Genomic DNA, 115343 nt, shown 5'->3' with positions numbered 1-115343 from the left:
GGCCGAGGAGTGTTCGAGCCAGGCGGCAACGTCCTCGCGTGCTGAGGACTTCCGTTGCGGATCGACTGCGTCCTCGATGTCGAGGACGATCTGATCGGCGCATGAACGTTCGGCCTGGTCGAACAGGTCGGTCCGGCCGCCGTTGACCAGCAGCCAGGAGCGGGCGATCCGCGCGTCGATTGTCCGGGGTGCGATCGTGGCGTTCTCGGGCATTCGGACCTTCACCGTGCCAACCCGACCAGTGTGGGCGCCGGGCCGGTGACGAAGAGTTCCGCCACTGCGATGCGACGGGCCGCCCGGTGCAAGGTGACCGATTCGAGGATACCGTCGGGCGAGGTGGTGAGGTCGACGTCGAGGACCCCGGCGGGCGTCCCTATCCGTAGCGATCCGGGCCACCGGACCCGTGTGTTGTGGGTGACGACGCCACCGGTCACGGTGGACGCCGCGGCGACGGCGACAGCGGACGTCAGTCCGATTGCGGGGTGCGGGGCAAGCATCGACAGCATCCGGACGGAGATGTCGTAGTCGTCTTCGTCGATGTCGACGCCCGCGCTGGTGCGGTAGTCCACCGGCGGGCCGACGACGCCGACCTTGGGGATCGCGTGTGTGATCGGGTCTCCCGGTTTGCTCAGTCCCATCCGCAACGATGATTCCCGTCGCAGTCGGAGAAGCAGCGGCAGGTGTTCGGCGATGGTCCGATTGTCTTCTGCGCCGGTCAGTCCGAGGTCGGCGGCGTCGAACAACGCCGCCGGAGCGCCAGCGGCGACCATCGTGGCGCGGTACGTGTGGTTCTCGATCGAAATCTGTTCGGCGGCTGAGCCGGTGGGCAGCAGTGTGGCTGTATCGGCAGCGAGACCGGCGAAGGTGAGGCCAACCGGGACGCCCAGCGCGCTGGTGCCTGGCACGGCCGCGTCACCCTCGGTGGGGATCATTCCGCCCGGGGTCGCGATCTCGGCAGTGAGGATTGCGCCGGTGTTCTGGTTGCGCATTCGCACGGTCGTCACCGCGGAGTCGACCGGAACGAAGCCGGATTGCAGCGCATACAGTCCGATCGCGGTGGCGCAGTTTCCGCAGTTGCTGCCCCATTCGACCTGCCGGTCACCGATCGCGACCTGGGCGAACAGGTAGTCGACGTCGATGCCGGACTCGCTGGAGCGGCGCACGATCGCCGCCTTCGACGTGGTCGAGCTGCCGCCGCCGACACCATCGAGCTGGCGCGGGTCGCCGGAGCCGAACGCGGAGGTCAAGATGGCATCCAGCCCCCCTGCCTGGGGGATGAGGGGATCGACGTCCACGGCGTTGAACAGCCAGCACTTGCTGGTGCCTCCCCGCATCCAGGTTCCACGGAGTGTGAACACGGTCGGCCCACCTTTCGGGTTGGAAGAGTGTGTGAGGCACCGCTGGAGGCTCCGATCGGATAGGGAGCGTAGGTGCCAGCGGTGTCCCACTACCCACCCTGACCGAGATCAGGGTGGAGAACAATGGCGGATTTCTCGATGAGGGTTAACTCGAGCTAAACCCTCAGGGGGTGGCGTCGACGCGTCAGGCCAGGGCCGGGATGGCCACCAGCAGCAGCCAGCACAGCATCGGCGCGATCGCGACCACGATGCCCGCGTTCAGCAGCAGCTGGCGGTAGAACCGGGGGCGTTCGATGTTCTGGGCGTTGGCGAGGACGAGCGCGCCGTTGGTCGAGAACGGGGATACGTCGACCACGGTGGCCGAGATGGCGAGGGCTGCCACGACGCCGACGACCGGGAGGGCTCCGGTCTGCAGCAGCGGAAGCGCGAGCGGGATGACAGCGGTGAGCAGTGCGGTCGACGAGGCGAACGCCGAGGTGACGCCGATGACGTAGCAGAGCACGACGGCGACCAGCAGTGGGGCGCCGATGGTGATCGCCATCTCCGCGAGATGGTCGAGCGTGCCGATCTCCTCCATGAGGGAGACATAGGTGACCATGCCCGCCACGAGCAGCACCGTGGACCAGCTGATACCGGCGATGGCCTCACTCTGCTTGGACAGGTCGGTGAAGGCGAGGATCGCACCGGCGGCGATGGCGACGAAGCTGATCGGCATGTGCAGCACCAGCACCAGCACCAGCACCGCGGCGATCAGGACGAGGGTGAGCTTCTGGACGGCGGTGACCGGCTGTCGTGCGGGTTCGGTGACGATCTCGGTGCGCGGGGTCCGGATGAGTACCTGGGTGCCGGTTCCCCCGGCCGAGCTGCCGGACGGGGCCGCGCCGGGTCCCTCGACGGGAGTGCGGTGAGGACGCCCGCCGCCGTCGGAGTCGAACTCGTCACTCGAGCCGGTGGCGGTGAATTCGAGGTTCCGCATCCGGGCGAGAACGGCGTAGCCGATCACGGTCAGGACCGAGAGCAGCAGGTTGATGCCGTAGCTGGCGAAGAACAGGGTCCACGGGGCGATCGTCAACCCACTCGATTCGACGATGTCACGGACGAGGACGCCCGAGACCGAGATCGGCGAGAATGCTCCGGCGTGTGCGCCGTTGATGGTCATGATGCCCATCACCAGCGGGCTCATCCGGGTGCGAGCGGCGAACGACATCGCCGCCGGCGTGATCAAGGCGACGGCCGCCGGGCTGAACGTGCCCAAGGCCGTGAGTACCGAGGCGCAGAAGAAGAACACCCAGGGAACGATCGTCACTCGTCCGCGGACGCTGCGTATGCAGGTGTTGACGAGGAGGTCGATGGTCCCGTTCTTCTTCGCCATGCCGAAGAAGTAGGTGACGCCGATGATCGTCAGCACGATCGAACTGGGGAACTCGGCGAGGATCTCCTTGTCGTCGTAGCCGAGGAGGAACGCCCCCACGACGAACGCGCCGATGAACCCCAATATGCCGATGTTGATGGGGAAGAAGGTGGCGATCACGAACATCGCCACCAATGCGATCAGTGGCAGTATCTCGATGGAAGTCATGAGCGTTCTTTCGGTTCACCGCGAGGCGGATCGAACGGCGCCCGATCGGCAGTTGCGAACGGGCGGGTCAAGCGAGGCGGAACGTGTCTTGCTGTCGCAGTCCACGTCGCACGAGGCGTTCCCGCAGGGTGCCGGAAGAGTGACTATTTGCATGTCACATCCTTCGCTTGACCATTACCTACATCACATTAGAAGCGGCCCGTGTTCATGACAATGTCGAATCGCTATGGTGGGCTTTAGTTGAACTGAAGGCTCACCCGGAGGGGTGAGGCGTAATCCGTTCGATGTGGTGACCCTGCTCCTGCTTCTCGGTATCACTGAGGCCGGATCCGTGGAGACCGCGCCGGCCGTGACGGCGTGTGAACGACGAAAGCGCTTCCCGTAGTGAGAGAATCGAGATTCTCGATGTCACGACTACCCGTATACGTAGAGGCGCTTTCAGTGCAATCATCGGACACCTTCACGGCTGGGTCCGCGGTGTTCGACGAACACAATCTCGTGTCCGCGGCCGGGCTGGTCCCGGTCCTCGACCTGGCCGAACAGGTCGAGGACAGCGGCAGGTGAACTTCGTCCAGAACGAGGTCGTCCTGTCGCTGTGTGCCTCGTGCTCGTCGACCACAGTCGGTCCGGCAGCAGCGCGCATCGAGCCAGCTTTCCAGTCCAGCACCTTGCCAGCCTCTACAAGCGGCCGCCGTCGAGCGAGAACTCGAGGGGGTTGTCGAGAAGTGGGCGCGTGAGCGGCAGGATGTACCGATCGAGATCACGCAGCGTTTGCTCACCTCGACCGTTCGTATCGGTCAGCACCGATTCGCCAAGGCAGTGCTGACCAACCACGGCAACCGGCGCGTGTTCTGCGGCATGGGGAACGTAATCGGAGGACGTCGCCGGCCGCGACTGCTCCCTGCGAGCCATATCAAGCCGTGGCGAGAGAGCGCCAACAAGGAACGCCTCGACCACCTGAACGGACTGACGGCCTGCCCCACACACGATGTCGCATTCGACACGGGCCTCCTCACCGTGTCCGAGGACCTCTCGATCACGTACGCAACCGACCTGGAACGCGCACTGCCGAGTGACGAACCATTGCGTCGTGCCTTCGGCAAGCCGCCGCCGGCGGACCGGTTGATTCTTCCGGCGGGTGCGGATCGGCCCGACACGGCGTACCTCGGGTGGCACCGTACTCAGGTTTTCGTGTCGCCACCCACGGCTGCCGAAGGTCTACGACCGACAGGGGAGAAGGATTGCTCGCTCGATGCGAGATTCGCGCAAACCGTTTGACCGCAGCGCTATCCGAACAGTGAGCGCAACTGGTCGTTGACCTCGTCCGCCTCGAACCACTCCGAGTCGACGCGCTCACCCGGCCGCAGTCCCAACCACTGCCGCACCTCGTCGTGGCGTTCGTGGCTCGGGTCGTCGGCTGCCGCCAGCATGTCCGACCAGCCCCACGTGCCGCCGGAGTCCTCGGCCGGCGCCAGACCGTGCCCGTCGACGCAGGCAGCGCGCGGAGCTTCGGCGTCGAATTCGGCGACGGACTCGACGACGATGTCGTGCGTCCACCCGTCGCCGTAGTCGTACAGGTACGTCAGCGATGCCCCGACCTCGGGCAGTGCCGTCCCGATGGTCACCATTCCCTCGTCGACGACCTCGTCCTGACCGTTCGCGAGCTCGTCGTCGAGCTGATCGTCGGGCACGTATACGCAACCACCGGTGAACGGCTCGCCCTCGGTGAACTGGTGGAGGTGGTAGTCCTCCCAGGCGAAGCAGCTCTGGATGACGAAGTGCAGATGCAGCAGACTCAGGGAATTGTCGACCACCACCCGTCGCCACACCGCAGGCTCGCTGTCGCGCAACGTGATTCGCAGGGTGCACCGCGCGGGCGGGTGGATGGCGACGGGTATCGCGTCGCCGAGGAGGATGCGCACGGCGGCCCGCACGGCAGGTCTGAGCGGTGTCGGTACGCGGTAGCCGTCAGCGTCCTCGAGGATGCCGTCGGCGACGAATTCCTCGAGGCGGTCGACGCGCATGCTGCCGAGAACGCTCGGTCCCACCGGCATGCCGGGGAACAGCACGGGCAACGCGCGCAGACGTTCCTCGGGGTCGGACGGCAGCGGGTGCTCACCGAGACCGGCGGACAGGACGGCGGCGGTCGCCTCGTCCAGGGCGGAATGGAACGCCTCGAGGCGCCCCTCGCCGCGCCGGCCGAGGGCCACGATGAGGGAATGCGTCACCGCGTCCCGGCACAGGGTGAGGTACTCGCCGGGATTACGGTCCGGATCCCGCCACACCGGCGCGGCAGGACCGGGCTTGACGACGGTCTTTCCGATCGAGATCAGGTCCAGCATGGCTGCAACGACCCAGGTCTGTGCCAGCACGGAAAGATCCCACATCGACTGGACCTTGCGCGGTGCCAGATCCTCGCGCTTGCCGCCGACAGCGTCGAAGGCCTCCATGACCAGGGCACGCTTCAGCGCTCCGGTCGCGGTCACAGGCCGGCGTTCGCCGATCCAGCCGAGCAGGGCGTCCAGCCGTGCGACGACCGGCACGACCGTCAAGGCGGCACGCTCGGCCTCGGGATCGACCGGCGGCTCTTCGACCTCGACGGGTGGGAGGGACGCGAGCTTCGATTCGATGTACGACGTGAGCGTGGACAGACCGTACCCGAGGTCTTCGTCCTGGCCGGTCCACCGGTTTGTCGCCGAGAGGAACTGCAAGAACACGGCGGCATCCCCGGCGATGTGCGCCCGCGTCTCGTCGTCGTCCTCGACCAGTTCACTCGTCAGCACCCGCTCGAGAAGGTGGTCCACGTCGCGGCTCCGCCACGCCGTGGTCGCAAACCCGGAATCCGCACGCGAGAGCGCGTCGATCGCGTGCCCGACGCTGGCAACGAAGTCCTCCGCCTGATTCGCGGGGCACCCAGCGTTCCCCATCAACCATGCGGCGAACTCCGGCGCCAGTGTGCGGTACTGCTCGATCGGTGTGTCCGTCCGGCGCCGGCGCTCGGCCAACGACACGACATTGTCGGGAAGTGGCTTACGAGGTGAGGATCCGCGACTCGACCCGGAGCGCTTACGGGACATGGGCGTCCGACCTCGATTCGGTGGTCATGGCACAGTTCTCGCCGATGCTACCTGTTCGCAACGGACGGGTGCTCACGCAGCGACTGGGCGGTCGGGTGCGTCGAAGCGACGGCACGGACAGCGCACGGCGCGGCCGCGGTCGTCGTCGGGTAGCCAGCCGTACTCGTCGCACCGGCCGCATCGGGGCGGCAGGGGAGAGCGGGGTAGGGGCAGCGATTGCCACAGCGGGATCCATGCGTGTGCGAAGCGCGTCGGATTGCCCGGGCGGTGCGCCGACCGTGCCGCTGCGACCAGGCGCGGTATTCCGTGGGAGTCGATCAGCGCGACGATCTGGGAGCGCGCGGCGGCGGGCAGATAGTCGAACGTCGCCGGCAGACCGGCGGCGCGGCATGCGGTCGCCAGCTCGCCGATCTGCTTCTTCTCCGGGATGCTGCCCACCCCTTGTTGCCGTGGGGGCGGTGCCGTGGGTTCGGCGGCCGGTGAGGGGTTTGTTTCAGTCTCTTGGTCCTCAGTTCTTTGTTCAGCGCCGGGTTCTCCGGTGTCCGGCTCGCCGGGGTTCGGATTTCCAGGCCCCGGCTGGGGACGGACCGGTACTTCGTAGACCGTCTGGACAGTGATCCATTGGCCGTGTTCGTTCTGGCGACGCTCGGTGACGAGGTGGCCGTGCGCAGCCAGTTCCCGCATCGCGGACCGGATGGCGTCACGGCCTTCGGTCGGTGATTCCGCGGCGATCGCGTCGGAGCGGATGCGCCAGTCAGCCGGCTTCGAAAGCAGCCAGATCAAGACCGCGCGGGCGCGGAAGGAGAGGTCCTTGTTGCCGATCGTCTCGTTGCGGACGACGGTGTAGTTGCTCGTCGGGCGCGGCGCGCGGCGCACGCCTCCGACGAGGGTATTCTTACCCACGTTCGACTCCCTAATAGTCGGACATCCGGCCCGTCGGGAGTTGCCGCTCCTGGCGGGCCTTCTTCAATTGTGGCCCTCGCGGGTGCGAGGGGATGACACATCGTGGCACCGCGCCGCGGACGCGTCAATTGATTCGTCTTGATTGTGTGGAATACGTTGGGGGCGAGCGGTAATCGCTGCGTCGGCGTGTCGCAATCACCGATACCCGGTCGCATCCGCCGGCAGACCGCGATCTTGAACATCCACCATGTACCGCCAGCAGTCGGGCTGTGACCCGTCGACGTCGGTGAAGCCGTACTCGCGCGCCAGACCGCCCGACGAAAACGACCCGCCGTTGCGGCGATGCACGTCCGGATCCGCGGCCAGGGCCGCAACGGCCCGCCCGACGAACCGCGGCGACTCCGAGATCGCGACGAAATGCGGCACGGCGGCGTCGCGCCAGTTCTCCTCCGTGACCCCGAAGTGTTCGAGCATCATCTCCGACCGCATCCACCCCGGCGTCAGCGCGACGGCCGTGCACCCGTGCGGCGCAAGTTCCTTCGCCTGGGAGAACGCAAGCCGGAGCATCGAGGACTTGACGAGGTCGTAGAACACCGAGAGCCGAAAGTTCTTCGCGTTGTACTCGGCGGTACCGTCGGTCATTTCGACGACGAGCCCGCCCGGGTTCCGGATCAGCAGCGGCAGCGCGAAGTGGCTGGTGATCAGGTGCGTGTCGATCGAGAGGTGCACCATCCGCAGCCCGCCGGTGAGGTCGTGCTCCCACAGCGGGGTCTCCCACTCGATGAGCTTCTCGCCGCCCCAGATGTCGTTGACGAGGACGTCAAGGCGGCCGTGTTCGTCGTCGATGCGCTGCACGAGCCGTCGCACCTGTTCGGGCTCGAGGTGGTCGACCGCGACGGGAATGCCGACCCCGCCCGCGGCCGTCACCAGCTCGGCGGTCTCCTCGATGGTTTCCGGCCGGTCGTACTCCGAGCGGCGCTCGCGGGTGGTGCGGCCGGTGCAGTAGACCGTCGCGCCGGCCTCGCCGAGAGCGATTGCGGTTCCGCGGCCCGCGCCGCGGGTGGCGCCGGCGACCAGGGCGATCTTGCCTTCGAATGGCTGTGCCATGGCTGGAACGGTACTGCCCGGCACGGGTCGGAGGCAGGCGCGCTCGGCGTGGCGCGGTCGGTGGTGTCGTGAGCATCAGTCACTATGTTCGAGTGCCGGTGTGACCGGCCGGAGAACAGTCGGAGGTAGAGCAGGTGCAGGTGATCGACACGCTGTCGCACGCGTCGGGTTCGCGGACGCTGCCGAAGGGCCACCGCTGGGTGGTCGTCGACGTCGAGACCTCCGGCCTGCGCGCCTACGCACATCGGGTGCTGAGCGTCGCCGCATTGGTGTTGGGGGAGGACGGCCGCGTCGAGCAAGAGTACTCGACGCTCGTCGATCCGGGTTGCGACCCCGGCCCGGTCCACGTGCACCGGTTGACGCGCGAACGGCTCGCCGGAGCTCCCCGCTTCGAGCAGATCGCCGGCGAACTCGCCGAGGTGCTGGACGGCGGGACCATCGTTGCCCACAACGCGGCCTTCGACTACGGATTCCTCGCCGCCGAGTTCCGGCGCGCCGGAACCGAGATCCCGGCCAGACAGCGGTTGTGCACTCTCGCCCTGTCGAGGCGGCTCGAACTCGACGTGCCCGATCACAAACTCTCCACCCTGGCCGCCCACTGGCAGGTCCAGCAGTTGCTCGAGCACGACGCCTACGACGACGCCCGCGTCCTCAGCGAGGTCTTCGTACGCAGCGCCCTGCTCGCCGAGAGCCTGCAGCTCCCGCTGCCGGTGGTCGACTGCCTCAGCCGCAGGCCCGCCTACCCGGACTCCGTGCCGCGCGTGCCGTGCGAGTGGAAGAACCCGGGACGCCTGTCGCTGGACGTCGGCCTGGTGCAGGGGATGAAGGTGGTCGTCACGGGGCAGACGGTGACGCCGCGGGTCCCGCTCGCCGGACGGATGGCCGACGCCGGCCTCGACGTGATGAACTCCGTCAGTCGCCAGACGAGCGTGGTCGTGTGCAACGACCCCGGCGTGCAGACGGGCAAGATCCGCAAGGCGATGGCCGAGGGCATTCCCGTCGTCACCGAGCAGCAACTCGAGGAGATGCTCACCCGGGTGATTCCAGGCGAACCGAAGATGCGTCCGGTGGTCGAGGTGGCCGCGCCCGCTGCTGAGCCCGTGATCGAACCTCCTCCGCAGGCGGCGCCTGCGGAGCCCCTCGCCGATGTACCGAGCCTGCCCGAGCGGATGCTCACGGGACAGAAGCCGAAGCTGTGGCAGGGCCGGCGGGTGCTGCTCCTCGGCGGCACCCACCTCGACGCCGTGCTCATGCGCTCGCGTCTCGTCCAGCTCGGTGCACGCCCGTCGCTCAACCTCACCGCGGCGGTCACGGACGTGCTGATGCTGGAAGGCGGCGACAGCGACCGGCGCATGCCGCGCATCACCGCGCGCGAGCTCCCCGTCCTGACCAAGACGGACATCAGCGCCGCGGTGGAGAAGGGCGTCGTGCCGTCGCACATGCGCATCGAGTCCCGCATCTCAGCGCCGGCGCTCGCACGAGGCGAGGTCATCGACCTGCCGACCCGAAAGATGTCGTGGACGGTCAATGTCGCCTGGCGCGCCGAGACGGACGACTTCGACGTCGACGTCGTCGCCTTCCTACTGGGGGACGACGAAAAGGTCGACAGCGACGACGACTTCGTCTTCTACAACAACCCCACCGCCGAGGACGGCGCGATCGAGCTGTCGATCGACGGCAGTAGCGAGCAGAGCGTACGGCTTGACCTCGCCGCGCTACCCGACGAATGCGCGCGCATCGCGATCGCCGCGGCCATCGACGGCGAGCGCACCTTCGGCGACCTCGGAGCGGTGTCGGTGAGCGTGGACGGTGAGGACGGCACGGCGGCGACGTTCGTGCTCGACGCCGGGACCACCGAACGGACCATGGTGCTCACCGAGATCTACCGGAGGGCGGGGAAGTGGCGGCTGCGCGCGGTGGGGCAGGGGTACGACGACGGTCTGAGTGGTCTGGTTGCGACATACGGCGTGGAGGTCGAGCCCGACGGCTGATCGAGTTCGTGTGGATTGAAGCCCGGTATCCGGGCTCCGATCGACAACCTCACTCCCCGAACAGTGTGCACAGCTGTTTACCGGCTTCGTCGCGGTCGAATCACTTCGGGTCGATGCGCTCACCCGGTTGCAGTCCAAGCCACCGCCGGATCTCGTCGCGGCGCTCGTGGTTCGGGTCGTCGGCCGCCGCCATCATGTCCGACCAGCCCCACGTCCCGCCAAAAGTCATCGGCCGGCGCGACGCTGTGTCCCTCAACACAGACAGCGCGGTGCCTGCGCCTCGGAGGCGGCGACGGTCTCGACGACGATGTCGTACGTCCACCTGTCCCTGTGGTGCACCGTTCAATTCGGCCAGCCGCTCTGCGCTGCCCTCTGCCAGCGACGAACGTGCGTCCTTGATGGCCGAGGATCTCCCACGACGACGGCGACGCCGGGCTGCCCATCGTTCCTGAATCTGCAGCTATTCCACACTGGGGTCGGTGCAGTCGTTGTCGCCGGCGAACACGATGCGCGCGGCCGTCGAACCGCTCGCGAGCCGGACCTGATCGACGCACACGACCCCGGCGGCAGCGAGTATCACCAGCGCGAGGATGCCGGCCGCGGCCACCGAGGACAGGGGACCAGGTTGCGAGGAACTGTGCGAAGCGTCTCGACCCTTCGAGTGCCGTATTAGTGCTCAATCGCTGCGATTGGCGATCCCGTTACAGGGACCGCTGAATGATAGGGCGACTACCTTTCTGTCGGATTGAGCAGTAAGAATGTCCGAGATGTGCGGGCGCGTGCCTGCCGGAACGACAGCGGGAGGTTGACGTGATCGACGCGTACGCACGCATCGTATGTACGTGATCTCGTAAGCCCCCCGCCCGAAGGCATCAGTAGTACACGGGGGCGCCGAAGGGCCTATGACGGTCATCTACGAAGTGACCGACCCTCGACAATATCGACAGCAAGGATCAGCGTGACGACTCCGAGTAGCTTCGGCAACGAAAACGACCCTGAGCGGTTGAGGAGCGTGATCGCTCGGTGGCGCACGTCGTTGGTGGATCTGAGCGGTCGAAATCGTCTCTTGAACTTTCGGCACACGCAAGCTGCGACCCTGGAAATCAAACAGCCCTCAGTCGAAGAGCTTCTCCTTGGATTAGAACGTGGATGGGATTTTGCCGCACTTCCGGACGAGGAAGGTGATCAGAACAGTGACCTTGTGGCGGCTGCAACGAGCAAGCGGGAGGGCATCGTCACGCAGAAGACGACCGCCCCCGCTCTGAATCGCGCCATCGGAAACCTTCGCCGGCGATCGACTCAGGTCTTCAACGACTACGGCATTTGGACGCTTCAGCTAGGCGTCGGGATGCTCAATTGGCGGGAGGACGGGGCCGATGTTGGGAGCGATGCTCCGCTGGTGTTGATTCCGGTCTCCCTCGAGCGTACGGCCAACGGCCGGACACGCCTTGTGCTCAACGAGGACGAGGAACCGAAGCTCAATCCCGCACTTCCGGTCAAGCTCGAACAGCTATACATCGACTGGACACCTGTGGCCGAGTTGGACCCCTCCGATCTGGGCTCCGTCTTCGAGGCGGCAGCAATGTGTGTCGAGAGCAGGAACGGCTGGACCGTCTCCGAACGAGTCGTGCTGGCGCTATTTGCCTCTCACAAAGAATCCATGTACCAGGATCTCTTGGACAACGAAGCGCAGGTCATGCGCAGCGATCTCATCGAGGCTGTAGCACTCGGCCCCGCCGCGAAGCTGGCGTCCGATCGCTTCGATTTCGAGGAGATTCAACTCGACCGGATCGACGAGCTTTCTCCGCCGGAAGACAGCCCGCTGGTTCTGGACGCGGATGCGTCTCAGCGACAGGCAATTGCTGCCGCAGTGGCCGGTCACTCCTTTGTAATGGATGGGCCTCCTGGGACAGGTAAGAGCCAGACCATCACAAATATGATCGCTGCATTGATGCACGCAGGCCGGAGTGTGCTCTTCGTCAGCGAGAAGGCAGCGGCGCTGGACGTCGTGCTCGATCGGCTTAGGTCTGTGGGTCTGGATTCTTACGTCCTGGCGCTGCACAGCAATTCCACGAGCCGCAGTGCGGTCGCCAAGGAACTCGGTCGTGTGCTGGATGAAGAGCCTCGTGCTCCGCGGTTACCGCACGACGCGAAGGAAGAAATAGAGCGAGCGCGCAAATTGCTCACTGGATACGCGGTAGCAATGAATGAAGTGCGTTATCCGTTCACGCGGACATTGCATGACGTAATCGGGCGGATCGCTGTCCTGGCCGATGCTCCAATTGCGTACATAGATCCGACCGATAAGGATGGTCAATTCAACGCGCAGGCACTGGCCAGTCGTGATCTTGCCGCGATCGTTGAGGCAACCGAAGTCATTGCTCGCGGTTGGGTGGCGGTCGCGGATCCCCATTTTCCATGGCGGAAAGTCCGCCCAGAGGCTTCGAACATCAGACCCTCGCTCGATCAAGCGCGCGAGGCGATTCGTGTCCTGGCAAAGGCGGTCGACCGATACCGGGACTTGGGGGGAGGCGCACTTTCTCTTCGAGACGAGGAAGACGTCGAACGGCTGCTGCGCATGCTCCAGCTCGTCAAGTCGCGCTTCGAGGTCCCGCAGTGGTGGCTGACGACTGCCGATTTCGTAGACGATGTCGAGGAGAAGGTGGACCGGTTCCTGAAGGAACTGGGAAGAGTGCACGAAGCGACTTCAAGTGCTCGCGCCACCGGTGGCGTTCGCTGGCGGGAGCTTCCTGCCCGATTGACGGCGGACGAGAGCGTATCCGAGCGGGGACTGCAGGAATTGTCACCGCCGGCGCTCGCTCTCACCACGCTCGACCAGAATGAACTGCGCAGTACTGAGGTCGCGTTCCGGCAGCTGTCCGAGTCGCTGGAACAGACGCATGATCGCGTTGCGGCGTTGGCAGATGACTTCGGCATGTTCCGTCCCCGTGATGGGAGAGAAGCCGAGATCGTGTGCAAGGTCGCTGGGCTTGCACTCGCTGTGGACCGTCCTTTGGCAAGTTGGTTCTCACCTGAAAGAGTGCAGGAGGCACGGGCAGCAGCAGTTGTCTTGACTGCCGAGAAGCTGACGATGTTTTTCGCCAGGCGGGATAACGCGAAGCAAGCGATCGAGACCGCCACAGCGACAGCCGGCCGCAGTTGGCAACAGCTCGACCGTTCAGTCGTGGCCGACCAGCCGAGTAGCGAACTTGCACTTACAGACCTAGATCCTTCGGGCGTGAACCTCGAACGGTGGAATCGCCGGCAACTCCGTCGCATCAGAGAGTTGTTCGCCGATTCGGTTAATACCTTGGCGAGCGGCGACGAACTCGCAACGTCGCTTGCACAGCGTTTGGGTTGTCCTGAACCAGAGAAGTTGGAGGATGTTCGAGTACTGGTTGAGCTCGTCCAGCACAGTTCGACTCGGGACAGAGCACGGAGAGAATGGTTCGAACCAGTTGCCCTCAGTGAGGTATACGAGGCTGTTCGGCGGATCGAGTCAGCCGTCGTGCGCTTGTCAGCAGCTGAGGCAAATGCAGGTCATGTCCTTCTTCCATCGGTAGTCGAAGTTCCCGACCTTCCGGATGTCATCGCGCGACTGGCTGAAGGGCCTCGAGGATTCGGTGCGCTCTTCTCCCGGAAGGTGCGCTCCGACCGCAAGGTCGTAGCAGCGCATTCAGTCGCCGGTACGTGGCAAGCCGAGCTTTACGACGCTCTACCGCTTGCATTGGAATGGCAGACCGCACATCGAGATCTTGCAAACGTGTGCCGATCCTATGAGGGCCTCCTCGGCCGCTTCGTGGATGTTGAAGCAGTCCATGTCGATATGGAGTCGCTTCGGGCAGCGCTTACTCATGCGGAGACCATCCACAGACTCGTGCCGGAGGTCTTGGCAAACCCCAGGACCCGAGACGTACTGAGGGAGCAACTGGGGGACGGAGACGCGTTGAACCCGTCTCTCATCAGCACGGGCGAGCGCCTGAATGAACTCCTTCAGTCATGGATCGACGTCCTCGAACATCCGGAATTGTCCGAATATTCAGCAGCGTTGGCCGACCTGTCGCTCGGACGGTCCACCTATTGGGTTCATGCCCACCTGGAACCTCTTCAGTTGGCATGTGAATTCATGGATAAGGTGCTGGGAACGATCGGCCGTTTCAGAGCAGACACCGGTGAACACACGCTGGGCACTGCTCGGGCAGCGGTCACATCGGCACACCGAGCACACGACGAACTTGCAGCGTTTTTCAGACCGGAAGACGAAGATCGGAAGCTTCTTGGGGCGCACTATGCAGGATTGGATACGGCGCTTGAATCAGTGAAGGACGCCGTAGCAAGCGAAGCAGACGAATCCACGAGTCGGCTTCTACACGAGGCGATCGAGGTTCTGAACAATCCGGCGGCGACCCACGCAACTTCTACTCAGATAGAGTTCCTCGGTCGTTATGCCCAGAACGGGAACCCGGACGTCGGGCCACTGTCCGACGCCCTGGAGGTTGCTGATTCAATAGTGCGGTACGCGTCTAATGCTCTCGACGAACCCGGACGGCAGGGCAAGTTGCAGCGCGCAATCGCTGACGGACGTCCTGTTCCGGAAGGTTTGCAGGAGCGCGTCGAAGACGCACGCGGGAGGTTGGCCGATTGGGAGAAAGCAGTCAGTCAAACAAGTTTGGGACCTTCAGGTCCGGCCCTGTTCACTGTCACAGCGGGTACTGCTGCGAACTGGCTTCGTGCTCATCTTAAGCCGTTGTCCGAGGCCGTAGAGCTTGTCAGCACCGTATCGAGAGTCGTCGACGACCGATTACTGACGGTAGATGCGGCGCGTACGGCGGTGTCGCACGTGGTAACAGCCCGTCGGCTCGAACAAGAATTCTCGGATAACGAACGTGCGTATCGCGAGTTGCTCGGTGGACTGTACGACGGACTCGACCCAGCGTCTGCGAGGATCCGGGAAGCTGTGGCATGGGCCCACGCAGTTCGGCGCGCCGGAAATCACGGGGTTTCGAACTCGTTGGAAGAACCCGTTGCTGTGATGATGCTCAGCATCGAGCGGGACGATTTGTTGCCGAGGTACTTGGAGGACTGGAGGCGACAGAGAGATCAGTTCCTCGGCTGCTTCAAACCCAAACGGCGCAGCGAACTCAAAGGTGAGTTGGCGCAATCTCTTGCCGATGCGACGGCGATACTCGATCAGCTCGTGAGTAACCCATATGGGCCGGAAACGTGGCTCACATGTACCGAGGCTCTCCACACTCTGGATAAGTACCGCCTTCGGGACCTGCCGTATCAACTCGCACAACGAGGCGTCTCCGACACCGAGTTTCCAGCTGCTGTCGAGCGTGCGGTACTGGTCTCATGGGCCGAGCACTACTTTTCTACCGATGAACGGCTCAAGCCGCACAGAGGCGTCGACCGGGACGAACTGGTTTCCCGGTTCCAGGAGTTGGATCGTGAACTCGTAGAGGCTGCGCACGCCGAGGTGATCGCTGCATGCAACACCAGGCGTCCGAGAAAGACCACCGTCGGTCAGGCTGCCGTATTGCGCCGAGAATCGATGAAACAACGTCGACATATGCCGGTTCGTCGATTGCTCGACGAGACGCGGGATGTCGTGCGCCTCATCAAGCCGTGCTTCATGATGAGCCCGCTCACTGTAAGTCAATTCCTCTCATCGGATTTCCGGTTCGATGTCGTCATATTCGATGAGGCTTCCCAGGTCCTTCCTCAGGACGCTGTGAACTCGATCTATCGTGGCAACGCGCTAGTAGTCGCAGGGGATCCACGGCAGCTGCCCCCCACGTCCTTTTTCAACGCCACGAATGACAGTGACGATGATGACGTAGGAGAAGACGATGAACTCGGGTTCGAGTCGATCCTCGACGCTTGCAAAGCGAGCGGGATCTTACGCTCCCTTCCGCTGCGCTGGCATTACCGAAGCCGACACGAACACCTTATTGCTTTCAGTAACCATGAGTTCTACGAGAATTCGATGGTGACTTTCCCTGGATCTCGCGAAGACGGTCATGACATCGGTGTCGAGTTCTTCAAGGTCGACGGCATCTATGATCGGGGTGGGCGACGGGATAACCAGATTGAGGCCGCGTATGTCGCAGAGAGGGTCATTCATCACTTCGAGACTCGACCGTCGCTGACTCTCGGGGTAGTTGCCCTGTCGAAGGTTCAGGCTGAGGCGATCGAGGAGGCAGTGGACAAATCCTTGAAGGCACATCCGATGCTGTCGCGGTTCTTTACGGACGATCGTCTGGACGGCTTCTTCGTCAAGAATCTGGAGACCGTTCAGGGGGACGAGCGCGACGTCATCATTCTGTCTCTCGGATACGGTCCGGATGCACAAGGACGCCTTCGATCCGAGTTCGGACCAATCAACAGGGAAAGTGGATGGCGGCGTCTGAATGTTGCGGTCACCCGCGCGCGGCGCCGTATGGAAGTAGTTGCGTCGTTCCACGGCAGCCAGTTGCCTGAGAGCACGAACAAGAGTGTTCAGCACTTGAAACGCTACCTGGAATACGCGGAGCACGGGCCGAACGTTCTCGCAACGCAAGTCGCTGATCCCGACGCGGAGCCGGAGAGCCCGTTCGAGCAGTCCGTGCTTGACGTCTTGAGAGAATGGGGGTACTTGGTTCAGCCCCAGGTCGGCGTTGCGGGCTATCGAATTGACATGGCTGTCCGTCATCTTGACGCGCCAGGGGCGTATGCATTGGGCATTGAATGCGACGGCGCGATGTACCACTCGTCGAGAGCGGCCCGCGATCGGGACCGTCTGCGAGAAGCGGTTCTCCGCGACCTCGGTTGGAAACTCCACCGGATCTGGGGCACAGACTGGTACCGCAATCGCCGTGAGTCCATCACCCGGCTCAAGGCGGCGGTGGAGGCAGCTTGTGCTGTGAATCCGCACATCGCCGCTTTAGAGGGCGCGACGGTCGAGGTGATTGAAATATCGGAGGACCAGCCGTCCGAGATCGAACTACTCGAGGATCAATCCGGTCCTCGAGCGGTAGAGTTCGTGCGAATTCAGGAGAGCGCTCCTGGTTGGGCGCAAGAGTATAGACATCTCACTGATAGTGATCTTCGTGAGATCCGGCAAGACGCAGGTTACAGATTCGGTTGCTCATGGGCAGAGCTTCAGGACGATGACTCTAGTGACGTAATTGCGGCGGTAGTCCTTGAGGTGCTTGAGCGCGAGGGTCCTATCGAAGAGGAATTGATCTTCACGCGGGTGAGGTCTGCATGGTCGCTGTCGAAATCGGGCGCGGTCATCCAAAGGCGGATCCGGTCTGTGTTGAAGGGGCTCGTCAAGAAGAAGCGTGCAGTTGCCGTCGGCACCGCGTACGACCTTCCTGATCGCGAGATTTCCTCGGCGCGAACCCCGACGAGCGGATGCCACCGAAAAGTCGGGCACGTGCCTCCATCTGAACGGCAGTTCGCGTTACGAAAGATCGTCGAAGACAGTCCCGGGATCCCGCGGACAGAACTGCTCCGGGAGGCAGCTCGGTTCTTCGGATGGGGACGAACCGGCTCGGGGATCAGGGCTGCATTGTCTCAAGACTTGGAGGACTTGTTGCGGAGCAAGACGCTCATCGAGACTCAAGGTGGAGTCTTGCCGAACTGATCCAAAAGTCCGTCTAATTGTTGCGGGTCATGACGTTGTAGACGCCGGAACGAGGGGCTGAAGAAGGCGGACGGGTCTTCCGGCGGCAGGATGGGAATTACCACCAACTCATCCGCCACAACCGAAAGAACCCGTCCGTGGTCCACCGTAACGCCCCGCTGTCCGTCGAAGGGGACTGATGTAGGAATAGGTGACATCTGAACTGTGGTGCCGTGAGGCACTGCTGGAAGGATGGACCCCGTGCCCAAGCCCTACCCCAAAGAGTTCCGCGACGACGTCGTGCGCGTGGCCCGCAACCGCGAACCAGGCCAGCACCTGCGGCAGATCGCCGCAGACTTCGGCATCAGCGAATCGTGCCTGACCAATTGGCTCAGGCAGGCCGACGCCGAAGAGGGCATCAAGCCAGGGACGACGAATGAGGAATCCAAAGAGAACCGCGAGCTGAGAAAGCGGATCCGTCTACTCGAGCAGGAGAATGAGGTGCTGCGCCGGGCCGCGGCCTACTTGTCGCAGGCGAATCTTCCGGGAAAATGATGTACCCGCTCGTCCGCGAGCTGGCTGCCGGCGGGATCCCCGTCGCGGTGACGTGTCGGGTCCTGGGGATTGCGCGCCAGCCGTACTACCTGTGGCTGGCCGCTCCGGTGACTGCTGCTGAGCTCGAGGAGGCGTATCGGGCGAACGCACTGTTCGACGCCCACCGTGAAGACCCCGAGTTCGGCTACCGGTTTCTCGCCGACGAGGCCCGCGATGCGGGCGAGTCGATGTCGGACCGCACGGCCTGGCGGATCTGCTCGACCAACAAGTGGTGGAGTTCCTTCGGCAAGAAACGCGGCTCGAAGAAAGGCCGTTCCGGGCCGCCGGTGCACGACGATCTCGTCGGCCGTGTCTTTACCTCCGATGCTCCGAAACGGTTGTGGCTCAACGACATCACCGAACACCGCACCGACGAAGGCAAGCTGTACCTGTGTGCGGTCAAGGACGTCTACTCGAACCGGATCGTGGGCTACTCGATCAGCAATCGGATGAAGTCCCGGCTCGCTGTGGCCGCCCTCGAATCCGCAGTAGCACGACGGGACTCGGCCGCCGGATGTGTGGTTCACTCCGACCGCGGCTCGCAATTTCGTAGCCGGAAATTCGTTCGAGCCCTCGGTCGTCACGCCCTGGTCGGATCGATGGGCCGGGTCGGGGCGGCCGGCGACAACGCTGCGCTGGAATCGTTCTTTGCGCTGCTCCAACGCAACGTCCTCGACCGGCAGCGTTGGGCCACACGCGAGCAGTTGCGCATCGCGATCGTCACCTGGATCGAGCGGACCTATCACCGTCGGCGCCGTCAGCTCCGGCTCGGCCGGTTGACGCCGGTTGAGTTCGAGACAATCATGACCACACCAGCTGCACAGGCTGCGTGACCGAAACTGTCACCCGATCATGCAGCAGTCCCTTCCCACCCGAGGTCGACGCCGACATGCAGGCTCTGCTCGACCGGTTTTCAGGTCCTGACCTGAACTCACGCACTAACGAAACGAGCCAACTCCGGACTAACGAAACGAGCCAACTCGGGTCGGGCGATCGAGACCGGCATGTCGAACGCGCGCAGCGAGGACTACAACCGGATCGTCAAGCACGTCGGGAGGATCGCGTTCGGGTTCCGCAATCCGGAGAATCAACGGCGCCGGGTACGGTGGCCTGCACCCGCCGCTCCCGGCGGAGCACACCCAGCCGGCATCGATGCCACTGCTGACTGCTAAGAGCGTGTCTTGTATGGGTCGGATCCTGTGTACGGCATGATGCATGGCGTGGTCGATGCGTTGTCTACTCGGTTGGTGCCGGATGCGTTGTGGGAGATCGTCGAACCGCTGCTGCCTCGGTTCTCGCCGAGGCCGCAGGGCGGCGGCCGGGCGGCGCTCGATGATCGGGCGGTGTTCACCGCCGTCGTCTACGTGCTCACCAGTGGCTGCGCCTGGCGGCACCTGCCACCGTCGTTCGGGGTCAGCGTCCCGACCGCGCACCGCCGCTTCGCGGCCTGGGCAAAGGCCGGGGTGTTCGACGAGCTGCACCGCCAAATCCTCGACCGCCTCGGCGCCGGCGGGGACCTGGACTGGTCCGCGGCGATCCTGGACGCCGCGCACGTCCGGGCGAAAAGGGGGGCTCTCTGACCGGTCCCAGCCCGGTCGATCGAGGCAAGAACGGCTCGAAGATCCACATCCTCTCCGACGCCGATGGTATCCCACTGGTCACCGCGGTGACCTCGGCAAACACCCACGACAGTGTCATGCTGCAGCCGATGGTCACTGCGATTCCGGCGGTGCGATCGCGTCGTGGTCCGCGTCGCCGCCGGCCCGGCCGGTTGCGGGCGGACAAGGGTTACGACTATCCCGTACACCGCCGGTGGCTGCGGGCACGGGGCATCGTCCCGCGTATCGCCCGCCGCGGCGTCGACAGCAGCGAGCGCCTCGGCCGTTACCGGTGGAAGGTCGAACGCACCCTGGCGTGGCTGAGCGGCTATCGCCGGCTGACGATGCGCTACGAACGTCACGGTGAGCACTTCGCTGCCTTTCTCCAACTCGCTGCTGCGCTGACCTGCTTCAAGAAACTGGCCAAATGAGACATGCTCTAAGAGCCAGGGATACTCGCTATCCCAATGGAAAGAGGTCCAATACCTCATCGACAAGCGATTCAGTCCGCTGACGAATCATCTCGGCGTCCCAGGTGTCTGAACTCGCCAACAACTTGTTCAAGGAGAGGCCGTTCTTGTATCCGATGTACCGACCCTTAGCATCTTGGCGATCGCGCTTCTCGGTGAATGACTTGTTGCCGAGGTTGCTGTTGAACCGAGTGATTGTCAGGTTGCCGATTGTGTGGACGAGTTCCTGCTGAACCGCAAGCGCGTTGTCTCGGTGCCCGCCCATAAGTTCGATCCATGACTGGGGAATGTTGAGCCCCTGAGGAAAGACGTGTTCAACGGTCCACGCCAACGTTTGTCCCTCACGAGCCCATAGGTCAACGAACGTCTCTTTTGTCATGTCGCGCTCTGCAAGCATGGCGAGGATGAACCTTGTGGCCTCAACGTTGTCCTCGTATATGGGTCCCGCGAGGCGCTCGCGGAACTCGGAATCGCTCGCTGACTTTGCCTTCAAGGATCCAGCAATATGGGCAATTATATTCTCTGCGCCGGGCTCTATCTGATCGACAATCGCCATGAACATTCGCTGCAGTTCGTAGGTTTGGGGGACCCCTGTGAGATTGCGGCGCACGAAAAAGGACACGAGTCCGCGGACGATTCCTGCAATGTCGTCTTCGCTGATCCTCAATTCACTTTTTTTCGACATTAAGAATAGGATCAACAGATACGATGGTGCACCCTGTGCGCGCTCGAGCTGTCTCAGCGCGGTTCGGAGATTTTCCGGGGTGTCGTCCGAACGCCTGTTGAGGATGACGGCGTACAACTCACCCGCATCGACGACCTTTGTCATGAAGTCTTCTGGGTCATTTTGAATCAACGCTTCGTACACGCGGATCAGATTCGATTTCGTCGCGACCGGAACATTTATAATGCCCAGCAGGTCTTTTCTGAATGCGTTGTAGTACTGGCGGAAGAACCGTTCTTGGATCGGGTAGTCATCGCCGAGCTCTTCAATCAGTTCAGTCCACTGGTCGAAGGCCTCGTCAAGGCTGCCCGGACTGCGCGTCTCCATCGTCGCGAGCAGTTTGTTCTTGATGAGATCGATCGGAGTCAGCGGAGTGCCACGGTTGTTAAGAGATTCGAAGAGGACGTAGGCGTCGGAATGCGACGCCACTTCAATCTTGACCAGTACTGCTTCAGACACTCGCTGGATCATGTCGAGTAGGTCATCCACCTCGGACCGATTGCTCTCAGCGATTCGGGCCTCGATCCTGCTCTCGAAATACTTGAACGCCTTCTTGATCTTTCGATTTCCGAGGTTGGAAACTTTCGGCTTCTTGTCGACCAAGCCTGCGTCTGCGAGTACAGCGAAGTAATCAGCCTGGTTGCTGTTCTGCTGTTGTGGGATCACCCTTGTCTTGGTGCTGTCCTTTTTGAGCACTATTCGGTGTTTGAGGTTCATGAGTTCGACGAATTGTTCATCGTTCAGCTGGTCGCGTCGTGACCTGAGCGATGCATATAGAGCGGCAAGGAGCAGTGAAAGTGTAGTCAACCGCTGTTGACCGTCGACGACCTCCAGTACCGATGCTGCTGCGGTATCGGTGGTTTGGTTTATGCAGATAATCGATCCAAGGAAGTACCCGCTTGCATCTGCATCGAAAATGTCGTCAAAGAGGTCTTCCCACTGCGGCTTCCACCATTTGTATTCCCGCTGGTACCGAGGGATCCGATAGACGACAGCATCATCGATATTCATCAACTGAGAGATCGGGTAATCATGGACCGATTTGATCATGGTGAAACCTACTTCGTGTCGCTCGGATTCTTGCCGGGATCGGTCGCGTGCACTACTCGGAACTCCCTGCGAGTAGTGCTGACCGCTTTCCGCTCCAAGTCACCACCAGTTCGTCGCGCGCGCGACTTGCGGATACATACAACAGCGACCGTTCCCGAAGCATCGCTTCGTCCTTTTCCTCCTCCGGCACGGCGCGCAGTGAAGCGGGGGACGGGACGTGGGTGTCGTCCACTCCGGCCAGGATGACGCGAGAGAATTCCATTCCCTTGGCGCGGTGCATGGTCAGGACTTGTACGTGGCCGGGCGAGGGTGGGTTGTCTTCGAGTGCGCGGGCGTCGATGCCGCGTTCGCCGAGCGCGCGGACGAACCGGCCGCGCTCGTCCAATCCGCGGGTGAGCACGGCAATGGTTTCCGGCTCGATGCCGTCATCGAGCCACTGTTGTATCTGCGCCGCTATCGTCTCGATTTCTTCTGTCTGGGAGGAGCATTCGACCAGGCGTGGATTGGGGCCGAGGCGCGCAGAGCGGTACGCGGTGGTGGATTCCTCACCCTGCTCGAGATCTTTGTATTCGGCGCCGGAGAGGATGCCGACAGCGAAATGCAGGTTTTGTGCGGTAGTGCGGTAGTTCAACGTCAACCGCCGGGACCGACCGACGATCTTGATGCCCAGCCGGCCGAGCACGACGGGCTGGCCGTAGATCCGCTGGTGAGAGTCTTCCGCGATGAACAGGTCATTGGGGCCCTCGGCTACCAGTGCGCGCAGCAGCGTCCAGTGTGTGGCGTGCAGGTCTTGGGCTTCGTCGACGATGACGTGGTCGGCGATATATCCGCGGTTGGCTTCGTTTCGTAGGCGCAGGTGTTCGGCGGCCACGGCGAGCACCTCCGGAAAGCTGAGGGTGCCGTCCATTCGGCTGTGTCGCCGGTACCCTTCGATGAGGTTCCAGACGGCCATACGCTGCGGCCGGCTCAGTCGTACTCCGCGCCCGGGCCGCGCCACCTTGGCGTACTGCTCGAGTGTGGTCACTTTGTTGGCGAGAACGACCGCGACATACTCGTTTTCGAGGAAGTTCGGCGTCGCCAGTTTCGGGTCGAGACCACTTTCGGTTGCATTGATCACCTCGCGCCACACCACATCGGGGCGGGTGCGAGCGTGACCGAAGTGATAAGCCGCGCCCAGGACAGCTTCACTGGCCGGACCGAGATCATCGGCTTGGTCCAGCACGGCTTTGGCGAGGGCGTCGATGCCGCGCACATAGACGCCGGGGCTACCGGGCTTGGACGCGATAGGGACGCTGGGGTCGAGAAATCGCAAGTCCGCTTCGAGACCTAGTGCGAGGGTTTTGTTGTAGGTGGTGAGGATTATCCGGGCGTCGGGATTCTGCTTGGCAAGGTGCCGGGCCCGATGTATCGCTACGACAGTCTTGCCGGTGCCGGCTCCGCCCGACAAGCGGAACGATCCGCTTTGATCCTTCTCTGCGTAGGTTCGCTGCTCGGGGTGCAAAAAGGTGCGCCAAGCACCGAAGTTGCCACTTTCGATGACGCGGCGCAACTCCTCGTCGTCTTCGATGTAGGCGAACTGCATCTTCGATGCGGGACGTTCGAGTGCCTCGAGGATTTGCTGGTCCTCGTCGAGTGTCGGATCGATCGGCGCCTCGGCAAATCCGTGTTTGGCGCGGATCTCGTCGATGCTAATCCCGGTGATGAGCTCGAGCAGTGCGCTGCCCTCCCACTCCAGGGCCTTCTCGGCGATATGCAGGATCGCGTCCTCGTTGGGGGCCTCCATTGCGAGTTCCGCGATCGCCGGGTCGATACCGAGCTTGTCAGTGAGGTCCGCGAGAGTGAAACCGAGGCTGGGGAGATAGGGCGGGGTGTCGGTGGATTTCGCGATTGCCCGGTCGAGTTCGCCGGTGGGGTCGGGCACGACCACACGTTTCTTGCGGTCGGCGGTGCCGTCGAGTTCGCCGATGATGCCTTCGAGCGCGCCGTTGATGGGATTGACTCGCAACGTGGAGCGTTCGGCGAGGCTGTTTGCCTCGTCGTGGGGCCAGGTGCCCATGTAGATGTACGTGGGGTCGCCGAATTGATCCTCGACGCGGAAGAGGATCGCACGATAGTGCAGGTCGACCCGGCCGGTGCGGACGCGGGGATCGGCGGCGACATTCAACGGCTCGATATGCAATCCGGGTGCGGTGTCGTCGGCACTGAGCTTCTCGAAGAAGTCCATCACCTTGTTCTTGACGGACCGGTCCAGCTTGCGCATCGCCTTGTTGTTCGACGCGATGACCAAATTCGCCACTTATAACACCCCGTTCGTTTTCAGCACTGCGACAATCTGTGCCGCCTCGGGTGGACACAAGGTCCACCCGGTCTCGGCCATCGTAGTTGCCTCGGTTACAGATTCGTCGAGCAGCACGCCGATGCGGTGACCTTCCCATGCGAGGTCGAGCACTTCGCCTTCGTCGGTCTCGTAACCGAGTAGGGGTACAGGAACGCGCGGATCGGTCGAGGCGAGCGCCCTGATGAGAATGCGTTCGGCTTCTGACACCGTCTCGTCGAGCAGCGACTGCCATTCGGGTGGTAGTGGCTGCTCCTCGACGGCTCCGGTGGACACCGGTGTGGGAGAGGCTTCGAGCAGCGACCTTGTAGTGATGCGGTGACGATCCGCGATGCCCAACCAGTTCGACAGGCGCAGCCACTCCTTCCACGCGCGGCCGTCGAGGTTGTCGAGGACGTTGTCGCGGTCGTCGAGCGCCAGGACGGCGGTGGCCGACCGGTCTGCGGGTGAGGTGACGGCGGCGGTTACCGTCAGCGAGCCTTCGGTGAGTGACCAGCACATGTCCGTGCCACTGCCGGAGAAAGGGCGGGAGCCGTTCAGGGCGGCGAGGGCGGACTCCAGCATGGACTCGGCGGCCGAGTGAGCCCGATTGTCCCTGCGGACGAACAAATACGGCAATGCGCGGCTGAACGCCTCCCACGACGCGATATCCGGGTCGACCATGAACTCGAGCAGCTGCGTCACAGGATCCTTGGAGAGCAACCTCAACAGTGCAGGCCGTACATGGAAGTTCGTGGTGACGACCTTCGCTGCGCTGTCATCGAACCATGACGGGGTCTGCTCCTTGTTGCTCTTGAAACGCTGCAGATCTTCATGGCCGAAGGACCACACCAGATAGCCGGACTCTCGCAGTCCCGCGCGTTTATGGGCGTCGTCGGCCACGCGGTTGCAGCCGGGGGAGGCGTGGAAAGCGCGTCCGTCGGCGAATATCGCAATAGGCCGGATCGAGCTGTCGGTGGTCTGCAGCACGAAATCCGGTTTCACCGTGCCCAGCAGTACCTGCGGGACGAGTGACCACCGGCGAACCTTCTTGCCTTGGAGCGTGATGGTCGCAGACGGTCCGTAGGTCCCCGGTTTCTCCACGACGGCCGCGCCCATGCCTTGCAGCCGGCCGATGAGCGCTGTGTAGAAGTCCTTCTCCAGGAACGATTCGTCACTCGCGGGTGGCACCGGCGGTGCCTCCTCGGTGATTTGGGCATTCCAATCGTCGAGGTCGGGTTCGGAATGCGCTCCCACATCGAGGATGTCGTTGAGGACCTTCAGGGCGGTGGTCCGCGAAACCTTGTCCAGCTCGTGCGGCGGCGTGAACGGCAGGAGGCAACGGTGGCAGGCGAGGCGCTCCTCTTCGCGGCACGGGCATTCGCGGACGACCTTTCGGGCGGTGGCGAGCACGGCAAACACCTTCTTCGGATCGGCGAACTCGGCGAGATAGCCGGTGCCGCCGGGCACGGTGTCGTGGATGAGCAGCGCGCGACGGTCCGGGGCGCGCAAGGCGTCGCTGATGGTGGCGACGGCGAGGTGCTCGGGGGAGCCACCGATCACCTGACGCAGGCCCAGCAAGAGGGCAGCGCTCAGACTCGGATGGGCGAAGTTGTCGTATTCGAGTGCGGGCGGCAGGTGTAGTAGCACGCCCTGGGTGCGCAGGCTACGGGCCAGGGCGATTTCGCGGACGTCCTCGGTATCGGCCTTGCGGAGCCGGCACCAGGTGCGGTGCTCGTACGGGTCGTTACGGCCGGCCGCTGTGTCGAGTTGCCCGCACGCCGCGCACACCCGGAACAGGCCGGTGGCTGATTCCTCACCGGCGATGATGCGCTTTTTGCCCTGGGAGGTGCGCTTACCGAGGTTGAGCCACCGAATGTCGAGACGGCGCAGGTATTCTGCGCCGAACTCTCTACCCTGCACGAACCAGGCGCGGCCGACATGTGCCGGATTTATGTCCGCGGCGACCGCGACGGTGAACGGTTCGCGGTGCCGGTCGTCGCGACTGTCGCTGATGGTGGCCTCGTCGCGGCGCACCTCCGCGGACACTCGCTCCATCTCCACCACGTGCATGCGCTGGCTGACATCCGAAATCGCGGTGTTCCGGCAGCGTGGACAGGCAGAGACGAGCTTCGGCTCCGCGCCGGCGGGGCTGATCCCGATCCATCCGCACTGCGGGCACACCTGCCAGGTGTGGATGTTCGATTCGCCGGTGCCGAGGTCGACGGCGTCGATCTTCACTGCCAGTCCCTGCGCGTAGAAGGTGGCGCCGGGGGCGAGTTCGGTGAGTGCGATGCGCGAGCCGCGCTGGTAGCTCATCGACTCACCCATGTAGGCGGAGCTGTCCGGGTCGATCCAGGACACACCGACGTCGAGGGTCACCGAGTCGTCGAGCAGGGTGTAGTTGGGCAGGATCCCGTACGCCTCGAGCACCGAGATCCAGTACTTGTCGGTGAGGGAGTGAATCTGAGCTGCCAAGAGTTTGCGCGAGCCCTGGGCGGTGCGCAGTGCCCGCCGGTCGTCGTCGGTGGCGGCCGGAGAGTCGAATTGGCGTTCGAGTTCCGGCATCTGCTGCTCGACGGCACTCTTGCGGGCGGTCAGCTCGGTGAGGTCGCGGTTCCACCGGTGCACGCTCTGCCGCAGATGGTGTACGAGTCCGCTGGGCTCGCCGTTCTCCGTCGGGGTAGCCCAGGCGAGCAGTGCCGCCTCGGCGTCCTTGCTCAGGAGTCCGCCGAACTGATCCAGAAATCCGGAGGTCAGGCCCGTGGCCTGGGTGTCGGCGTGCTCGATGACGTCGGCCAACCAGCTGCCCTCGTCGAAACTCCCGAGCACCGCGCGGGCATCCTTCGGCGCCACCTTCTGCGGGTCGCGCGCAAACCGGTCCAGCAGGTGCGCGACGTACTGGCGTTGCAGGATCTCCTCGGCGTTGAGGAACGTCGCCGGTGGACGCACCTCGCCCTGGATCACCGACAGCGGATCGAACAGTTTCGGCAGATGTTCACCGCGGCCGCGCACGTAGGCCAGGACGAGGGAGTTGCCGGTCAGGCGACCGGCGCGGCCCACCCGCTGCAGGTACGACGACACCGACCGCGGCAGGGAGCCGAGCATGACGGTGGACAGATCACCGATGTCGATGCCCATCTCCAGCGTCGGGGTGGCAACGAGCACGTTCGGGGCCTGCGGGTCGGCGCCGCCCTTCTTGAACGCCGTCTCGTACTCCAGGCGTATCGGGGTGGGCAGCAGCGAGGTGTGTTCGCGCGCCACGACGCGCTTCATCTCCGACGAGTCGTACAGGTGGCGGTAGAAGTTCTCGTTCCGCGGTGCCCGGTGCAGGGTGCCCGGACAGCGCACCAGCAGGCACGGCGCGCCGTCCATCTCGGTGACGACGGTGGCGCTGCCGGGCACGGGTGTCTGGCACACCTCGCACACCAGCAGGTGTTTGCGGTTCTCGAGGTCCTCGAGACGGGGGGCGCTGACCTGCACGGTGATGGGCGCCAATCCGTAGACAGTGGTGCCCGATTCGGTGGTGACGGTCTCGAGCACCCGCTGCTCGGTGAGCAGCGCGAACAGCGCCTTCGCGAGGAACGCCCCGTCGTACGGTGAGACGTCCAGGCACCGCGACGCCCACCGTGCATACCAGGACGACGACGAGGTGATCCTATCGAAACCCTCAGGCAAAGAACGGCTTCCGGACCCAGAGGCGGGGAAAGTCGGTGCGGACCGGCCCTTGGGGAAGGCGGGCATGCCTTCCCCCTTGGGGCGGCCGGTCCAGATGTGGTAGCGGTTGGCGTTCTTCTCCAGGTAGCGGCGCAACCATTCGTGATGGATGCCGCCCTGGGTGCGGATGCGTTCGACGGTGCCGCGCACCCACCTGGCCAGAGCCTCGCGATCGACGATCGGCGGGCCGGAGGTGTCACCGAGACTGAGCTGGCCGCCGCGCGGGTCGTCGAACACTGCGCGCTGCTCGCCCGCCGCGACACTCTCGGTGAGCGTGAGCTGGATGTGCTCGGTGTTCTCGGCGGCCAACCTTCCCAGGGTGGCGGCTCGCCCGGGCACCCCGAGATACACCTCGGCCACGACGCTGCCGGTCAGTTCCAGGGTCCGGCCGGTGCGCGATTGCAGACCGAACTCGAGGTCGATGTCGAACTGCAGACGGCGCTTGGCCTTCTTCTCCGCCGCCCGGCGGGAGCTGTGGTGCGTGCCGGCCTTCCAGAACGGGGCGAACTCGTCGCGGTCCACGATGTCCGGGGCGAGCAGTTGATAGCGGCGGATCGGATCGTCACCGGCGCGGGTGACCACGGCCTGAGCGAGCTCGGTCAGATCGAGCGGACCGGCGGACAAAGCGCCGCGCAGCGTGGAGCGCAGGCTCAGGCTGTGGGAACGGGCCTGCACGAACCCGGCCCGGTGCGCGGCGTCCTGGACGCTGTCGGTGAACATCAGTGCCTTCTTCTCACCGGCGTCGAGGTTCTTGTCCCCGAACAGGCTCGACAAGGTCACCGACAACTGGGTGGCGACGGCGCTGCCGAGAAACCGGATCCCGTCGTCGACGCCGCAGGCGGGGCACACATCCTTCGTGGACTTCTCGTCCGCCTCGGGCCCGGTGAGCGTCAGGATCGGCAATACCCGGCCCTCGAGCATGTCGGCGCCGTCCGGCTCCGGGGCGGTATCGAGAATGTCGCGATGATCGATGTGGAACCAGCGCAGCCCCTCCACGTCCCGGTCGACCTGTGCCTCGGTGGGCGCGGCGATCAGGGCACGGAAGCGAGAGGCGCCGGCGGCGTGATCGGCGCGGATCGCCTCGTCGGTGACGTCGAGGGCGCTACCGGTCGGCCCGAGCCGCGCACCCCACCCCGATCGGCCGCAGTGCCGGCAGAAGATCGCCGGCAGATACAGCTCATGGTCGCCTTCGGTGTCGCCGTCGTCGGACCACCGGTAGCCGGCGGTGGTGTGCACGACGCGGTCGATGCGGCTCAACTCGCGGATCCACAGGTGCACATCCACATTCAGCGCGGCGCGGCCCACCTCGGCCCGCACGTGGGACAGTAGCGCGAACAGGTAGTCCAGGAACCGCTGCTGCGCGGTCGCGACGCGGCGCGCATCCCGCTCGAGCGCCGGTACGGGGAACACCCGGGTGGCAAGGTCGGCGAGGGAAATCGCATCGGTGGCGTGCGCAAGGACGGCCGCCACCAGGCGGTGTCCCTTGAGCAGATCGAGCACCTCGTCGGGGCCGCTCATCACCTTCAGGTCGGCGCCGGTGAGGGTGCGATCGGCATCGATCTCGTCGGCGCGTTCGTACAGTTCCGCGAACACGGCGCGGGCAATGACCACGTGGGTGTCGCGGCCCGGGGTGTTCGCCCCGGCGGCCTTCGAGATGCGGTCGACGGCATCGACGACTACCGGATCGATCGGTCGGTAGAGCCGGTCGAGATCGGTGCGACGGTCCGAGAGCCACTGCTCGGTCGTGATGCGGGTTTCCCCGATCACCGCGTCCTCATCGAACTCCTCCCCGAACACCGTCTGCGCGAAGCCGAGCATCGCAGTCGGATCGGTCTTCGAACCCAGGGTCGCGGAGGTCGCGACGGGCGTGAGCTTGCCCAGGGGCCGGGCGCGATCGGTATCGGTGACCTTCGAGGTGTCGGTCCAGTGGCTCTTGAGCGTCAGCCCGAGCCGGCGCAGCAGCATCGCCACGTCGGTGCCCTGCGCACCGTCGTAGGTGTGGAACTCGTCGAGGACGATGTACTGCAACGACTCCGCCGACAGGCGCCACAGCGGTGCATCGGCGGGACGCAGCAGCAACTGGTCGAGCATCTTGTAGTTGGTGAGCAGGATGTCCGGCGGCGCATCCCGCATCAGGGTGCGGTCGGTGATCAGACCGTGCTCGGACACCCGCGTACGCCCCCCGGAGGACTGCTCGCCGGTGTAAAGCCCGGCGGTAACACCACTGAGCTCGGAATGGTCGGTAATGAGGGCGGCGAGCCGCTCGGCCTGATCATTGGCCAGCGCATTCATCGGGTACAGGATCAGTGCTTTGGTCCCGGTGACGCCGGCCTTCTTCGCCCGCAACACATGGTCGAGGATCGGGATGAGGAACGCCTCGGTCTTACCGGACCCGGTGCCGGTCGTGACCATCGTCGGCTGCGGCCGCTCCTGAAACTTGGTGGACAACCGCTCGAACGCGCGGGCCTGGTGACCGTAGGGATTGAACCTGCGGGGCTCGGTGGGCCACCAGTCCAGGTGCAGTCCCCAATTCCCACCGGCCGGCGCGAACGGCAAACGCAACCGCACATACGGGCCCTTGAACATGCCCGTGTCGGGACCGCCGATGAAGTCCGTCAACGCGCCCTGCGCGTCGGAATCTGTGAGCGCGAACGTCGTCGCGAGATAATCGGTGAGACCCTCGCGCAGGTGTTCCGCCTGCAGAGTGGGTAACAGGGCTCCCATGACTTGCGACTCCTCGACAACGAACGACAATGACCATGACTTGCAACCGGCTACACGTGGCTCGACGTCGGCATCGACGCCGCACCCCTGCCCAGTTCGATCTCAGGGACTCCGTTTTCGTGTCGGCAGCAACAACCGCCCGGCGGTCCACATGGCATGGTCGATTTCCCATGGTGTGACCAGTTTTCCGGTTGTCGCGGTAAGGGACTCGGCCAGCGAGGCGATGATCTCGCGTGCGCCCTCGGGGCCGACGTCAACGCCGTGGTGGCCCAGCCAACGGAGCACCATACGGTCCGGCTTGATCAGATCGTCGTTCCCGACGAGCATCCACAAGTAGCCACGCCGGATTCCACTGCCGCCTTCCCCCGGAATCCGGCGCACCGCGGAATCCACATCGGCAAGGCGAGCGCTGTCCGAGAGCAACTCGATCGCGTCGGCCAGAGTAGTGACGCCGTGCTCGACGAACACCGCGACATGGCGGAGCACGGCTTCGGCCTTGAGGATTCCGCCGCGCGTCGAGGTGCGTTGCCGGTTGGTCTTGTCGACCAGCGACTCGACGTCCAGGCCTGCGAGTGTCGGGAGGGGCAGTGGGTCGGGTCCCAGCGGGCTGTCCGCCCTGACGGTCGGTGATGCGACACCGAACTCGGTTGCGAACGACCGGACCAGTGGCACGACGACCGCGTGATAGCGAGCACCGATGCTCCACACCGCGTCGAGGATGCACAGGCTCAGGCTGGTCCAACGGACTTCGCGCGGCATTAGATCGAGAGCCAACACGGCGTTGGCGAGGTCGCGGGTGACAGCGCCATCCTTAAGCCTTACAGATTGCACCTGCACGCGCTTCTCCTGCTGTGCGTTCACGGAACCAGGCATGATCAGTCGACCAGGCCGGAGAAGTGCTTGTGCGCCAACTCCATATCGCGCTCACGATCGACGCCGACGAACGGTTCGACGTAGGTGACACCGTCGACGGTGAGATCCGCTGGCTTCAAAGATCCCTTCTTGCGGTACTCGGACGCCAGCTTCCCGGGAAGTTGGCGGCCGGTGGAGTCGTAGAGTGCCGCGCGTTCGTATTGCTGCAGAACCGGGAACTGGGTGCGGTAGATGGTTGTTAGCTCCTCCGCGGTGACGCCGAGCATGATTGCGACGATGGCATCGATCTCCACCAGCGCCTGACGGCGATCCGCAGCCCGGCGTAGAGGAGTTGTCCGCTCCCAGTCCGGCCCGACACCACCCAAGCGGGCACGGCTAAGGTCCACGCCGATGTGCGGTACCCACGAATCGTGCTGCCATTCCACGCTATACAACTCCGACCACAGCGGCGCATAGGGGCGGACGAGGCAGTTCAGGCGGAGGGTGCGTAGAAGGAGCTGGGGTTCGAGTGGATGGTTGCGGACGTGGGGGAGGCGGCGGATGACACCGTGCTTTAGTTCCGAGACTCCAGCTGCCTTGATGAAGAAATCCGCAGGCAAGGACGCCCAGATGCCATTCGCTACCGCCAGGTCGGCGGCAGTTGGGAGCTCGGCCGATAGGACGGTACCGACGAAACAGGGTCCGGGCGGGACGATTGCGGAGTGGAGCGTCCGGACAGTCGCGGTATCCGCCATACGGCGCCATGCGAGGCGGAAGTACGTTGAGCTGGGTTCGCCGTGCCATTTCGGGTAGGCGGCGATGTACTCGTCGTATGGTTTGGCGATCTGGTAATTGGTGCGAGGGATGAAGTCCTCATTGATAGCGTCGAAGTCCACTGGCGTGTAATCTCTTTGGCTCGTCATCGTCGGGTTTGGTTGTTTCGACAATGACGTGGCGACAGTCAGGTGGGGGCCTTGCAGAATGACGTCCTCCCACCGCTCAGGGACGGTGGAAGCGGATTCGAAGAACCCCAGCTTGCGGTCGCGATCCTCTTCCCATCCGCGTGTCCATTCGAAGCCGACGTCTCCGAGGCGGGGTGCGACTGCGATCCTGTCGAGGACCTTGGCGCTGGCTCGGTTCACCGGATAGAGCATTCGAGCCTCACCGGGCGGGGTTCCGGGTTCGTCGACGAGTGCAGCCCAATTCTGAATAACTGGCCCGGTAACACGCACAATGCGGTCACGATGGGCAGTGCGGTCCCAATTTCCCTCGTAGTCCTTTATTCCAGGAGCGAGTCCAGATCCATCGTGATGTAGCGATCGGATAACAGTCTCGGGATGGAAGATGTTGGAGGCTTGAATGAAATCCGGTGATTTCTTCGCGCGGCCGTATGTGTGTAATCCGTACTCTCGAGTGTTGCTGATCTCGGAAAACAGCTTGAGTTGATTTCGAAAGTGCCAATGCCGTCGCAGTCGGCGATACGTCTCGCGGCGGAGATTATTTGCACGCAGTTCGGTGAAGTGGCTTTCCGGGTGGACAAGACCCACGACCCCGTCCGGCGCCATCGACCTCCACGTGTGCTCCATGAAACAGCGATACAGATCGGGTTGCAGGCCCGCCAGTACCGGTCGATCGACAGCGGATCCAAGGTTTTCCTTCATCCCCGCCTGCCGGGCACGCTCGTCCAGGAAAGCCCCTAACGCACCCGACCGGGCAAGCGTCTCCTCGCGCTTCCGGCGCTTGACCGATTCAGCGGGCTTGTCGGTTAGCTGCCACCATGGGTCGAATTCCGCGAGCACCCCGGATTCGTCCCAGTCGGGCCGCACCCACGGCGGGTTGCCGATCTGAAGGTCGAAGCCCCCGCGCGCGAACACGGGTGCGAAGTCCAGTTCCCAGTGCAGGGAACCGTGCGTTTTGACGATCGCCTGGGCGACTGTCAGCCAAGGGAATCCGTCGAGGGCCTTGTCGATCGGGAGGGATTGCGAGAAGGTGCGGTCGGTGTCCTCGGCGACGTCGAGTTCACTCCAGTTCAGATCGCCGGCGAGGCTGGTCTGTCCGTATTTCTCGAACTTGCCTGCCCTCGGCGGGACACCCAGGATCGCCTCGAGCCCGCCGAGCCACTGATCCCAGTCCGGCGGCTCGATGTCGGTGGTCAGTGGCCACGACCACAGTGCGCACCACGCGTCCATCGCCCGGCGCAGTCGTCGGTAGGCGCCGTTTTCGTCGTGCAGTACCTTCTCGATTTGCTCGCGTGTGATTGCCGGTGTGTGCTTGGGTTCGTCGGTGCCGAAGATGTGGATGGTGCGGCGAGCTTCCGACTCGGCGATCGTGAGTCGACGCAGCGTGAATCCCCACAGTATTTCCACCCGCTGCGCCAGTGCGGCGAGACGTTTCTTGATTGCCGGGTTCGGATTCGACCGGATTCCGTTGCGCCACAACCGCACTTCCTCGCGCTTGTCTGGCGCGTACGTCTTGGCCTCGGCGGTGTCGACCACCGCACCCCAGCCTTGTGACGGGAGCAGGAAGTGGTGAATGCCGGCACCGACTTCGTCGCCCAGTGGCACATCCTTGGGCGAGGTGGTCAGCCAGGCCTTCTTAGTCAGCTGGCTCGTCGAATACACCGCGCGCCGAGCGCCGATCAAGGAATTTCCGCGACGCAAGTGCAGACCGAACCACGGTGCCTGCAGGCCGGCGACCATCGTGTCGAGCCACAGCGAGATTTCGGCCAGCTCCACGGCGGTGGCGTTGAGATCCACGCCGTAGACCTGGTGTAACGCAATGTGTGCCTTCACCTTCTGCAACTCGATGGGATACTGGTCGGCGTCGATCAGCTTGCCCAGCTCCTCCTGCTTGCGCTTGAGGTATTCGGCAGCGAGCTGGCGCACGGCCTCGATCGCGAACGCGCCCGACCCGAGGGCGGGTTCGCAGATCGTGAGCTGCAGGATCTCGTCCGGTGTGGTGCGAGTGCCGTTCTGATCGAGCAGTTCGGCGAGAGCCTGCGACACGACAAATCGGGTGAGCACTTCGGGGGTGTAGTAGGAGGCGGACTGCTGGCGCTCGCGGCCGGCGAGACGGAACACGAACGTGCCCTTGTAGTGGATCACCGGCTTCAGCTCGCCGGTCGCCTCGTCGACGGCCTTCACGAAGTCCGACTCGGACAGGTGATCGGCACGGTCCGCCGGTACCACCCACGAGCCCTTCTCCGGGTCGCCGTTCTTCGCGACCTCGTACAAGTCTTCGTCGGCGAAGAACCCGGTGTACGACATCAGCCCTTCGTACACCGCACCGAGCTGGTTGATGCCCAGCTCCGCGTAGCTGATGAAGCCGCGGTCGGCCCCCTTACGTCCCTTCGATTCCTTCGACAGCACCAGATGTTCGAGCACCTTCTGGGTGGCCTCGTTGCCGAGTCCCACCTCGTCGATCAGTGCGGTGGCCTCGGGCGAGAACAGGTCCGCGCGCAGCGGGTTGAATTCGAGGCCCGGTGCCGGATCGTCGGCGACGTCCTCCGGGGCGTGCGGGGTGTGGCCGCGGTCGACGAGCCGGAACAGCGTCGCCAGCGACTCGTAGAGGTGGGTGCCGTTCTTCGCCTGCGGCGACACCAGTTCGGTCAGGGTCAGCTCCCGCAGCCGGTCCAGGCCGTAGCCCTCGCCGTATTCGGGGGCGCCGGCGGGCAGTACCCGCATCTCCGGGGACGCTTCCGCATACAGCAGGAACAGGATGCGATACAGGAATCGCAGTGAATGCTTCGCCAGCTCTTGTCCGTCGATACCGTCGAGCGTCAACCCGCGTGCCGCGCGGCGGCGCACCACCTCGTTGGCGATGATCTCGATGGACAGGCGGATGCCCTCGCGCAGGTCCTTCGACACTCCGACGGTGTGCTTGACCGAATCCTCGAGCACGCCCGTCCACCAGATGTTGCCGTCGGCGTCCGGAGTGAGGGCTTGGCGACCGAACATCGCGACTACACGGTCGATCTCGCCGCCGCGGACATCGTGCCGTCGTTCGGTGACCACCAGCAGGTCCACCGCCAGGTAGCGGCCCTCCGCCCAACGCTCGGCCTCGGCGAGCAGCAGCCACTGCCCGGCCTGAACGACGACGAACGCCGGGGGTAGTTCGGTGCGGAACGCGGCCGAGACGACCTTCGACGCCGCCGCGATCTGCTTGTTCTCCTCAGTTGCGGGTTCGATGAGCCGGCCGGTGTCGGGATCGAGCAGCTCGTCGACGGAGCCCACCGGATGTGCCTGCAGGAACAGCACCCCGTTGACGCCGGGGAGCGCGGACGCGGGGACGTCCAGCTCCGCGCCCGCACGCTCACCGTGGAACGTGGTCAGTTCGTCGGGGAATCCGAGGGCGCGTCGAGCAAGGGTGTGCGCGGCGGCCGCGCCGTCCGGGTTCTCGGACAGGGCGGCCAGCTGGGTTTGCAGGTCCCGGCAGGCGGCGAGGAAGTCCTGCCGGACCGTGGTGCGGTCCTCCTTGGCCTCGGCGTCCCAGAATTTGCGGAGCTCGAGCACCTTGCTCTGGAATGATTCCTTCACCGAATCGGTGGTGAAGTAGTGCTCGCTGATCCAGTCCTCGCCGATGACGATGGAATCGAAGGAAGCCACGACTACTGGACCTTTCCGGTGGTGCCTGCGGTGGGGGTCTCGGTGGGCACGATCACCAGTAGAGGACGGACCAGCTGCTGGGTGGGTGCGAGCAGCTCGGCAAGCCGCTGCTCCTCATGAATACGGCGGGCGAACTTGCGCACTTTCGACTTCTGCACACCGACCAGCTCGAGGTTTTCGGCCTCGCTGTGCCACCGATTAGCCCGCCTCATCCAGGTCTTCAGGCGCTGTTCGGCCGCGGTCTCATGCTCGGAGAGCACCATGTACATCGCCTTCTGCGCATGCGTGACCGCAGTGGGGATCAGGTCCCGGTAGCGGGCGGCGTCGGCGACCGGCCCGGGGTTCGCCGAGCCCGGCCGGAGACCGGTGTCCTCGGTGAGAAGGCTCAGGTCCTCGCGGGTCTCGACCATGCAGAAGTCGGGGTTGGTCGGGTTGGGGAACTCCGCGGTGGAAAACACCCGTGAGATGAGCTGGCCGCGCTTGTTCATCAGGGTGCCCATCAGCAGCACCGTCGGATCGTCCACGTCGCCGCGGATCACGAAGATCTGGTTGCGGCCGAGCGCGCTCAGTGCCCGGTCGCTGGCCCAGTCCAGCACCGGATGCAGCGGGCCGAGGAAATGCGCCTCGGGCCAGGTGGTGTCGTTGATGCCCTTGCCCTCCCGAGCGATCCGCAGCTGGGCATCGCCGACGGCGGGGGAGGTTGCCAGCTTGAGACGTTCGAGGACGCGGCCGTGCTGCAGATAGTTCTGCGGCAGCTGCCCGAGGCGCTGACACAGATCGTTCGGGGGGATCAGTTCCGCGATGGAATGGGCCTTGTTGACTTTCCAGCCGACGCCCCCGCGTTCAGGCTTGCTGCCGGGCACGTCGTGGAACGCGGCGTGGAGGGCTTCGTCGAGGAAGGTGATGTCGTCCGGGTAGAGGCTCTGCCGGGGCGATTCCGGGAGCTGAGCCTTGCCGTCGTCGGCCGTGTCGAACTGCGCGAAGAACGCATCCAGGTCGTCGCCCTCGGCGACCTCTTCGACGCTGCGGATCTCCTCGTCGAGGCTGGACTTCCGCGCGAGGACGCTGCGGATCGCCGATTCCTCTTCGCTCACACTGTGTTTGCCCATGAGTGACGCGACGTCACCGAGGGTCGAATGCGCCTGATTCTCCCGCTCCAACAGGCGGGAGAGCACCCGTAGGTCGCCGGAGAAGTCCGGATCCGACGGTTCGAGGATCAGTGACGAGGTCACCGGAGGGTGCTTCTGCCCGTACCGGTCGATGCGGCCGTTGCGCTGCTCGATGCGGATCAGGCTCCACGGGATGTCGTAGTGGATCAGGTGGTGGCATTGCGCGTGCAGGTTCACACCCTCCGACGCCACGTCGCCGGTCACCAACACCCGAATCGGTGAGGTTTCCAGCTTGAAGCTGTCGACGATCTCCTGCTGCTCGACGTCGGCGAGGCCGCCGTGCAGCATCGCGATGTTCTCGGGTTGGAGCTTCAGCATCCTTGGCAGGTGCTCGGTGAGCCAGCGGAGGGTGGCGACGCGTTCGGCGAACACCACCGCCCGCGTGTCGGACTTCGGCCCGACACCGATTTCCTGGAGGCGGTCGACGAGGGCGGCGAACTTGCCGGCCGGCTCGTTGATGGCCTTGACGTTCAGTTGGTCGAGGGTGGCCAGGGCCTTCAACTCGATGCGCTGGTCGCGGTCGTGTTCGGAGAGCTTGCCGCGGCGCTGCTTGATGGACTCGGCGAGTGCGGCGGGGGAGGACAGGAACGCCTTCGCCAGTGTCCACGGGAACAGGCCCTTGGTATCACCGGAGTAGGGGGAGCTACCGGACTGCGGGTGCAGCCAGGTGTGCGAGAGTTCCGCGGCGACCGCATCTTCGGCGGCGGAGGGTCGGACCAGGCGATGTACCGGCTCGGCGCGCTCGGCCCAGTCGCTGCCCACCTCGGCGGCGACCTCCGGATGGTGCCGGTGCCGGCGGATCAACAGTGTTTCCACGTCCTGCTTGGTGAACGTGCCGTCCGGGGCCACTGCGGTTGGGTCCAGCAGCCGCAGCAGTTCCGCGAACGACTCCTCCTTGCCGTTGTGGGGGGTCGCCGAGGCGAGGATCAAAGCCTCGGTATTCGGGGCCAGTACCCGGGCCAGCTCGTTGTTCTGGGTGCCGACGTTGGTGAGGTTGTGCGACTCGTCGATCACCACCGCGTCCCAGTGCTGACGCTCGAGGTGCGCCTTGTAGCGGGGACTCTTGAGCGTGTCGATCGAGATGATCGCCCGCTTGAAATACGTGAACGGGTTCCGGGTTGCCGGCAGCTTCTGCCGAACCTTCTGGATACCCGCCGAGTCCAGCCGCACGAAGGGCAACGCGAACCGGCACCACAGCTCGTGCTGCATCTGTTCGAGCACGTGCTTCGGGGTGACGACGAGAATTCGCTCGCCGCGCCCGCGTCGCACCAGCTCCGACAGAATCATCCCGATCTCGAGAGTCTTACCGAGGCCCACGGCGTCCGCGATGAGGATGCGCGGGCGGATGTGCTGGGGATCGAGGGCTTTTGCCACCGCCGTGCGCTGGTACGCGAGCGAATCGGCAAGCATCTGCGTCGACACAGTCAGCGATTGGTCACCGTAAGGAACGGGGGTCTTGCGGAGCAGCGCCTCGAGCCACAACCGACTGTTGCGGTAGCCGGCGGAACCGTCGGCGACGACGTGGGCTTGCGCGGGGTCGAGGACCCGGATGTCGTCCAGACTCGAGTAGAACGCCGCAGTGGTGTCGGCCACCAGTTCGGAAAGGCCGCGGACGCGGACCAGCCACCCGTCGGAGCCCTGCTCGGCCTGAGTGACCAGCCATTCCTCGTCACGGACCACGACTATCGAGCCGGGCGCAACGTTGAGCTCCGCTGATGGTTCCAGTACGGACGGCTCGGCGGAATTCAACGTGGTGGTCACGTCGGCTCCCCACTTTCTGGTGTGTTCGACGAGCCGCGGCCCGTTAGGGGAAACGGTGCCGGCACCGTCCCTGGTGTCGTGTTGCTCGGGTCGATATCGAGACGTGTCGATCTTCTCGCGCGGTCTGGCAGATGCTTCAGTTGGGGGCTTGTCAATCGTCGCGGCAGAGTCATGCTCGTCAGGCCGGTTCACTTCGCCCGTGGCGATCAGTTCCGCCAGCACGATTTCCCGGAGCGTTTTCGCGTTCTTCAGATCTCTGAGGTACGCCATCTGAGCCTTGGTGCCCTTAACAAGGCCCTTTTCGTGACGCGCCTCTTGCAGCGCTTCGATGATCCGGTGACGGGACTCCTTGTTGGTCTCGAGCCATGATTCTCTGAGCGTGGGCCACGTCTCGTGAACGAACTCGACCGTGGGGCGGGCGCCATAGACGGTTCGCAGCGCGTCGGCCGCGCTTACATCCGGGTCGAATACGTCCAGGAGTTCACAGCAGAGGTCATGGAGAAGCGATGGCGGTAGATTCGACCACTTGAACTTGTACCTCGGCACCGCAATCCTCAAGCTTCCACGTGAACCGGTGTCGGACTTCGGTCCGGCCCCAGAGAAGACCCTGAGTCGAACATAGTTCTTATCGCAAGAGGAGTAGGCCACGTTAACCTGACGGCCCGACGGCGGTGATGCCGCGGTATTTCGCCAGGCACGCTCAGCGGCCTGGTGATCGCGCGGTCGCGCAGGAAGAATGGGTTGCGGCGGCGCAGACCCTCCCGATCAGGCCGATGGTGCGACTTGTCGGCCACCAACGCGTCCCAGTAGAACGCCGCCGTGGTGTCCTTCGCCGTTTCGGTGAAGCCACGCGCCTCGATGAGGCAACCGACGGAGCCTTGTTCCGCGGAGGTGACGAGCCATCCTTCGTCGCGAACCACGACGATCGAGCCGGGTGCGACGTTGAGCTCTTCGCTCGAGCCGGCGGTGGTCATACGGTGGATACTCCTGCGTTTCGACAGTGTGATGTATCAACTTAACGTTCCCAAACGAAAAATCTGTTACATGACCGGTTGGTGCGGTCTGTCGGATTGGTGTGCAAGGGTGCCGGCACGGTTTCTTGCAAGGAGGGGGAGTCTGCGTTGAGTGGGGCGTCGTTTCGGCAGCAGTGGCTGTCCGACCAGGAGTTCGAGGTCACGCGGCGACTGGAGAAGGCGTCCCTCGTAGTCGAGATCAACCTCGACGAGGACGAGATCCGCCGAGCTCAGGACATGTACGGGCGTCAAGCTGCGGGCATGCTGCGTCTCGGCAGGACAGCCGAGGACGTCATCGCGAAATTCCCGGCGCTGACCCTTGCGATTCTGGTCGGACAGGCCGCGCTGGGATACGAACAGCACCGCTATTGGGACGAGTTCTTCGCCCGACTCGACCTGCCGCGGGACCAAACCTTCGAGCACGCTCTGCGTAAGTCGCTGGATCGCTTGTTGACGCGTTTCAGCCTGCGTAAGTTCCCCGAGCTGAAGAACGACTACGTACAGTTGATGGCCCTGCACGCCGGCTTCCCGGTGTACTGCATGCGCGACATCATCGACCTCCTTGAGGAACGTATGGTCGCGGGCACGGAGGCAACCGGCGCGGCGATCATCGAGTGGTTGCGCGAACCGGGCAAGAAGCACCGGATGAACTCGCTGGATGTGCCGGTCCGCAACTTCATCCTGTACGGCGACCAGCTCGCGGTGGACATCCTCAACCGGATCATCGAGTTCGTCCAGTTCACGGTGGACAACGAGGGGTGGGCCGCTTCGGAGATCGACCTCGAGACGTCCACGACCGGCCTGCCGACGCTGCTGCTCGACAAGCTCATCGAGCTCCTGCGTGATCGGCCCTTCGGGAGTGGGCCGCGTCCCGTCACACCGCGAACCCGGCGTCGACGAAAACCGACGATTGCGTTCCTGCCGCTGGATCGGCAGATCGTCGTCGAGGTGCCGTACCCCGATGCCGAGCCCGACGTGCCGTGGCGTGTGTCGTTCGACGGAGTATCCCGGGAGGCTCTGGCCGAACGCGGATGGGGCGTGCGGGCCGACGAGGAACATCCGCCCACGCAGGTCCCTGTCACCGGTCCCGTCCGCGAGATCTTGCTGCAGCACGTACCCAGCGAGGAATCGGTGCAGCTCTCGGTGATCGACAAGGACGACCCGCTGCTGATCTTCGATCTCGATGGACGATGGATCCCTCGTCACACGGTGCTCCCACGCCAGTGTGTGCTCGCCGTGTACCCCAGCGATGCTCAAGTTGTCGACACGGCCACGGGGCATACGCTGATGCCGACCTTCACCCCCGACGTTCCTGTGGGCTGGACCGGTTGGTCCATCGCAGAGCTCGACCTCTCGACATGCAGATCCATCGTTCTGACTCGGCGCGGTGCGCGCGCGCTCGGCGGGGTTCGCACAGTCCGGGAGGCGACGACTCCCACCTTCGAACACGGCGAAGCCGTCGACGGGCTGCAGACCCTCAATGGTCTCACCGTGTACGGATCACGACCCGAAGTCACTCTGCCTGCCAATCCGGGCAAACAGGACATGATTTGGCGCATCCGTGTGAAACGCCCCGACTCGTCCGGCTGGATGGTCGATACCGAAGTTCACGGCACGGACGAAGAGCTCGTCGTCGATCCTTTCGAACCGATCGAGGACGCAGCGTTGGGTCTCTTCGAGGTCCACGTCTCGGGTCCGATCGGGTCGGATCTGCGGCAGCAGGAATTCCTGGCCGAAGGGATCTCGATCGAGTACACCCGGCCGTTCCGCTTTCCGGTAGCCGGGGGTCTCGCGGCAGTAATTGCCAGAGTGAGCAGCGAATGGGATCTCGCGGTACCGCACCCGCGCGTCGAGTTCGCGCCCGGTGACCGCGACAAGCTCGTGACGATCACGCAGCGTGAACGTACCTACCGGCTGCGAGTGACACCACCGTACGTGCAGATGCGCGTCGACCCGGTGGGCGCGGCCGCGGCATGGCGCACGGCAGCCGCAGTCCTCACGCCCGCCGAGCTGGACGAAGACCGGAACCTCGCTCTGCATGCCCCGAAGTCGGAGGCCGCAGTCTTCCAGCTGGAGACCGTCGACGGCGCACTGATCAAGGACGTCACTCCTGACACCCCGCACTATGACTACTTCCAGGCCCCCAGTCGTGTCTTCGTCGACGCTGCCCGGACGGCCGGTCAATGCCGCATCGTCGCCCTCGTCGACGACGAGCACGGCCGTGCGACGAAAATTGTTCTGGCACATATTCGACCGGCGGCGCTGTGTACGGGAATGACCGTCGATGACGGTGTCTTGGTGCTGGAGAATCCGGCCGAAGAGGAAGACCTCGCCGTCTATCTCTGGGCTCGCACCGCTCCGTGGCTGCCCGTGCAGACGGTTCAGGTCACCGATGGACGCGCCAAGCTGCCCGAAGGGCACGTCGATGCCGGGCCCCTGCTCGCGCACGTCTTCGTCGACGATCCGTGGGTGACGGTCACACCCCCGTCCTGGCCGGGGGACAACGCCCTCGAGGTCGACCAACCCGGATGGATGCACGACCCGTCGCGCGAACGCGACAACCTGTCACGATTCCTCGCCGGCGAAGGTCCGGCGCCGGCCGACGCCGTGAGCATGCCCGAGGTGTGGGCTGCGTTGGCTCTCCTTCCTCAGGATTCGGAAGACGTCCATACCCAGCAGTTGAGGTCCGCGCTGGGTCGTATCCTTTCCGAAAATCCGCGGGCGGCACTCGAAGCGCTCGGGAGTAGCACGATTCCGCTGCCGGAGATGATGGCACTCCTCATCCGTACCGGGCTGGTGTACCGCACTTTCGCGGCGGACTTCACGATGAACGACCTGCACCCGAATCCGTGGGTGGGGTGCATGATCGAGATCTCCGACCTACCTTCCCTGTACGACCGGCGCGACTACGTTGCAGCCGAGCGCGCGGAGACACTGGATTATCTGGAGGACAAGGGTGGAAAGACGCTCATCGAAGTACTGGTGAGAGGTAAGTCTGCCAAGCTCTACGGCGGTGTCTTCGACAAGGACACCATCCTGCTCGACGGAATGCCTGCATCGCAGGTCGAGTCGATCTTCGAACACGCTCGTCTCGTCCCGGGCGCCGTCCTCGACGAGGACACCCGTGTCAGTGCCGTTATCGACGCGTTCCACAATCGCAGGGCATGGATCGAGCAGGGATGGTCGCAGTCCTTCGGCTCGGCCACGGTGCGGACGCTCGACGTCATCAGACGCACCCGAGGACAGATCTACCGGGAAGTCGCCGCACGCAACGAGAAACTCGAGGGTGTCAGCACGGGGAAGCACCCTTGGATGTTGCTGTCCCTTCAGTCGCTGACCTTCGCTGTGCTGGCGCGCATGAAGGCCCACGACATGCTGCGGCACCCACCTGTCACATCCGACTTCGAGGAAGCGTGGGCCGTGATGGCCCGAATTTGCCCGGGTCTGGTGATGACAGACCTGCTCATCGCTGAAGCTCTTGTAACACACGCCTGCTACGGCAATCTGATCGGAGAGAACTGATGTCGACTCGACTCGACCCATTGGTCACTGCGCGCCAGATCGACGAGACGTACAAGCGGTACCTGAAGACACTGCTCGATCCGAGCGATCCGGCGATGGCGGCGGCATTCGATTCGGCGATCGACGAGACGCGTCTTCTCACCAAGGGACCGCTGCTGGAGCTGACCCCTCCGTATGCGCCGGGCAAGTCGATTCCGGAACTCATCGAGGAAGGGGTGCTCCAGCCCGGACTGACTGCGCTCTACAAGAACCCCGACGACCTGAGCCGGCCGCTCTATCAGCACCAGGAACGAGCGATTCGCAAGGTCACCTCGGGTCGCAACATCGTGGTGAGTACAGGTACAGGTTCGGGTAAGACCGAGAGCTTCCTGCTCCCGATCATCAATTCGTTGATCGCCGAACGTGAAGCCGGCACCCTCGGCCCCGGCGTGCGTGCTCTTCTGTTGTATCCGATGAACGCCCTCGCCAACGACCAACTGAAGCGCCTGCGCGGGATGCTGAAGGATCTTCCGGAGATCACTTTCGGGCGCTACACGGGTGAGACCGAACAGTATGCGGACAAGGCCGAAAGCCTTTACCGCACGACGAACCCGGGCCAGGATCCGCTCGCCAACGAACTACTCAGCCGGGAAGAGATGCGGGTCCGGCCCCCGCACATCCTGCTCACGAACTACGCCATGCTCGAATATCTGCTCCTGCGCCCGGCCGACCTCGACCTGTTCGACGGGCCCTACGCCGGTACGTGGAAGTTCATCGCGCTCGACGAGGCGCACGTCTACGACGGCGCCCAGGGCTCTGAGGTTGCCCTGCTCCTTCGACGCCTGCGTCAGCGCGTGGCGCCCGACTCGAAACTGCAGTGCATCGCGACATCTGCATCGTTGGACGGTGAGCCCGAGGAAGCGATGACTTTTGCGCGCAACCTCTTCCAGGCCGATTTCGAGTATGTCGAAGACGACCCGACACGCCAGGACCTGGTAACGCCGACACGCCTGGAACGACGTGAACCCGCGACGTGGAAGATGACGGACGACGAACTGCTCGAATGGTCCGCCCCCGGAGCGGATCTGACTGAGTTGGCGTCCCGGTCTCCCCACGGCGATGCGGCCGAGGCGTTGCACACGGAAAAGACCATCGTGTCGTTGCGTGAGGTCTTGGCCCCGGGCCCGCTGGACGCCTTCTCCCTGGCGGAGAGGCTGTGGCCGACCGACACGCGAGCGGACGAGAAGCTGCAGGCGCTTGTCACGCTCGGATCCTCCGTCGTCGATACGAGCGGAAATCCTGTGCTGTCCGCTCGCTACCACATGTTCGTACGAGCTACGGAAGGCGCCTTCGTCAGCTTCGGAGACGACGAACCGACTGTTCTGCTCGGCAGGCATGAGGTCGATCCGAAGACCCGTCGCGCGATGTTCGAGTTCGGCACATGCCAACGTTGTGGTGCCGTCCACCTTGCAGGGGACGTCTCCATCCGGAAGAACGGAAAGTTCTTCGTTCCCAGTGTGAAGAACGATGCGTCGGTCAAGTGGTTGGTTCTCACGGACGCGGCGGACACCAGTGTCGACGAGGACGAGGCCACCCTCGGCGACGATACGAATGCCCCGGAGTGGGGCGTTCGTTATCTGTGCACCGGTTGTGGGCTCTTGTGCGATTCGGAAGGAATGTGCCCGATCGCGGATTGTCCTGGTGGGGAGATTCGGCGTGTGCGCGAACACCGAGGCACCAAGAAGGTCATGAGTACATGCACCGAATGCGGAGCCAGTGCGCGACAGCTCGTTCGTCGTCTTCGCACCGACGTCAACGCTGCGCCCGCGGTCATCACGACGGCCCTGTACCAGCAGCTTCCCGTCGCTGTCGACGAGACCGTGAAGGAAGTCGGTGAAGGTCGCAAGCTGCTGATGTTCTCCGACTCACGGCAAGCGGCAGCGTTTGCAGCACCGTATCTCGGCCGCACCTACGGACGACTCCTCGAACGCCGCTACCTCACAATGGCGTTGCAGGATCGCAAGTACGCGGACGAGGACCTCACCGTCGAGGATCTGGCGCTCATCGCGCAGAAGAAGGCCAAAGCTACCCATCACTTTCCGCAGTCGGCCGGCCGCGTTGCGATGGAGAAGGCTGCCAACGAATGGGTCATGGGTGAACTCATGACCATGGATCACAAGCAGTCGCTCGAAGGACTCGGTCTCATGCGTGTTGCGGTCTCGCGTGAGGGGGTCACGCTGCCCCGGGGACTGACCCAGCTCGGCTTGAGCGAGGACGAGGCGTGGGCCCTCATCGACGAGCTGCTCAAGACGGTTCGCATGCAGGGTGCTGTGAATCTGCTCGACGAGGTCGACATCCGGAGCGAACGCTTCGAGCCGCGCAATATGCGTATTCGGATCACCCGTGTCGGATCCAATCCGAAGAGCAAGGTTCTTTCGTGGTTGCCCAGTGGCAGGGCCAACGGAACGAACAACCGTGTCCGCTTCATGTCGAAGGTGTTGACCGAACACGGGAAGGACCTCGATCCGGTCAAGGTGCTCGACGGCTGCTGGCGATTCCTTCTCGAGAACGGGTACATCAAGCACGAGCCCGACAAGTTCGAGGCCGATGCCTACCAGATCGAACACACCAAACTCGCCGTCCACAACGGTATGGACTGCGAGTGGTACCGGTGCGACACATGCCGGCGCGTCACTGCATTCAGCGTGCGGGGAGTGTGCCCCAACAGCAGCTGCGCAGGAAAACTCTTGCACTACGAGGTTCCGCCGCTCGACCGCGACACGAACCACTACCGGAACATCTACGGGACCCTCAACCCTGCACCGCTCGCGGCGAAGGAACACACCGCGCAGTGGACCGCTCGACAGGCCGCAGAGATTCAGCGCGAGTTCATCCAGGGCAAGGTGAACGTTCTGTCGTGCTCGACGACGTTCGAACTCGGCGTCGACGTCGGCGACCTGCAGTCCGTCGTGATGCGCAATATGCCGCCGAAGACCGCGAACTATGTCCAGCGTGCGGGACGTGCAGGTCGACGTGCCGCGTCGGCAGCGCTCGTCCTGACCTACGCGAACCGCAGCTCACATGATCTCGCGAAGTTTCAGGATCCCAAGTCCATGATCGCGGGCACCATGCGGATCCCGTGGATTCCGATCGAGAACGAGCGGATCGGACGTCGTCATGCACATTCTGTGGCGTTGGCGGCGTACTTCCGGCACGGCGTCGAGACGACAGGTAAGGCATGGGCTCAAGCTGGAGAGTTCTTCCGCCCGGCGCCCGGCAGTGACGCCTCTCCTGCGTCGCGCGTGAGAGATTTTCTCACCCCCGTTCCCGAGACCATGAAGAGTGATCTCCGTAGGATCCTCCCTCCGGACGTCCAGGAACAGATCGGTCTCGAGAACGACGACTGGGTGGCATATCTGTCGGACCTGCTCGACAAGGTCGAACAGGAGGTCGAGAACGACTTCCAGACCTTCCGAGAACTCATCGAGGAGGCGAAGAACGCCGAACAGTTCAGAATTGCCGATCACCTCCAGAAGACACTGCGCACGATCGAGGAGCGTCAGCTTCTCGGCTTCCTCGCGAACAAGAACATCCTCCCCAAGTACGGGTTCCCGGTCGATACCGTCGAGCTTCGAACGCAGCACTGCCAAGAACCGGTCGGCCGCAACCTCGAGCTGTCTCGGGATCTGAGTCAGGCCATCTACGACTACGCGCCTGGGAACCAGATCGTCGCAGGCGGCAAGGTGTGGACGTCGCGGGGTATCCATCGCGTGCCGAAGCGGGAGTTGGAGCAATTCGAGTACCGCGTGTGCCGGAACTGCGAACGGTTCGAGGCCGCCCACACGCTGGACGCAGGGGCAGTGTGCGCCGGGTGTGAGGAACCGTTCACCGCGATCAGGAAGTTCATCATCCCCGAGTACGGCTTCGTCGCTGACGGCAAGGCAACCGACGTCGGTACTGCCCCGCCCGAGCGGAAGTGGAACGGCGCAAGCTACGTCGAGGACATCGGTGAGGTGGTCGACACCTTCACTTGGACATCGACAGGCGGGCTCGCGGTCGAAGCGAAGGCCGGAGTTCGTGCTCGCATGGCGGTAATTTCGGAAGGCGAGGGGGCCGGCTTCCTTGTCTGCAAGTGGTGCGGATGGGCCACGGCACGGTCCGGCCGCAATACGCCACGCAAGCACGAGCGTCCTGCGACGGGTAAGCCCTGTGACGGTCCGCTCGATGTGGTCTCGCTCGCACACCGTTACGAGACAGACGTCGCCGAATTCACCTTCGGTGACGTCAACTACGACAAGGAGAGCGAGGCACGCTGGTTGTCGGTCCTGTACGCCTTGCTCGAAGGGGCGTCGAAGGTCCTGGAGATCAGCCGGGACGACATCGATGGAACGCTCTCGTGGAGCAGTGATGGGCGACGGAGCATCGTCCTGTTCGACACGGTGCCGGCCGGTGCTGGGGCGGCCAAGAAGATCGCGGAGAACCTCGGAGCCGTTCTCGCCGGCGCCATCGAGCGACTCAACTCGTGCGACTGTGGTGAGGAGACGTCGTGTTACGGCTGTCTGCGGACCTATAGGAATGCTCGCTACCACGACAAGCTCAGCAGGGGTGGCGCTCTTGAGATCTTCAAGGAGATCTCCATCGCCGGTGGAGTGTCGTCGCCGTGGCAGGACGCGCTCGCCCTCGTCGACAGCGAGGCTCGACCGTTACTGGCTCAGCTTGCGGAGGCCGGAGCCCCTGTGCCGGAGATCGGAGTCGAAGTTGGGGACGGGTGGCTCGTGGAAATCCTGTGGGAGAACCAGAAGATCGGAATTCTTACGGAAGACGACGCCGATCGAGATGATTGGTTGCGGGAGCAAAGTTTCTACTTTCTTCCTCTCGAAATGGTAGATACGGAGGAATTGATCGAAAAGCTGAAGCGGAGCTGAACCCAGGAGCTCCGGTGTGCAGATAGCAGTTCTGCGATGGTGGTAGTCATCTGAGCGGAGGGAGCAACGGTGTCGGCACAATCCGGCTGCGAGAAAGACGCGGTTCCCAGCGAACTCGAAGCATGGATGAGCGACGAGGAACGAAAGATTCGGGTGCGTCTCTCCGAAGTGGATCTTGTCGTTCGCGCAGACTTCGACGAGTCCGAGGTGCACCGCATTCAAGGCTTCTACGGAATTGCCGCACGTCGGCACCGTCGTGCAGGTGGGATGATCAGAGATTTCATCGATCGGTACCCCGCACTGACCATGACTGCCTTGGTCGGGCACGCGGCACTCGCCTACGATCATGGCAGGTACTGGGAGACATTCTGGGCGGAGCTCGACCTTCCTCGAACGCTTGCCTTCGAAAATTCGCTCCGGGAATGCGTCGAGCCGAACATCGATCGTTTCGGACTCGACGCGTTCCCGGAACTTCGGGGCCGATATGTGCAGATGCTCGGGGTGCACGCCGGAGTCCCTATTCACTGCATGGGTGCTCTCATCGAGGTGGCCGACGAGTACCTCCATCGTGGGCGTCACGCGTCGGGTGCCGGCCTTGTCGATTGGATCATGCGGTCCGAGAAGAATCCTCAATTGATGAGACTCGCGAAACCGGTCCGGAGCTTCGTCGCGTATGGAGGATCGTTCGCAATCGATGTTCTCGATTATCTCGTCAAGAGTGTTGACCGATTGCTGGATGATCAGAAGCCTGGCGATCTCGGCCTCGATAGTCCCAGCATTCCGAAGATTCTGCGAGACGGCGTCGAGGTTGCCCTAGAGGCCCATGTCGTCGGTAGGGCGGGGCCTGCGCACGGAACGTCCGCGATACGTGGGCGACGCCGATCGCCTGCGATTGTCTACGCGCCTCTTGACGATCAGATTGTCGTCGAACTGCCGCCCACCGAATTCGGCGATGGGGAGAAGTGGCGTGTGTCGGTCGATGGCGACACCACGGTCGTGACTCCACTCGGAGCGTGGGGACTCGATTGGCATGAATGGGCGCCTACACGGCTGCCAGTGCTGAAACCGGCTCGGGAACTCGTCATCGAATGTAACTCAACGGAATCGTCCTGGAAGATTCCGCTGGTACACGCGAAGGACCCAGTTCTCCTCTTCGATGGGGATGGCCGCTGGCTGAGGAACCAGGCGGCGTTGCCCAAGGGTGAGCTGCTGGTGGTTTACCCCGAACATGCGCGCCTCGTGGATGAGATCGCCGGCGTCGAACTCGAACCCTACGCATACCTCGGCACCCCCGGTGGGTGGAGAGGATGGCAAGCGGCTGCAGTGGACCTATCCGGCGCGATGTCGTTGAGGGTTGTGACCGAGGCACGAAAGGGAGTTCTACGGGGTGTCCGCGTTGTAGAGGTTCCACGGCTGGAATTCGGAACGGAGATTGTCGGCCTGACTACATCGAGCGGAATTGCCGTCTACTCCGAAAGGCCGCGACTTCGACTTCCGGGTCGTCGAGACGGTGACGACTCCTTGTGGCGAGTCGTTGTCAGAAGGAGCGATGACGGAAGTACGGTCGTCGACTCCACCTACGCGAGTGGCGCGGAACCTCGAACTGTGGATGCGTTGGCCGAGGTGACGGGTGACCTGGCGGGCCTCTTCCATGTTGTGATTACAGGGTCTGCCGGATCCAGTCTGCACTTCACGGTGTTCATCCTCGAGGGTGTCGAGATCGTGTCGGAGCGCTGGGTGCGTGTACCTGCTTCCGGCGGTGGATTGCAGTCGATGACGGCACAAGTGCACTCTCGAAGCTCGATTCGCCCTGCTCTGCGGCTTATCGACTTTGCCCGTGACGAGATCAAGCATCATGTCGAGTTCGTCACGGACGGTGTCACAAAATCCTTGATATTCACCCCGCCGCACGTGCGGATCCATGTTGGGGCTGTCGGGCAGGCCATCAGATGGCGGACATCGGTGCCGGTGCTCTTTCACGCCGATCTCGACGATCAATCCGTACTTGCGTTGAATGTGCCTGGATGCGTTGCGCTTCGCCTGGACCTGATCGACAAGGCCGGTGCCTCCCTCAAGTGGAACTGCCCCCGGAAGACTGTCGACGGCCACTTCGAAGCGGATCTCCGAGTCTTTACCAACTCAGCGCGGGTAGCCGGCGACTGCGTATTGGCGGCTGTCGCCGTGGCGGAGGACCAAAGAATCGCGCGCTTCACCGTCGCGCAGATTCGTCCGATCGGAAGCTGCCAGGAAGTCCGTGTCGAGGACGGTCAGTTGGTCTTCGACGGACTGCGGATCGTCGACGACCTCGCTGCATACATATGGTGGTCCACCGCCCCTTGGGCTGGAGCACGCGAAATCGCGGTGACGGAGACGTGTATTCCATTGCCGCGGGAGCTTTTGGGGGCGGGGAATCTCTACGTTCAGCTCCATATTTCTGATCCCTGGGTACAGGATGAGCCGCCCGAGTGGCCGGATGGACCGGTATTCGAGGTGGAACAGACTGGGTACCGGCGCGATCGGAACAAGAACCGTGAGCGACTTTCGAAGTACCTTGTACAAGGTGGTCGCCCGCCCACCAGCATGCAAATTATGCCCGAGATCTGGACGGTGCTGGCGCGCACGCTGAACGATCCCGAGGATGTCCATCGAGGACAGATGCGTCGTGAGTTGCTACGTGTTGTATCGAACAACCCCCGGACCGCGTTGGAAACGCTGGGAAATAGCACCATCCCCACGTCGCAATTGCCGTCGCTCGTCGTTCGAACGGAACTTGCCCGGGAGAGCTATAGTGCCGCGGTTACCTTGAACGAGCTCCATGCGAATCCGTGGGTGGGCTGCATGGTCGAACTTTCCGACTTGCCGTCGCTGTTTGCTCGACGACGCGTGGTCCGTAAGGAGCGATTGGACACGCTCGAGTACTTGGAGGAATACGGCGGAGAGCTTCTTATAAGGGCCTTGCGTTGCGGCGCACTCCCGGCTTCTTCCCGTCCGGAGCATGAGATTGTCGGCGATCTGGTGCGCTTAGGTGACGAAGCGTTGGAATACCTGGCCACGGAAATTCGCAGTGTGCCTGGCAGGCTACTCAGCCCCGAAACCAGATGGTCGGCGTATCTCGAAGCCTTCGACAAGAGGGCGATGTGGACAGACTTGGACTCACCGGAGGGCTTGAGTGTCGAAGCGCGTCATCTGAGCGCTGAGCTGGAGACGCACGCACCGGTGCTGTACACCGCGGTCTGCGAACGTCTCGCCGTATTCGACGAGCTAGGAGACGGCGCAGGATGGACGGCCATACCGGCCTTCAGCTTGGTTGCGGCGGGGCTGGCTCGGCTCGAAGCGCACAAAATCCAAGGAGATGTACTTTCTCCTGGTCTGGTCGAAAACTGGGGCAGAGTGGCGGAGCACTGTCCCATGTTGGTGACTACAGACCTGTTGTTTGCGGAGGCGATTGTGATGTTCGAGCTGCACGGTGACTTGATCACGGACCCTGCGAACGAAATCCGGTGAGGTGAGATGGTCGAGTGGCCCGAGGGAGAAGGTGCGTCGCGCAGTGAGATGTCCCGTGGGAACGATCGCCACGAGGACGCCAGGATCAATCCTTGATCCCCAGTTCTCTGAGTAGTGACTGGAAGATGGGGGATTCGTCGGCAGGCCATGCCAAGTCCCCAGTGCCCGGAGAGCCGGGTAGCGCCGCTTTGGCCGCTGGAAGAATGTCCGGGAATGCCTTGAGGAGGACCTCGATGAGCTGGACGGCCATATCTCGATCGAGCTGAATCGATTGGCTGCTCTTCGGCTTGGACTGGCGATAATCCGATCCGAAAGTGCTCAAGTGCAGAAGCCGAGTCCCGCCCTCGTCGATGATGCTGTAGTAGCAATCGACTTCCGTCGGATGAGCCTGGACCTTCTGCGTGCCTGCGGCGATGGAACGGATTCGAGCCATGCTCGTGATTGTAGCGATAGTCAAGATCGTCTCCGCCGGATGTGCCTTAAGAGCATGTCTCATTTGGCCAGTTTCTTGAAGCAGGTCAGCGCAGCAGCGAGTTGGAGAAAGGCAGCGAAGTGCTCACCGTGACGTTCGTAGCGCATCGTCAGCCGGCGATAGCCGCTCAGCCACGCCAGGGTGCGTTCGACCTTCCACCGGTAACGGCCGAGGCGCTCGCTGCTGTCGACGCCGCGGCGGGCGATACGCGGGACGATGCCCCGTGCCCGCAGCCACCGGCGGTGTACGGGATAGTCGTAACCCTTGTCCGCCCGCAACCGGCCGGGCCGGCGGCGACGCGGACCACGACGCGATCGCACCGCCGGAATCGCAGTGACCATCGGCTGCAGCATGACACTGTCGTGGGTGTTTGCCGAGGTCACCGCGGTGACCAGTGGGATACCATCGGCGTCGGAGAGGATGTGGATCTTCGAGCCGTTCTTGCCTCGATCGACCGGGCTGGGACCGGTCAGAGAGCCCCCCTTTTCGCCCGGACGTGCGCGGCGTCCAGGATCGCCGCGGACCAGTCCAGGTCCCCGCCGGCGCCGAGGCGGTCGAGGATTTGGCGGTGCAGCTCGTCGAACACCCCGGCCTTTGCCCAGGCCGCGAAGCGGCGGTGCGCGGTCGGGACGCTGACCCCGAACGACGGTGGCAGGTGCCGCCAGGCGCAGCCACTGGTGAGCACGTAGACGACGGCGGTGAACACCGCCCGATCATCGAGCGCCGCCCGGCCGCCGCCCTGCGGCCTCGGCGAGAACCGAGGCAGCAGCGGTTCGACGATCTCCCACAACGCATCCGGCACCAACCGAGTAGACAACGCATCGACCACGCCATGCATCATGCCGTACACAGGATCCGACCCATACAAGACACGCTCTTAAGGACCCATGCTCGGGGGCCGGGGTATCCGGGGGCCGGAGGCAGGAGGGATGTGCCGGGTCCAGCAAGCTGGGCTGATTACGTGTACGTACTAAACTCCTGCTCGTGGCTGTCAAGGTGAACCTGTCCGCGATCACGCGTCCCGCCGTTCTTTCCGCGATCAAGGAGTTCGACGAAGTGGGACAGGAAGAGTTTCTGCGCCGACGAGGCTACGCCGAAGCGCGGAACTTCAGACTGGTGTACCGCGGACGCTTCTACGATTCGAAGGCGATTGCCGGTGTTGCTCACGGGTACGCGACCGGCCACTTCAGCAGCAGCTCGGAATTCTCTGGAGGGCTGGCAACTGTCGCCGATTGCTTGAACGGACTGGGCTTTGTCGTCGACCACGGCGGCAAACACGCTCGTGGTGGACTGCTGTGGGACCTCGAGACGACTCAGGTCTTCACCCGGGGTGGCCGAAGTGCCGCATACAAATTTGTTGTGCTGCTCTGGGCAGTGGCGCACACCGACACATACCCCGGGTTGGTCCACTTCTCCGAAGTTCGGAAGGAGCTTGCCGAACTGTTGGCGCCGTTTGCGGTTGCCAGCTCTGCCCCGAATCCGGCGGATCCGTGGGTTGCGTTGCGGGGGAGCGGATGGTGGACGCTCGAGGTCCCCGAGGGGATCGATTCCGCTGAAGCTGGCCACCAGGTGTTGAGTGCGCTTGCTGTGAGGGAGGACCTTCGCGCCGGCCTCACAGAGTCGGTGCGCCACCGGCTCCGGGAGGCGGTGTGGCGAGACGAGGCGATCGCTGTGCTCACCCGTCGGATCGGCGAGTTGTCAAGTCACCGCCGGGTCCACGAGCTCATGAGATTGCTCGGAAACTGAACCCACTTGCACTGCGTTACGGATGATGCAGGACTGAATATCGACCTGACGGCCGAGATGATGATTCGGATCTCGGCGTCGTTCCTGATGGTGCCCGGTGACGTCCTCGGCACTCGACGACGCCGAACAACTGGCGGCGCTCGCGCGGCAGTTCGTCGTGCCGATGGTCGAGCGAGACTACGAATAGCGCCGGACTCTCTCGGGACTGCACGGTCGTTGTCGTGAGCAACCCGATACCCGAAATGGACACCTTGCATCGGTTCCAACCTGCTGGGACAGGTCCAAGCCGTCGACAACGGGTGCAAGCCCTGTGCGCCGGGAGGGACGGTGCGCACCTAGAATCCGTGCGTGGGCAACAAATCGGTCACCAGCTACGACGTCGCACGCGCCGCGGGCGTGTCGCAGTCGACGGTGTCCCGCGCCCTCCGGGGCGACCCGCGTGTCATCGAGGAGACCCGCGAGCGCATCCAGGCCCTGGCGAAGGAGATGGGTTACGTCCCGCACATCACGGCTCGGAGCCTGATCACGCGGCGGTCGTCGTCGATCGCGGTGGTCAGTGGTGACCTGCGGAACCCGTCGTATCCGACGCTGGTGAACACGCTGCAGGACCGGTTCGCCCAGCACGACTACCGAGTGCTGCTGATGAGCGACCGGACCGAGGGGTCGTTGGAGAAGGACATCCTGGCGCTGCGCGGCGGGCTGGTGGACGGGGTCGTGTTCATCTCGGCGCGGCTGGATTCGCCGATCGTGTCGGAGATGATCGACTGGAAGATCCCGCTGGTGATCCTCAACCGCGACGTCGACGGCAGCCAGGCCGGCCGGGTGGACCGGGTGACGTCGGACAACGTCGGCGGGGGTCGGCTCGTCGCCGACCACCTGATCGAGCTGGGGCACCGGCGCATCGGGCTGATCTCCGGCCCGCTGGAGAATCCGAGCGTGAAGCTGCGTGAGACCGGCTTCCGGGAGGGCCTCGACAAGCACGGCCATCCGCTGGACGAGACGCTTGTCCACCGCGGCGCGGTGGACGCCAAGACCGGTTTCGAGGGCGGCATGGAGCTGCTGAGCCGGCCGGACCGGCCGACGGCCGTGTTCTGCGCGACGGACTACATGGCCTACGGCACCCTCGACGCCACCAAACGCCTGGGCCTGCTCGTGCCCGACGACGTGTCGATCGTCGGCTACAACGACCTCGACGCGTCGGGTTGGTCGATGTTCGACCTGACGACGGTGCGCCAGCCCCTCGAGGACATGGCCTCGGCCGCCGCCGAACTGCTGCTCGCGCGGATCGACGGCGCGGCGGGTGCGCCGGTGCACCGGAACTTCGGGGTGGAATGGGTGCAGCGGGGGAGTGCGGCTCCCATCGGCCAAGCGGGACGTGCGCAGTCCGTCAAAGATCGTTAACCGGGGCAACAAGTCCGTTACCCTCGGTCTCCGATCCGGCAATAACTCCTGCATACATTCGAAGTCATAGCGAGCAGGGCAGTGTTGCCCCACCGCTTCTTCGAATCCCCGCAGCTTCAGGAGCGACATGGAAATCGGCGTCTTCATCCCCATCGGCAACAACGGCTGGCTCATCTCCAAGAGCGCCCCGCAGTACATGCCGTCGTTCGAGCTCAACAAGACGATCGTGCAGAAGGCCGAGAAGCACGGCCTCGACTTCGCCCTGTCGATGATCAAGCTCAAGGGCTTCGGCGGCGAGACCGAGTTCTGGGATCACAACCTCGAGTCGTTCACCCTCATGGCCGGCCTCGCGGCCGTCACCGAGAAGATCAAGCTGTTCGCCTCCACCCCGATCCTCACCCTGCCGCCGGCCATGGTGGCCCGCATGGCGTCGACCATCGACTCGATCGCCCCCGGCCGCTTCGGCGTCAACATCGTGACCGGTTGGGCGCCCAACGAATACACGCAGATGGGCCTGTGGCCGGGCGAGGAGTACTTCGGCTACCGCTACCAGCAGGCCACCGAATACGTGACCGTCATGCGGCAGCTATGGGCCGACGGCGTCAGCAACTTCAAGGGCGAGCACTACACGATGGACGAGTGCGTCCTCTCGCCGAGCCCCACCGGCGGCGCCGTGCCGATCGTCGCGGCCGGACAGTCCAAGAGCGGCATGAAGTTCGCCTCCGAAATGGCCGACTACAACTTCATCATGGGCACCGGCATCAACACACCCACCGCGATCTCCGACGCCACCGCCACCCTCGTCGAGGCGGCGAACAAGACGGGCCGCGACGTCGGCGCCCTGACGCTGTTCATGATCATCGCCGACGAGACCGACGAAGCGGCACAGGCGAAGTGGCAGGACTACCACGACAACGCCGACCTGGCCGCCCTCGGTTACATGGCTGGCCAGTCCGCCGCCGACGCGACCGCTGACGACGCCTCGACCGCCAAGACCATCTCCCTGCCCGAGGGCGCGGTGAACTTCAACATGGGCACCCTCGTCGGCTCGTACGAGACCGTCGCGAAGATGCTCGACGAGGTCGCCGAGATCGAGGGCATCAAGGGCATCATGCTCACCTTCGACGACTTCGTCGAGGGCATCGAGAACTTCGGCACCCGCATCCAGCCGCTGATGAAGAGCCGCACCACCGTTCAGGCCGAAGCCGCCTGACCCCGAGCGGCGGGTGGGGGCGCGTGCACCGATCCGCGCCCCCACCCGCCACCCCACACCCGGAGGTTCCCTCTTGCATCCGCGCACCCTCGACGTCGCGATCGTCCAAGCCGGCGAACTCACCGAGGACCTCCTCGGCAACCTGGCCCGGCTCGCCGCCCTCGTCCGCACCGCCGCCGCACCCGACGCGTCCGGCGCCGTCCCCGACCTGGTGGTGCTGCCCGAACTGATCACCACCCCCTACTTCTGCACCAGCCGCGACGTGGACCGCACCCCCTGGGCGCAGACCGTCCCCGGCGAGGCCACCACGCTGTTCGGCGACCTCGCCCGCGAACTCGGCTGCGCCATCGCCTTCGGCCTGTTCGAGCGCACCGCGCACGACGTCACCCACAACTCCGTCGTGCTGATCGACCCGGCCGGTGAGGTCGTCACCTGGCGCACCCCCGACGGCGGCGTAGTGCCCGCCTACCGCAAGCTCTCGCTGCCCGCGAGCAAGGTCGGCGACGTCGACATCGACGAGAAGTACCACTTCGCGCCCGGCCAGGCCCCGGCCACCGCCGACCTGTTCGGCACCCGCTTCGGCTGCGTCATCTGCTACGACCGCACCTTCCCCGAGTATTGGGCCGTCGCCCGCGCGCTCGGCGCCGAGGTGATGCTCGCGATCGTCTCGTCCCTCGGCACCCGCGAAGACCTGTTCCTCGCCGAGCTGCAGACCCGCGCCCTCGAATCGCAGATGTGGATCGTCGCCGCCAACCGTGCCGGGCCGGAAACCCTCAACGGCGTGACCGTCGACTACTTCGGCCTCTCGTGCGTCATCGCCCCGAACGGCGAGATCGTCGCGCAGGCGCCCGCGCACCGGGCGGGGGAGACGCTGCGCTTCACCCTCGACCTCGACGCCGTCCCGGCCGTGCGCGCGGCCTTCCCGCTGGTCCGCGACCGTCGCCCCGGCGTGCTGCGCCTGCTCGCCGACCTCACCGCCGGCACCGTCCGGTCCGCGCCGCTGCCCCGGCCCAGTGCCCTGCCGCTGGAGGTGAGCGGGTGACCACCACCGACTATCCCGACCTCACCGCCGCCGCGGCCACCTCCGTCGACGACCTGCTGCCGCAGGCCCGCGCCGACATGGCACCCCTGCTCGAGACCTCCCGGCTCGCGCCGCTGCCGCCCGCACCCGACGCGCCGGCCGCCGAGCCCGCCCACTCCGTCGCGCTGCTCGCCGCGAGCCCCGTCCCGGTCCCGCCCGTCCGTGCCCCGGCGCACCGCGCGCGCACCGACGCGGCGCTGCACGACCTCGGCGTGCTCGACCTGCTCGCCGCCTACGCCGCCGGCACCACCACGCCCACCGCGGTGCTCGCCGCGCTGCGCACCCGCTGGGCCGACCCGGCGCTCGTCGGCGGGGCGATCCTCGCCGTCGTCGACGGCGCCGACGAGGCCGCCGCCGACGCCACCCGTCGCTGGTGCGACGGTACCGCCCGCCCGCTCGAGGGCGTCTTCTTCGGCGTCAAGGACATCATCGACGTCGCCGGCGCGCCCGTCACCGCGGGCTCGCACACCACCGGCGACCGCGTCGCCGTCACCGACGCCACGGCCGTCGCCCGGCTGCGCGCCGCCGGCGCCATCCCCGTCCTGATCACCGCGACCACCGAATTCGCCTGCGGCGCCCCGCACAACGCCCGCTACGGGGCCGTCACCAACCCGTGGGACCGCAGCCGCTGGACCGGCGGCTCGTCGACCGGCTCGGCCGGTGCCCTCGTCGCGCGCCTCGTCCCGCTCGCGCTCGGCACCGACACCGGCGGCTCGATCCGCGTGCCCAGCGCCCTGTGCAACCTCACCGGCATCAAGCCCACCTACGGGCTCGTTCCGCGCACGGGTGTCGCGTCGTTGTCGTGGACCCTCGACCACATCGGGCCGATGGCGCGCTCCGCCGCCGACCTGCGCGTCGTCCTCGACGTCCTCGCCGGCCCCGACGGCCTCGACCCCGCCGCGGCCCCGGATGCGGTGGCGCGGCAGGTGCAGGCCGGCCTCGCCGACCCCGGCACGTCCGGCGCGCCGTCGCTGGCCGGGGTGCGGCTCGGCATCCCCACCACGTGGTTCACCGAGCTGTGCGACGCGGGCGTGCTGGCCGCGTGGGAGGCGGCCGTCGCCGCGCTGCGGGGCCTGGGCGCCGAGGTGGTGCCCGTCGACATCCCCGACGCCCACCGCCTGCACGACGACGTCACCATCGTGCTCACCTGCGAGCTCGCCGCCAACCAGGAGGGCGCGCTGGCGCGGTTCGCGCAGTACGACATCGGCACCCAGGTGCGCATCGCGCGCGGGCTGGTGCCGTCGGCGGTGGGCTACCTGCGTTCGCTGCGGCGCCGTGCCGGCGCCCAGCGCGCGACGCTGCAGACCTTCGACGCTGCCGGGATCGACGCGTTCGTCACCCCGGGCATCGGGGCGACGGCTGCGCGGCTGTCGGACGTCACCGTCGAGATCGACGGCGTGCGCCACCCCATGCAGTCGATCGTCGGCCGCAACACCGGGCTGTTCGACTACCTCGGCCTGCCCGCGGCGATGGCCCCGGCCGGTTTCGTCGACGGCCTGCCCGTCGGCGTGCAGATCGTGGGCCGGCCGTGGGCCGACGACACGTGCCTGCGCCTGGCGCACGTGCTGCAGACCGTCACCGGCGTCCACGAGCGTCGCGCCGATGGATAGCGTTGCCGCACGGCATCATCCGCATCCGTGGCGGGTGTTCGCGGCCACCAGCGTCGGCGTGGTCGCGGTGTTCCTCAGCATCAGCGGCCTCACCGTCGCGCTGCCCACCGTCACCCGCGAGCTGGGTGCCTCGGCGGCGCAGTCGACGTGGATCCTGTTGGGCTACATGCTCGTCACCACCGCATTGATCCTCGTGTTCGGCCGGCTCGCCGACATCGTCGGCCGTCGCCCGTTGTATCTGGCGGGGCTGGCGGTGTTCACGGTCGCGACCGGGCTGTGCATGCTCGCGCCGACCGCCGGGTGGCTGATCGCGGCGCGGGTGCTGCAGGGCGTCGGGGCGGCGGCCGTCGTCACCAACAACACGGCGCTGCTCACCGACACCTTCCCGCCGCACAGCCTGGGCCGGGCCCTCGGCTGGAACGCGACCGTCGCGGCCGTCGCGCAGGTCGTCGGGCCGGTGATCGGCGGTGCGGCGACGGCCGCATTCGGCTGGCGCGGGCTGTTCGTCGTCGTGCTGCCGGTGGGGGTGCTCGCGATCGCGTCGTCGCTGCTGGTGATCCCGCGCGGCACCCGCCGTCGCATCGAGCGTGAGCCGTTCGACCTGGCGGGAGCGGTGCTGTCGACCGCGCTGCTGACCGCCGTCGTGCTGGCGCTGACACCGGGGGTGACGTCGTCGCCGTGGTTGCCGTGGGCGTGCGGCGCCGCGAGCCTGGTGCTCGGCGCGGTGTTCGCGGCGGTGCAGATCCGTCGCGCCCACCCGCTGGTGGACCTGACGCTGTTCCGCAACCGCGGCATCGCGCTCGTCCTCGTGGCGGTGCTCGTCAACGCCGTCGCCACTTACGCGGTGACGCTGCTCGTGTCGCTGTACGGGCAGGCGGTGGGCGGGATCTCGGCCGTCGCGGCCGGGCTGCTGGTGATGCCCGTCGCGGTGGGAACCGTCGTCGCGGCCGCCGCCGCGGGCTCGCTCATGCTGCGCTTCACCCCGCGCACGCTGACCGCCACGGGCATGGCGCTCAACGCCGTCGGGCTGCTCGGCGTCACCCTGATGCTCTCGCCGGACGGCGGCTCGCTCGGGGCGACGGCGCCGTTCCTGTTCGTCCTCGGCTGCGGCACCGGCCTGTTCATGACCCCGAGCACCAGCGCGCTGATGCTCACCGCGCCTGCGGAACGTCGCGGGATCGCCAACGGGCTGCGCTCGACGCTGCAGAACGTCGGCTACCTGCTCAGCACCGCGCTGGCGCTGGCCGTCGCGACCGTCGGGCTCAGCGCCACCGCGCGGCAGGCCGCGTACGGCGGCACCCTCGGCACGCTCGGCAGCGCCGAGCTGGCGCGGTTCGTCGACAACGTCCGCGCGGTGGGTCTCGCGCTCACCGTCGTCGCCGCCGCGGGCGTCGCCGTGTGCCTGGCTTTCCCGCCCCGGAACGCCGCCGCACCCGCCGCCGTGCGTCCCCTCGAACCCGTCACGACCCTGAAGGACATCGCATGACGCTCGCCGACCGCACCGCCCAGGCGGCCGACTACGCCCGCGCCGGCTTCGGGCAGGAGCTTCAGCCCGGCACCCGCCCGGCCCTGATCGTCGTCGACCCGGCCCGCGCCTACATCGACCCGGACTGCCCGCTCTACGCCGGGGTGGAGGGGAACGTCGCGGCGATGCGCACGCTGCTCGCCGACGCCCGCGCCGCCGGCATCCCCGTCGTGATCACCGAGGTGCGGCTGCGCGCCGACGGCGCCGACGCCGGGGTGTTCTTCAAGAAGTCGGGCACGCTCGTCGCGTTCTGCGAGGGCAGCCCGTACGGGGAGCTCATCGACGGCCTCGAGCCGACGTGCGCCGAGCTGCTCGTGACGAAGAAGTACGCGAGCGCGTTCTTCGGGACGTCCCTGAATTCGTACCTGACGTCGCTCGGGGTGGACACCGTCCTCATCGCCGGCCTGTCCACGAGCGGCTGCGTGCGCGCGACGACCCTCGACGCGATGCAGCACGGCTACATTCCCATAGTCGTGGAAGACGCCGTGGGCGACCGGGATCCGGCCATCCACCACTCGAACCTGTTCGACATGCAGCAGAAGATGGCCGAGGTCTGGCCGCTGACCCGCGCCCAGTCCTACCTCGCCCGTGCGTGATTCCGGTAGCTCTGGCTACCAGAAACGCGCACGGGCGGCGGAGCCGCACGGCAGTTAACACGAACGAACCAACGGTGTTGCCGGTCGCAACACGGCACCCGATACATTCGAAGTCATCGACCGCATCGGCCGGCCCCGCAACGACGCGCCCCCGCCTCTCGTCGAATCCCGCCTCTCGTCGAACCTCCGCTTCCCCCTCCAGGAGAATTCATGCGCACCACCCTTCCCGGCCGCGTCGCGATCGCCGCGCTCACCCTCACGGCCGCCCTCGGTCTCGCCGCATGCAGTAGTTCCGGCTCTGGCGGCGGCGACGTCTCCGACGCCGACGTCGCCGCCGGCATCGAGTACGCCCGCGCCCAGCTCGCGAAGTACGCGGCCGACCCGGAGTTCACCCTCGAGGCCGAGCCCTTCCCGATGCGGAACATCGCCGGCAAGACGATCTTCGCGATCCCCACCAACAGCGGGAACCCCTACAACGTCGCCGTCGACGAGGAATCGAAGAAGGTCGCCGAACGCTACGGCGCCACCTGGATCGAATACACCAACCAGGGCCAGCCCGCCCAGTGGGCCACCGGCGTCGAACAGGCCGTCAACCAGAGGGTCGACTTGATCATCCTCTCCCAGGGCATCGACGCCTCCCTCATCAAGCCGGCCCTCGAAAAGGCCGAGACGGCAAATATTCCCGTGCTGCTCACCCACACCATCCTGCGCGGGGAGTCGCTGCCCGCCGGCCTCGAGGGGCTCGTCGACGCCACCACCGACGCCCCGCTCGCCGAGGCCAACCGCCTCACCGTCGACTGGATGATCGATCAGACCGACGGCGAGGGCAACGCCCTGATCATCACCTCCAACGAGGTCCCGCCCGCCAAGGCCGAGGTCGCGGCGATGGAGGACGAGATCGCGCAGTACTGCCCCCGGTGCGAATACAAGATCGTCAACGTGCCCGTCGCCGAGTGGGCCACCAAGATCCAGTCCGAGGTGCAGTCCGCCCTCTCCGCCGACCCCACCATCAACTTCGTCCTGCCCATCTACGATTCGATGTCGCTCTATGCCCAGTCCGGCATCAAGGCCGCCGGCAAGACCGGCCAGGTCGAGATCTCCTCCGTCAACGGCACCCCCGCCGTGCTGAAGATCCAGCAGGACGACGGCATCGTCACCATGAACGTCGGCGAATCCATCCCGTGGCTCGCCTGGGCCACCATGGACCAGGCCGGCCGCCTGCTCCTGGGCTACGACCCCGTCCCGGACGGTGCCCAGCAGACCCCGCTCAAGCTCATCACCGCCGACAACATCGACGAGACCGGCACCCCGCCGCAGCCCGACAAGGGCTACGGCACCGCCTACGTCACCGGCTACGAGGCCCTGTGGGGGTCCAGTGAGCAGCCCTGACCCCATCGTCAACATCGTCGGCCTGTCCAAGACCTTCGGCAGCCACACCGTCCTGAAGGATGTCGGCCTGACGATCCACGCCGGCGAGGTGCACGGCCTGCTCGGCGAGAACGGCTCCGGCAAGTCCACCCTCATCAAGGTCCTTGCCGGGTTCCACGCCCCCGACCCCGGTGCCGCCCTCCAGGTCCGCGGCCGCGACGTGCCCCTGCCCGTCCCGGCCGGCGGGTTCCGCGAACTCGGCATCAGCTTCGTCCACCAGGACCTCGCCCTCGTACCCGACCTGTCGGTGGTGGAGAACCTGCGCGTCGGGCCCGTCGTCGCCGGATCGAGGCCGTGGATCTCGTGGCGGCGCGAGAAGGGCACCGCCCGAGCGCTGTTCGACCGCTTCGGCCTCGACGTCGACCCGGATGCGCCGGTGTCGAGCCTCGGCGAGACCGACCGCGCACTCGTCGCGATCCTGCGGGCCGTGGAGGAACTCGGCGACCACCGCACCCTCCTCGTCCTCGACGAGCCGACCGTCTTCCTGCCCCGCGAGGGCACCGACCTGCTGTTCTCCGTCGTCCGCGAGATCGTCGTCGACAAGAAGGCCGCGGTCCTGTTCGTCTCCCACGACCTCGACGAGGTGCTCGACCACACCGACCGCGTCACCGTCCTGCGCGACGGCGTCTCCCAGGGCACCCACCGCACCCGCGACCTCACCGCCGTCTCGCTCATCGATCTCATCGTCGGCCGCAGCCTCGACTCCGCCGACCCCCGCGTCGCCGGTCCCGTCCGCGACTTCGACGACGCGGCGCCGCTCGCCCGGATCGAGGAACTCGAGACCGCGACCGTCGACGGGATCGGCTTCGACGTGCGGTCCGGCGAGATCGTCGGCCTCACCGGCATCGCCGGCTCCGGCTACGATGACGTGCTGCCCGCCGTTTACGGGGCCCGACCGGCCCGCGGGGGACGGTTGACGATCGGCCCCGACACCGTTGCGCTGCTGACGATCACCCCGATCGACGCGCTCGGTCGCAAGGTGGTGTACGTGCCGCCGGACCGCAAGGTGGAGGGCAGCGCGCCGGAGCTGACCGTCGCCGAGAACGTCACCCTGCCGATCCTCGGCGCGGGCCTGGTCAAACCGGGCGCGCTCAGGGTCGCCGCCGCGTCCCTCGCCGAACGCTGCGACGTGCGGCCCCGCGACCCGCAGGCCGTCTACGGTTCCCTCTCCGGCGGCAACCAGCAGAAGGCCCTGCTCGGCAAGTGGCTCCAGACCGACCCGGCGCTGGTGCTGCTCGCCGAACCCACCCAGGGCGTGGACATCGGTGCCCGCGCCCGCATCTTCGAGATGCTCCGCGAGACGGCGCGCGGGGGAGCGGGCATCGTCGTCGCCAGCTCCGACTACGAGCAGCTGTCGGTGCTGTGCGACCGCGTCCTCGTCTTCTCCCGCGGCCACATCGTCGCCGAACTCACCGGCGACCACCTTTCCAAGCACCACATCTCGGACAGCGTCCTCGGACTGACCCGACAGGAAGTGAAAGCCTGATGTCCGTCACCCTCGACAAGACCACCACCACGAAAACCCCCGCACCCGTTACGGACTTCGCCCGGCCGCGCGTCGCGCTCGGCCCGCTGGTCGAGAAGTACGCGCTCGTGCTGGCCCTCGTCGCCGTCGTGCTCGTGTTCAGCGCGCTGCGCCCCGAGATCTACCCGACCGCGAACAACCTGCAGAACATCCTCGGCTCCCAGGCCGTGCTGCTCATCCTCGCCCTCGGGCTGATCGTGCCGCTCACCGCCGGCGAGTTCGACCTCTCGGCCGTGTCCACCATGTCCCTCGCCGCGATGACCATCGCGGTGCTCAACGTCCAGCAGGGCTGGTCGCTGCTGCCGGCCATCGGCGTCGCCGTGCTCGTCGCGCTGTTCGTCGGCGTCGTGAACGCCGTGCTCGTCGTCCGGCTGCACATCGACTCGTTCATCGCGACGCTCGGCAGCGGCACCGTCGTCCTCGGCGTGGTGCAGTGGATCTCCGACTCCACCTCCGTCACCGGCATCGACGCCGCGCTCGTCGACGCGACCATCGGCACCCGCCTGTTCGGGGTGTCGCTGCAGTTCTACTACGCCCTCGCCCTCGTCCTGCTCACCGCGGTGATCTTCCAGTACACGCCGATCGGGCGCCGGCTGCTGTTCGTCGGGCGCGGACCGCAGGTCGCGCGGCTCAGCGGCCTGCACGTCGACCGCATCCGCGGCGGCGCGCTCGTCACCTCCGCGCTCGTCGCGGCCCTGGCCGGCATCGTCTACGCCGGCATGCTCGGCGGCGCCGACCCGTCGTCCGGGCAGTCGTTCATGCTGCCGGCGTTCGCCGCCGCATTCCTCGGCGCCACCGCGATCGTGCCCGGCCGCTTCAACGCCTTCGGCACCCTCGTCGCGGTGTACTTCCTCGTCGCCGGGGTCGTCGGGCTGCAGATGCTCGGCGTCGCCAGCTTCGTCCAGCAACTGTTCTACGGCGGCGCACTCGTCGTCGCCGTCGCCCTCTCCGGTGCGGTCCGTCGTCGCACCGCCTCCCGATCCGCGCGGTGAGCGCCCGACCGAAAGACACCCGCCATGAAGACCACCGTCGTCGCCGGCAACCCCAAGCCCGGCTCCCGCACCCTCGACGCCGCCACCCTCCTGGCCACCGAGCTCACCGGCGCCGCACCGGACCACGTCGTCGACGTGATCACCCTCGGACCCGGCCTGCTCGGCTGGGGCGACGACGCCGTCAAGGCGGCGGTGGACACCGTCGCCGCCTCGGACCTCGTGGTCGTCGCCAGCCCCACGTTCAAGGCCACCTACACCGGCATCCTCAAGCTCTTCCTCGACCAGTTCGCCACCGGCGACGGCCTGCGCGATGTCACCGCCGTGCCGCTCATGCTCGGTGCCGGCCCGGCCCACGCCCTGGCCCCGGACCTGCTGCTCGAGCCGGTCCTCGTCGAACTCGGTGCCACCACCCCGGCGCCGGGTCTGTACCTGCTCGACTCCACCTACACCACCGACACGCGGATCGCGGACTACGCCCAGCGCTGGGCGCCGGTCCTGCGCTCCACTCTCCGGACGGAGGCCCGATGACCACCCTGACCCTCGACGGCGCCGCGCTGCGTCGCGCCTTCGCCCACGTCCCGTCCGGGGTCGTCGCGATCTGCGCCGACACCGGCACCGAACGCCTCGGCATGGCCGCGAGCACGTTCGTGCCGGTGTCGTTGGATCCACCGCTGGTGGCGTTCTGCGTGCAGAACACCTCCAGCACATGGCCGAAGCTCGCGGCACGGCCGCGACTGGGCATCAGCGTCCTGAACTCCGACGGTGCCGCCCGGGTGCTCGCGGCCAAGGACGGCGACCGGTTCGCCGGCCTCGACACCGAAACCCGGGACGGGGGAGCGCTGTTCGTCGCCGGCTGCGGGGTCCGGATGGACGTGTCGATCGAGCAGCAGGTTCCCGCCGGCGATCACGCCATCGTCGTGCTGCGGGTCCGCGAACTGCACTGCGACGATTCCGGCACCGAGCCGATCGTGTTCCACCGCAGCGCCTTCCGCAGGCTGGTGGCGTCGTGAGCCGGGTGGAGGCGGCGCTGGCCGTACTGCGCGCGGGGCGGCCCGTCCTCGTCGCCGACGACGCCGACCGCGAGAACGAGGGTGACGTGATCCTCGCCGCCCACCATGCGAGTCCGGAGTGGATCGCGTGGACCGTGCGGCACACCTCGGGCCTGCTGTGCGCGCCGATGACCGGGGCCCGCGCCGACGCCCTGGACCTGCCGGCGATGGTGACCGACAACCAGGACCCGAAGCAGACCGCGTACACGGTGACCGTCGACGCCGCGCGCGGGGTGAGCACCGGCATCAGCGCCGCCGACCGCGCCACCACGCTGCGGGTGCTCGCCGACCCCACCGCCACCGCCCGGGACCTGATCCGGCCCGGGCACATCCTGCCGCTGCGCGCCCGGCCCGGCGGTGTGCTCGAGCGTCCCGGTCACACCGAGGCCGCCGTCGACCTGTGCGCGCTCGCCGGGCTGCCCCAGGTCGGGGTGATCGCCGAACTCGTCGCCGACGACGGGTCCATGATGCGCATGCCCGGCATCGAGGACCTCGGCGCCCGGCACGACCTGCCCGTCCTCACCGTCGCGGAGCTGATCAACTACCGCGCCGCGCACCCGCTGCCCGCAACCGTGGTGCCGGCCGGGAGGGTGATCCGCGCCGACGAGACCGTGATGCCGACCCGGTTCGGCACCTTCCGTGCCGTCGGCTACCTGGACCGGCACACCGGTGCCGAGCACCTGGCGCTGCTCGCCGGCGACCCGGTCGACGGGGCGCTGGTGCGGGTGCATTCGGAGTGCCTGACCGGGGAGTCGTTCGCCTCCCAGCGCTGCGAATGCGGCCCGCAGCTCGACGCCGCCCTCGAGCGTCTCGCCCACGAGGGCGGGGTGCTGGTGTATCTGCGCGGGCACGAGGGCCGTGGCATCGGACTGCTGAAGAAGCTGGCCGCCTACCGGCTGCAGGACGGCGGCCTGGACACCGTGCAGGCCAATCTGGAACTGGACGAACCCGCCGACGGCCGCGAATACGGCGGTGCCGCCGCGATCCTGCACGACCTCGGTGTGCGGTCGGTGCGGCTGCTCACCAACAACCCGGCCAAGATCTCCGGGCTCGAGGACAACGGCATCGTCGTGTCGGGGCGGGTGCCGCTGCACGTGGGCAGTGCCCCGGCGAACGTGCGGTATCTGGAGACGAAGCGGCGGCGGATGGGGCATCTGCTGCCCGCGGCGGAGGGGTGAGCCTGCGCGGGCGGGCGCCATCTCGGATCCGCGCAGATCGCAGTCATCCGCGCTGACAATTGCCGAGGCGGATGACTGACGGGCGCGTGTGCGCCCGGTGATCAGCGGGGTCTCGACTCGACGTCGTCGAGGACGGCGACGATGCGGCCGACGGTGTCGTCGAGGCCGACGCACCACTGCGACTCCGGAAGCGGTGCGCTGCTGTCGCGGAAGTGGATTCGCCCGACCATCAGAACGCCGTACGACGTCTCCACGCTCATGCCGCAGCTGTAAGGGCGGGACGGATCGATCTTGAGGAGTGCTCGTCGACCGGCGAACTCCGTAGGGACGGCGTAGTCGGCTGTCTTCTCCTGTTCCACTTCGAAAGTGAAGTTGGCGGAGAGGACCGAAAGGCCGTAGCGGTCCAGGACGCCGGGGATGTGCAGCGTGCCGTCGAATTGGCATCCCAGCATCGTGTAGTGCGTTGCAGGGAAATCCGAGAATCGCCTCGACGTCGGGTTGTATCCGGCAGCTGCCACGACGTCGTCGGGAAGGTCGAGACAGGGATCGAACGCCACGTGCGGGCGATCTGATTCGTCGACGATTCGAGGTACACGGGTCGGGGCCGCGGCCGCGGTTGTCGGTTCCGCGGGAGTGGGTCTAGGTCCCTCGCATGCTGTGAGCACTGCGACAAGTACGAGCGCCGACATCGCAGAGTCGAGTGCGCGGCGACTCACCGCTGTGCCTCGCGCATGTCGCCGATCTTCTGTGTCCAGTCGTACTCGGCATCAAGGAAACCCTCGCCGCCGGCGGCAAACGTCTCGCGCATCTCCTTCAACACGGAATGGAATTGCTCGAGCCTCTCGTAGAGAGAAGCGGGTGTGCCGCGGGCCTTCAGTATGAACCCGGTGCGAAGGTCCTCGGCGGATTTGAAGCCGCCGAAACTCGGCGCGTCCGCCAGCTCGTAGGCGTCGTTTGCCGCCTTCTTGAGCGATTCCAGCATGGTGTCGCAGATGGCGACGATGTCCTCGATGGTGTGCGGTTCAAGGCGCAGTCGATCTGTCACGGATTCCCCCTCGGTCCATGGACGAGGCACTGTAGCGCATCGACGGAGGGGCGTACGTCACTGCTCGGACCCGTGCGAAGGGCAACGGACAGGCGGGGAACGACCGCGGGCTTGCACCTGCTGTGTGATGCAGGCACCCGCTGCAGCGAGCTGGAACGGGTGCCTGCATCTCGGAACGGGTGCAAGCCGGCTGACTCGGTCCGCGTTGCTGCGGGTGATCCGTCGGATTGTCGGCAGCTGGTCATCCGGCAGTCGCATACAGCGCGGGTCCTTCTGTGTAAGGTGCATCGGGCAGGTAGGGGAAACAGGGGGCAACTGCATGGGGGAGAGCGTTTTCGTCGTGCCGGAAGAACTCCGGTTGCTTGCAGCAAGGACTGCGGACGCCGGTGCCGCACTGGAGAAATGCACCGACAGGTCGGAAGTCGGGGATCTGCTTTCCGGATCGTGTACCGCGATTGCATGTGAAGAGGTGTGGACAGCCGTGGTCGCATCGATGTCCCGATTGGCCGCTCGTCTGCGCGACGTGGCGATGAGGGCTGATGCTGCTGCGAATTCGTATTCGGAGGTGGATCGTGCGTCGGCCGACGCATTGCGCGACCTGCGGGGCAGAGTGTGAGTCCGGCGACGAGAGAGCAGGCCCAACGCTGGGACACCGCTTCGCTGGTCGTGATCGCAGCTGCATGGGAGGAACTTTGTGACGAAATCGACCGGCGTAAGCGCGACGTGGAGCGCGACTTCGACGACTCGCACCGGTTTTGGCGAGGAGCAGCCGGCGATCACGAACGCACCAGGATGCAGCGATTCGTGGATGCGGCGAATCGCGCGGCAGGAGCTCTCGAACGTTGTGTCGATGTTGCTCACCGCGGAGCCTCGAGCATCGAGGCCGCGCGATCGTACGTAGTGCATGCCATCGCGTTGGCGGAATGTGAGGGGTTTCGGGTTGCGAACGATGGGCGCGTCGTGGCGGTCGATATGGCCGGAGCATCCACAGAAGTCGCGAGCCGACACGAGACGGAAATTGCCCGCGCGTTGACCGTATTGGGCGACGAAGACGCTCGGGTTGCGTCGGCGATGCGCAGAGCGCTCGAGTCGCTCTCCGCGATGCAATCGGACGAGGTTCGATTTCCCACGGACGTGGTTCTCGCCGGACCCACGCCTGCCCCAGGGGGAGACTCCGGCGATGAGCGGCGGGCGGATGCCGCTGGTGCGTTCGAGCGAGTCACGGGTCGGCTCCCGCTCGATCCGGTGGACTGGGAGACGGCGTACATCCTTGTGGCGAACAGCTATGCCGAGAAGTACGCGGGAGTCGGGCCGGAGGTCGTCGCAGGTCGGATCGAACCCGTGCCGGGTCAGGGCGTAGTCCGGATCGGGCTCTACATCCCGTCCGAAACGGTGGTGAACCTGCCGCAGGATCTGGGTGACCATCGGTCCGGGGATCCCCGATTCGACGTCGAGGACACACGAGTCGCGATCTACGTCGACTACGAGAACGGCATGGTGATCGCCCGTCAGAATCCTTCGGCGTCGGTCGACGGTGACGTACGGGTGGGTGTGCCGACCGTAGACGTCCAGCAGGCGACCGACGGTGCCGTTCGGATCCAGTACCACGCGAGAAACCCTCTCGCTCCGGATGTGTCGACGCCAACGCATACGGTCAACGGTGACATCGTGGTATCGCCGCGGCCGGAAGGAATTGCTGTCGACGGTGTGATCACGGATTACCCGGCGCTCGAGGTCTATCGGGATACGCCCATGGGCGGTACGGAAACTGTCACGATCGACCCTGCCGACAGTGGCAGCGAATACGGTCCGCTCATCAACCTTCCGTTCCATCATTCGATCGGGGTCGGAACGGAAGCGTTCGAGCGTTTCAGGTCTGCGTACGCTCAGTTGCTGCCTTACGAGGCGGGGACACGTCCGGATGCGGATCCGCACCAGCCCACGCGGCTCGGTGGTACGGAGGATCCGCCTCGTGTGGTGGTCGTCCGATGATTCGGCCGGTCCTCCCGCCTGGGCTTTCGCAACGGCTCGATCGGATCGGCTTCTGGGAGGCCGCCACGTGGTCCCTGCCGTTTGCCGCAGCCGGCGGAGCGTCGATGTTCGTCGGGATTGTCGCCGCGATCGGCATGATCGACTATCGGGCGAACCCGACGGAAGGGTGGATCCTCGCTGTCGTCGCCGCACTCATGGGTGCCGTCGCTGCCGTGCTGGCGCGCTCACGCGCCGAACGTGACCGCGGCATTGCGCTCGGAGTCGGTGGGGCCGCGGTAGTTCTCTGTGTCGTGTGGTTGTTGTCGTGGTGAGCCGTGAGTCGTGGTGGACCAATCGCATCGACTGGTTCGGCCCGGAGAGCTTCGTCGGGGCGCTGTGCGGACTGGGGTGCGTGGCGTCGGTCCCTCTCGGCATTGCCGGCGGCGACGCAGCGTGGCCGTACCTCGGTCCACTCGTCGGTGGGGGATTGCTGACGGCGTTCCGCGGGCCGGTCCGTCGATTCGGCACGGGGTTGGCCATCTCCAGCGTCACGGTCCCGTCGCTGCTGGTCGGTGTCCTGTTGTTCGGTGGGGCGGCGGCGGCGTTTCGATGAACGGCGGGCCCGGGCGGAGGGCATGTCTGGGCGGTCCCGTCGCCGTGATCCCCGTATGCTGCGGTAATGCCGGAGATTCGAGTCCTGGACACCGAAGCCGAGCTGCTGACGGCGGCGAAGCTGTTCCGTACCGCGATGATCGGGATGCCGGCGCCGAATCCGCTCGAGCCGGGACAGATCCTCACCCAGCGCGAACAGGGCCGCACCCTCGGGGCGTTCGTCGACGGACAGATGGTCGGCACGGTGGAGTCGGCGTCGAGTGGCATGGTGCTGCCCGGCGGCCGGCGGGTTCCGCACGCCGCCGTGACGCACGTCGGCGTGCTGCCCACGCACACGCGGCGGGGTGTGCTCTCGGCGTTGATGCGTCGTCAGCTGAGCGATGCCCAGGACCGGGGTGAGGTGGTGACGTCGCTGCGGGCCTCCGAGGCGACGATCTACGGCCGCTTCGGGTACGGCGTCGCCACGACGACGCACACCGTCGAGCTCGACGTGCGGCGGGCGGTGCTGCGTCCGTCGGTGAGCGAGGGCGAACCGGTGCGGCTCGTCGATCCGCACCACGCGTGGGACCTGCTGTCGCGCATTGCCGACGCCAATCCGTCGTCGCGGCCCGGAAGCATCGATCGCATCCCGCCGTGGTGGCGGTCGCAGGAGCACCGGATCGTCGGGGACCGCGAGCCCCGGTACGTCGCGGTGCACGGTGAGCCGGGCGCGGAGACGGGCTTTGCCCGGTACCGGCCGATCGGCACCGACATGTGGTTCGGCAGCCGGGATCGGACGGTCGTCGTCGAGGACTTCTTCGCCCCGACCCGCACCGCCTACCTGGGACTGCTCCGGTTCCTGCTGAACCTCGATCTGGTCGACACGTTCGTCTTCGCCGCGCTCCCGCAGGACGATCCGCTGCCGTGGCTGCTGACGGACTCGCGCGCGGTGCGCTTGCGCAGTGCCGGCGACGAGACGTGGCTGCGCATCGTCGACGTGCCAGCCGCGCTGCGTGCGCGGACCTTCGCCGGCACCGGAGAGGTGCGGCTGGCCGTGATCGACGAGCATCTCCCGGAGAACACCGGGACCTATCGGATCTCGGCGGCGGGGGCCGAGCGGGTGGACGAGCCGGCGCAGCTCGAGGTGGAGGTGTCCGCGCTCGCCGCGACGCTGCTCGGCGGGACGCGGTGGCATCAGCTGGAGGTCGCCGGCCTGGTGCGGGTGCTCGACGACGAGGCGCTCCCGGTGGTCGAGCAGCTGTTCGCGACGGCATCGGCGCCGTTCGCCGGCGTCATGTTCTGATCCCGCCCGGGCGCAGTGTCGTGGTCAGCTCGCACCGCTCTGCGCGCGACGCTTCCGGACACGCTTGACGATCGCGTAGCCGAGGAACAGGACGACGGCGGCGATCACGATGTTCTGGAACACCGACGCGTACGGCTCGACCCGCGCCCAGTTCGCTCCCAGCCCGTAGCCGGCGAGGACGAAGATCGTGTTCCAGACGAGGCTGCCGGCGGTGGTGAACAGCACGAATCGCCACGCGGGCATGCGGGTGACGCCGGCGGGGATGGAGATGAGGCTGCGGAACAGCGGGACCATGCGGCCGAAGAACACGGCCTTGCTGCCGTGCCGCTCGAACCATGCGGTGGTGCGGTCGAGGTCCGCGACGTCGACGAGGGGGAGCCTGTCGACGATCCGGCGGATGCGGTCCGGTCCGACGCCGCGCCCGGCCGCGTAGAGGCCGAGGGCGCCGGCGAGCGAGCCGAGGGTGGTCCAGAACAGCGCCCCGAAGAGGGTGAAGCTGCCCAGGCTCGCGGCGAACCCGGCCAGCGGCAGGATGACCTCGCTGGGCAGCGGCGGGAAGAAGTTCTCCAGCGCGATCGCGATCCCCGCTCCGACGCCGCCGAGCCGGTCCATGAGGGACAGCGCCCAGCCGGCGAGGCCCTCGGTCGGGACGGCGGCGTCGGCCGGTATGGCGGCGAGGAGTGGTGCAGTCACCTCACCCACGATAACGGCGGATCACGCCGGATCCGGCCGACGTGAGGGCCGCCACGGCCTCGTCCCGGTCAGGATCCGGCGAGCGCGGCCTGCAGCTTCTGCACCACGGCGGGGGCGGGGTTCTGGTTCTGGGCATTGGGGATGTCGCTGTTGACGGCCACGAGGATGATGTCCTGGGTGTTCTTGTCGTAGCCGAAGTAGGTGTTGAAACCGGGCAGCTCGCCGGTGTGGCTGAGCCAGCCGTCGGCGTCGCCGAGCCCGAGCCCGTACGCCGCGGTCGCGGTGTTCGGTGGCAGCCCGTACAGGAACGACGACATGCGCACGTCCTGGGTCTGCTGGTCGTAGAGCCCCTCGCCGGTGCCGATGGCCTTCGCCCAGATCTGCAGGTCGTCGAGGGTGGAGATCATCGCCCCGGCGGCCCATGCCCACGAGGGATCCCAGTTGGTGGGGTCGGTGGTCTGTCCCTCCGGCTGGCCCTGCTCGGTGATGCCTTCGAGGTGGGGGGAGGGGATCTCGGCGGTGTCGGGGAAGGAGGTCTCCCGCATCCCGAGCGGCTCGATGATCTTCCCGGTGATGTAGTCGCCCAGGCTCTGCCCGCTGACCTGCTCGACGACCAGGCCGAGGGCGATGAGGTTCGAGTTCGAGTACTCCCACTTCTCCCCGGGCGGGAAGTTCGGCGGCGCTCCGCGCACGATGTCGAGCAGCTGCTCGGGAGTCCAGGGCTTGGTCGGGTCGCCGAAGAGCTGGTTCTGGAAGTTCTCGTCGAAGGTGTAGCTGGGGATGCCGCTGGTCATGTCGGCGAGCTGGCGCAGGGTGGCGGTGTCGCCGTTGGGCAGGCCGGGCACGTACTTGCCGATGGGGTCGTCGAGCGACAGCTTGCCGTCCTGCATCAGCTGGAGCACCGCGGTGACGGTGAAGGTCTTGGTGATGCTGCCGATGCGGGTGTGGTCGGAGGCGGTCGGGGGCTCGGTGGAGTCCTGGCCTGCGGTCCCGGAACTGCCGGTCCACTCGTAGTCGGCGGTGATCACCCGCGCGACGACGCCGGGGAACTTGAAGTCGTTGCGCACGTCGTCGAGCGCGGTCTGGAACTTCTCGGCCTGGGCCGCGTCGGGCGCGCGGGTGGTCGTCGTCGCGGAGTCCTCGGTGCCGGTGTCGGAGCCGCAGGCGGCGGCCACCACCACGAATGCGCTCACGGCGAGGATCGAAAGACGGCGCATCGCAGCTCCCAGGGTCGGCAGGATGACAACATCATCGGACCTCAGTGTGAACCCTGCACCGGCGCAGCGCGTGCTGTTCGATCATGAAAGCGGCGGCGGGCGCTCAGTTCGGTGCGGAGAAGAGGCCGGAGTAGTCGTACGGTCCGTGACGCCGGGTGTCCGCCTCGAGGTCGGCGGTGGTGTCCGGCTCGGCGGGCTTGCCGGGCTGAAGGAAGATCGGGTACTCGTGGTGCTGCATGGTGTCCTGTTCTGTGGAGCGATCGGGGAGGGAAGGGTCAGTGGTCGCCGGGCGCATCGGCGACTGTTCGCATGATTTCGTAGGCGCGGTCCGGATCGGTGTGGGGATCGACGAGCGTCAGCGCGATCCGCGTGTCGTTCTCGCCGAACAGATACATCAGGTTCGCCGGCTGTCCGGGAATCGGACCGGTGATCTCGATGTCGTCGACGTCGTCGATGCGTCGCTGAGCGGAGCTGACCGCATTCCATTCGAACGCGATCCGTGCGACGGACCCGAGCCGCGGGGCGAGTGCCGAGATCAGGTCGTGCAGCTCCGAGGTGATGTTCGAGGTCCAGGGAAACCATGCGCCGTCGACGGACGACGTGGGCGCCCCGGCAGGTCGCAGCAGCAGCCGCGGGGTGCGTGTGGGCTCGGGGAACGGCTGCGTTCCCGCCCGTGCCGGCGCATCCCGGCGGGTGCCGGGATGTGGAGGCGGTGTGTGCGTCACAGGACGCTCCTTGGTCGGCCGCGAATCAGCCGGAAAGATGTTCCAATCGGGGCCCATCGAGCGGGAGGCTCGACGCGAGATGCCCATCGATACCCGAAGCCTACAGGGTGGGGCCGGGAAGGGGCGAATGTGCAGCGGGTCGCACACCCGATCGAACCGCGGGGTGCGGGTGCCGGCGGTAATCTCACGGAGTGGACGAGTTGAACGAGAACGGCGAGCCGTTCGAACTCGCGTCGGACGGCCAGGTCGACGTCACCCCGGAGATCGACGAAATCGGCGAGCTGCTGCGCAAGTCGGGCCGCGAGAACCTGGTCGCCGACGTCGACGAACCGTGGCGGCACGGGTATCCGTACGACACGAAGATGACGCGGCGGCAGTACGAGGCCCGCAAACGCCGGCTGCAGATCGAACTGCTCAAGCTGCAGGCCTGGGTCAAGGAGTACGACGAGAAGATCGTCATCATCTTCGAGGGCCGCGACGCGGCCGGCAAGGGTGGGGCGATCAAGCGGTTCACCGAGCACCTCAATCCCCGCGGCGCGCGGGTGATGGCGCTCGAGAAGCCCACCGAGCGCGAACGCACGCAGTGGTACTTCCAGCGCTACGTCGAGCACCTGCCGGCGGGTGGGGAGATCGTGCTGATGGACCGGTCCTGGTACAACCGGGCCGGCGTCGAACGGGTGATGGGCTACTGCACCCCGAACGAGTATCGCGAATTCACCCGCTCCGCACCGGAATTCGAGCGGATGCTGGTGCAGTCGGGGATCCATCTGGTCAAGTTCTGGTTCTCGGTGGGCCGCGAGGAGCAGCACGCGCGGTTCGTCGCGCGCAGCACCGATCCGGTCAAGCAGTGGAAACTCTCGCCGACGGACCTCGCGAGCCTCGACAAGTGGGACGCGTACACGGAGGCGAAGGAGGCGATGCTGTTCTACACCGACACCCCGCACGCGCCGTGGACCATCGTCAAGGCGAACGACAAGAAGCGCTCGCGGATCGAGGCCATGAAGTGGGTGCTGCACCGCTTCGACTACACCGGCAAGGATCCGCGCGTGGTCCGCACCCCGGATCCGCTGATCATCGGCTCGCCCGAGACGGTGTACGACGAGGGGGAGCGCCCCTCGGAGTCCTTTCCGACGATGTGATCTGCGCCCGGCGACCGCCCGCGCCGTTTCGGGGTGCGGGAGACCGGGTACTGCGAGAGGGCCGAACCGGCGGATGCCGGCCGACATCGAAAGGACGTCACACCGTGGGAAGTCCGGATGAGCGCGATGAGCGCGAAGAGCCCGTGGAGGCCACCGACCGCCCCGCCCCGGTCACCCGGGAAGACCTGGAGAACCTGGTGGACGACATGGAGAAGCGGGTCGAGTCCGAGCGCGAGGAGGAGGGCGTCGAGGGCAGCGTCTCGGACCGCGAGGAGCAGAAGCCGATCGTGACGGGCGACGAGGCGCCGGACTGACCGGGCCGTGTCGTCACCGACCGGGAGCCGCCGATGCCCGATGCCATGACATGACCCGTGCCTTCGTCCTGCTGCCGGGGGCCGGCTCGGACTCGTGGTACTGGCACCGGGTGGTGCCGCTGCTGCGCGAGCGTGGGCACGAGGTCGTCCCAGTCGACCTGCCGTACACCGATCCCGGCGCCGACCAGTACGCGTACGCGGACGTCGTGGTGGCGGCCGGCCGGGACGTCGCGCGGCCGCCGACCCTGGTGGCGCAGTCGATGTCCGCGTTCACCGCGGCGATCGCCGCCGAGCGGATGCCCGTCGACGGGCTGATCCTGGTGGCCCCGATGATCCCGGCGCCGGGCGAGTCGCCGGGGCAGTGGTGGTCGGCGGTAGGGCAGGCCGAGGCGAAGCGCGCGCAGGACGTCGCCGAGGGGCGCGATCCGGACGCGCCGCTGGATCCGCGCGGGCTGTTCTTCCACGACGTGCCCGCCGACGTGGTCGACGAGGCCTTCGCGCACGAGCAGCCGGGCATGTCGGAGGCGGCGTTCGAGCCGGCGTGGCGGGCGCCGCGGTGGCCGGACGTGCCGGTGCGGGTGATCGCGGGCCGTCACGATCGGTTGTTCCCGTTGCCGCTGATCGAGCGCCTCGCTCGCGAGCGGCTGGGCGTGGAGCCCGAGGTGATCGACAGCGGGCACCTGCCCGCCCTCGCCTGCCCGGCGGAACTGGCGTCGCTGCTGCTGCGGGAGTGAGGATCCGCCGCCGGACGCGTTACCGGCTTCCGCTGCGGGACTTGCCGTTCGACGTGGCCGTCTCCTGGCCGCCGGTGAACTGCGCCGCCACCGCGGCGGGCATCGCCTCATAGCGCAGGTGCATCCGGGCGAACTCGGCGGTGCCCTGGGTGAGCGATCGCAGATCGACCGGGTAGCGGGCGAGTTCGAGCTCGGGGACCTCCGCGCGCAGCAGGGTCCTGCCCGGCTCGGCGCTCTCGGTGCCGAGGACCCGGCCGCGCCGGGCGGACAGGTCGCCGAGGACGGCGCCGAGATACTCCTCGGGCAGGATCACCCGCACCGCAGCGACGGGTTCGAGCAGCTTGACCTCGGTGTGGGTGGCGGCGTCGCGCAGCGCCAGCCCGGCCGCGGTCTGGAACGCGGCGTCGGAGGAGTCCACCGAGTGTGCCTTGCCGTCGACGAGGGTGACGCGGACGTCGATGAGCGGGTTTCCGGTGGCCACACCCTTGGCGGCCTGCGCACGCACGCCCTTCTCGACGGACGGGAAGAACTGCCTGGGCACGGCGCCGCCGACGACGCGTTCGGCGAATTCGATGCCGCCGCCGATGGGCAGCGGTTCGACCTCGACGTCGCACACCGCGTACTGGCCGTGGCCGCCGGACTGTTTGACGAGGCGGCCGTGGCCCTTGGCGGGGGCCGCGAACGTCTCGCGCAGCGCCACCCGGTACGGGACGGCGTCGACGTTCACGCCGTGGCGGGTGCGCAGCCGGTCGAGGACGACCTCGGCGTGGGCCTCGCCCGTGCACCACAGCACCAGTTGGTGGGTGTCGGGGTTCTGCTCGAGACGCAGGGCGGGGTCCTCGGCGGTCAGCCGGGAGAGGGCCTGCGAGAGCTTGTCGTCGTCGCTGCGGCTGTGGGCCTCGACGGCCACGGGCAGCAGCGGCTCGGGCAGCGGCCAGCGGTCCAGCAGGGTCGATGCCCCCGCTTCGGAGAGGGTGTCGCCGGGCTGGGCGGTGACGAGCTTGGCGATGCACACCAGATCGCCGGCGACGGCCTCGGGCACCGGTCGCTGTTGCCGGCCGAACGGGCTGGTGAGGGTCGCGACGCGCTCGGTGGTGTCGTCGCCGGCGGACCCGGCCAGCCGGATCGTCGTGTCGGGGCGCAGCGTTCCGGAGAACACCCGCACCAGGCTGATGCGCCCGACGTAGGCGTCCCCGGCGACACGGATCACCTGCGCCGTCAACGGCGCCGCGGGATCGGCGGCGGGGGCGGGCGGGCGACGGTGGGTGGGGTCGGGGAAGGCCATCGCGACGAGATCGAGCAGTTCGGCGGCGCCGACCCCGTAGTCGGTGGTGGCGAGAGCGGGATGCAGTGCACAGTCGACGATCTCGTGCCGCAGCCCCTCGTCGAGGGATTCGGTGTCGAGGGTCTCGCCGGCGAGGTAGCGCTCCATGAGCGTGTCGTCCTGGCCGGAGATCGCCTCGACGAGGCTCTCGCGCGCGGCGCCGGTGTCCGGCACGGCGGCGGGATGGCCGTAGCCGCGGCCGGTGAGCAGATCGATCGAGCCGCACGGGCGGCCGCCGTCGAAGACCGGCACGTATACGGGGCGCAGGGTGTCCGGCCCGAGGTCGAAGGCGTCGTGACAGGCGGTGAGCATCTCGTCGAAGTCCGTGCGGGCGACGTCGAGCTTGGAGACGACGATGGCGCGCGGGATCGCGGTCTCGGCGCATTCGCGCCACAGGGTGCGGGTGGCGGCGGAGATGGGATCTGTTGCGGAGACGACGAATACAGCCGCGTCGGCGGCGTGCAGTCCCGCGCGGACCTCGGCGTCGAAGTCCGGATGCCCGGGGGTGTCGATGATGTTGATCTTCACGCCGTTCCACTCGAGCGGCAGCACGGCCAGTTGCACCGAGCGGCGGTGCTGCTGCTCGATCGCCTCGTAGTCGGAGACGGTGGTGCCGTCGGCGGTGCGTCCGGCGCGGCCCACGGCACCGGCGGCCAGGGCCAGGGATTCGGCGAGGGTGGTCTTGCCGACCCCGCTGCAACCGACGAGGACGACGTTGCGGATCTGTGCGGGGCGCTCGACGGCGGGCGCCCGTTCGGTGCGTGCGGCAGAGCGGTCGGGCATCGGCGACTCCTCCCGTGGCCTGTGCCAAGTGTAGGAGGCGGTTCCGCCGCCGTGGCGTCTTTCGGGATCGGCGGCGGTCCGAAAAGACGCCACGGGGGCGATGCTCGAGCTACTCTCAACCTGAACTTGAGGTTTAGGGAGGCCCTCGTGGTTGATGTTCAGCGCCCGGCACTCGTCCGCCTGTTCACGGCCGGGACGGCCCTCGCCGCCGTCTCCGTGCTGGGGGCGGGGGTCGCCGTCGCGGCACCCGGCACCGGGTCGAATTCCGGCTCGTCGGTGCCGGCGGCCTTCCAGGAGGACCCCGGCCCCCTGCCGGAGCTGCGGGACATCGCGACACCGGCCATCGGGGGGGAGACCCCGATCTCCGAACGCGCCGTGCGGCTGACCGTCGCGAGCCCCGCCCTGCGCCGCGACGTGGGCGTCGAGGTCCTGCTGCCCGCCGACAACTCGGCCCCGCGCCCCACCGTGTACCTGCTCGACGGGGTCAGCGCCCGCAACTACACCAGCGGCTGGATGAACATCGGCGGCGCGCCCGCCTTCTTCGCCGACAAGAACGTCTACGTCGTCATGCCCAACGGCGGCCGCGGCAGCCTCTACAGCGACTGGCAGCAGTCCGACCCCAAGCTCGGCCTGAACAAGTGGGAAACCTTCCTCACCGAGGAGCTTCCGCCGCTGCTCGCCGCGCGGCTGAACAGCAACGGGGTCAACGCGATCGCCGGGAACTCGATGGGTGGGCAGGCGGCCATGATGCTCGCCCACCGGCACCCCGAGCTCTACCGGGGCGTCGCCGCCTTCAGCGGCTGCTACTCGACGGGCGACCTGCTCGGCAGCGCCGTCGTGCAGACCAGCACCTCGTCGCAGGGCGGCGACGTCGTGAACATGTGGGGCCCGCCCGGCAGCCGGGAGTGGGCCGAGCACGACACCGTCGCGCACGCCGAGAACCTCGCCGGCAAGGAGCTCTACCTGTCCGCCGCGACGGGCGTGCCCGGTCCCCACGAGACGCCCGAGACCCCGGACCTGGCGCGCACCCTCGTCGCCGGCGGCATCCTCGAGGCCGGCTCGCGGATGTGCACCCAGCGGCTCGAGGAACGCCTCGGCGCCCTGAAGATCCCCGTCACCGTCACCTACGAACCCGTCGGCGTGCACGCCTGGGGCTACTGGCGCGACCAGCTGCCCAAGGCGTGGCCGACGCTCCAGCGCGCCCTGGAGACCCGGCCCTGACGCGCCGCGACGGGGCCGGACCCGCTTCCCGCGGCCCGTCGGGGACGCGTCGTACGCTGCGTGTGAAGCACATCACTCGGCGGAGAAGGAACGATATGAACAACGTGCTCGACCGCACGAAGATCTACATCGGCGGCGAATGGGTGGACTCCGACGGCACCGGCCGGATCGACGTGATCGCCCCGGCCACCGAGGATGTCATCGCCGTCGTCGCCGAAGGCACGGCACAGGACGTGGACCGGGCCGTACGCGCGGCGCGGGCGGCGTTCCCGGCGTGGTCGGCGCTCACCGGCGCCGAACGCGGTGCCCACCTCGGCAAGGTCGCGGCCCTCATGGCCGAGCGCATCGACGATCTCGCCGCGCTGGTCTCCCGCGACATGGGCATGCCGGTGACGCTGGCCAAGCCGGTCCAGATCGGCATGCCGCTGAAGAACATCACCCGCTACGCCGAACTCGCCGCGACCTACGACTTCGACGCCGGCGAGGTGGGCAACGCCCTCATCGTGCGCGAGCCCATCGGTGTCGTCGGCGCCATCACGCCGTGGAACTACCCGCTGCACCAGGTGGTCCTGAAGGTGTTCGCCGCCCTCGCGGGTGGCTGCACCGTCGTGCTCAAGCCGACCGAGGTGGCGCCCCTGATCACCTACGCGCTCGTCGACATCTGCGACGAGGCGGGCCTGCCGCCCGGCGTGTTCAACCTCGTCAGCGGGTACGGGCCGGTGGTGGGGGAGGCCATCGCCGCGCATCCCGGCGTGGACATGGTCTCGTTCACCGGCTCCACCCGCGCCGGCAAGCGCGTCGCCGTCGTCGCCGCGGAGACGGTGAAGAAGGTGGCTCTCGAACTCGGCGGCAAGTCCGCCAACGTCATCCTCGACGACGCCGACCTGACCCGGGCCGTCACCGACGGCGTGGCCCAGTGCTTCCTGAACTCCGGGCAGACCTGTTCGGCACTGACCCGCATGCTCGTCCCCGCCGAGCGCATGAACGAGGTGGCCGCCCTCGCCGAGCAGGTCGCGCGGGCCTACACCGTCGGCGATCCTTCCGCGGCCACCACCCGGCTCGGCCCCCTGGTCAACGCCAACCAGTTCAAGCGCGTGCGGTCCTACATCGACCAGGGCATCGAGGAGGGCGCCGAACTGGTCCTCGACGGCCGCGAAACCGGCCTCGGCACCGGCTATTTCGTCGGGCCGACCGTGTTCGCGAACGTGACCGAGGACATGACGATCGCGCGCGAGGAGATCTTCGGTCCGGTCCTGTCGATCATCGGATACCGCGACGAGGACGACGCCGTGCGCATCGCCAACGACAGCGACTACGGGCTCTCCGGCGGGGTCTGGTCTGCCGATCGCGCCCGGGCCGAGCGGGTCGCACGACAGCTGCGCACCGGGCAGGTCTCCATCAACGGGGGCGCCTTCAACACCGACGCACCGTTCGGCGGTTACAAGCACTCCGGCGTCGGGCGCGAAGCCGGCGTCTTCGGTCTCGAAGAGTTCCTGGAGGTCAAGGCACTCCTGCGGTGACCGTATGGGGTACGTCACGTTCGGGGACCGCAGAACGATAGAAGGGAAAACGGCATCGGTTTCCCCGACTGGGAAAGCGCGGAGGGAGCGGACGATGTACATCATGCCGCCGGACCCGAGTGGCGGGTCCGCGGGCAACCTGGACGTTCCCCCGCGTGGCCTGCGTGAGGTCATGGAAGGCCAGCTCCCGGACCTCGCGGCCTGCGCGCGGCTGCTGTCCGTCGGTTCCGAGCGTGCGGCCGCGGTCTTCGACCGGGCGCTGGCGCGTGCGGTCGCGACGTGGCGGGGCCCGATCGGTCCCGAACTCTGCGCGTACGCCGTGTCGTGGTTCGTGTACCTGTTGCACGCCGAGACGCCCGCGCATCGGCGTGCGGAAGGCTGCGACGACGACGCCGTCCTGTTCTCGACGTTGCCGCCGCTCGAGCAGATCGCCCTCGTGCTCGGTGAGTTCGAGGAGCTGCCGCCGGCGGGCATCGCCGCCGTCGCCGGCCGCGCGTTCGCCGAGTTCGAGCTGGAGACGCCGCAGCCGGCCTGGGTGCGGGACGGCCTCCTGCACGCGAGGCGCTGACCGCCGTACCTGCGTTCGGGCGGCCACGGCTCTTCGGGTGGCAACGACGACGCGGCCCCCGCACCGATCCGGTGCGGGGGCCGCGCGAAGTCGTCGGGTCTAGGAGGACAGGCGGGTGCGTCCGAGGCGGAGCAGCGTCATCGCCAGGGTCTTGCCGTCGGCGCCGAGCTCGGCGAAACGGTCGAGGACCCGCATCTCGTGGTTCTGGGCCTGCCGCGCGGTCCCGGACTCCTTCGCAGCGATGCCCGCCCGGCGCGACAGCTCGCTGCGGCGCTCGATCGCCTCGAGGATCTGCGCATCGAGCGTCCCGATCTCGTCGAACAGTCGACCGAGGTCTTCCTGGGCCGAAACCACCTCGCGGGCGGACTCGAAGCCAGGCGAATCAAGCTGGACAGTCATGCAGATTCCTCCGGTCTCGTCTGGATCGTCGATGATTGTGTCGTTCCCGTCGGCGCCAGTGTTACTCATCCGTAGACAAGATTTTCGTGTCCCGCGTCCGGCGGCCGGCCAACACGAGTTGAACACCTTTTGAACTGGGCTTTATGTCCGTCCCGTGGCATTTGTGGCAATGGTCACACCGTCGAGTATCCGCCTCGTCGGGCCCCTCGGACGTAGGGTCGAAGGTCCCTTCTCCGCCGTGGACGCCCGCCCCGGCGCGTGTCGTGAACCACAATCCGCAGGCCCTGCGGTAGCGTTCCCCACCTACCGGCAACCGGTCGGGGCGGTGGGATCCCCGGCGCTTCCGGAAGGGGAACTCAGTGGGACGGGTGTTTTGTGCACGGCACCGATGAAGACGAGTCCGACGCCGTGCCGCTGATCCGCCCGGAGGAATGGCCGCCCCCGAAGTTCAGCGCCCGGGTCGCCGCCGCGATCGCCCTCGCCGGCGTCGTGATCCTCGTCTCGCTCTGGCGGGCCTGGGATGCCGGGCAGGCGGGAGCCTGGGCGGTGACCCGGTTCTTCCTCATCCTGTCCGGCCTGATGGCCCTCACGGCGCTCTTCGGATACGTGTACTGGCGTCCGCGCCGCGGCGACCCCGAGATCCGGTTCGTGGAGTCGCGGGGCCGCGGGGCCACCGAGATCCGCGCTTCCGGCGCCGTCTTCCACCTGATGGGGGCGATGACGACGAGCGCGGCGTTGCTCTCGCTCGGCGCGGCCGTCGAGATAGTCCTGTTCGACGACGGCGTTCCGTGGGTGAGTGTGCTGCTCGCCGCCTTCGGGCTGCCCTGCGCGGCGTTCGTCGCGGAGGTGCTGCGCGGGGGGATCCGCCGAGGGGCGCTGCTGCTGACCCCGGACGGGATCCGGCAACGCGGCTGGACCATCGAGTCGTACCTGCCGTGGGTCTCGGTGGCCGGGGTGCACGCCGTCCATCACGGATTCCCCGAGATCTGGGTGCTGGGCACGCCGGCCGCCGCCTGGGCGCGACGACGGACCAGCCGGCTGTTCCGCCTGGACCGGTTGCCCCGCGAACCGGTGATCGAGGTCGACTCCCGCAAGTTCGACGGCGACCCGGTGCTGCTGTATCGGATGCTCGACTTCTACGCGAGAAATCCGCAGGCCCGGGCGGAGCTCGGGTCGGCCGCGGCGGCCGAGCGCGTGCACCGGGGCGACCTGAGCGACCCGGCCTGACGGCTGCCCGTCTTGCGCCGCAGTGCCACCCGACTGTGTTGCGGCTCACTGCTCCGGTATCGTCTTGGGCAATAGATGGCACTCGGTGCCGTTCCTGCGAGAGATGGGACGTGAGATGAGCACTCCGGAACGGATCGTCATCGTCGACGGTGCGCGTACCCCGGTCGGCAGCTTCGGCGGCGCGTTCAAGGACGTACCGGCCCACGAACTCGGCGCGACCGCCGCGAAGGCGGCCCTGCAGCGCGCCGGCGTGGCGGCCGAGGACATCGACGAGGTCGTCATGGGCTGCATCGGGCAGGTCGGCCCGGATGCCTACAACGCGCGTCGGGTCGCGCTGGCGGCCGGGCTGCCGGTCTCGGTGCCGGCGTACACCGTCAACCGGCTGTGCGGCTCGGGCCTGCAGGCGATCTGGTCGGCGGCGATGCAGATGCGCTGGGGCGGGGTGGATCTGGCCCTGGCCGGCGGCGACGAGAACATGTCCCGCATGCCGTTCTACGACTTCGGCGCCCGCTCCGGCTACAAGCTGGGCGACCGCACCCTCGTCGACGGCACCGTCGGGATGCTCACCGACCCGTTCCACGGCATCCACATGGGCGTCACCGCCGAGAACGTCGCCCGCGAGTACGACATCAGCCGCGAGGCGCAGGACGAGTTCGCCGTCGAATCCCAGCGCCGCGCGGCCACCGACGCCGCCCGCGCCGCGTTCGCCGAGGAGATCACCCCCGTCGAGATCGGCGGCCGCAAGCCCACTGTCGTCACCACCGACGAGCATCCCAAGTCCGACACCACCGTCGAGACCCTCGCGAAGCTGCGCCCGGCATTTCAGAAGGACGGCACGGTCACCGCCGGCAACGCCTCGGGCATCAACGACGGCGCCGGCGTCGTCGTCCTCGCCCGCGAGTCCGTCGCGCAGGAACGGGACCTGGGTGGGCTCGCGGTGATCGAGTCCGTCGCCACCGCCGCGCTCGAGCCGGAGCTGATGGGCTACGCGCCGGTCCTCGCCCTGCAGAAGCTGTTCGAGCAGACCGGCACCACCCCGGCCGACATCGACACCGTCGAGCTGAACGAGGCGTTCGCCTCGCAGGCCGTCGCCGTGATCCGCGACGCCAAGCTCGACCCGGCCAAGACCAACCCGTACGGCGGGGCGATCGCCCTCGGCCACGCGGTCGGCGCGACCGGCGGCATCCTGACCCTGCGGGTGGCCAAGGACCTCGTGCGCCGCGACCTCGAACTCGGCATCGTCACCATGTGCATCGGCGGCGGCCAGGCCCTGGCCGCCCTGCTGCGCCGGGTGCGCTGAGCCGGGCCGCTCCGCGGCCGGTGCGTCCTTTGGGCTGCTGCAGCAGCCCAAAGGACGCACCGCTCAGATGGTCCGTTCGTGTCCGGCCCAGTAGGGGGCCCGCAGGGAGCGCTTGAGGATCTTCCCGGTGGGGTTGCGCGGCAGCATGTCGACGATGTCGATGGTCGCGGGGCACTTGAACTTCGCCAGGTGCCGACGGGTGTAGTCGATGAGTTCCTGCTCGTCCGCCTTCTGGTCCGGGGCGAGCACCACCACCGCCTTGACCGTCTCGCCCCACTTCTCGTCCGGGACGCCGATGACCGCGACCTCGGCGACGGCCGGATGCTCGACGAGGACCCGCTCGACCTCCGGGCAGTACACGTTCTCACCGCCGGTGATGATCATGTCCTTGAGCCGGTCCTCGATGAACACGAAACCGCCGTCGTCGACCCGGCCCATGTCGCCGCTGCGCAGCCACCCGTCGGCCGTGATCGTCTCGGCCGTGGCGTCGGGCCGGTTCCAGTACCCGGGGGTGGTCTGCGCCGAGCGCCACCACAGTTCGCCGATCGCGCCCGGGGCCGCGTCCTCGAGCGTGGCCGGATCGACGACGCGCATCTCCACGCCGGGAATGGGGGTGCCGGCCGACGCCATCCGCGCCTCCTGCGCCGGATCGCGGTGCACCTCCGGCAGCAGCGCCGTGATCACCCCGGCGAGCTCGGTCATGCCGTACACCTGGACGAATTCGGTGTCCGGCCACGCGGCGAGCGCGCCGCGCAGCAGCGGCAGCGGCATCGGCGCGGCGCCGTAGGTGATGCGCTTGAGCCGGGAGAACGCCCCGATCGCGTGCGCTCCCGCGCCGAGGACGGCCGCGATCACCGGGGGCACCAGGAAGGCGATGTTCGCGCCGGCCGCGAGACCCGTGAACAGTGACGGCGCGTCGGCCTCCCGGGTGAACACGCACCGGCGGCCGTCGTGGATACCCATGATCGCGTAACAGGTGCCGCCCACATGGAACAGCGGCATCGCCACCAGCAGGCAGTCACCCTCCGTGAACGGAAGCACCGCGAGCACGTCCTCGGAGTGCGCGAACAGGTTGCGGTGCGTCAGCTGCACACCCTTGGGCCGGCCGGTGGTGCCGGAACTGTAGAGCAGCAGCGCGGTGGTCTCGGGCGCGACGTCGGGCAGGGTCGCCGGCGCGGCCGCCGCGAGCCACGGCTCGAACTCGTCGTTCTCCCCGCCCACGACGACGATCTTCTGCACCGTGGACAGCCGGGGTCGCAGCGACTCGATCTCCTGCGCGAATTCCGCTCCCACGAACAGGATCCGGGCGCGCGAGTCGTTGATCACGTAGTCGAGCTCGTCGCCGGCGAGCCGGAAGTTCGGGATGGCGTTCGCCGCGCCGAGCGCGGAGGTGGCGAAGGTGACCTCGAGGCACGCGAGGTTGTTCTTGTCGACGAATGCGACGGTGTCGCCGGGTCCGACGCCGTCGGCGGCGAGGGCGCCGGCGAGGTGGAGCAGTCGCTCGTGCCACTGCGCCCAGGTGTGGGTGCGGTCGAGGTACTGCACCGCGACCTCGTCCGGTTTGGTCTGCGCCCAGTGCGCGACGCGGTCGAGGATGACGGACGGGGCGGGGACGGACATGCGTGAGCCTCCTGGGGGAACAGGTGCCGCCGTGTGGCGGGTGTCACACAGGTTATTGCCGGCGGGGCGTGGCGTCTCGGAATCGGACGTATCGCCGCCGGGCGGGTCCCGTGGTCCGGCTCCGCGAGGTCAGGGCAGGCAGGCGGCGTAGCCGCCGGCCTCGAAGGTGGCGGTGTCGCAGTACGCGGCCCGCGGGTAGTAGGGCCCCATCGTCGCGGCCGGATCGCCGCCCTGTGCGGCCTGCACCGACTGCGGGTAGAACGCGTCGGCCGGCAGCATGTTCCGGTAGAGCAGAGTCTTCTTGGGGACCTCGGTCGAGCCCCACGGCAGCACCGTCACCGTCGGATCGGCCGTGGCGCGGGCGGGCACGTCCTGGGGCGCCGCGACGACGTAGGTGAACCAGCCCTCCGCGTCGGTCGCCGTCTCGAAGTCGGCCGCGCACGCGACCACCGGGTACGGGGTGACCTGGTCGTTCTGGCACATCGACCAGTACCGCACCTGGCGGCCGGGCGTGGTGACGGGTTCGCCGGCGCGGGTGTCGGGGAACGTGGGGGCCTTGCCGCGCACGACGAGGATCCGGCCCGGCTGGTACGTCAGCACGGAGCCGATGTACTTGTTGTCGCCGTTCGGGAACAACCCGGACGTGGTGGCCGGGCTGACGAAGGTCGCCTCGGGGTTGTTGCCGGGGAAGGCGCCGGACGCCGCGCCCTCGACGATGCGGTCGACGGCCGCCTCGGCGGCGCGCTCGACCGGTCCGCTGCCGTAGTCGGCGGGGTCGAAGTCGGAGCTGCACGTGGGCACCGGCACGGCGCGCCCACCCTGGTGCAGCGTCACGTCCGGTAGCGGGACCCCGCCGGTCGGGGAGGCCGGGTCGTCGGGCACATAGACCCGGACGATGAGGAATCCGGCCGGTGCGGTGGGCGACCCGCCGGTGGGCAGCGCGCCGATCTCGTTGCGGGCGTGGTCGGCCGGACCGGTGACGACGGTGGCGCTCCAGCGCCGGGCCGAGGCGGGCAGCCCCTCGGCGGCCGCGTCCGCGAACGGGTTCCCGCTGCCCGGATCGGGTGCGATCTGTGCGTCGCGCAGGGTGTCGACCGTGTCGAAGTTCGTTCCGTAGGTGTTGAGCGAGAAGTACCGGGCCGCCGGATAGGTGCCGTGCAGTTCGATGCTGTCGCCCGGGGCCAGCGCGTACGGCAGCACCCAGTAGGTGGCATCGACGTCGGGGAACGCGATGTCCAGCACGGTCGAGTCGGACCGGAACTGCCACGCGCACGAGCCGACGGGTTCCTGGGCCGCGGAGGTCGCGGGCGTCAGCAGTGCGTGCGCCGCCGCGAGCAGGCCGACGAGCACGGCGGTCCGTCGCCGGCCGCGCACGGCCGTCGCAGGATCGGGTTCGGCCGTCGAACGATCGGGTGCGGCCACGGGAACTCCTTCGCCGGGGGCCTGGTCCTGTCGCATCATCTGTACCGGAAACGGGCAGGCCGGGCCTGCGGTTCGGGGAAATTCGCGATCGACGCCGTGCGTCTCGGCGCGTCTGTGCGGTGCCGCGGGGAGAGGCGATTGGGGTGTCGAGCGGCACAGGGCTTACAGTTGCGTCGTGCAACACAAGCGGGAGGTTGCGGCGCAGTCCGCAGCGGCCGGTGTATCCGAGGTATACGACGAGTTCGTGTACCTGATTCGCCATCTCACAGCGGGGGAGCGCGCCCACGACGACGTGCTCTCGCTGGCGCAGCATTCGATGCTCGGCTTCATCGACCGCAACCCGGGCTGCCGAGCCACCGACATCTCGGATGCGTTCAGCGTGAATCGGTCGACCGTCTCCCGTCAGCTGCGCAGCTGCATCGACGCCGGGCTGGTCCAGGCGCAGGCCGGACCCACCCGGCTCGGCCACCCGCTCCGGCTCACCGACCGGGGCCGCGAGACCCTCGCCCGCACCGTCGCCGGACGTCACGACGAGATCCGCGCGGCGCTGACCGGCTGGGGCCAGGACGACATCGATCGGTTCGTCGACATGCTGCGCCGCTTCCGCCAGGGAGTGGAACACCGGTCCACTGCCCGCCCCGACCACAACGAGGGAGACGCTCGTGCGTGAGTACACCACCCCCGCCCAGTTCACCGTCGGCGACGACGAATCGGTCGTCCGCACGGTCTTCACGCACGCGGAGAAGACTCCGCACCGCGTGATGTACTCCCGCCCGGAGGGCGAGGACTGGGTCGCCGTCACCGCACGGCAATTCGCCGAGCAGGTCTCGGGGGTCGCCAAGGGCCTCGTCGCGGCGGGCGTGCAGCCCGGCGACCGGGTGGCCCTGCTGTCGGCCACCCGCTACGAGTGGGCGCTGTTCGACTACGCCATCTGGGCCGCCGGCGCCGCCACGGTGCCGATCTACGACTCCTCGTCCACCGAGCAGATCCGCTGGATCCTGCAGGACTCCGAGGCGGTCGTCGCCGTCGTCGAGACCGCGCGCCACGAGGCGCTGTTCGTCGACATGCCGGACACCCTGCGCCGCACCCTGCGGATCGAGGGCGGCGCCGTGGAGATGCTGATCGCCGAGGGCGCCGGCGTCGACGACGCCCAGCTGCAGGCCCGCCTCGACGGCATCCGCGCCGACGACCTCGCCTCGCTGGTGTACACCTCGGGCACCACCGGCCGGCCCAAGGGCTGCATGCTGACCCACCGCAACTTCTACAGCGAGGTCCGCGGCATCCTGACCGCCTCGATCGGTGAGGTGGCCAAGCCGGGCAGCCGGGTGCTGACCTTCCTGCCGCTCGCGCACGTGCTGGCCCGTGCCGTCTCGCTGGCCGTCTTCGAAGGCGGTGCGGCGCAGGCGCACTGGTCGGACTTCGGCACGATCTCCGCCCAGTTCGAGCGCTACGCCCCGAACACCATCCTCGGCGTGCCGCGCGTCTTCGAGAAGGTGCGCGACGCCGCCGCGCGCAAGGCCGCGGCCGGCGGCAGGTTCAACGCGGCGATCTTCGCGTTCGCCGAGGAGACCGCCATCGCCTACAGCGAGTCGCTCGACCACGGCGGTCCGTCGTTCGTGCTCAAGGCCAAGCGCAACATGGCCGACAAGCTCGTCTACGCCAAGCTGCGGCAGGCGATGGGCGGCGAGTGCTGGTTCGCGATCTCCGGTGGTGGCGCCCTGAGTCCCCGTCTCGGCCACTTCTTCCGCGGCGTCGGCGTCCCGATCTACGAAGGCTACGGCCTGACCGAGAGCACCGCCGCGCACAGCGTGAACGTGCCCGGCGCCCAGAAGATCGGCACCGTCGGCCAGCCCATGGGCGGCAACAGCACCCGCATCGCCGACGACGGCGAGATCGAGCTGCGCGGCGGGGTCGTGTTCCAGGGCTACTGGCGCAACGAGAAGGCCACCGCCGAGGCCTTCCACGACGGCTGGTTCCGCACCGGCGATCTCGGCGAGATCGACGAGGACGGCTACGTGAGCATCACCGGCCGCAAGAAGGACCTCATCATCACCGCCGGCGGCAAGAACGTCTCGCCCGGGCCGCTCGAGGACCGGATGCGCTCGCACACGCTCGTCTCGCAGGCCGTGGTCGTCGGCGACGGGCGCAGCTTCATCACCGCGCTGCTCACCGTCGACCCCGAGGTGCTCGACAACTGGAAGGCCGAGAACGGGAAGGCGCCGACGGCCACCATCGCCGACCTGCGGCACGACCCGGCGCTGCACGACGCGCTGCAGTCCATCGTGGACGACGCCAACTCGATGGTCTCCCACGCCGAGGCCATCAAGAAGTTCGTCATCCTCGACCGGGACCTCACCGAGGAGACCGGTGAGCTGACGCCGACGCTGAAGATCAAGCGCAACGTCGTGACCGAGCGCTTCGCCGCCGACATCGAGAGCATGTACGCGAAGTGACGCGCGGCCGGCCGCCGGGTTCGGAACCCGGCGGCCGGCCGAGACGCTCAGGCCTCGTCGGCTGCGGAGGGATCCGGGGCCGGCGCCACAGCGGCGAGCAGGGCCGCGAACCGCTCGTTGCCGGGCAGATCGTCGAGCAGCACGGTCCGGCCCTTCTCGTCGGCCAGCGGGATCCGCCAGTTGGGGTACTCGTCGGTCGTGCCCGGCTGATTCTGGCTGCGCCGCTCACCGACCGCGTCGGCCAGCGACACCCCGATCAGCGCCGACGGGCTCGCCGCGACGAACCGGTGCAGTGCCTCGACGGTCCGCTGCTCGTCGGCGACCTCGTCGAGCAGTCCGCGCTCCCGCAGCACCGCCAGCACGGCGCCGCGTTCGGCGGCCGCGTCGGCGGCCTCGGTCTCCAGGTCCCGTTCGAGCAGACCCAGCTCGGACCGCAGCGTGATGTGTTCTCCGGCAAGGAAACCCGCCGTCGGTGGCAGGTCGTGCGTGGTGACCGACGTCAGGCACAGCTCCCGGTAGCTCTCCGGGGGCCGGGGGTCGTCGCCGTCGCGCTCGAACCACAGGATCGACGTCCCGGCGATGCCGCGGCGGGACAGGTACTCCTGCACCCAGCTCTCGAACACGCCGAGGTCCTCGCCGATCAGCACGGCGTCGGCCCGGTGCGCCTCGAGCGCCAGGATCCCGATGAGGGCCTCGTGGTCGTACGTGACGTACGTGCCCTGATCGGGCGTGCAGCCCTCGGGAATCCACCAGGTGCGGAACAGGCCCAGGATGTGGTCCACCCGCAGGCCGCCGGCGTGGCGCAGCGCGGTGCGCACCACGTCGCGGTAGGGCCGGTAGCCGAGCTCCGCGAGCCGGACCGGATGCCAGGGCGGCTGGGTCCAGTCCTGACCCTGCCGGTTGAAGTCGTCCGGCGGCGCACCGACCGTCATGTCGCGGATCAGAGCGTCGCCGAGCGTCCAGGCGTCGGCGCCGTCGGGACGGACACCCACCGCGAGGTCGTGCACGATGCCGACGTCCATGCCGGCGGCACGCGCCGCGGACTGCGCCTCGGCGAGCTGCTCGTCGCACAGCCACTGCAACCAGCAGTGGAACTCGATGCGCTCGGCCAGCTTGGTGCGCTGCCGCGCGACGTACGGCGCGTCGGGGGTCGCCGCCAGGGTCTCCCAGCGGGCGCTGCGATCGCCGAACTTCTCGGTGAGCGCGCACCACAACGCGAAGTCGGTCAGCGCGTCCCCGCCCGCGGCGCGGAACGCGTCGAACTCCGCCTGCCGCGCCGGGCTGCGCGGCACCCGGAACACGTGCCCGAGCACGTCCAGCTTGGCCCGGAACGCGGCGTCCCGGTCGATGCGCTTGTCCTTGCGGTTCGACTTGGCGAACTTCCCGGCGTACGCCTCGAGCGTCTTGCGGTGCTTGCGCGGCAGGAACGCCGCCTCGCGGATGTTCTCCACCCGCAGATAGATCGGGTGGACGAACCGCCGCGAGCTCGGCAGGTACGGCGACGGCTCGAGCGGCGGCTCCGGCTCGCCCGCGTGGACGGGATTGACGAGCACGAAGTCACCGCCGTCCACCGAGGCGGTGATCGCGGCGAGGTCCGCCAGGTCCGCGAAGTCGCCGACGCCCCACGACCGCTTCGACCGCACCGAGTACAACTGCGCGGCCAGGCCCCGGCGACGTCGCTCGAGGAGCCGGTCGGCGGTGCCGAGACGCGCGGGTGTCACCACCAGGGTGGTCTCGGCCTCGGTGTCGTCGCTGCGGGCGTGCAGGGTGTGCCACCCGAGCGGCAGGTCCGGGACGGCGAACGTCGCGCGGCCGACGAGCCGGCCGTCGACCTCCCGCGGATCGACCCACACGTCGCGCTGCGCGACGTCGACGACGTCGCCGTCCTCGGTGCACACCTGCACCTGCACCGCAGTGCCGTGCGGCACGTGCACGGGGAAGGTGCGCTCCTCGCCCTGCACGACCACCAGGACGGGTGGCAGCATGCGCCGCCACGGCTCGTTCGGCAGATCCGCGAGGACGGCGTCGATCTCCGCCTCGGTGCCCGCGGACACGCCCAGCGAGGCCAGGACCCGGCGCAACGTGTCGTCGCTCGCGTAGTGGTCCTGCTTGTCCCACCCCACATACGAGGTGGCGATCCCGAATTGCTCGGCCAGTTCCCGCAGCTTCACCGTCGATGTCACGACACCCGATCATGCCAGGTCGCGGACCACTCGGCAGACCCGGCGATGTCAGTTGCGGACTGCGGGGCCGAGGTAGGCGAGCACGGCCAGGACGCGGTGGTGGCCGTCGGGTTCGGGGGGCAGACCGAGCTTGTCGAAGACGGCGCGCACGTGCGCGCCGACGGTACGTTCCCCGAGGGACAGGGCCGCTCCGATCGCCCGGTCCGAACGGCCTTCGACCAGGAGGGTGAGGACCTCCCGTTCCCGGGGGGACAGTTCGTCGAGGGCCACCCGGTCGCGGTGCGGCCGCGAGACCAACCGGCCGACCACGTCGGGATCGATCGCCGTTCCGCCCGCCGCGACGCGGTGCAGCGAGCCGAGGAACCCGTCGATGTCGGAGAGGCGGTCCTTGAGCAGATATCCCAGACCGGCCGTCCCGCCGGCGAAGACGTTCATGACGTTCTCGGTTTCCACGTACTGGGACAGCAGCAGCACGGCGGTGCCCGGGAAGCACCGGCGAATGGTGAGGGCGGCCTCGATGCCCTCGGTGGTGTGGGTGGGAGGCATCCGGATGTCGACGACGGCGAGGTCCGGGCGCTGCTCGCCGACCAGCCGCAGCAGGGCCTGCGCGTCCGCGGCCTGGCCGACCACCTCGATTCCCTCGTCGTGCAGCAGGCCGGCGATCCCCTCGCGGAGCACCGCGGAGTCGTCGGCGAGCACCACCCGGAGGTTCACGACGGCTCCCCGGATGTCCCGGTGGTGAGGGGAAGGGACAGCGTCAGCGTCGTTCCGCCCCCCACGGGACTGTGCACGGTGAGCACCCCACCGAGGGCCGTGGCCCGGTCCGCCAGTCCGCTCAACCCACCGCCGGCGGTCAGCGTCGCACCGCCGCACCCGTCGTCGGTGACGACCATCCGCAGCATCCCGCCGTCCCGGCGAAGGTCGATCTCGATGTGGGTGGCGCCGGAGTGCTTGGTGGCGTTGGCCACCGCCTCGGCGGCGATGAAGTAGGCGGCGAGTTCGACAGAGGCGGGAGCCCGCACGGTGAGGGTGTCGACGATCTCCACCGGCAGCGGCGCGCGCTCGGCCAGGGCGGTCAGCGCGGCGGCGAGCCCGTGTTCCTGCAGCACCGGGGGATAGACACCCCGGGCCAGTTCCCGCAGTTCCACCAGCGCCGAGTCCAGTTCGGCCGTGCCCTCGTCGAGCAGCTCCTGCTTACGCTCCGGCTGGGATGCCCGCTGCGCACGCCGCAACAGAATCGTCGCGGCAACCAGGCGTTGCTGCGCACCGTCGTGCAGGTTGCGTTCGAGCCGCCGCCGTTGGGCGTCCCCGGCGGCGACGATCCGCTCCCGGGACCGGCGGACCTCGGCGAGCTGAGCCTGCAACTCGGACTGGAGGCGCTGGTTGTCCAGCGCGAGGGTCGCGGCGCTGCGCACCGCCGCGAGCAGTTGCGGCTGATGTCGCAGCGACCGGTCGTACACCAGCGCTCCGACCGGGACGCCGTCGCGTTCGAGGACGGTCGCCGCGCGGGGGTCGTCGTCGTCCGGCAGGCTCTGCGGCTGCCCGTTCGCGTCGAGATAGCTGTTCCACTGTGGTGACCACGACCACAGGATCAGGCCTGGGTCGCGCAGTGCCTTGCGCAGCGCGTGGACGAACTCGTCCCCGAGCGGGGCCGCACCGACCTCGATCATCACGTCGCTGACCGCGCTGCGCGCGACCCGGTAGCGCCACAACCCGACCAGCACCGCCACCGGAAACAGCGCGGTCGCCAGATAGCTCAGGTAGGCCGTCCACACGTTCCCCACGCCGGAAGACCGCGCCGTGACCAGCCCCGTTCCGATCACCGTGGCGAATCCGAGAATGCCGGCGATCCACAGGGGCGCGAACGCGGCCCGGTAGGCCGGGGACCCCGACCGCCAGCGGGCCAGCAGCACGCCGATCACGACCACACTGATGCCGATGGCAATTGCGCCGAAGACGAGCTGCAGCCCCCTGAAGATCGCCGGGTCGTCCCGGACCAGCAGCAGGTTGGGCGCGGTGAAGCGTTCTGTGCCGACCATCACGGAGGGGTTGTAGAACATCAGATCGAGCAGGACCGAGACCAGGAAGTACACATAGCAGCCCCCGACGAACCACCGTTCCCACCGCCGGTTCAATCGCCCCGTCGGAAAACCGAGCAGGATATGGATCAGCACCGGGAGATACATCACCGTCAGCGCCGCGCCCACGGTGAAGACGACCGGGTTGCGTGACGCACCGCCCCCCTTCACCAGCCACAGCACCCCGGCCAGCACCATCAGCCGTCCCGTGTTGTCGTCCGGGCGGCTCCGCCACGCGATGATGCCCGCCGCGACGAAGGCGACGCCGACCGCGGGGAAGGCGACCAGTTCCGCCGGGCCGACGGGCGGACCGCCGGGCCAATCGAGCGACACCACCACCACCGCGACCACCAGCAGGGTGGTCACGGCGACGATGGCCGGCACTGTTCGACGACTCACGACGAGGCCTCCGATCCTCGCTCCCAGCATCTCGCTCCCGGCCCCGCCGGACCACCGTGCTGGCACTGTTCGACCATCTCGGCCGTCACGTGATTCGGCGGCAGCGCCTGCACGGAGATCCGTACCGTGCCTGCACGGAGCCCCGGCCGGTGTCTGCACGGTGCGCTCCGCGCCGGACCGGCGCCAGGTCGGCGGACAACCGCGCGCCGCAGCGGTTCCGCCGACGATCCCCGAGGGGTTGAATAGAGGAGGTGGGCCGCTTCGGGAGGTGGTGGCGGTGACGGGGAACGGGGCTCCCGGGCCGGGTTCGGTGTTTGCCGGGTACACCATCGAGCGGCTGCTCGGCGCGGGCGGCATGGGTTCGATCTACCTGGCGCAGCACCCGCACCTGCCGCGCAAGGTGGCCCTCAAACTTCTCCACCCCGCCCTGACCGCCGACGACAGCGTCAAGGCCCGCTTCGAACTCGAGGCCGACCATGCCGCGCGCCTCGAGCACGCCAACATCGTCCAGGTCTACGACCGCGGCTGCGAGGACGGCCGGCTCTGGATCGCCATGCAGTACGTCCCCGGCACCAACGCTGCCGCGCTGCTCGGCCACGGGCCCGTCCCGCCCGAGCGGGCAGTCCACATCGTCTCCGAGATCGGCAAGGCACTCGACTACGCCCACCAGGCCGGGGTGCTGCACCGGGACGTGAAGCCGACGAACATCCTGCTCGCCGAACCCGCCGGCCCGGGCGAACCCGAACGGGTCCTGCTCACCGATTTCGGCATCGCCAAGGCCCTCGACGAGGCGGGCGGGCTCACCCGCACGGGGATGTTCGTCGGCAGCCTGCAGAATGCCGCACCCGAGCAATTCGACACCACCGCCGCGCTCGACCACCGCACCGACATCTACTCGCTCGGCTGCACCCTCTACCACCTGCTCACCGGCCGGCCCCCGTATTCCGGCGACACCCTGGCGAAGCTGTGGCACGGGCACGTCCGCAGCCCGATACCCCGGCCGAGCGAGGCCCGGCCCGACCTGCCGAAGGCGTTCGACGCCGTCGTCGCGGGTGCCCTCGCGAAGGACCGCAACGACCGCTACGACACCTGCAGGGAACTCACCGCCGCCGCCCGGAACGCCCTCACGTCCGAGACCACGACCACCGTCCCCGCGCCGGCAGCCGACGACACCCTGGCCCGGACGGTGGCGGTGGACGCCGCGTCACCGAGCAGGGTCGCCGCGACGCGGCGCGCGACGCGGCGCGGCGACAGCGCGGCACCCCTGCGGGTGGTGCTCGCCGACGACTCCGTGCTGCTGCGCGAGGGTATCGCCCGGCTGCTGTGCGACGAGGGGATCGACGTCGTCGGCGAGGCCGGCGACGCCGCCACCCTGCTCGGTCTCGTCGCCGACGAGCGGCCCGACGTCGCCGTCGTCGACATCCGGATGCCGCCGACCCACACCACCGAGGGAATCGTCGCCGCGGCGGCCATCCGTGCCGACCACCCGGACACCGCGGTGGTACTGCTGTCGCAGTACGTGGAAACCGACCACGTCATGAATCTGCTCGCCGACGGGGCCGCCGGCCTGGGCTACCTGCTCAAGGATCGGGTCGCCGACATCGACGAGTTCGTCGACACCCTGCACCGGGTCGCCGAGGGCGGCTCGGCCATCGACCCCAGCGTGGTGAGCCGGATGGTGGCCCGGCCCCACCGCGACAGCCGTCCCATCGACACGCTGTCCACCCGCGAACGTGAGGTCCTCAGCCTCATGGCCGAGGGCCGCTCGAACCGGGCGATCGGGGCGGCCCTGTTCCTCGGAGAACGCACCGTCGAGGCGCACGTCCGGGCGATCTTCCTCAAGCTCGGTCTGCACCCCGAACCCGAGGACCACCGACGCGTCCTGGCCGTGCTCAAGCATCTCGAGGCGACCACCCCGTGAACCACCCCGGCTGCCGAGGGCCACGCCGGGTGCCCGCGCTGCGGCCGCGCCGTCCCGCGGAAACGGCTCGCACGCACGAGGTGCTCAGTCGGAGAGTTCGTCGAACAACGTCGGCTCGTCCGGGTTCTCGAACAGCTCGATCTGCTCGGGTGGGGACGGACGCGGCCGCCGCACGCGTGTGGTGGCGGTGCCCGCCGGGGGCACGAGCAGCCGCATCGCTGCGGTGAGCGAGCGGCAGGTCAGCTCCCACTCCTGCGCCTTCGCCTCGGCGCGGGCGATGCCGGCGCCGTCTCCGGCCGCGGCACGCCCCATCGCCTCGGCCTGCCAGCAGACCTGCGCGTCCACGCTCATCCGCAGGAAACGCAGCAGCTGGTCCGGTTCGTCGCCGGCCATGCGGGCCACCGTCCGGGTCTCGACCTCCGCCCGGCCGTCGAGATGGAGATCGCGCAGTGCCAGCAGCGTCGGCGGCAGGTCCTCCTCGGAGTCCGTCGTCCACGGCGGCAGCTCGTCCGGGGGCGGCGGCACACCGTCGTGGTCGGTCTCGTGCAGCAGCTCGCCGCCGAGGCGGGTGCCGAACGCCTCGTCCAGCCCCTCGAGGAACTGCGCGACGTGGTCGAGCGTGGTCAGCAGGTGGGCCGGCACGAACGGCGACGCGGGCAGGTGTGCCGCCACCGCGACCCGGTCCTCGACCAGCACGAACTTCAGGTGCGGCCACCGGCGGTTGAGGTCGGCGACGACCTCGGCGGCGCGGGTGCGCCCGGTGATGTTGTGGACGATCGGGGCGAACACGTCGACGGTGCGCTCGTGCGGCCCGACGCCGACGAACACGAGCACCCCCGCGACCCGCAACGCCAGGTCGCCGTCCTCGTCCCACAGCGGGACGTCGCCGATCCGCTCGCGCAGCGTCGACTCGATCAGCTCGCGCACGTGCTCCTCGCCCGCGGTCTCGACGGCGAGCGGAAGCGCGGCCGGCGGCGGCGTCTCCTCGGCGGGCGCGGGCAGGTCGAAGGCCGCCGCCCGGCCGGCGCCGAACGTCTCGGTGCGCAGGAACAGCGGATGCGGCACCCCCCACACCCGGCGCAGCGCCGTCACCGCGACGGCCGCGAGCTGGTCCGCCCACGCCGCGGGCCGGTCCATCCAGTAGGCGGGGGACCCGCCGTCCTCCGGGTCCTCCGGTCCCCGGGACGGTTCGCGCCAGCCGAGCTCGGCGAGCAGCGCCTCGTCGGCCGGGCGGAGGCGACGGTCGCCGCCGAGGTGGGCGTTGGACGGCACCTCGCACCGCACCTGGCCTGCACCCCACGCGTAGAACTGCACGCACGGTCCGGCGGGTCCGGTCTCCTCCTCGACGAGCGGCTCGAGGAGCAGCCCGTCGCCGTCGCACATCGACGCCACGTGATCGGCGAGCCGTGCCCGGAACTCGCTCCAGGACCGGTCGACGTCGCGGTCGAATCGGCTCTCGGTGTCGGTCACGATCCGCCCCCCTTTCCCAGTGCTGCCGGACCAATCTGTGCCGGAGACACTAGTCGCGCCGTCCGACAGGTGCCCGGCTCGGCGCGGGTGGTGGTCGCCACGTGGCACCGGCGGGGTGGTCCGGTGGGGGAATCTCAGCCGACGCTGCGGACGAACGCTCCGATCGAATCGACGGCTCGCCCCGCCTCGGGCACGAGGCCCGCCGCGGCCTGGAAGACGTGCACCTGCCGTTCCCACACCTGCAGCTCGCAGGGCACGCCGGCGCCGGCGAGGCGCCGGGCCATCAGCTCGGCATCCACGTACGTCATCTCCTCCGAGCCGGTCTGGATGAGGGTGGGCGGCATGGCGGTCAGGTCGGCGTCGACCGGTGACACCGCGCGCGGACCCGGCCGGCCGGAGGCGGCGTCGATGCGGGCGATCACAGCGGCGAGGGCCGGAACGGCGCGGCGCGGGAACAGGGCACACCGGTACGAATTGGGATGTTCGAGCTTGCCGCGGGTGTCGAGGTCGGTCAGGGGCGAGAGCGCCACGTTGCCGGCCGGCCGGCCGAGACCGAGCCGCAGCGCCTCGAGCGTCACCTGGAAGGTGAGGAATCCGCCGGCGGAGTCGCCGGCCACCACGATTCGTTCCGTCGGGTAGCCGTGCGCGATCAGCCACCGCAGCCCCTCGATGCCGTCCTCGACCGCGCTCTCGATCGGGTGTCCAGGCAGCATGCGGTAGGCGACGCTGAGCACGGGTGCCCCGGCCGCCGACGAGATGCGGGAGACCATCTGCCGGTGGGTGGTCAGGCCGCACACCAGGAACGCGCCGCCGTGCAGGTAGAGGATCGCCGTGGCGCCGTCGGCTCCGGGGGCGGCGAGGAACTCGGCGTGGCAGGACGGCAGCCGGACCGGGTGCCGGTGCGTGCCGGGGACCGGCTTGAGGGGGAACGCCAGCCGGTCCACCACGCCCGTCGGCCACGGCAGGTGCGGGGCGCGCGCCCACGCGTCGATGACCGGCTTGACGGTGCTGCGCACCGAGAAGGTCAGCGCCTGCGACGGCAGGCTCACGCCGGCGAGCTCGCGGCGGAGCACCGGCCGCGGCACGGGCGGATACGACAACGACGGATGGTTCGACGCGGTACTCGTCACCGGGACCTCCTCGTCCTCACCTGCTCGGACGGAGCCCTCTCGTCGACGGCTCCCGTCTTCTCTCTCGGCCCTTCTCCGAGGCGTTCGCGGCGTTCGTCCGGGTCGGTTGCCCGACAGTACGACGAGGAATCGCCGGGGCGAAGCATCGTGACTCGATGGAGACCGGACAAAGGGAACTCCGCAGGTCGTCGGCGTGCCCGTTATCGATCCGGTACGGCCGTCCGGTCGCCGGACGTACCATCCATCCCAGCGTGCGACGGCGGACGAAAGGGGGCTGTCCCGGTGGGATACATGCCTGTGACCGACTCGATGTTCCTGATCGCCGAGTCGCGGGAGCGCCCGATGCACTTCGGTTCGCTCGAGCTGTTCACGCCGCCGCCCGACGCCGGTCCGGGATACGTCACCGACCTCTACAACCGGCTGGTCGCCGACGCGCAGGTCGACGAGCTGTTCCGCAAGCGCCCGGCCGACCCGGTGTCGAGCCTCGGCTACACGTGGTGGGCCGTGGACGACGAGATCGACCTCGAGTACCACGTCCGGCACTCGGCCCTGCCGGCGCCGGGCCGGATCCGTGAGTTGTTCACCCTCGTCTCGCGCCTGCACAGCGGCCTGCTCGACCGGCACCGGCCGCTGTGGGAGGCCTATCTGATCGAAGGGCTCGCCGACGGCCGGTTCGCCGTCTACACGAAGATGCATCACGCGCTGCTCGACGGGGTCTCGGGGCTGCGGCTGCTGCAGCGGACCTACACCCCCGATCCGAACGTGCGCGAATTCCCCGCGCCGTGGCACCTGCCGGCCCGCCCCAGCTCCGGCACCCGGGAGCAGGACTCGCTGTTCGCTGCGGTGCGCTCACTGGCCGGCGACGTGATCGGCGCGGCGCCCGTCGCGCTGCGGATCGCCCGGACCGTCCTCGGCGGGCGCCGCGTCGCGTTGCCGTACGAGGCACCGCGGTCGATGTTCAACGTTCCGATCGACGGGACGCGGCGCTTCGCGGCGCAGTCCTGGAGCCGCGAACGCATCACGCGGGTGCGGCAGGCGGCCGGGGTGTCGAGCAACGACGTCGTCGTCGCCATGTGCGCAGGTGCCCTCCGCGCCTACCTCCTCGAACAGCAGGACCTGCCCGACCTTCCGCTGATCGCGATGGTCCCGGTGTCGCTGCGAGCCAAGGACGCTCCCGATTCGGCCGCGGGCGGCAACAGCGTCGGGGTCACGCTGTGCAACCTCGGCACCCATCTCGAGGATCCACTCACCCGGCTCTCGACGGTCAGTGATTCGATGGCGGAGGGCAAGACCCTGTTCGCCGGGATGACGCCGCTGCAGGCGACGGTGTGGTCGGCGCTGAACGTCGCCGGGCTCGCGCTGGCACCGATCTCGGGCGCCGTCTCCCTGGCCCCGCCGCCGTTCAACCTCATCATCTCCAACGTGCCGGGACCGCGGGAGCGGGTGTACCGCAGCGGGTCCCGGCTCGACGGGATCTACCCGGTGTCGGTGGTGCTCAACGGCCAGGCACTCAACATCACGCTGACCACCACCGCCGACACCGTCGACTTCGGCGTCGTCGGATGCCGCCGCACGGTCCCCGGCCTGCAGCGGCTGCTCGGCCACCTCGAGGACGCCCTTGTGGAACTCGAGGTGGCACTTGACATTTCGTGATCGTCGTCAGTCCGGCAGTGCGGAACTGCGTGGTCCGGTGGCGTGCAGGACGTCGACGAGCTCCTTCTCGAGGGTCACGAACTCCGGCGACGTCAACGTGTCCAGACCCCGGGGGCGGGGCAGCGGCACCGTCACCTCGTGACAGATCCGGGCCGGGCGCCGCGTGAGCACCAGCACCCGATCCGACAGCAGCAGCGCCTCGCGCACGTCGTGGGTGATCATCAGCACCGTCCACCGGTCCCGCTGCCACACCTGCTGCAGCCACAGCTGCATCTCGGTGCGCGTCAGCGAATCCAGGGCCCCGAACGGTTCGTCCAGCAGCAGCACCTTGCGGCCCTGCAGGACCGTCCGCGCCAGGGCCGCGCGCTGGCGCATCCCGCCCGAGAGCTGCCGGGGGGCGGCATCCTCGAACCCGGCGAGGCCGAAGGCGGGGAACAGCTCCCGGGCCCGGGCACGCGCCTCGCCGCGCGGCACGCCCTGCACCTCGAGGCCGAGTGCGCAGTTGCCGAGCACGGTGCGCCACGGGAACAGCAGGTCTTTCTGCGGCATCAGGGCGGCCCGTCCCGGTGCGGCCGGCCGGTCACCCACCGTGACGGCACCGGTGTCGGGAGAGTCGAGACCGGCGATCAGCCCGAACAGGGTGGACTTGCCGCACCCGCTCGGGCCGATGAGCGAGACGAACTCGCCCTCGGCCACGGCGAACTCGGCGCCGTCGAGGACGGTGCGCGCACCGAACGCCTTGTGCACGCCGGTGACCGTGACGGCGTTCATCGCGGGCTCCTCGTCGTCTGCGCCCACGGCGCCACCACCCGTTCCACGGCGTAGGTGAGCAGGTACAGCGCCAGCGAGACCACCGCGGTGACGAGCACCGCCGCGAGCACCAGATCGGTCCGGAACGAGTTCTTCTGGGTGCTCATGTAGATCCCGAGCCCCGACGTGGCGCCGACGTATTCGGCGAAGACCGCACCGACGACGGCGTAGGTGACCCCGATGCGCAGCGCCGTGAAGAACCGGGGCAGCGCCGACGGCAGCCGCACGTACAGGAACTCCTGCCACCGGGAGGCACCCATGCTGCGCAGCAGCGCTCCCGCCTCCCGGTCCGCGGCCGCGAAGCCCTCGATCAGGCCGATCGCCATGGGGAAGAACGTGGCGAGCGCGATCACCAGGATCTTCGGCAGCAGCCCGAATCCGAACCAGATGATCATCAGCGGCGCGATCGCGATGATCGGCAGGGTCTGCGACACCACGAACAGCGGCACCAGGGCGCGGCGCAGCCACGGCGAGAAGTCCACGGCGATCGCGAGGAGCCACGCCACGACGAGGGACACCGCGAAACCGACGAGGGTGACCTGCAGCGTCGACCAGGCATGGCCCGCGATGTCGTCGCGGTGCGCCCAGCCCTGCCCGAGGACCCGGGCGGGGGAGGGCAGCACCTGCGGGCGGATGCCGCTGAGCGTCACGTACAGCTGCCAGCCGACGGTCAGCGCGGCGACGACCAGCACCGCCGGTGCGACGCGCCGCACCCAGGGATTCCGGGTCGGGTCAGGGCGTGAGGTAGTCATCGGTGAAGTACGTCGACCAGTCCGGCTCGGTGGTCAACGGCTTGCCGTCGGGGCCGGAGAGCAGCCCCTTCTCGAACAGGAACCGGGAGTACCCGGTCCATCGTTCGAGGGTGAGGGTGCCGACGCGGCCGTTCTCGTCGCGCAGGTAGCCGGCCGACAGCATCCGCTGGCTCTCGTAGACGAGATCCTCGTCGGGGAAGGCGCCGGGCTCGGCGTCGATCAGCGCGCGGGCTCCGCGGTCCGGGTCCTGCGCGGCGATCTCGTAGCCGCGCTGGACGGCCTGCACGAACGCCCGGGCCTGGTCCGGATGTTCGGCCAGCCAGTCCTCGTTGCCGTCGATCACGATCGCGTAGGCGTCGGGGAACCCGTAGTCGGTGTAGCGGAAGTAGCGCATCGGCAGCCCGCGGTGCTCGGCCTCGATGCCTTCCCACGCCAGGTACGAGACGGTGAAGTCGGCGGTGCCGGAGTACACGGCCTCGTAGGCGGAGGTGCCCAGGGTGACGGAGGTGAAGTCGCCCCGCCCGCCGTCGTTCCGGATCACCTGCGCGAGCGTCTCCTCGTCGCCCGGGTCGCCGAAGCCCGCGTAGGTGCGGCCGTCGAGTTCCCGGGGCCGGGTGAGGTCGGCGCGGTCGGCCTTGACGGCGATGCCGGTCGCCCAGTGCTGCAGCGGCGCGAGCACCGAGACGGTGCGCGAGCCGGCCGCCCGGGAGAACGTCGCCTGCGCCTGCGTCGAGATGCCGAACTCGGCGTTGCCGGCGTCGACGAGGGTGTCCGGGGTGGTGTTGTTGTAGGGCAGGAACTCGACGTCGAGACCGGCGTCGGCGAACAGGCCCTCCTGCTGGGCCACGTACAGGCCGGTGTGGTTGGTGTTCGGCGTCCAGTCCAGGGCGAACCGGATCGTGTCGCCGGAGTCGTCGTCGCCGGTGCCGCCGGCGCAGGACGCGGTGAGCAGCAGCGCCGCGGTGAGGGCGGCCAGGACGGTGAGCCGGCGACGCAGCCGGGAGGTGGTCGTCATGAGGCCGGCCAGTCCTGCGTGTTCAGCGCGGTGTCCCAGAACAGCAGCTCGTAGCGGGTGGCGATCGTGAACGCCCCGGCCATGGCGTCGCGCTCGGTGTCGGTGGCGGCCGCCGCCGCGACGTCGACGAGCTCGCGGGCGGTGGCGACCGCGGCGTGGAACTCGGGCGCGTCGTAGGTGGTGACCCACTGGGCGTAGGGGTGGGTGGGGTCCGCGGTGAGCACGTCGGCGGCGCGGACGGCCAGCTCGCGGCCGACCTCGGCGTAGATCCAGAAGCACGGAAGCACCGCGGCGGCGCCGACCGGATACGGATCGGTGGCGACCGTGGCGGTCAGGTAGGAGACGTAGCCGAGGCAGGCGGGGGAGTGCGCGGGGGTGTCCTCGGCGGGCGGCAGGACACCACCGGTGAGCAGACCCCGGTGCAGGGCCGATTCCTCGGTGGCGGCCGTCGCCGCGCTGTTGGCCCAGAACGCGGCGGTGGCCGGGTCCGGGGCCTTCGCCGCGAGGAGGGCGAGCGCCTTGGCGTAGCCGGCGAGGTAGAGGGCGTCCTGCTCGATGTAGAAGCGGAACGCGTCGAGCGGCAGGGTCCCGTCGCCGAGCCGGCGCAGGAACTCGAGGTCGTCGATGGCCTCGCGCAGGACCTTCGTACGGTCCCACAGCAGATCGGTGAAGCGCTCGGTCCCCTCCGGGACCGACGCATGGGCAGGCATGGTCATGCCGTGACATCCCTTCGTCAGCATTACCTGATCAGGTTCGACGGGTGTGATCTCAGCTCCCGCTCGTGTGCGGAGCACCCCGTGTCTACGGAGGCGACGATAGCACCGGGTGTGGCTCGCCCCACGCGGGCCCGGGGTGCCGGGTCGCCGGGGCTGCGCGTGCAGCCTGTCTGTTGTTGGTACCTTGGCCCCAGACCGTTCGTTCGGGAGGGACCGTGGACGCCGAGACTCTCATCGTCGGGTGCAAGTACGGCGACGTACGCGGCTACCGCGACGGTTCCGTCTACGCGTGGAAGGGCGTCCCGTACGCCGCGCCGGCGTCCGGCGACCTTCGGTTCCGCGCCCCCGAACCGCCGGAGCCGTGGACCGACGTGCTCGATGCCCGCCGGTTCGGGCCCATCGCGCCGCAGGGCCGCAACAATCCCATCCCCATCGACCCGGGCCTGTCGATCGGCGAGGACTGCCTCTCGCTGAACATCTGGGCACCGGAGCCGGACGGGGAGCCGCGGCCGGTGATGGTCTGGATCCACGGCGGCGCCTACGTCCTCGGGTACTCGGGTCAGCGGATCTACGACGGACGGTTGCTCGCCGAACGCGGGGACGTCGTCGTGGTGACGGTCAACTACCGGCTCGGTGCCCTCGGCTTCCTCGACTTCTCGTCGTTCTCGACAGCCGGGACCACCTTCGAATCCAACGTCGGGTTGCGGGACCAGATCGCCGCGCTCGAGTGGGTGCGCGACTGCATCTCCGCGTTCGGGGGCGACCCCGACCGGGTCACCGTGTTCGGCGAGTCGTCGGGCGGCGGGTCGCTGACCACCCTGATGACCGTGCCCCGCGCCGAGGGCCTGTTCCACCGGGCCATCGCGCAGAGCCCGCCGGCGACGTCGGCATACGGGTCCGAGCGGGCGGCCCGGGTCGCCGAGCGGTTCCTCGAGATCCTCGACCTCACGCCGGCCCGGGTGTGGGCGTTGCGGGACATGCCGCACGAGACGCTGACCGATGCGGGCGACGTGCTCGTCGGGGAGATCCCCACGAAGTTCCCCGGCACGCTCGCGATGGCGCCGGTGGTCGACCGCGACCTGGTGCCGAAGTACCCGGTGGCGGCGTTCCAGAAGGGGCTCGCGCACCGGATTCCCCTGATCATCGGGTCCAACAAGGACGAGCCGTCGATCTTCCGCTTCATGAAGTCGCCGCTGATGCCGGTGAGCGACGCCTCCGTGCAGGCGATGCTCGACGCGCTCGCCGCGGATCATCCGGAGCTGCCGCCCGATCGTATCGCGGAGATCATCTCCGCGTATCCGGACGTCTCGAAAACGTCGGGGGCGATGGCGCTTTCGCGGGACGCCGGGTTCCGGATGCCGGTGGTGTGGATCGCCGACGCGCACAGCGCCCACTCGCCGACGTGGGTGTACCGGTTCGACCACGCCACCCCGATGCTCAAGGCGGCGCGGATCGGCGCCGGCCACGCCACCGAACTGCCCTACGTCTTCGGCAACTTCGGGACCCTCGATCGCGACCCCACGTTCTGGCTCGGCGGCCGCAAGGCCGCGACGGTGGTCTCGGGCCGGATCCAGCGCCGCTGGCTGGCCTTCGCGCACCACGGTGTGCCCGCCGCGCTGGACGGGTCCCGGCACTGGGCGCCGTACGACACCGGAAAGCGGATGACCCTGCTGATCGACAGCACCGACACCCTTGTCCCGGACCCCGACAGGGTGCTGCGTGAGGCCTGGGGCGACCAGGTGATGGGCTTCAGCTGATCGGGCGGCTCCGTCCGGGCCGAAGGTCACATCACTTCGCTCAGATCGACCTGCTGTGACATTCGGCCGACAGCAAACTGGTATGACCACTTGACCTCTGGCCGGGTTCCGGCCTACGGTCGGTCCGTGATGTTCGAGCCGATCGCCCGCAAGTCCGCCTCCGGCGAGGTGTACGACCAGATCGCCGCCCGGGTGCTCGGGGGCGACCTCGCCGCCGGGGCGGCGCTGCCGAGCGAGCGCAACCTGGCCGAAGCGTTCGGTGTATCGAGACCCGCTGTCCGCGAGGCGATTTCCCGGCTGTCCCACGCGGGTCTGGTGGAGGTGCGCCAGGGGGAGGCGACGTCGGTCCGCGACTTCCGCACCCAGGCCGGTCCGGAGCTGCTCCCGCGGCTGCTCGTGCGCGACGGCCGGCCCGACTGGGACGTCGTCCGCAGCGTCCTCGAGGCCCGACGCCTCATCGGCCGTCAGGTTGCCCGGCTCGCCGCCGCCCGCGCGACGGACGAGACGGAACCCCGGTTGCGCGACGCCGTGGCGCGGCTCGCGACGGGAGAGGACCCCGTCGCGCTGCAGGTCGCCGCCCTCGAATTCTGGGAACGCGTCGTCGACGCGGCCGACTCCCTCGCGTTCCGGTTGATCTTCAACAGCCTGCGCAACGCCTACGAACCGGCCATGACCGCGATGGCCGGCGTCCTGGTCGCCGAAGTCGGCCGCACCGACCTCTACGAACGGCTCGCCGGCGCGATCGTCGCCCACGACGAGGACGGCGCCGAACGCGCCGCCGGGGAACTGCTCGACCTGGGCACGTCGGCCCTGACGACCGCCATCGACCATGCGGAACACGCAGATGCGAGGAGCCGGGCATGAGCACGGATCGGACCGAACGGCGTAGCCGTCGCACCTCGATCGGCCTGTGGGACGCCGCCGCCGAGTTCGCGCGGCACCCGTCGCCGTGGATGATCGGCGCGATGCTCGCCGCCGCGAGCGTCGCGCGGGTTCTCCGCGGCGACTGGCAGATCTCCGACGCCCTGGTCCCACTGGTCGCCCTGCTGGTGTTCCCGCTGGTGGAATGGGTCATCCACGTCGGCATCCTGCACTGGCGGCCGCGCCGGATCGCCGGACTGACGCTGGATTCGCTGCTGGCCCGCAAGCACCGCGAGCACCACTGCGACCCGCGCGACGTGCCGCTGATCTTCATTCCCTGGCAGACCCTGGTGTGGCTGCTGCCGGTTCTCGTCGCCGGCGCATGGCTGGCCTTCCCCAGGGCCGGCCTGGCACTGACGTTCCTGGTGACCGTCGGCGTCCTGGGCCTGAGCTACGAATGGACGCACTACCTCATCCACACGGACTACCGCCCGAACTCGCGGCCCTACCGCGCGGTGTGGCGCCACCATCGGCACCACCATTTCAAGAACGAGCACTACTGGTTCACCGTCACCACCGCGGGCACCGCCGACCGGATTCTCGGCACCGAACCGGACCCGGCCTCGGTCGAGACGTCGCCGACCGCCCGGAATCTGCACGCGTCCCGCTGACCCGGCGCGTGGACCCCGCTCACGTGCGTCGCGCTGCGCCGGGCAGCCGCAGGCGCCCGGCGAACTCGTGGAGCAGATCGATCAGATCCCGATCGTCGGTGCGGATGCGCCCGGTACCGCCGATCGCCGCGAGGCATCCCACGATCGCGGTGCCGTCGTCGCGCACCGGGACGGCGACCGCGGTGCGTCCCTGACGCAATTCGTCCTGCTCGACGGACACGTCGAGGCTCCGGATGCGACTCAGCTCGATCGCGAGCCGGTCGAGCTCGACGATCGTGCGCGGCCCCACTTTCGGCAGGGTTGTGCCGGGGACGAGATGGGGGCGGTCGGCGAGAAGCAGCTTCCCGATCGCGGACGCGTGCAGGTGCCGGGTCAACGACGCCTCGCCCAGCAGCTCGTGGTCCGGGTCGCGATCCACCAGCCGGATCCGGTCCCGTTCGTAGGAGGCCAGATACACCCCGTGCCGCACCTGGGCGCGCAGATCCTCGAGCACCTCGGCCACCGGCCACGTCTCCGCGTGCGGTGCTGCCGCCAGCTCCTGCGTCCGTCGGCCGAGCGCGAAACCCGACAGGTCGTGCACCCGCACCAGATAGCCGTCGGCGACGAGGAGGTTGAGCAGCCGGTACGCGGTCGCCGGCGGAATGCGGGTGAGCCGGGCCAGATCCTTGGCCGTCGCGCCCGAACCCAGCTGAGCTACCGCCTCGAGCAGGGCCAGCGCACGCTGCACGGCCGTCGGCTCCCGGCCGGTGACCTCGCGCGCCACCGTCAGAGGTCCCGATGCGGGCCGCGGTCGGCACGCACCAGGGTCATCGCGCCGAGCCGGTCGGGTGCGAAGACCCCGGCGCCCGGCAGCACGTCCGCGGATTCCGCGCTGTCGAACACCCCGATCGCCGTCGCAGCGCGTGGCGTCCGCCGCCGGAGCAGGAGGTACCACAGGGGTCCCGCGGCGAGCAGCAGCAGGGGGACGGCCACCACGGCGGGATCGACCGCGACGATGCCGGAGCCGACGACGCAGCCGAGCAGCAGCGTGCCGCCCGCGGCCGCAGCACCACCGACGAGGGTCGAGCCGCGGGTCTGCTCGCCGATTCTGGTCAGGAAGCGCAGGGAGGCGACGGCCACCAGGACGTACGCGACGAGCACCGCGACGCGTACCGCGTGCTGAAGCCCCGCGACGAGATGCGGGGCCCCGGCCTTGGCGACGGCGATCGTGAGCGCCACCAGCCCGGCCGCGGCGACGGCGCGGTACGGCGTGCGGTACATCCGGTGCACCGCGGCCAGGGGCCGGGGGAGCACCCGCTCGATCCCCATCGTGTACCCCAGTCGCGAAACCGCGTTGACCGATGCCATCGAGGACGCCAGCCACGAGCAGGTCAATCCGAGATGCAGCGCCACGACGACGACGACCGGCACGCCGGAGTCGGTGCCGTGGCGATACGCGTCGATCACCGTCCCGCCGCGGCCACCCCAGACCGCCAGGGCCGCGAGGACGCAGAGCGCCCCGCAGATCACCGGTGTCCAGAGCACGGTGCGGGTGACCGTCAACAACGGTCGGCGGGCCTCGGGTGCCAGGAAGGTGGCGCTCTCGAATCCGGCGAGCGCGAACACGGCGGTGAGCGCCAGGACCACGAGTTCGCCGGCGCCGCCGCCGGGGGGTTCCGCGACCGGTGTGGGCACGGCCGGCACGAGGAACAGCGTGAGGATGAACGCGAGCGAGCACGCCTCCACCAGCAGGATCGCGTGGACCGCGAATCTGATCCCGCGGACCAGGCACGCGCCGATCACGCAGGCCAGCACGAGATACAACGGCAGTGCGGGAACGGAGACGCCGGCCCCGTGGGCGACCGCCAGGATCGACTGCCCCCCGTGGTAGAGGGTGAGCCCGGCACTGCCGAGGTACTTCACCGCCAGCGCGGCACCACCGCCGAGCGCGGCGCGGGGGCCGAGTCCCTGCGCGACGAACGTGTACGGGCCACCGGCGGCGGCGAGGCGGCGGGTGAAGGCCGCGAAGCATGCGGCGACCGCGCCCAGCAGGACCGTCGTCGCCGCCACGGTGAGCAGGCCTGCGAGCATCGACTGCCCGGCCACGATCGCGGTCGTCAGGACGACCATCGACGCGGCGGGCGCCGTGGTGGCGACCGACTGCGCGAGCACCTCGATGCCGGACAGCCGGCGCCGCCCGAGGGCTCGTAGCGGCGACAAGGCCGGGCGTTCCGGCTCACGCGCCGTGAAGGACTGCGTGATCGCGTCGGAGAGTGCGGACATGGCACGCGAAGCTATCGGCCCGGTGTTTCCGGTCTGTTTCCGGGGGAAGTCGAACGGGCGCACCGGGATCGAGAATTCGGGTCCGCGGCGGACCGCCGTTCTCGAGCGCCGGTTCGCAAGACGTTGCGCGTGCGAGACATCCCCGCATCCCGCTCTTCCCACCATAGGTGCCGAGCCGATCGGGACGGTCGGTGTTGCACGATGGGAGCAGTCACTGTGGCAGTTACACGTAGGTCTTTCATGAAAGGACTCGGCGTCACGGGCGGCGCCGGCCTGATGTACGGCGCGATGTCCACGATCGGCCTCGCGCCCGCAACGGCGTCGACGCCGGCTTTCCGGGCGCCGGCGCGCAGCGACCTGATCGGCCGGGTGGACGGCCATCATTCGGTCGTCGTCCTCGGCGGCGGCCCGGCCGGATTGTGCGCCGCCTACGAATTGGGGAAGGCCGGGTACGACGTCACGGTGCTGGAGGCTCGGCGTCGGCCCGGTGGCCGGGTCTGGTCCGTGCGCGCCGGAACGGAGGAGACGGACCTGAACGGCGAGAAGCAGGTCTGCACCTTCGCCGACGGGCACTACTTCAACCTCGGTGCCACCCGCATCCCGCAGAGCCACGTGACGATGGACTACTGCCGCGAACTGGGGGTGGAACTGCAGGCGTTCGGCAACCAGAACGCCAACACCTTCGTGCACTACTCGAGCGACACGGCGTTGTCCGACCGGTCCATCACGTATCGGGCGGCGAAGGCCGACACGTACGGGTACATGTCGGAGCTGTTGCAGAAGGCGGCCTCCCGTGGCGCACTCGACGACGTGCTCACCCAGGCCGACAAGGACGCGCTGTCCGAGTTCCTCAGCGACTTCGGCGACCTGTCCGGCGACGGACGATACGTCGGGTCGACCCGACGCGGGTACACCTCCGAGCCCGGCGCCGGTCTGGACTTCGGCACGCACGAGCCGCCCTTCGCGATGACGGACGTGATCCGCGGCGGCATCGGCCGCAACTTCAGCTTCGACTTCGGCTACGACCAGGCGATGATGATGTTCACCCCGGTCGGGGGCATGGACCGCATCTACTACGCGTTCGAGGACCGCATCGGGACCGACAGGATCGAATACGGGTCGGAGGTGACGGCCCTGCAGAACACGACCGAGGGGGTGCGGGTGGAATACACCCGCGACGGTGCGCCGCGGGTGGTGGACGCCGACTTCGCGATCTGCACCATCCCGCCGCACCTGGTGACGCGGCTGAACCACAACCTGCCCGCCGACGTCGTGCACGCACTCGGCGCGGCCGAGCCCAGCTCGTCGGGCAAGCTCGGCATCGAGTACACGCGCCGCTGGTGGGAACTCGAGGACCGGATCTACGGCGGTGCCAGCAACACCGACAAGGACATCTCCCAGATCATGTTCCCCTACGACCACTACAACTCGGACCGCGGCGTGGTCGTCGGCTACTACTCCTCGGGCAAGAGGCACCTCGGTTTCGAATCGCTCACGCACAAGCAGAGATTGGCCAAGGCGATCGCGGAGGGGGCAGAGATCCACGGCGACAAGTACACCCGCGACATCGCCTCGTCGTTCTCGGGCAGCTGGCGCCGCACCCGGTACTCCGAGTCGGCCTGGGCATCGTGGCAGGGTGCCGGGGGTTCCCACGGGGGAGAGGCAACCCCCGAATACACCCTGCTGCTCGACCCGGTGCAGAACGTCTACTTCGCCGGCGACCACCTGTCCAACGCGATCGCCTGGCAACACGGTGCGTTCACCTCCGCACGCGCCGTGGTCACGTCGCTGCACGAGCGTGTCGCCGCATCCTGACATCCCCATCCCGGACAAGGAGAGATCCATGAACAAGCGTGCCGCCCGAACCGTTCTCGCGGCCCTGGTCCTGCCCGTCGTCGGCGCCTCGACCGTGGCGTGCTCGTCCACGGACGCGGAGGCCGGCTCGGCACCGCCCGTGCTCGTGCAGTCGGTGCTGCCGGTCGGGGAGGCCAACCCGATGATCGCCGAGGGCGTGGGCATCGGCGCCGACGCCGCCGTGTACAAGACCAGCGGAATCGGGCCGTCGGCCGCGAACACCGCCGCGCCGCAGGGGTCCCCGGAGTCCTACATCGACACCGCGACCTTCGCGGGCGGTGTCCTCCCGGCCGGGGTGACGGTCACCGAGGCGCAGGGCATCAATGTGCTCCGCAAGATCCGCGACAATCTCGAGGCTCAGGGGCTCGGTCTGGCCGACGTGACCACGATGCGGGTGTTCCTCGACAACGACCCGGGGACGGATCGCGCCGACTACGCCGGATGGAACCGGGCGTACCGCCAGTTCTTCGCGAACACCAACCTCGAGACCGGCGACACCGAGCTGGTGCCGATGGGGACCGCCGAGCCCGCCGCGCCGCTCGAACGCAACCCGGCTCGCCCGAGCCGATTCGCGCTGGAGGTGGCGAGTCTGCCGGTGGCCGGGTGGCTCGTCGAAGTGGAGGTCGACGCCGTCTACCCCGAGGGGAAGGGACCCCGCTGATGGGAGCACTCAGTCCCGCCCACTGGGCGATCATTGCTCTCGTGGTGCTGGTGTTGTTCGGATCCAAGCGGCTGCCCGAGGCCGCACGGGGCCTCGGACGGTCGATGCGAATCCTGAAGACGGAAGTGGGTGAGTTGCATACGGACACCGGCGACGCGCCACGGGAGCTGTGAACGCGTGGGCCTGCGCCGCGGCGCAGGCCCACGGGCCGCGTCCGCCGGGCTGTGGGTCGAAGTTCCCATCCCGGGGCGGGCCGAATGGGCAATCCTTCCGATGCCGGTCACCGTCGGTGCTCCTAACGTCCTCTGCGACGGCAGATTCGGACTCGGTCAGGAGCGGTCATGAGCGCACACGTCGGCGTCGGACCCGGTACGCGGCTGGTTCGGGGACGTGCCGCCGCACTCGCCGGGATCGTCGCGCCCCTCCTCTTCACCGTGGTGGTGCTGGCGCAGCAGGCAGCCCGGCGGGACGAGTACAGCCCGACCGCGGAAACGATCAGTGCGCTCGAAGCCGGCCCGAACGGCTGGATCCAGCAGTTCAACTTCGTCGTGTTCGGACTCCTGCTGCTGATCTTCGCCGTCGCCGTGCACCGGGGACCGGCGGCCGACCGGACGGGCGCCCTCGGCCCGGTGCTGATCGGTCTCGCCGGCGTCGGCGCACTGCTCGCGGCGGTGTTCCCGCTGCGGGAGGACGCAGCGGGGGTCACCTACGACCCGGGCTACCACTTCGTCTCGGGCTTCACGTTCTTCTCGTGCATCGCGCTCGGCCTGGTCGTGACGTCGCGCCGTCTCGCACGCGACGGGCGGTTCCCGGCGCTGTCGCGCTACGTGCTCGGTGCGGGACTCGTCGCCGCGGCCGGCGTGCCGCTCATGGTCGTGCTGGTGCTGCCCGACGACGCGCCCCTGCACGACCTCGCGGGTCTCGTGCAGCGGGGCATTCTCTGGCTGGTCGTCTTCCCCGCGCTCGTCGCGCTGGGCCTTTGCCTGCGCGCCGGGGGTGCCCCCACCGGGCAGGCCGGCGCCCGCTGAGCGAGGCGGGCGCCTCCGCGCTGTTAGAGGCGCGCGCCTCCGTGCTGATAGAGGCGGCGCCTCCGTGCTGATTGAGGCGGCGCCTCGGCGAGTCAGTTCCGGTATTCGGGGTTCGCGTCGAGGAACTGCGCGACGTACCAGCACGAGGCCGCGATCTTCAGGCCCTCCGAACGGGTGGCGTCGAGGGCGTGGCGGACCACCTCGGCGGCGAGCCCGTGACCGCGGAACCGGGGCTGGGTGACGGTGTGGTCGAAGTCGCGCACACCGTCCGAGTCGGTGTAGTCGGCGAACGCGGCGAGGGTGTCGCCGGTGTACAACGCGAATCGGGACTGCTCGGCGTGATGTTCGATGCGGTGCTCGTCGTTGGTCACGCCAACGACCCTACCGGCCGTCGCGCCGGCGGGGGGATCCGCCCGCGGCGGCGGTAATGCGCGCGGCGCGGGCCGCGATGTTCCTGTTGTGGACCTGTGTCGAGGGCGGGCCCCGCGTGACGTGAGCGGTGACGTGGTGGTGGTGACGCGATGCAGTCGACAGTGGCGACGGGCTCAGGCGGGGACCGGGCCGGCCGGCGGGTGGGCGGCGCGGACGGCGTC

General features: G+C 67.6%; 86 protein-coding genes, 1 pseudogene and 1 riboswitch (2 of these 88 running past the window's edge). Of the genes and pseudogenes, 47 read left to right on the top strand and 40 right to left on the bottom strand.

From position 1 onward, the window contains the following. The 3 genes from A4U64_RS15140 to A4U64_RS15130 all read right to left on the bottom strand — a co-directional run. A protein-coding gene (locus tag A4U64_RS15140; protein ID WP_065922771.1) for an HpcH/HpaI aldolase/citrate lyase family protein crosses the window boundary here: on the bottom strand, positions 1-213 show its start. The gene continues 633 nt to the left of window position 1, outside the view; 213 of the gene's 846 nt are visible here — the first part of the coding sequence; its start codon is at positions 211-213; its stop codon lies off the left edge, out of view. 8 nt (positions 214-221) lie between these two features. After that, positions 222-1334, bottom strand: a complete 1113-nt coding sequence (locus A4U64_RS15135) for a PrpF domain-containing protein (RefSeq protein ID WP_084648648.1) — start codon at positions 1332-1334, stop codon at positions 222-224. 208 nt (positions 1335-1542) lie between these two features. Further along, positions 1543-2937 (bottom strand): SLC13 family permease, encoded by a 1395-nt coding sequence (locus tag A4U64_RS15130; protein ID WP_065922769.1) that lies wholly within the window; start codon positions 2935-2937, stop codon positions 1543-1545. A gap of 441 nt (positions 2938-3378) precedes the next feature. Here A4U64_RS15130 and A4U64_RS29070 point away from each other — a divergent pair, with 441 nt between their 5' ends. Both A4U64_RS29070 and A4U64_RS27785 read left to right on the top strand, forming a co-directional pair. Further along, the gene (locus A4U64_RS29070; protein WP_257785089.1) at positions 3379-3501 is read left to right on the top strand and encodes a hypothetical protein; all 123 of its coding nucleotides are present in this window, start codon (positions 3379-3381) and stop codon (positions 3499-3501) included. 33 nt (positions 3502-3534) lie between these two features. Further along, positions 3535-4215 carry an HNH endonuclease gene (locus A4U64_RS27785; RefSeq protein ID WP_232334089.1) on the top strand — a complete coding sequence of 227 codons (681 nt, stop codon included), beginning with the start codon at positions 3535-3537 and terminating at the stop codon, positions 4213-4215. 8 nt (positions 4216-4223) lie between these two features. Here the strand turns inward: A4U64_RS27785 and A4U64_RS15125 are convergent, their stop codons facing one another. The 3 genes from A4U64_RS15125 to A4U64_RS15115 form a co-directional block, all read right to left on the bottom strand. Further along, the gene (locus A4U64_RS15125) at positions 4224-5741 is read right to left on the bottom strand and encodes a plasmid pRiA4b ORF-3 family protein (RefSeq protein ID WP_232334088.1); all 1518 of its coding nucleotides are present in this window, start codon (positions 5739-5741) and stop codon (positions 4224-4226) included. 345 nt (positions 5742-6086) lie between these two features. Beyond that, a complete protein-coding gene (locus A4U64_RS15120; RefSeq protein WP_065922768.1) occupies positions 6087-6890 on the bottom strand; it encodes a replication protein in 804 nt (267 codons plus the stop codon). A 222-nt stretch (positions 6891-7112) separates the two neighbouring features. After that, complete coding sequence (locus A4U64_RS15115) at positions 7113-8024, bottom strand: SDR family oxidoreductase (protein WP_065922767.1); 912 nt, start codon at positions 8022-8024, stop codon at positions 7113-7115. Positions 8025-8158: 134 nt separating this feature from the next. On the opposite strand from A4U64_RS15115, the gene A4U64_RS15110 reads away from it, so the two are divergent. Further along, positions 8159-10015, top strand: coding sequence for a TerD family protein (locus tag A4U64_RS15110; protein ID WP_084648647.1), 1857 nt, complete (start codon positions 8159-8161; stop codon positions 10013-10015). A gap of 100 nt (positions 10016-10115) precedes the next feature. Here A4U64_RS15110 and A4U64_RS28820 read toward each other — a convergent pair whose 3' ends face one another. Together A4U64_RS28820 and A4U64_RS28545 are read right to left on the bottom strand one after the other, a co-directional pair. Further along, positions 10116-10244: a plasmid pRiA4b ORF-3 family protein gene (locus tag A4U64_RS28820; protein WP_232334087.1), complete on the bottom strand. Its 129-nt coding sequence runs from the start codon at positions 10242-10244 to the stop codon at positions 10116-10118. Between the two features lie 231 nt (positions 10245-10475). Further along, a complete protein-coding gene (locus A4U64_RS28545) occupies positions 10476-10622 on the bottom strand; it encodes a hypothetical protein (protein ID WP_198163305.1) in 147 nt (48 codons plus the stop codon). A gap of 351 nt (positions 10623-10973) precedes the next feature. Between A4U64_RS28545 and A4U64_RS15105 the strand changes: the two genes are divergently transcribed. The 4 genes and pseudogenes from A4U64_RS15105 to A4U64_RS27775 all read left to right on the top strand — a co-directional run bounded on the left by A4U64_RS15105 (position 10974) and on the right by A4U64_RS27775 (position 20247). Further along, positions 10974-17645 (top strand): DUF3320 domain-containing protein, encoded by a 6672-nt coding sequence (locus A4U64_RS15105; RefSeq protein WP_065922766.1) that lies wholly within the window; start codon positions 10974-10976, stop codon positions 17643-17645. A gap of 240 nt (positions 17646-17885) precedes the next feature. Then, positions 17886-19051 (top strand): IS3 family transposase gene (locus A4U64_RS15095; protein ID WP_157127587.1). Its coding sequence is split into 2 segments (ribosomal slippage): positions 17886-18158 and positions 18161-19051, totalling 1164 coding nucleotides; the frame shifts between segments, so codons are not numbered across the junction. Positions 19052-19207: 156 nt separating this feature from the next. Continuing rightward, positions 19208-19383: pseudogene (locus tag A4U64_RS28250) on the top strand (transposase); the annotation flags it as partial. A 46-nt stretch (positions 19384-19429) separates the two neighbouring features. Then, positions 19430-20247 (top strand): IS5 family transposase gene (locus A4U64_RS27775; protein WP_232334199.1). Its coding sequence is split into 2 segments (ribosomal slippage): positions 19430-19786 and positions 19789-20247, totalling 816 coding nucleotides; the frame shifts between segments, so codons are not numbered across the junction. A gap of 28 nt (positions 20248-20275) precedes the next feature. Here the strand turns inward: A4U64_RS27775 and A4U64_RS15080 are convergent. From A4U64_RS15080 to A4U64_RS28540, 7 genes are all read right to left on the bottom strand, one after another. Then, positions 20276-22060 (bottom strand): DUF262 domain-containing protein, encoded by a 1785-nt coding sequence (locus A4U64_RS15080; RefSeq protein WP_065922764.1) that lies wholly within the window; start codon positions 22058-22060, stop codon positions 20276-20278. Between the two features lie 52 nt (positions 22061-22112). Next, on the bottom strand, positions 22113-24356 hold the full coding sequence (locus tag A4U64_RS15075; RefSeq protein ID WP_065922763.1) for a 3'-5' exonuclease: 2244 nt from the start codon (positions 24354-24356) through the stop codon (positions 22113-22115). Next, on the bottom strand, positions 24357-30815 hold the full coding sequence (locus A4U64_RS15070; protein ID WP_065922762.1) for a DEAD/DEAH box helicase: 6459 nt from the start codon (positions 30813-30815) through the stop codon (positions 24357-24359). A gap of 102 nt (positions 30816-30917) precedes the next feature. Then, complete coding sequence (locus A4U64_RS15065) at positions 30918-31676, bottom strand: hypothetical protein (protein ID WP_232334086.1); 759 nt, start codon at positions 31674-31676, stop codon at positions 30918-30920. A 14-nt stretch (positions 31677-31690) separates the two neighbouring features. Continuing rightward, positions 31691-36271, bottom strand: a complete 4581-nt coding sequence (locus A4U64_RS15060; protein WP_065922760.1) for an Eco57I restriction-modification methylase domain-containing protein — start codon at positions 36269-36271, stop codon at positions 31691-31693. A 2-nt stretch (positions 36272-36273) separates the two neighbouring features. After that, positions 36274-39120, bottom strand: a complete 2847-nt coding sequence (locus A4U64_RS15055) for a helicase-related protein (protein ID WP_084648646.1) — start codon at positions 39118-39120, stop codon at positions 36274-36276. A 635-nt stretch (positions 39121-39755) separates the two neighbouring features. Continuing rightward, positions 39756-40175: a hypothetical protein gene (locus tag A4U64_RS28540; protein ID WP_198163303.1), complete on the bottom strand. Its 420-nt coding sequence runs from the start codon at positions 40173-40175 to the stop codon at positions 39756-39758. A 147-nt stretch (positions 40176-40322) separates the two neighbouring features. Between A4U64_RS28540 and A4U64_RS15045 the strand changes: the two genes are divergently transcribed. The 3 genes from A4U64_RS15045 (at position 40323) to A4U64_RS28240 (ending at position 52144) form a co-directional block, all read left to right on the top strand. Next, positions 40323-43736 (top strand): hypothetical protein, encoded by a 3414-nt coding sequence (locus A4U64_RS15045; protein ID WP_065922758.1) that lies wholly within the window; start codon positions 40323-40325, stop codon positions 43734-43736. Beyond that, positions 43736-48640 (top strand): DEAD/DEAH box helicase, encoded by a 4905-nt coding sequence (locus tag A4U64_RS15040; RefSeq protein ID WP_065922757.1) that lies wholly within the window; start codon positions 43736-43738, stop codon positions 48638-48640. Before A4U64_RS15045 ends, A4U64_RS15040 begins: the two co-directional genes overlap by 1 nt. A gap of 69 nt (positions 48641-48709) precedes the next feature. Further along, entirely contained in the window at positions 48710-52144 is a 3435-nt protein-coding gene (locus A4U64_RS28240) for a hypothetical protein (protein ID WP_157127586.1), read from the top strand. Positions 52145-52229: 85 nt separating this feature from the next. Here A4U64_RS28240 and A4U64_RS15030 read toward each other — a convergent pair whose 3' ends face one another. Next, complete coding sequence (locus A4U64_RS15030; protein ID WP_065922755.1) at positions 52230-52577, bottom strand: hypothetical protein; 348 nt, start codon at positions 52575-52577, stop codon at positions 52230-52232. 59 nt (positions 52578-52636) lie between these two features. Next, a protein-coding gene (locus A4U64_RS27770) for an IS5 family transposase (RefSeq protein ID WP_232334199.1) occupies positions 52637-53454 on the bottom strand; the annotation gives its coding sequence in 2 pieces (ribosomal slippage) (positions 52637-53095 and positions 53098-53454; 816 coding nt in all). A gap of 146 nt (positions 53455-53600) precedes the next feature. Between A4U64_RS27770 and A4U64_RS15015 the strand changes: the two genes are divergently transcribed. The 13 genes from A4U64_RS15015 (at position 53601) to A4U64_RS14955 (ending at position 67960) form a co-directional block, all read left to right on the top strand. Next, a complete protein-coding gene (locus A4U64_RS15015; RefSeq protein ID WP_232334085.1) occupies positions 53601-54362 on the top strand; it encodes a hypothetical protein in 762 nt (253 codons plus the stop codon). Between the two features lie 348 nt (positions 54363-54710). Then, entirely contained in the window at positions 54711-55763 is a 1053-nt protein-coding gene (locus A4U64_RS15010) for a LacI family DNA-binding transcriptional regulator (RefSeq protein ID WP_065922753.1), read from the top strand. A 127-nt stretch (positions 55764-55890) separates the two neighbouring features. Then, positions 55891-56976 carry a pyrimidine utilization protein A gene (rutA, locus tag A4U64_RS15005; protein WP_050034983.1) on the top strand — a complete coding sequence of 362 codons (1086 nt, stop codon included), beginning with the start codon at positions 55891-55893 and terminating at the stop codon, positions 56974-56976. Between the two features lie 73 nt (positions 56977-57049). Next, positions 57050-58018 carry a carbon-nitrogen hydrolase family protein gene (locus tag A4U64_RS15000; protein WP_065922752.1) on the top strand — a complete coding sequence of 323 codons (969 nt, stop codon included), beginning with the start codon at positions 57050-57052 and terminating at the stop codon, positions 58016-58018. After that, positions 58015-59667: an amidase gene (locus A4U64_RS14995; RefSeq protein WP_065922751.1), complete on the top strand. Its 1653-nt coding sequence runs from the start codon at positions 58015-58017 to the stop codon at positions 59665-59667. The genes A4U64_RS15000 and A4U64_RS14995 overlap by 4 nt, the downstream gene beginning before the upstream one ends. Next, a complete protein-coding gene (locus A4U64_RS14990) occupies positions 59660-61153 on the top strand; it encodes an MFS transporter (protein WP_065922750.1) in 1494 nt (497 codons plus the stop codon). Before A4U64_RS14995 ends, A4U64_RS14990 begins: the two co-directional genes overlap by 8 nt. After that, a complete protein-coding gene (locus A4U64_RS14985) occupies positions 61150-61788 on the top strand; it encodes an isochorismatase family protein (RefSeq protein WP_065922749.1) in 639 nt (212 codons plus the stop codon). The genes A4U64_RS14990 and A4U64_RS14985 overlap by 4 nt, the downstream gene beginning before the upstream one ends. Positions 61789-61998: 210 nt before the next feature. Next, positions 61999-63177, top strand: coding sequence for a sugar ABC transporter substrate-binding protein (locus A4U64_RS14980; RefSeq protein WP_065922748.1), 1179 nt, complete (start codon positions 61999-62001; stop codon positions 63175-63177). Next, positions 63164-64702: a sugar ABC transporter ATP-binding protein gene (locus tag A4U64_RS14975; RefSeq protein WP_065922747.1), complete on the top strand. Its 1539-nt coding sequence runs from the start codon at positions 63164-63166 to the stop codon at positions 64700-64702. The genes A4U64_RS14980 and A4U64_RS14975 overlap by 14 nt, the downstream gene beginning before the upstream one ends. Next, complete coding sequence (locus A4U64_RS14970; protein ID WP_043797289.1) at positions 64702-65733, top strand: ABC transporter permease; 1032 nt, start codon at positions 64702-64704, stop codon at positions 65731-65733. Before A4U64_RS14975 ends, A4U64_RS14970 begins: the two co-directional genes overlap by 1 nt. A 24-nt stretch (positions 65734-65757) precedes the next feature. Continuing rightward, complete coding sequence (locus tag A4U64_RS14965) at positions 65758-66261, top strand: NADPH-dependent FMN reductase (protein WP_065922746.1); 504 nt, start codon at positions 65758-65760, stop codon at positions 66259-66261. After that, on the top strand, positions 66258-66743 hold the full coding sequence (locus A4U64_RS14960; RefSeq protein WP_065922745.1) for a flavin reductase family protein: 486 nt from the start codon (positions 66258-66260) through the stop codon (positions 66741-66743). The genes A4U64_RS14965 and A4U64_RS14960 overlap by 4 nt, the downstream gene beginning before the upstream one ends. Further along, entirely contained in the window at positions 66740-67960 is a 1221-nt protein-coding gene (locus tag A4U64_RS14955; RefSeq protein ID WP_065922744.1) for a bifunctional 3,4-dihydroxy-2-butanone-4-phosphate synthase/GTP cyclohydrolase II, read from the top strand. The genes A4U64_RS14960 and A4U64_RS14955 overlap by 4 nt, the downstream gene beginning before the upstream one ends. Before the next feature lie 101 nt (positions 67961-68061). Here the strand turns inward: A4U64_RS14955 and A4U64_RS14950 are convergent, their stop codons facing one another. Beyond that, positions 68062-68649, bottom strand: coding sequence for a DUF3558 domain-containing protein (locus A4U64_RS14950; RefSeq protein ID WP_065922743.1), 588 nt, complete (start codon positions 68647-68649; stop codon positions 68062-68064). A gap of 23 nt (positions 68650-68672) precedes the next feature. Further along, a complete protein-coding gene (locus A4U64_RS14945; RefSeq protein WP_065922742.1) occupies positions 68673-69005 on the bottom strand; it encodes a hypothetical protein in 333 nt (110 codons plus the stop codon). On the opposite strand from A4U64_RS14945, the gene A4U64_RS29230 reads away from it, so the two are divergent. The 5 genes from A4U64_RS29230 (at position 68941) to A4U64_RS14925 (ending at position 72870) form a co-directional block, all read left to right on the top strand. Then, positions 68941-69621: a type VII secretion target gene (locus A4U64_RS29230; RefSeq protein ID WP_084648718.1), complete on the top strand. Its 681-nt coding sequence runs from the start codon at positions 68941-68943 to the stop codon at positions 69619-69621. The two genes, A4U64_RS14945 and A4U64_RS29230, sit on opposite strands and share 65 nt — an antisense overlap. Then, on the top strand, positions 69618-70997 hold the full coding sequence (locus A4U64_RS14940; protein ID WP_232334084.1) for a hypothetical protein: 1380 nt from the start codon (positions 69618-69620) through the stop codon (positions 70995-70997). The genes A4U64_RS29230 and A4U64_RS14940 overlap by 4 nt, the downstream gene beginning before the upstream one ends. Positions 70998-71101: 104 nt before the next feature. Then, positions 71102-71308 carry a hypothetical protein gene (locus A4U64_RS14935; protein ID WP_232334083.1) on the top strand — a complete coding sequence of 69 codons (207 nt, stop codon included), beginning with the start codon at positions 71102-71104 and terminating at the stop codon, positions 71306-71308. Then, entirely contained in the window at positions 71302-71589 is a 288-nt protein-coding gene (locus A4U64_RS14930) for a hypothetical protein (RefSeq protein ID WP_232334082.1), read from the top strand. Before A4U64_RS14935 ends, A4U64_RS14930 begins: the two co-directional genes overlap by 7 nt. A 66-nt stretch (positions 71590-71655) precedes the next feature. Beyond that, entirely contained in the window at positions 71656-72870 is a 1215-nt protein-coding gene (locus tag A4U64_RS14925; RefSeq protein ID WP_065922739.1) for a GNAT family N-acetyltransferase, read from the top strand. Positions 72871-72894: 24 nt separating this feature from the next. Here the strand turns inward: A4U64_RS14925 and A4U64_RS14920 are convergent, their stop codons facing one another. The 4 genes from A4U64_RS14920 to A4U64_RS14910 all read right to left on the bottom strand — a co-directional run bounded on the left by A4U64_RS14920 (position 72895) and on the right by A4U64_RS14910 (position 75505). After that, on the bottom strand, positions 72895-73575 hold the full coding sequence (locus tag A4U64_RS14920) for a DedA family protein (RefSeq protein WP_044476109.1): 681 nt from the start codon (positions 73573-73575) through the stop codon (positions 72895-72897). A 56-nt stretch (positions 73576-73631) separates the two neighbouring features. Further along, positions 73632-74780 carry a serine hydrolase domain-containing protein gene (locus A4U64_RS14915; RefSeq protein ID WP_065922738.1) on the bottom strand — a complete coding sequence of 383 codons (1149 nt, stop codon included), beginning with the start codon at positions 74778-74780 and terminating at the stop codon, positions 73632-73634. Between the two features lie 103 nt (positions 74781-74883). Further along, positions 74884-75018, bottom strand: coding sequence for a hypothetical protein (locus A4U64_RS29065; RefSeq protein ID WP_006939481.1), 135 nt, complete (start codon positions 75016-75018; stop codon positions 74884-74886). A gap of 37 nt (positions 75019-75055) precedes the next feature. Next, complete coding sequence (locus tag A4U64_RS14910; RefSeq protein ID WP_006939480.1) at positions 75056-75505, bottom strand: DUF5994 family protein; 450 nt, start codon at positions 75503-75505, stop codon at positions 75056-75058. A gap of 191 nt (positions 75506-75696) precedes the next feature. Here A4U64_RS14910 and ppk2 point away from each other — a divergent pair, with 191 nt between their 5' ends. The 3 genes from ppk2 (at position 75697) to A4U64_RS14900 (ending at position 77692) form a co-directional block, all read left to right on the top strand. Beyond that, positions 75697-76644 (top strand): polyphosphate kinase 2, encoded by a 948-nt coding sequence (gene ppk2 / locus A4U64_RS14905; protein ID WP_006939479.1) that lies wholly within the window; start codon positions 75697-75699, stop codon positions 76642-76644. 104 nt (positions 76645-76748) lie between these two features. Continuing rightward, on the top strand, positions 76749-76958 hold the full coding sequence (locus tag A4U64_RS28235; protein WP_044476108.1) for a hypothetical protein: 210 nt from the start codon (positions 76749-76751) through the stop codon (positions 76956-76958). Positions 76959-77008: 50 nt separating this feature from the next. Continuing rightward, on the top strand, positions 77009-77692 hold the full coding sequence (locus tag A4U64_RS14900; protein WP_065922737.1) for an alpha/beta fold hydrolase: 684 nt from the start codon (positions 77009-77011) through the stop codon (positions 77690-77692). A 19-nt stretch (positions 77693-77711) separates the two neighbouring features. Here A4U64_RS14900 and A4U64_RS14895 read toward each other — a convergent pair whose 3' ends face one another. After that, positions 77712-79799: an elongation factor G-like protein EF-G2 gene (locus A4U64_RS14895; RefSeq protein WP_065922736.1), complete on the bottom strand. Its 2088-nt coding sequence runs from the start codon at positions 79797-79799 to the stop codon at positions 77712-77714. A 147-nt stretch (positions 79800-79946) separates the two neighbouring features. Between A4U64_RS14895 and A4U64_RS14890 the strand changes: the two genes are divergently transcribed. The 3 genes from A4U64_RS14890 (at position 79947) to A4U64_RS14880 (ending at position 83108) form a co-directional block, all read left to right on the top strand. Beyond that, positions 79947-81020, top strand: coding sequence for an alpha/beta hydrolase (locus tag A4U64_RS14890; RefSeq protein ID WP_065922735.1), 1074 nt, complete (start codon positions 79947-79949; stop codon positions 81018-81020). 95 nt (positions 81021-81115) lie between these two features. Then, positions 81116-82540, top strand: a complete 1425-nt coding sequence (locus tag A4U64_RS14885; RefSeq protein WP_065922734.1) for an aldehyde dehydrogenase family protein — start codon at positions 81116-81118, stop codon at positions 82538-82540. Positions 82541-82634: 94 nt separating this feature from the next. Continuing rightward, the gene (locus A4U64_RS14880; RefSeq protein ID WP_065922733.1) at positions 82635-83108 is read left to right on the top strand and encodes a hypothetical protein; all 474 of its coding nucleotides are present in this window, start codon (positions 82635-82637) and stop codon (positions 83106-83108) included. Positions 83109-83207: 99 nt separating this feature from the next. Here the strand turns inward: A4U64_RS14880 and A4U64_RS14875 are convergent, their stop codons facing one another. Beyond that, positions 83208-83507 carry a chorismate mutase gene (locus A4U64_RS14875; RefSeq protein WP_006939464.1) on the bottom strand — a complete coding sequence of 100 codons (300 nt, stop codon included), beginning with the start codon at positions 83505-83507 and terminating at the stop codon, positions 83208-83210. Positions 83508-83882: 375 nt separating this feature from the next. On the opposite strand from A4U64_RS14875, the gene A4U64_RS14870 reads away from it, so the two are divergent. Continuing rightward, positions 83883-84734, top strand: a complete 852-nt coding sequence (locus tag A4U64_RS14870; protein WP_006939462.1) for a hypothetical protein — start codon at positions 83883-83885, stop codon at positions 84732-84734. A gap of 115 nt (positions 84735-84849) precedes the next feature. Next, the gene (locus A4U64_RS14865; RefSeq protein WP_065922732.1) at positions 84850-86034 is read left to right on the top strand and encodes a thiolase family protein; all 1185 of its coding nucleotides are present in this window, start codon (positions 84850-84852) and stop codon (positions 86032-86034) included. Positions 86035-86097: 63 nt separating this feature from the next. Here the strand turns inward: A4U64_RS14865 and A4U64_RS14860 are convergent, their stop codons facing one another. Both A4U64_RS14860 and A4U64_RS14855 read right to left on the bottom strand, forming a co-directional pair. Continuing rightward, positions 86098-87654 carry a long-chain-fatty-acid--CoA ligase gene (locus tag A4U64_RS14860; protein ID WP_065922731.1) on the bottom strand — a complete coding sequence of 519 codons (1557 nt, stop codon included), beginning with the start codon at positions 87652-87654 and terminating at the stop codon, positions 86098-86100. Positions 87655-87783: 129 nt separating this feature from the next. Further along, a complete protein-coding gene (locus tag A4U64_RS14855; RefSeq protein WP_006939455.1) occupies positions 87784-89076 on the bottom strand; it encodes a hypothetical protein in 1293 nt (430 codons plus the stop codon). A 175-nt stretch (positions 89077-89251) separates the two neighbouring features. On the opposite strand from A4U64_RS14855, the gene A4U64_RS14850 reads away from it, so the two are divergent. Continuing rightward, positions 89252-89746, top strand: coding sequence for a MarR family winged helix-turn-helix transcriptional regulator (locus A4U64_RS14850; protein ID WP_006939453.1), 495 nt, complete (start codon positions 89252-89254; stop codon positions 89744-89746). Continuing rightward, a complete protein-coding gene (locus tag A4U64_RS14845; RefSeq protein WP_065922730.1) occupies positions 89739-91529 on the top strand; it encodes an AMP-dependent synthetase/ligase in 1791 nt (596 codons plus the stop codon). Before A4U64_RS14850 ends, A4U64_RS14845 begins: the two co-directional genes overlap by 8 nt. Positions 91530-91576: 47 nt before the next feature. Here A4U64_RS14845 and malQ read toward each other — a convergent pair whose 3' ends face one another. Genes malQ through A4U64_RS14830 form a run of 3 tightly spaced genes read right to left on the bottom strand, consistent with a single transcriptional unit; the run spans position 91577 to position 96189 of the window. Further along, on the bottom strand, positions 91577-93712 hold the full coding sequence (gene malQ, locus A4U64_RS14840; RefSeq protein ID WP_065922729.1) for a 4-alpha-glucanotransferase: 2136 nt from the start codon (positions 93710-93712) through the stop codon (positions 91577-91579). 48 nt (positions 93713-93760) lie between these two features. Beyond that, positions 93761-94426, bottom strand: coding sequence for a response regulator transcription factor (locus A4U64_RS14835; protein ID WP_043797247.1), 666 nt, complete (start codon positions 94424-94426; stop codon positions 93761-93763). After that, positions 94423-96189: a sensor histidine kinase gene (locus tag A4U64_RS14830; protein ID WP_230304451.1), complete on the bottom strand. Its 1767-nt coding sequence runs from the start codon at positions 96187-96189 to the stop codon at positions 94423-94425. Before A4U64_RS14830 ends, A4U64_RS14835 begins: the two co-directional genes overlap by 4 nt. Before the next feature lie 268 nt (positions 96190-96457). On the opposite strand from A4U64_RS14830, the gene A4U64_RS14825 reads away from it, so the two are divergent. Further along, positions 96458-98110 (top strand): protein kinase domain-containing protein, encoded by a 1653-nt coding sequence (locus A4U64_RS14825; RefSeq protein WP_006939444.1) that lies wholly within the window; start codon positions 96458-96460, stop codon positions 98108-98110. An 84-nt stretch (positions 98111-98194) separates the two neighbouring features. Here the strand turns inward: A4U64_RS14825 and A4U64_RS14820 are convergent, their stop codons facing one another. After that, positions 98195-99580, bottom strand: a complete 1386-nt coding sequence (locus A4U64_RS14820; RefSeq protein WP_065922728.1) for a T3SS (YopN, CesT) and YbjN peptide-binding chaperone 1 — start codon at positions 99578-99580, stop codon at positions 98195-98197. Positions 99581-99714: 134 nt separating this feature from the next. Beyond that, positions 99715-100710: an alpha/beta hydrolase gene (locus tag A4U64_RS14815; protein ID WP_029542847.1), complete on the bottom strand. Its 996-nt coding sequence runs from the start codon at positions 100708-100710 to the stop codon at positions 99715-99717. Between the two features lie 291 nt (positions 100711-101001). On the opposite strand from A4U64_RS14815, the gene A4U64_RS14810 reads away from it, so the two are divergent. After that, positions 101002-102363: a WS/DGAT/MGAT family O-acyltransferase gene (locus tag A4U64_RS14810; RefSeq protein WP_037201594.1), complete on the top strand. Its 1362-nt coding sequence runs from the start codon at positions 101002-101004 to the stop codon at positions 102361-102363. 6 nt (positions 102364-102369) lie between these two features. On the opposite strand, the gene A4U64_RS14805 is transcribed toward A4U64_RS14810, so the two are convergent. From A4U64_RS14805 to A4U64_RS14790, 4 genes are all read right to left on the bottom strand, one after another. Beyond that, positions 102370-103134, bottom strand: coding sequence for an ABC transporter ATP-binding protein (locus tag A4U64_RS14805; RefSeq protein ID WP_006939435.1), 765 nt, complete (start codon positions 103132-103134; stop codon positions 102370-102372). Further along, complete coding sequence (locus A4U64_RS14800) at positions 103131-103925, bottom strand: ABC transporter permease (protein WP_065922727.1); 795 nt, start codon at positions 103923-103925, stop codon at positions 103131-103133. Before A4U64_RS14800 ends, A4U64_RS14805 begins: the two co-directional genes overlap by 4 nt. Then, positions 103906-104940 (bottom strand): ABC transporter substrate-binding protein, encoded by a 1035-nt coding sequence (locus tag A4U64_RS14795; protein WP_065922726.1) that lies wholly within the window; start codon positions 104938-104940, stop codon positions 103906-103908. The genes A4U64_RS14800 and A4U64_RS14795 overlap by 20 nt, the downstream gene beginning before the upstream one ends. Continuing rightward, entirely contained in the window at positions 104937-105656 is a 720-nt protein-coding gene (locus A4U64_RS14790; protein WP_006939427.1) for a TenA family protein, read from the bottom strand. The genes A4U64_RS14795 and A4U64_RS14790 overlap by 4 nt, the downstream gene beginning before the upstream one ends. Then, a riboswitch (TPP riboswitch) is annotated at positions 105649-105748 on the bottom strand. Its footprint overlaps the gene before it by 8 nt. 123 nt (positions 105749-105871) lie before the next feature. Here A4U64_RS14790 and A4U64_RS14785 point away from each other — a divergent pair. The 3 genes from A4U64_RS14785 (at position 105872) to A4U64_RS14775 (ending at position 108945) form a co-directional block, all read left to right on the top strand. Then, complete coding sequence (locus tag A4U64_RS14785) at positions 105872-107413, top strand: carboxylesterase/lipase family protein (protein WP_029542851.1); 1542 nt, start codon at positions 105872-105874, stop codon at positions 107411-107413. Positions 107414-107542: 129 nt separating this feature from the next. Then, positions 107543-108277: a FadR/GntR family transcriptional regulator gene (locus A4U64_RS14780; protein ID WP_029542852.1), complete on the top strand. Its 735-nt coding sequence runs from the start codon at positions 107543-107545 to the stop codon at positions 108275-108277. Further along, positions 108274-108945 carry a sterol desaturase family protein gene (locus A4U64_RS14775; RefSeq protein ID WP_043797238.1) on the top strand — a complete coding sequence of 224 codons (672 nt, stop codon included), beginning with the start codon at positions 108274-108276 and terminating at the stop codon, positions 108943-108945. The genes A4U64_RS14780 and A4U64_RS14775 overlap by 4 nt, the downstream gene beginning before the upstream one ends. Positions 108946-108964: 19 nt before the next feature. On the opposite strand, the gene A4U64_RS14770 is transcribed toward A4U64_RS14775, so the two are convergent. Together A4U64_RS14770 and A4U64_RS14765 are read right to left on the bottom strand one after the other, a co-directional pair. Beyond that, a complete protein-coding gene (locus tag A4U64_RS14770; protein WP_084648645.1) occupies positions 108965-109708 on the bottom strand; it encodes an IclR family transcriptional regulator in 744 nt (247 codons plus the stop codon). 2 nt (positions 109709-109710) lie between these two features. Continuing rightward, positions 109711-111207, bottom strand: coding sequence for an APC family permease (locus tag A4U64_RS14765; protein ID WP_065922725.1), 1497 nt, complete (start codon positions 111205-111207; stop codon positions 109711-109713). Between the two features lie 240 nt (positions 111208-111447). On the opposite strand from A4U64_RS14765, the gene A4U64_RS14760 reads away from it, so the two are divergent. The 4 genes from A4U64_RS14760 (at position 111448) to A4U64_RS14745 (ending at position 114750) form a co-directional block, all read left to right on the top strand. Further along, a complete protein-coding gene (locus A4U64_RS14760; protein ID WP_029542859.1) occupies positions 111448-113022 on the top strand; it encodes a flavin monoamine oxidase family protein in 1575 nt (524 codons plus the stop codon). A 28-nt stretch (positions 113023-113050) separates the two neighbouring features. Beyond that, complete coding sequence (locus A4U64_RS14755; protein ID WP_065922724.1) at positions 113051-113722, top strand: Rid family hydrolase; 672 nt, start codon at positions 113051-113053, stop codon at positions 113720-113722. Continuing rightward, on the top strand, positions 113722-113895 hold the full coding sequence (tatA, locus tag A4U64_RS14750; RefSeq protein ID WP_006940119.1) for a Sec-independent protein translocase subunit TatA: 174 nt from the start codon (positions 113722-113724) through the stop codon (positions 113893-113895). Before A4U64_RS14755 ends, tatA begins: the two co-directional genes overlap by 1 nt. Positions 113896-114063: 168 nt before the next feature. Beyond that, the gene (locus A4U64_RS14745) at positions 114064-114750 is read left to right on the top strand and encodes a DUF998 domain-containing protein (protein WP_065922723.1); all 687 of its coding nucleotides are present in this window, start codon (positions 114064-114066) and stop codon (positions 114748-114750) included. Between the two features lie 92 nt (positions 114751-114842). Here A4U64_RS14745 and A4U64_RS14740 read toward each other — a convergent pair whose 3' ends face one another. Together A4U64_RS14740 and A4U64_RS14735 are read right to left on the bottom strand one after the other, a co-directional pair. After that, positions 114843-115121: a GNAT family N-acetyltransferase gene (locus A4U64_RS14740; RefSeq protein WP_006940123.1), complete on the bottom strand. Its 279-nt coding sequence runs from the start codon at positions 115119-115121 to the stop codon at positions 114843-114845. A gap of 174 nt (positions 115122-115295) precedes the next feature. Then, positions 115296-115343: the 3' end of a hypothetical protein gene (locus tag A4U64_RS14735; RefSeq protein ID WP_006940125.1), read on the bottom strand. Its footprint extends 474 nt past the window's final position; the window shows 48 of its 522 coding nt (coding positions 475-522); its start codon lies off the right edge, out of view; its stop codon occupies positions 115296-115298.

It is taken from the genome of Rhodococcus sp. WB1 (assembly GCF_001700945.1).
In the GTDB taxonomy this organism is placed as follows: Bacteria; Actinomycetota; Actinomycetes; order Mycobacteriales; family Mycobacteriaceae; genus Rhodococcus; species Rhodococcus aetherivorans.
Note: the sequence above shows the minus strand (reverse complement) of the source record. Positions and strands in the feature narration are given on the sequence as shown.

Bases quoted from the DNA above. Each gene is read 5' to 3' on its own strand.
- A4U64_RS15135 (WP_084648648.1), bottom strand. From the start codon at position 1,334: ATGCGGGGAGGCACCAGCAAGTGCTGGCTGTTCAACGCCGTGGACGTC.
- A4U64_RS15130 (WP_065922769.1), bottom strand. From the start codon at position 2,937: ATGACTTCCATCGAGATACTGCCACTGATCGCATTGGTGGCGATGTTC.
- A4U64_RS15115 (WP_065922767.1), bottom strand. From the start codon at position 8,024: ATGGCACAGCCATTCGAAGGCAAGATCGCCCTGGTCGCCGGCGCCACC.
- A4U64_RS28820 (WP_232334087.1), bottom strand. From the start codon at position 10,244: ATGACTTTTGGCGGGACGTGGGGCTGGTCGGACATGATGGCGGCGGCC.
- A4U64_RS15080 (WP_065922764.1), bottom strand. From the start codon at position 22,060: ATGATCAAATCGGTCCATGATTACCCGATCTCTCAGTTGATGAATATC.
- A4U64_RS15070 (WP_065922762.1), bottom strand. From the start codon at position 30,815: ATGGGAGCCCTGTTACCCACTCTGCAGGCGGAACACCTGCGCGAGGGT.
- A4U64_RS28540 (WP_198163303.1), bottom strand. From the start codon at position 40,175: ATGACCACCGCCGGCTCGAGCGAAGAGCTCAACGTCGCACCCGGCTCG.
- A4U64_RS15040 (WP_065922757.1), top strand. From the start codon at position 43,736: ATGTCGACTCGACTCGACCCATTGGTCACTGCGCGCCAGATCGACGAG.
- A4U64_RS15030 (WP_065922755.1), bottom strand. From the start codon at position 52,577: ATGGCTCGAATCCGTTCCATCGCCGCAGGCACGCAGAAGGTCCAGGCT.
- rutA (WP_050034983.1), top strand. From the start codon at position 55,891: ATGGAAATCGGCGTCTTCATCCCCATCGGCAACAACGGCTGGCTCATC.
- A4U64_RS14990 (WP_065922750.1), top strand. From the start codon at position 59,660: ATGGATAGCGTTGCCGCACGGCATCATCCGCATCCGTGGCGGGTGTTC.
- A4U64_RS14985 (WP_065922749.1), top strand. From the start codon at position 61,150: ATGACGCTCGCCGACCGCACCGCCCAGGCGGCCGACTACGCCCGCGCC.
- A4U64_RS14980 (WP_065922748.1), top strand. From the start codon at position 61,999: ATGCGCACCACCCTTCCCGGCCGCGTCGCGATCGCCGCGCTCACCCTC.
- A4U64_RS14970 (WP_043797289.1), top strand. From the start codon at position 64,702: ATGTCCGTCACCCTCGACAAGACCACCACCACGAAAACCCCCGCACCC.
- A4U64_RS14965 (WP_065922746.1), top strand. From the start codon at position 65,758: ATGAAGACCACCGTCGTCGCCGGCAACCCCAAGCCCGGCTCCCGCACC.
- A4U64_RS14960 (WP_065922745.1), top strand. From the start codon at position 66,258: ATGACCACCCTGACCCTCGACGGCGCCGCGCTGCGTCGCGCCTTCGCC.
- A4U64_RS14950 (WP_065922743.1), bottom strand. From the start codon at position 68,649: ATGTCGGCGCTCGTACTTGTCGCAGTGCTCACAGCATGCGAGGGACCT.
- A4U64_RS29230 (WP_084648718.1), top strand. From the start codon at position 68,941: ATGGTGTCGCAGATGGCGACGATGTCCTCGATGGTGTGCGGTTCAAGG.
- A4U64_RS14935 (WP_232334083.1), top strand. From the start codon at position 71,102: ATGTTCGTCGGGATTGTCGCCGCGATCGGCATGATCGACTATCGGGCG.
- A4U64_RS14925 (WP_065922739.1), top strand. From the start codon at position 71,656: ATGCCGGAGATTCGAGTCCTGGACACCGAAGCCGAGCTGCTGACGGCG.
- A4U64_RS14915 (WP_065922738.1), bottom strand. From the start codon at position 74,780: ATGCGCCGTCTTTCGATCCTCGCCGTGAGCGCATTCGTGGTGGTGGCC.
- A4U64_RS29065 (WP_006939481.1), bottom strand. From the start codon at position 75,018: ATGCAGCACCACGAGTACCCGATCTTCCTTCAGCCCGGCAAGCCCGCC.
- A4U64_RS14900 (WP_065922737.1), top strand. From the start codon at position 77,009: ATGACCCGTGCCTTCGTCCTGCTGCCGGGGGCCGGCTCGGACTCGTGG.
- A4U64_RS14895 (WP_065922736.1), bottom strand. From the start codon at position 79,799: ATGCCCGACCGCTCTGCCGCACGCACCGAACGGGCGCCCGCCGTCGAG.
- A4U64_RS14885 (WP_065922734.1), top strand. From the start codon at position 81,116: ATGAACAACGTGCTCGACCGCACGAAGATCTACATCGGCGGCGAATGG.
- A4U64_RS14880 (WP_065922733.1), top strand. From the start codon at position 82,635: ATGTACATCATGCCGCCGGACCCGAGTGGCGGGTCCGCGGGCAACCTG.
- A4U64_RS14875 (WP_006939464.1), bottom strand. From the start codon at position 83,507: ATGACTGTCCAGCTTGATTCGCCTGGCTTCGAGTCCGCCCGCGAGGTG.
- A4U64_RS14865 (WP_065922732.1), top strand. From the start codon at position 84,850: ATGAGCACTCCGGAACGGATCGTCATCGTCGACGGTGCGCGTACCCCG.
- A4U64_RS14860 (WP_065922731.1), bottom strand. From the start codon at position 87,654: ATGTCCGTCCCCGCCCCGTCCGTCATCCTCGACCGCGTCGCGCACTGG.
- A4U64_RS14810 (WP_037201594.1), top strand. From the start codon at position 101,002: ATGCCTGTGACCGACTCGATGTTCCTGATCGCCGAGTCGCGGGAGCGC.
- A4U64_RS14805 (WP_006939435.1), bottom strand. From the start codon at position 103,134: ATGAACGCCGTCACGGTCACCGGCGTGCACAAGGCGTTCGGTGCGCGC.
- A4U64_RS14800 (WP_065922727.1), bottom strand. From the start codon at position 103,925: ATGACTACCTCACGCCCTGACCCGACCCGGAATCCCTGGGTGCGGCGC.
- A4U64_RS14795 (WP_065922726.1), bottom strand. From the start codon at position 104,940: ATGACGACCACCTCCCGGCTGCGTCGCCGGCTCACCGTCCTGGCCGCC.
- A4U64_RS14790 (WP_006939427.1), bottom strand. From the start codon at position 105,656: ATGACCATGCCTGCCCATGCGTCGGTCCCGGAGGGGACCGAGCGCTTC.
- A4U64_RS14780 (WP_029542852.1), top strand. From the start codon at position 107,543: ATGTTCGAGCCGATCGCCCGCAAGTCCGCCTCCGGCGAGGTGTACGAC.
- A4U64_RS14775 (WP_043797238.1), top strand. From the start codon at position 108,274: ATGAGCACGGATCGGACCGAACGGCGTAGCCGTCGCACCTCGATCGGC.
- A4U64_RS14765 (WP_065922725.1), bottom strand. From the start codon at position 111,207: ATGTCCGCACTCTCCGACGCGATCACGCAGTCCTTCACGGCGCGTGAG.
- A4U64_RS14760 (WP_029542859.1), top strand. From the start codon at position 111,448: ATGAAAGGACTCGGCGTCACGGGCGGCGCCGGCCTGATGTACGGCGCG.
- A4U64_RS14755 (WP_065922724.1), top strand. From the start codon at position 113,051: ATGAACAAGCGTGCCGCCCGAACCGTTCTCGCGGCCCTGGTCCTGCCC.
- tatA (WP_006940119.1), top strand. From the start codon at position 113,722: ATGGGAGCACTCAGTCCCGCCCACTGGGCGATCATTGCTCTCGTGGTG.
- A4U64_RS14745 (WP_065922723.1), top strand. From the start codon at position 114,064: ATGAGCGCACACGTCGGCGTCGGACCCGGTACGCGGCTGGTTCGGGGA.